At 72.5% G+C, this 107,747-nt stretch carries 119 protein-coding genes (1 of these 119 only partly in view); 52 read left to right on the top strand and 67 right to left on the bottom strand.

The window, feature by feature from the left end:
• Window positions 1-736, top strand: partial view of a M20 aminoacylase family protein gene (locus ACLBYB_RS05480; protein ID WP_447698176.1) — the 3' portion only. 419 nt of this gene lie to the left of the window's left edge; only the last 736 of its 1,155 coding nucleotides appear in the window; the start codon falls outside the window, past its left edge; the stop codon is at window positions 734-736.
• Window positions 737-797: 61 nt separating this feature from the next.
• Here ACLBYB_RS05480 and katG read toward each other — a convergent pair whose 3' ends face one another.
• Window positions 798-3,116, bottom strand: a complete 2,319-nt coding sequence (gene katG / locus ACLBYB_RS05485; RefSeq protein ID WP_100251554.1) for a catalase/peroxidase HPI — start codon at window positions 3,114-3,116, stop codon at window positions 798-800.
• A 398-nt stretch (window positions 3,117-3,514) separates the two neighbouring features.
• Entirely contained in the window at window positions 3,515-3,694 is a 180-nt protein-coding gene (locus tag ACLBYB_RS05490; RefSeq protein ID WP_234081819.1) for a hypothetical protein, read from the bottom strand.
• A 223-nt stretch (window positions 3,695-3,917) separates the two neighbouring features.
• Between ACLBYB_RS05490 and ACLBYB_RS05495 the strand changes: the two genes are divergently transcribed.
• The 4 genes from ACLBYB_RS05495 to ACLBYB_RS05510 all read left to right on the top strand — a co-directional run bounded on the left by ACLBYB_RS05495 (window position 3,918) and on the right by ACLBYB_RS05510 (window position 8,304).
• Window positions 3,918-4,658 (top strand): GntR family transcriptional regulator, encoded by a 741-nt coding sequence (locus ACLBYB_RS05495; protein ID WP_447698177.1) that lies wholly within the window; start codon window positions 3,918-3,920, stop codon window positions 4,656-4,658.
• An 86-nt stretch (window positions 4,659-4,744) separates the two neighbouring features.
• Window positions 4,745-5,980, top strand: a complete 1,236-nt coding sequence (locus ACLBYB_RS05500) for an MFS transporter (RefSeq protein WP_447698178.1) — start codon at window positions 4,745-4,747, stop codon at window positions 5,978-5,980.
• A 4-nt stretch (window positions 5,981-5,984) separates the two neighbouring features.
• Window positions 5,985-6,905, top strand: coding sequence for an amidohydrolase family protein (locus tag ACLBYB_RS05505; protein WP_447698179.1), 921 nt, complete (start codon window positions 5,985-5,987; stop codon window positions 6,903-6,905).
• 40 nt (window positions 6,906-6,945) lie between these two features.
• Window positions 6,946-8,304, top strand: coding sequence for an MFS transporter (locus ACLBYB_RS05510; RefSeq protein ID WP_056522792.1), 1,359 nt, complete (start codon window positions 6,946-6,948; stop codon window positions 8,302-8,304).
• A 12-nt stretch (window positions 8,305-8,316) separates the two neighbouring features.
• On the opposite strand, the gene ACLBYB_RS05515 is transcribed toward ACLBYB_RS05510, so the two are convergent.
• Genes ACLBYB_RS05515 through ACLBYB_RS05525 form a run of 3 tightly spaced genes read right to left on the bottom strand, consistent with a single transcriptional unit; the run spans window position 8,317 to window position 11,215 of the window.
• Complete coding sequence (locus ACLBYB_RS05515; RefSeq protein WP_056522794.1) at window positions 8,317-9,108, bottom strand: ABC transporter ATP-binding protein; 792 nt, start codon at window positions 9,106-9,108, stop codon at window positions 8,317-8,319.
• On the bottom strand, window positions 9,102-10,106 hold the full coding sequence (locus tag ACLBYB_RS05520) for an ABC transporter permease (protein WP_447698180.1): 1,005 nt from the start codon (window positions 10,104-10,106) through the stop codon (window positions 9,102-9,104). The genes ACLBYB_RS05515 and ACLBYB_RS05520 overlap by 7 nt, the downstream gene beginning before the upstream one ends.
• Window positions 10,107-10,114: 8 nt before the next feature.
• Window positions 10,115-11,215: an ABC transporter substrate-binding protein gene (locus tag ACLBYB_RS05525; protein ID WP_447698181.1), complete on the bottom strand. Its 1,101-nt coding sequence runs from the start codon at window positions 11,213-11,215 to the stop codon at window positions 10,115-10,117.
• Window positions 11,216-11,705: 490 nt separating this feature from the next.
• Here ACLBYB_RS05525 and ACLBYB_RS05530 point away from each other — a divergent pair, with 490 nt between their 5' ends.
• From ACLBYB_RS05530 to ACLBYB_RS05555, 6 genes are all read left to right on the top strand, one after another.
• On the top strand, window positions 11,706-12,851 hold the full coding sequence (locus ACLBYB_RS05530; RefSeq protein ID WP_447698182.1) for an acyl-CoA dehydrogenase: 1,146 nt from the start codon (window positions 11,706-11,708) through the stop codon (window positions 12,849-12,851).
• A gap of 27 nt (window positions 12,852-12,878) precedes the next feature.
• Window positions 12,879-13,973 carry an LLM class flavin-dependent oxidoreductase gene (locus ACLBYB_RS05535; protein ID WP_447698183.1) on the top strand — a complete coding sequence of 365 codons (1,095 nt, stop codon included), beginning with the start codon at window positions 12,879-12,881 and terminating at the stop codon, window positions 13,971-13,973.
• Complete coding sequence (locus tag ACLBYB_RS05540; RefSeq protein WP_447698184.1) at window positions 13,973-14,911, top strand: ABC transporter substrate-binding protein; 939 nt, start codon at window positions 13,973-13,975, stop codon at window positions 14,909-14,911. Before ACLBYB_RS05535 ends, ACLBYB_RS05540 begins: the two co-directional genes overlap by 1 nt.
• A gap of 19 nt (window positions 14,912-14,930) precedes the next feature.
• Window positions 14,931-15,479: a cupin domain-containing protein gene (locus ACLBYB_RS05545; protein WP_020091041.1), complete on the top strand. Its 549-nt coding sequence runs from the start codon at window positions 14,931-14,933 to the stop codon at window positions 15,477-15,479.
• Between the two features lie 19 nt (window positions 15,480-15,498).
• The gene (locus ACLBYB_RS05550) at window positions 15,499-16,851 is read left to right on the top strand and encodes an LLM class flavin-dependent oxidoreductase (RefSeq protein WP_447698185.1); all 1,353 of its coding nucleotides are present in this window, start codon (window positions 15,499-15,501) and stop codon (window positions 16,849-16,851) included.
• Window positions 16,852-16,979: 128 nt separating this feature from the next.
• Window positions 16,980-17,360, top strand: a complete 381-nt coding sequence (locus ACLBYB_RS05555; RefSeq protein ID WP_447698186.1) for a response regulator — start codon at window positions 16,980-16,982, stop codon at window positions 17,358-17,360.
• 24 nt (window positions 17,361-17,384) lie between these two features.
• Here the strand turns inward: ACLBYB_RS05555 and ACLBYB_RS05560 are convergent, their stop codons facing one another.
• Window positions 17,385-18,245, bottom strand: coding sequence for a hypothetical protein (locus ACLBYB_RS05560; RefSeq protein ID WP_020091038.1), 861 nt, complete (start codon window positions 18,243-18,245; stop codon window positions 17,385-17,387).
• 57 nt (window positions 18,246-18,302) lie between these two features.
• Entirely contained in the window at window positions 18,303-18,578 is a 276-nt protein-coding gene (locus tag ACLBYB_RS05565) for a hypothetical protein (protein WP_091927737.1), read from the bottom strand.
• A 154-nt stretch (window positions 18,579-18,732) separates the two neighbouring features.
• Here ACLBYB_RS05565 and ppk2 point away from each other — a divergent pair, with 154 nt between their 5' ends.
• The 4 genes from ppk2 to ACLBYB_RS05585 all read left to right on the top strand — a co-directional run bounded on the left by ppk2 (window position 18,733) and on the right by ACLBYB_RS05585 (window position 20,807).
• A complete protein-coding gene (ppk2, locus tag ACLBYB_RS05570) occupies window positions 18,733-19,680 on the top strand; it encodes a polyphosphate kinase 2 (RefSeq protein ID WP_447698187.1) in 948 nt (315 codons plus the stop codon).
• A 78-nt stretch (window positions 19,681-19,758) separates the two neighbouring features.
• Window positions 19,759-20,007 (top strand): hypothetical protein, encoded by a 249-nt coding sequence (locus ACLBYB_RS05575; protein ID WP_128083267.1) that lies wholly within the window; start codon window positions 19,759-19,761, stop codon window positions 20,005-20,007.
• Window positions 20,008-20,358: 351 nt separating this feature from the next.
• A complete protein-coding gene (locus tag ACLBYB_RS05580; RefSeq protein WP_447680724.1) occupies window positions 20,359-20,505 on the top strand; it encodes a hypothetical protein in 147 nt (48 codons plus the stop codon).
• Window positions 20,506-20,579: 74 nt separating this feature from the next.
• A complete protein-coding gene (locus ACLBYB_RS05585; RefSeq protein ID WP_020091033.1) occupies window positions 20,580-20,807 on the top strand; it encodes a hypothetical protein in 228 nt (75 codons plus the stop codon).
• Between the two features lie 7 nt (window positions 20,808-20,814).
• Here ACLBYB_RS05585 and ACLBYB_RS05590 read toward each other — a convergent pair whose 3' ends face one another.
• Window positions 20,815-21,783 carry a helix-turn-helix domain-containing protein gene (locus ACLBYB_RS05590; RefSeq protein WP_026604602.1) on the bottom strand — a complete coding sequence of 323 codons (969 nt, stop codon included), beginning with the start codon at window positions 21,781-21,783 and terminating at the stop codon, window positions 20,815-20,817.
• Window positions 21,784-21,904: 121 nt separating this feature from the next.
• Here ACLBYB_RS05590 and ACLBYB_RS05595 point away from each other — a divergent pair, with 121 nt between their 5' ends.
• A complete protein-coding gene (locus tag ACLBYB_RS05595; RefSeq protein WP_447698188.1) occupies window positions 21,905-22,348 on the top strand; it encodes a MucR family transcriptional regulator in 444 nt (147 codons plus the stop codon).
• A gap of 51 nt (window positions 22,349-22,399) precedes the next feature.
• Here ACLBYB_RS05595 and ACLBYB_RS05600 read toward each other — a convergent pair whose 3' ends face one another.
• From ACLBYB_RS05600 to ACLBYB_RS05665, 14 genes are all read right to left on the bottom strand, one after another.
• Entirely contained in the window at window positions 22,400-22,918 is a 519-nt protein-coding gene (locus ACLBYB_RS05600) for a hypothetical protein (RefSeq protein WP_447698189.1), read from the bottom strand.
• Between the two features lie 31 nt (window positions 22,919-22,949).
• Window positions 22,950-23,486: a hypothetical protein gene (locus ACLBYB_RS05605; RefSeq protein ID WP_447680728.1), complete on the bottom strand. Its 537-nt coding sequence runs from the start codon at window positions 23,484-23,486 to the stop codon at window positions 22,950-22,952.
• 165 nt (window positions 23,487-23,651) lie between these two features.
• The gene (locus ACLBYB_RS05610) at window positions 23,652-24,590 is read right to left on the bottom strand and encodes a pirin family protein (protein WP_020091028.1); all 939 of its coding nucleotides are present in this window, start codon (window positions 24,588-24,590) and stop codon (window positions 23,652-23,654) included.
• A gap of 135 nt (window positions 24,591-24,725) precedes the next feature.
• The gene (locus ACLBYB_RS05615) at window positions 24,726-25,757 is read right to left on the bottom strand and encodes an aldo/keto reductase (RefSeq protein WP_447698190.1); all 1,032 of its coding nucleotides are present in this window, start codon (window positions 25,755-25,757) and stop codon (window positions 24,726-24,728) included.
• Between the two features lie 92 nt (window positions 25,758-25,849).
• Window positions 25,850-26,845 (bottom strand): HlyD family secretion protein, encoded by a 996-nt coding sequence (locus tag ACLBYB_RS05620; protein WP_056522821.1) that lies wholly within the window; start codon window positions 26,843-26,845, stop codon window positions 25,850-25,852.
• 1 nt (window position 26,846) lies between these two features.
• Window positions 26,847-27,071: a DUF1656 domain-containing protein gene (locus tag ACLBYB_RS05625; protein ID WP_020091025.1), complete on the bottom strand. Its 225-nt coding sequence runs from the start codon at window positions 27,069-27,071 to the stop codon at window positions 26,847-26,849.
• Entirely contained in the window at window positions 27,068-28,924 is a 1,857-nt protein-coding gene (locus ACLBYB_RS05630; protein ID WP_447698191.1) for an FUSC family protein, read from the bottom strand. The genes ACLBYB_RS05625 and ACLBYB_RS05630 overlap by 4 nt, the downstream gene beginning before the upstream one ends.
• Before the next feature lie 47 nt (window positions 28,925-28,971).
• The gene (cydB, locus tag ACLBYB_RS05635; protein WP_447698192.1) at window positions 28,972-29,958 is read right to left on the bottom strand and encodes a cytochrome d ubiquinol oxidase subunit II; all 987 of its coding nucleotides are present in this window, start codon (window positions 29,956-29,958) and stop codon (window positions 28,972-28,974) included.
• A 6-nt stretch (window positions 29,959-29,964) separates the two neighbouring features.
• Complete coding sequence (locus ACLBYB_RS05640) at window positions 29,965-31,377, bottom strand: cytochrome ubiquinol oxidase subunit I (protein WP_447698193.1); 1,413 nt, start codon at window positions 31,375-31,377, stop codon at window positions 29,965-29,967.
• A gap of 107 nt (window positions 31,378-31,484) precedes the next feature.
• Window positions 31,485-32,996: a malate dehydrogenase (quinone) gene (mqo, locus tag ACLBYB_RS05645; protein ID WP_447698194.1), complete on the bottom strand. Its 1,512-nt coding sequence runs from the start codon at window positions 32,994-32,996 to the stop codon at window positions 31,485-31,487.
• An 11-nt stretch (window positions 32,997-33,007) separates the two neighbouring features.
• Window positions 33,008-33,406 (bottom strand): hypothetical protein, encoded by a 399-nt coding sequence (locus ACLBYB_RS05650; RefSeq protein WP_020091020.1) that lies wholly within the window; start codon window positions 33,404-33,406, stop codon window positions 33,008-33,010.
• A gap of 30 nt (window positions 33,407-33,436) precedes the next feature.
• Window positions 33,437-35,164: a ubiquinone-dependent pyruvate dehydrogenase gene (poxB, locus tag ACLBYB_RS05655; protein ID WP_091676006.1), complete on the bottom strand. Its 1,728-nt coding sequence runs from the start codon at window positions 35,162-35,164 to the stop codon at window positions 33,437-33,439.
• A gap of 48 nt (window positions 35,165-35,212) precedes the next feature.
• Window positions 35,213-36,670, bottom strand: a complete 1,458-nt coding sequence (gene fumC / locus ACLBYB_RS05660) for a class II fumarate hydratase (RefSeq protein ID WP_447698195.1) — start codon at window positions 36,668-36,670, stop codon at window positions 35,213-35,215.
• Window positions 36,671-36,939: 269 nt separating this feature from the next.
• The gene (locus ACLBYB_RS05665; RefSeq protein ID WP_447698196.1) at window positions 36,940-38,394 is read right to left on the bottom strand and encodes a CoA transferase; all 1,455 of its coding nucleotides are present in this window, start codon (window positions 38,392-38,394) and stop codon (window positions 36,940-36,942) included.
• A 75-nt stretch (window positions 38,395-38,469) separates the two neighbouring features.
• On the opposite strand from ACLBYB_RS05665, the gene ACLBYB_RS05670 reads away from it, so the two are divergent.
• Window positions 38,470-39,603 carry a citrate/2-methylcitrate synthase gene (locus tag ACLBYB_RS05670; RefSeq protein WP_447698557.1) on the top strand — a complete coding sequence of 378 codons (1,134 nt, stop codon included), beginning with the start codon at window positions 38,470-38,472 and terminating at the stop codon, window positions 39,601-39,603.
• Window positions 39,604-39,669: 66 nt separating this feature from the next.
• On the opposite strand, the gene ACLBYB_RS05675 is transcribed toward ACLBYB_RS05670, so the two are convergent.
• The gene (locus ACLBYB_RS05675; protein ID WP_020091015.1) at window positions 39,670-40,533 is read right to left on the bottom strand and encodes a class II aldolase/adducin family protein; all 864 of its coding nucleotides are present in this window, start codon (window positions 40,531-40,533) and stop codon (window positions 39,670-39,672) included.
• A gap of 129 nt (window positions 40,534-40,662) precedes the next feature.
• On the opposite strand from ACLBYB_RS05675, the gene ACLBYB_RS05680 reads away from it, so the two are divergent.
• Window positions 40,663-41,571, top strand: coding sequence for a LysR substrate-binding domain-containing protein (locus ACLBYB_RS05680; protein WP_447698197.1), 909 nt, complete (start codon window positions 40,663-40,665; stop codon window positions 41,569-41,571).
• 238 nt (window positions 41,572-41,809) lie between these two features.
• Window positions 41,810-43,171 (top strand): NAD(P)H-dependent oxidoreductase, encoded by a 1,362-nt coding sequence (locus tag ACLBYB_RS05685; RefSeq protein WP_447698198.1) that lies wholly within the window; start codon window positions 41,810-41,812, stop codon window positions 43,169-43,171.
• A gap of 4 nt (window positions 43,172-43,175) precedes the next feature.
• On the opposite strand, the gene ACLBYB_RS05690 is transcribed toward ACLBYB_RS05685, so the two are convergent.
• Window positions 43,176-44,090: a helix-turn-helix domain-containing protein gene (locus ACLBYB_RS05690; RefSeq protein WP_447698199.1), complete on the bottom strand. Its 915-nt coding sequence runs from the start codon at window positions 44,088-44,090 to the stop codon at window positions 43,176-43,178.
• Between the two features lie 85 nt (window positions 44,091-44,175).
• Window positions 44,176-44,406, bottom strand: a complete 231-nt coding sequence (locus tag ACLBYB_RS05695; protein ID WP_012321783.1) for a hypothetical protein — start codon at window positions 44,404-44,406, stop codon at window positions 44,176-44,178.
• Between the two features lie 552 nt (window positions 44,407-44,958).
• Between ACLBYB_RS05695 and ACLBYB_RS05700 the strand changes: the two genes are divergently transcribed.
• Both ACLBYB_RS05700 and ACLBYB_RS05705 read left to right on the top strand, forming a co-directional pair.
• Window positions 44,959-46,275 carry an HlyD family efflux transporter periplasmic adaptor subunit gene (locus ACLBYB_RS05700; RefSeq protein ID WP_447698200.1) on the top strand — a complete coding sequence of 439 codons (1,317 nt, stop codon included), beginning with the start codon at window positions 44,959-44,961 and terminating at the stop codon, window positions 46,273-46,275.
• Complete coding sequence (locus ACLBYB_RS05705) at window positions 46,272-48,416, top strand: peptidase domain-containing ABC transporter (RefSeq protein WP_447698201.1); 2,145 nt, start codon at window positions 46,272-46,274, stop codon at window positions 48,414-48,416. The genes ACLBYB_RS05700 and ACLBYB_RS05705 overlap by 4 nt, the downstream gene beginning before the upstream one ends.
• A gap of 19 nt (window positions 48,417-48,435) precedes the next feature.
• Here ACLBYB_RS05705 and ACLBYB_RS05710 read toward each other — a convergent pair whose 3' ends face one another.
• Window positions 48,436-49,395, bottom strand: a complete 960-nt coding sequence (locus ACLBYB_RS05710; RefSeq protein ID WP_447698202.1) for a helix-turn-helix domain-containing protein — start codon at window positions 49,393-49,395, stop codon at window positions 48,436-48,438.
• 134 nt (window positions 49,396-49,529) lie between these two features.
• Window positions 49,530-50,828, bottom strand: a complete 1,299-nt coding sequence (locus tag ACLBYB_RS05715) for an MFS transporter (protein WP_244540748.1) — start codon at window positions 50,826-50,828, stop codon at window positions 49,530-49,532.
• 325 nt (window positions 50,829-51,153) lie between these two features.
• Between ACLBYB_RS05715 and ACLBYB_RS05720 the strand changes: the two genes are divergently transcribed.
• Window positions 51,154-52,107 (top strand): FkbM family methyltransferase, encoded by a 954-nt coding sequence (locus tag ACLBYB_RS05720; protein WP_447698203.1) that lies wholly within the window; start codon window positions 51,154-51,156, stop codon window positions 52,105-52,107.
• A gap of 116 nt (window positions 52,108-52,223) precedes the next feature.
• Here the strand turns inward: ACLBYB_RS05720 and ACLBYB_RS05725 are convergent, their stop codons facing one another.
• The 3 genes from ACLBYB_RS05725 to ACLBYB_RS05735 form a co-directional block, all read right to left on the bottom strand.
• Window positions 52,224-53,063, bottom strand: a complete 840-nt coding sequence (locus ACLBYB_RS05725) for an alpha/beta fold hydrolase (protein WP_447698204.1) — start codon at window positions 53,061-53,063, stop codon at window positions 52,224-52,226.
• Window positions 53,064-53,286: 223 nt separating this feature from the next.
• The gene (locus tag ACLBYB_RS05730; protein ID WP_091676038.1) at window positions 53,287-53,529 is read right to left on the bottom strand and encodes a hypothetical protein; all 243 of its coding nucleotides are present in this window, start codon (window positions 53,527-53,529) and stop codon (window positions 53,287-53,289) included.
• Between the two features lie 151 nt (window positions 53,530-53,680).
• Window positions 53,681-54,094: a MucR family transcriptional regulator gene (locus ACLBYB_RS05735; RefSeq protein WP_020091004.1), complete on the bottom strand. Its 414-nt coding sequence runs from the start codon at window positions 54,092-54,094 to the stop codon at window positions 53,681-53,683.
• Between the two features lie 349 nt (window positions 54,095-54,443).
• Here ACLBYB_RS05735 and ACLBYB_RS05740 point away from each other — a divergent pair, with 349 nt between their 5' ends.
• The 4 genes from ACLBYB_RS05740 to ACLBYB_RS05755 all read left to right on the top strand — a co-directional run bounded on the left by ACLBYB_RS05740 (window position 54,444) and on the right by ACLBYB_RS05755 (window position 55,987).
• Window positions 54,444-54,794, top strand: coding sequence for a hypothetical protein (locus ACLBYB_RS05740; protein WP_056522867.1), 351 nt, complete (start codon window positions 54,444-54,446; stop codon window positions 54,792-54,794).
• 129 nt (window positions 54,795-54,923) lie between these two features.
• Window positions 54,924-55,184, top strand: a complete 261-nt coding sequence (locus tag ACLBYB_RS05745) for a hypothetical protein (RefSeq protein ID WP_056523187.1) — start codon at window positions 54,924-54,926, stop codon at window positions 55,182-55,184.
• Window positions 55,184-55,591, top strand: a complete 408-nt coding sequence (locus ACLBYB_RS05750; protein WP_447698205.1) for a hypothetical protein — start codon at window positions 55,184-55,186, stop codon at window positions 55,589-55,591. Before ACLBYB_RS05745 ends, ACLBYB_RS05750 begins: the two co-directional genes overlap by 1 nt.
• 84 nt (window positions 55,592-55,675) lie before the next feature.
• Window positions 55,676-55,987 carry a hypothetical protein gene (locus ACLBYB_RS05755; protein WP_447698206.1) on the top strand — a complete coding sequence of 104 codons (312 nt, stop codon included), beginning with the start codon at window positions 55,676-55,678 and terminating at the stop codon, window positions 55,985-55,987.
• Between the two features lie 16 nt (window positions 55,988-56,003).
• On the opposite strand, the gene ACLBYB_RS05760 is transcribed toward ACLBYB_RS05755, so the two are convergent.
• The 6 genes from ACLBYB_RS05760 to osmF form a co-directional block, all read right to left on the bottom strand.
• A complete protein-coding gene (locus ACLBYB_RS05760) occupies window positions 56,004-56,468 on the bottom strand; it encodes a hypothetical protein (protein WP_020090999.1) in 465 nt (154 codons plus the stop codon).
• Between the two features lie 139 nt (window positions 56,469-56,607).
• Complete coding sequence (locus ACLBYB_RS05765) at window positions 56,608-56,826, bottom strand: hypothetical protein (RefSeq protein WP_020090998.1); 219 nt, start codon at window positions 56,824-56,826, stop codon at window positions 56,608-56,610.
• A gap of 257 nt (window positions 56,827-57,083) precedes the next feature.
• Window positions 57,084-57,827: an ABC transporter permease gene (locus tag ACLBYB_RS05770; protein WP_447698207.1), complete on the bottom strand. Its 744-nt coding sequence runs from the start codon at window positions 57,825-57,827 to the stop codon at window positions 57,084-57,086.
• The gene (locus tag ACLBYB_RS05775) at window positions 57,824-58,756 is read right to left on the bottom strand and encodes an ABC transporter ATP-binding protein (protein ID WP_132368025.1); all 933 of its coding nucleotides are present in this window, start codon (window positions 58,754-58,756) and stop codon (window positions 57,824-57,826) included. The genes ACLBYB_RS05770 and ACLBYB_RS05775 overlap by 4 nt, the downstream gene beginning before the upstream one ends.
• Window positions 58,753-59,943 (bottom strand): ABC transporter permease, encoded by a 1,191-nt coding sequence (locus tag ACLBYB_RS05780; RefSeq protein WP_447698208.1) that lies wholly within the window; start codon window positions 59,941-59,943, stop codon window positions 58,753-58,755. Before ACLBYB_RS05780 ends, ACLBYB_RS05775 begins: the two co-directional genes overlap by 4 nt.
• Before the next feature lie 207 nt (window positions 59,944-60,150).
• Window positions 60,151-61,083 (bottom strand): glycine betaine ABC transporter substrate-binding protein OsmF, encoded by a 933-nt coding sequence (gene osmF, locus ACLBYB_RS05785; RefSeq protein ID WP_447698209.1) that lies wholly within the window; start codon window positions 61,081-61,083, stop codon window positions 60,151-60,153.
• A gap of 442 nt (window positions 61,084-61,525) precedes the next feature.
• Between osmF and ACLBYB_RS05790 the strand changes: the two genes are divergently transcribed.
• A complete protein-coding gene (locus ACLBYB_RS05790; RefSeq protein ID WP_447698210.1) occupies window positions 61,526-61,741 on the top strand; it encodes a hypothetical protein in 216 nt (71 codons plus the stop codon).
• Between the two features lie 16 nt (window positions 61,742-61,757).
• On the opposite strand, the gene ACLBYB_RS05795 is transcribed toward ACLBYB_RS05790, so the two are convergent.
• From ACLBYB_RS05795 to ACLBYB_RS05820, 6 genes are all read right to left on the bottom strand, one after another.
• A complete protein-coding gene (locus tag ACLBYB_RS05795) occupies window positions 61,758-63,233 on the bottom strand; it encodes a protein adenylyltransferase SelO (RefSeq protein WP_447698211.1) in 1,476 nt (491 codons plus the stop codon).
• Window positions 63,234-63,454: 221 nt separating this feature from the next.
• A complete protein-coding gene (locus tag ACLBYB_RS05800) occupies window positions 63,455-64,513 on the bottom strand; it encodes a phosphatase PAP2 family protein (RefSeq protein WP_447698212.1) in 1,059 nt (352 codons plus the stop codon).
• Between the two features lie 124 nt (window positions 64,514-64,637).
• On the bottom strand, window positions 64,638-64,898 hold the full coding sequence (locus ACLBYB_RS05805; RefSeq protein WP_020090990.1) for a hypothetical protein: 261 nt from the start codon (window positions 64,896-64,898) through the stop codon (window positions 64,638-64,640).
• Between the two features lie 191 nt (window positions 64,899-65,089).
• Window positions 65,090-65,620, bottom strand: coding sequence for a MucR family transcriptional regulator (locus tag ACLBYB_RS05810; protein WP_100251589.1), 531 nt, complete (start codon window positions 65,618-65,620; stop codon window positions 65,090-65,092).
• Window positions 65,621-65,981: 361 nt separating this feature from the next.
• Window positions 65,982-66,284 carry a hypothetical protein gene (locus tag ACLBYB_RS05815; protein WP_020090988.1) on the bottom strand — a complete coding sequence of 101 codons (303 nt, stop codon included), beginning with the start codon at window positions 66,282-66,284 and terminating at the stop codon, window positions 65,982-65,984.
• A 135-nt stretch (window positions 66,285-66,419) separates the two neighbouring features.
• Window positions 66,420-66,845: a hypothetical protein gene (locus ACLBYB_RS05820; protein ID WP_447698213.1), complete on the bottom strand. Its 426-nt coding sequence runs from the start codon at window positions 66,843-66,845 to the stop codon at window positions 66,420-66,422.
• 96 nt (window positions 66,846-66,941) lie between these two features.
• Here ACLBYB_RS05820 and ACLBYB_RS05825 point away from each other — a divergent pair, with 96 nt between their 5' ends.
• Both ACLBYB_RS05825 and ACLBYB_RS05830 read left to right on the top strand, forming a co-directional pair.
• The gene (locus ACLBYB_RS05825; protein ID WP_447698214.1) at window positions 66,942-67,700 is read left to right on the top strand and encodes a CDP-diacylglycerol diphosphatase; all 759 of its coding nucleotides are present in this window, start codon (window positions 66,942-66,944) and stop codon (window positions 67,698-67,700) included.
• 90 nt (window positions 67,701-67,790) lie between these two features.
• Window positions 67,791-68,120, top strand: coding sequence for a hypothetical protein (locus ACLBYB_RS05830; RefSeq protein WP_447698215.1), 330 nt, complete (start codon window positions 67,791-67,793; stop codon window positions 68,118-68,120).
• Between the two features lie 43 nt (window positions 68,121-68,163).
• On the opposite strand, the gene ACLBYB_RS05835 is transcribed toward ACLBYB_RS05830, so the two are convergent.
• On the bottom strand, window positions 68,164-68,331 hold the full coding sequence (locus tag ACLBYB_RS05835) for a hypothetical protein (RefSeq protein WP_447698216.1): 168 nt from the start codon (window positions 68,329-68,331) through the stop codon (window positions 68,164-68,166).
• Window positions 68,332-68,485: 154 nt separating this feature from the next.
• On the opposite strand from ACLBYB_RS05835, the gene ACLBYB_RS05840 reads away from it, so the two are divergent.
• Complete coding sequence (locus ACLBYB_RS05840; protein WP_170868072.1) at window positions 68,486-68,731, top strand: hypothetical protein; 246 nt, start codon at window positions 68,486-68,488, stop codon at window positions 68,729-68,731.
• Window positions 68,732-68,746: 15 nt separating this feature from the next.
• Here the strand turns inward: ACLBYB_RS05840 and ACLBYB_RS05845 are convergent, their stop codons facing one another.
• A complete protein-coding gene (locus tag ACLBYB_RS05845) occupies window positions 68,747-68,935 on the bottom strand; it encodes a hypothetical protein (protein WP_020090982.1) in 189 nt (62 codons plus the stop codon).
• A gap of 167 nt (window positions 68,936-69,102) precedes the next feature.
• Window positions 69,103-69,366: a hypothetical protein gene (locus ACLBYB_RS05850; RefSeq protein WP_026604594.1), complete on the bottom strand. Its 264-nt coding sequence runs from the start codon at window positions 69,364-69,366 to the stop codon at window positions 69,103-69,105.
• Window positions 69,367-69,583: 217 nt separating this feature from the next.
• Here ACLBYB_RS05850 and ACLBYB_RS05855 point away from each other — a divergent pair, with 217 nt between their 5' ends.
• From ACLBYB_RS05855 to ACLBYB_RS05865, 3 genes are all read left to right on the top strand, one after another.
• The gene (locus ACLBYB_RS05855; RefSeq protein WP_447698217.1) at window positions 69,584-69,973 is read left to right on the top strand and encodes a hypothetical protein; all 390 of its coding nucleotides are present in this window, start codon (window positions 69,584-69,586) and stop codon (window positions 69,971-69,973) included.
• A 21-nt stretch (window positions 69,974-69,994) separates the two neighbouring features.
• Window positions 69,995-70,195, top strand: a complete 201-nt coding sequence (locus ACLBYB_RS05860) for a hypothetical protein (protein ID WP_020090979.1) — start codon at window positions 69,995-69,997, stop codon at window positions 70,193-70,195.
• A gap of 65 nt (window positions 70,196-70,260) precedes the next feature.
• Window positions 70,261-70,566: a hypothetical protein gene (locus ACLBYB_RS05865; protein WP_447698218.1), complete on the top strand. Its 306-nt coding sequence runs from the start codon at window positions 70,261-70,263 to the stop codon at window positions 70,564-70,566.
• Window positions 70,567-70,624: 58 nt separating this feature from the next.
• On the opposite strand, the gene ACLBYB_RS05870 is transcribed toward ACLBYB_RS05865, so the two are convergent.
• Window positions 70,625-71,029: a hypothetical protein gene (locus ACLBYB_RS05870; protein WP_020090977.1), complete on the bottom strand. Its 405-nt coding sequence runs from the start codon at window positions 71,027-71,029 to the stop codon at window positions 70,625-70,627.
• Between the two features lie 208 nt (window positions 71,030-71,237).
• Here ACLBYB_RS05870 and ACLBYB_RS05875 point away from each other — a divergent pair, with 208 nt between their 5' ends.
• Window positions 71,238-71,483: a hypothetical protein gene (locus ACLBYB_RS05875; protein ID WP_447680759.1), complete on the top strand. Its 246-nt coding sequence runs from the start codon at window positions 71,238-71,240 to the stop codon at window positions 71,481-71,483.
• A gap of 30 nt (window positions 71,484-71,513) precedes the next feature.
• On the opposite strand, the gene ACLBYB_RS05880 is transcribed toward ACLBYB_RS05875, so the two are convergent.
• Together ACLBYB_RS05880 and ACLBYB_RS05885 are read right to left on the bottom strand one after the other, a co-directional pair.
• Complete coding sequence (locus ACLBYB_RS05880) at window positions 71,514-72,254, bottom strand: DUF4336 domain-containing protein (RefSeq protein ID WP_447698219.1); 741 nt, start codon at window positions 72,252-72,254, stop codon at window positions 71,514-71,516.
• A 103-nt stretch (window positions 72,255-72,357) separates the two neighbouring features.
• The gene (locus tag ACLBYB_RS05885; protein ID WP_447698220.1) at window positions 72,358-72,942 is read right to left on the bottom strand and encodes a YgjV family protein; all 585 of its coding nucleotides are present in this window, start codon (window positions 72,940-72,942) and stop codon (window positions 72,358-72,360) included.
• Between the two features lie 646 nt (window positions 72,943-73,588).
• On the opposite strand from ACLBYB_RS05885, the gene ACLBYB_RS05890 reads away from it, so the two are divergent.
• Entirely contained in the window at window positions 73,589-74,563 is a 975-nt protein-coding gene (locus tag ACLBYB_RS05890; RefSeq protein ID WP_447698221.1) for a methyltransferase, read from the top strand.
• On the top strand, window positions 74,560-75,519 hold the full coding sequence (egtD, locus tag ACLBYB_RS05895; protein WP_447698222.1) for an L-histidine N(alpha)-methyltransferase: 960 nt from the start codon (window positions 74,560-74,562) through the stop codon (window positions 75,517-75,519). The genes ACLBYB_RS05890 and egtD overlap by 4 nt, the downstream gene beginning before the upstream one ends.
• Before the next feature lie 70 nt (window positions 75,520-75,589).
• Here egtD and ACLBYB_RS05900 read toward each other — a convergent pair whose 3' ends face one another.
• The gene (locus ACLBYB_RS05900; RefSeq protein WP_020090971.1) at window positions 75,590-75,814 is read right to left on the bottom strand and encodes a hypothetical protein; all 225 of its coding nucleotides are present in this window, start codon (window positions 75,812-75,814) and stop codon (window positions 75,590-75,592) included.
• A 205-nt stretch (window positions 75,815-76,019) separates the two neighbouring features.
• Here ACLBYB_RS05900 and ACLBYB_RS05905 point away from each other — a divergent pair, with 205 nt between their 5' ends.
• Window positions 76,020-76,748: an SDR family oxidoreductase gene (locus ACLBYB_RS05905; RefSeq protein WP_447698223.1), complete on the top strand. Its 729-nt coding sequence runs from the start codon at window positions 76,020-76,022 to the stop codon at window positions 76,746-76,748.
• Window positions 76,749-76,764: 16 nt separating this feature from the next.
• Here the strand turns inward: ACLBYB_RS05905 and ACLBYB_RS05910 are convergent, their stop codons facing one another.
• Both ACLBYB_RS05910 and ACLBYB_RS05915 read right to left on the bottom strand, forming a co-directional pair.
• Window positions 76,765-77,208, bottom strand: coding sequence for a DMT family transporter (locus ACLBYB_RS05910; protein WP_447698224.1), 444 nt, complete (start codon window positions 77,206-77,208; stop codon window positions 76,765-76,767).
• 43 nt (window positions 77,209-77,251) lie between these two features.
• A complete protein-coding gene (locus ACLBYB_RS05915) occupies window positions 77,252-77,701 on the bottom strand; it encodes a DMT family transporter (protein ID WP_132368039.1) in 450 nt (149 codons plus the stop codon).
• A gap of 216 nt (window positions 77,702-77,917) precedes the next feature.
• On the opposite strand from ACLBYB_RS05915, the gene ACLBYB_RS05920 reads away from it, so the two are divergent.
• From ACLBYB_RS05920 to ACLBYB_RS05930, 3 genes are all read left to right on the top strand, one after another.
• Entirely contained in the window at window positions 77,918-79,927 is a 2,010-nt protein-coding gene (locus tag ACLBYB_RS05920) for an OPT family oligopeptide transporter (protein WP_020090967.1), read from the top strand.
• A gap of 155 nt (window positions 79,928-80,082) precedes the next feature.
• Window positions 80,083-80,556 carry a DUF2243 domain-containing protein gene (locus ACLBYB_RS05925; RefSeq protein WP_091676107.1) on the top strand — a complete coding sequence of 158 codons (474 nt, stop codon included), beginning with the start codon at window positions 80,083-80,085 and terminating at the stop codon, window positions 80,554-80,556.
• Window positions 80,553-80,708, top strand: coding sequence for a hypothetical protein (locus ACLBYB_RS05930; protein ID WP_020090965.1), 156 nt, complete (start codon window positions 80,553-80,555; stop codon window positions 80,706-80,708). Before ACLBYB_RS05925 ends, ACLBYB_RS05930 begins: the two co-directional genes overlap by 4 nt.
• A 46-nt stretch (window positions 80,709-80,754) precedes the next feature.
• On the opposite strand, the gene ACLBYB_RS05935 is transcribed toward ACLBYB_RS05930, so the two are convergent.
• The 3 genes from ACLBYB_RS05935 to ACLBYB_RS05945 all read right to left on the bottom strand — a co-directional run bounded on the left by ACLBYB_RS05935 (window position 80,755) and on the right by ACLBYB_RS05945 (window position 83,072).
• Complete coding sequence (locus ACLBYB_RS05935; protein WP_447698225.1) at window positions 80,755-81,516, bottom strand: amino acid ABC transporter ATP-binding protein; 762 nt, start codon at window positions 81,514-81,516, stop codon at window positions 80,755-80,757.
• A complete protein-coding gene (locus tag ACLBYB_RS05940) occupies window positions 81,513-82,193 on the bottom strand; it encodes an amino acid ABC transporter permease (protein WP_091926432.1) in 681 nt (226 codons plus the stop codon). The genes ACLBYB_RS05935 and ACLBYB_RS05940 overlap by 4 nt, the downstream gene beginning before the upstream one ends.
• Window positions 82,194-82,286: 93 nt before the next feature.
• Window positions 82,287-83,072 carry an amino acid ABC transporter substrate-binding protein gene (locus ACLBYB_RS05945; RefSeq protein ID WP_447698226.1) on the bottom strand — a complete coding sequence of 262 codons (786 nt, stop codon included), beginning with the start codon at window positions 83,070-83,072 and terminating at the stop codon, window positions 82,287-82,289.
• 235 nt (window positions 83,073-83,307) lie between these two features.
• Between ACLBYB_RS05945 and ACLBYB_RS05950 the strand changes: the two genes are divergently transcribed.
• Window positions 83,308-84,234: a dihydrodipicolinate synthase family protein gene (locus ACLBYB_RS05950; RefSeq protein ID WP_447698227.1), complete on the top strand. Its 927-nt coding sequence runs from the start codon at window positions 83,308-83,310 to the stop codon at window positions 84,232-84,234.
• Window positions 84,235-84,250: 16 nt separating this feature from the next.
• On the opposite strand, the gene ACLBYB_RS05955 is transcribed toward ACLBYB_RS05950, so the two are convergent.
• Window positions 84,251-85,471, bottom strand: coding sequence for a pyridoxal phosphate-dependent aminotransferase (locus tag ACLBYB_RS05955; RefSeq protein ID WP_091977879.1), 1,221 nt, complete (start codon window positions 85,469-85,471; stop codon window positions 84,251-84,253).
• Between the two features lie 258 nt (window positions 85,472-85,729).
• On the opposite strand from ACLBYB_RS05955, the gene ACLBYB_RS05960 reads away from it, so the two are divergent.
• Genes ACLBYB_RS05960 through ACLBYB_RS05975 form a run of 4 tightly spaced genes read left to right on the top strand, consistent with a single transcriptional unit; the run spans window position 85,730 to window position 88,912 of the window.
• Entirely contained in the window at window positions 85,730-87,148 is a 1,419-nt protein-coding gene (locus ACLBYB_RS05960) for a cytochrome ubiquinol oxidase subunit I (protein WP_447698228.1), read from the top strand.
• Between the two features lie 7 nt (window positions 87,149-87,155).
• Window positions 87,156-88,163, top strand: coding sequence for a cytochrome d ubiquinol oxidase subunit II (gene cydB, locus ACLBYB_RS05965; RefSeq protein ID WP_447698229.1), 1,008 nt, complete (start codon window positions 87,156-87,158; stop codon window positions 88,161-88,163).
• Window positions 88,163-88,285, top strand: a complete 123-nt coding sequence (locus tag ACLBYB_RS05970; RefSeq protein ID WP_020090957.1) for a DUF2474 family protein — start codon at window positions 88,163-88,165, stop codon at window positions 88,283-88,285. Before cydB (ACLBYB_RS05965) ends, ACLBYB_RS05970 begins: the two co-directional genes overlap by 1 nt.
• 48 nt (window positions 88,286-88,333) lie before the next feature.
• The gene (locus tag ACLBYB_RS05975; RefSeq protein WP_100251599.1) at window positions 88,334-88,912 is read left to right on the top strand and encodes a GbsR/MarR family transcriptional regulator; all 579 of its coding nucleotides are present in this window, start codon (window positions 88,334-88,336) and stop codon (window positions 88,910-88,912) included.
• Window positions 88,913-88,928: 16 nt separating this feature from the next.
• On the opposite strand, the gene ACLBYB_RS05980 is transcribed toward ACLBYB_RS05975, so the two are convergent.
• Together ACLBYB_RS05980 and ACLBYB_RS05985 are read right to left on the bottom strand one after the other, a co-directional pair.
• The gene (locus ACLBYB_RS05980; RefSeq protein ID WP_447698230.1) at window positions 88,929-89,624 is read right to left on the bottom strand and encodes a GntR family transcriptional regulator; all 696 of its coding nucleotides are present in this window, start codon (window positions 89,622-89,624) and stop codon (window positions 88,929-88,931) included.
• A gap of 272 nt (window positions 89,625-89,896) precedes the next feature.
• Complete coding sequence (locus ACLBYB_RS05985) at window positions 89,897-90,835, bottom strand: LysR family transcriptional regulator (RefSeq protein WP_447698231.1); 939 nt, start codon at window positions 90,833-90,835, stop codon at window positions 89,897-89,899.
• A gap of 119 nt (window positions 90,836-90,954) precedes the next feature.
• Here ACLBYB_RS05985 and ACLBYB_RS05990 point away from each other — a divergent pair, with 119 nt between their 5' ends.
• The 5 genes from ACLBYB_RS05990 to ACLBYB_RS06010 all read left to right on the top strand — a co-directional run bounded on the left by ACLBYB_RS05990 (window position 90,955) and on the right by ACLBYB_RS06010 (window position 95,004).
• Entirely contained in the window at window positions 90,955-91,878 is a 924-nt protein-coding gene (locus ACLBYB_RS05990) for a ring-cleaving dioxygenase (protein WP_447698232.1), read from the top strand.
• A 69-nt stretch (window positions 91,879-91,947) separates the two neighbouring features.
• On the top strand, window positions 91,948-92,580 hold the full coding sequence (locus ACLBYB_RS05995) for an alpha/beta hydrolase (RefSeq protein WP_091676133.1): 633 nt from the start codon (window positions 91,948-91,950) through the stop codon (window positions 92,578-92,580).
• 43 nt (window positions 92,581-92,623) lie between these two features.
• Entirely contained in the window at window positions 92,624-93,025 is a 402-nt protein-coding gene (locus tag ACLBYB_RS06000) for a DoxX family protein (protein WP_447698558.1), read from the top strand.
• Window positions 93,026-93,091: 66 nt separating this feature from the next.
• Window positions 93,092-93,913 (top strand): alpha/beta fold hydrolase, encoded by an 822-nt coding sequence (locus ACLBYB_RS06005; RefSeq protein WP_447698233.1) that lies wholly within the window; start codon window positions 93,092-93,094, stop codon window positions 93,911-93,913.
• Window positions 93,914-94,026: 113 nt separating this feature from the next.
• Window positions 94,027-95,004: a Gfo/Idh/MocA family protein gene (locus tag ACLBYB_RS06010; protein ID WP_447698234.1), complete on the top strand. Its 978-nt coding sequence runs from the start codon at window positions 94,027-94,029 to the stop codon at window positions 95,002-95,004.
• A gap of 18 nt (window positions 95,005-95,022) precedes the next feature.
• Here ACLBYB_RS06010 and ACLBYB_RS06015 read toward each other — a convergent pair whose 3' ends face one another.
• The 3 genes from ACLBYB_RS06015 to argJ are packed head-to-tail and all read right to left on the bottom strand — an operon-like array spanning window position 95,023 to window position 97,438.
• Complete coding sequence (locus ACLBYB_RS06015; protein WP_447698235.1) at window positions 95,023-95,463, bottom strand: (deoxy)nucleoside triphosphate pyrophosphohydrolase; 441 nt, start codon at window positions 95,461-95,463, stop codon at window positions 95,023-95,025.
• A gap of 8 nt (window positions 95,464-95,471) precedes the next feature.
• Window positions 95,472-96,191 (bottom strand): SIMPL domain-containing protein, encoded by a 720-nt coding sequence (locus tag ACLBYB_RS06020; RefSeq protein ID WP_447698236.1) that lies wholly within the window; start codon window positions 96,189-96,191, stop codon window positions 95,472-95,474.
• Window positions 96,188-97,438, bottom strand: a complete 1,251-nt coding sequence (gene argJ, locus ACLBYB_RS06025) for a bifunctional glutamate N-acetyltransferase/amino-acid acetyltransferase ArgJ (protein WP_447698237.1) — start codon at window positions 97,436-97,438, stop codon at window positions 96,188-96,190. Before argJ ends, ACLBYB_RS06020 begins: the two co-directional genes overlap by 4 nt.
• A 230-nt stretch (window positions 97,439-97,668) precedes the next feature.
• Here argJ and ACLBYB_RS06030 point away from each other — a divergent pair, with 230 nt between their 5' ends.
• Together ACLBYB_RS06030 and ACLBYB_RS06035 are read left to right on the top strand one after the other, a co-directional pair.
• Window positions 97,669-98,103 carry a histidine kinase gene (locus tag ACLBYB_RS06030; protein WP_020090945.1) on the top strand — a complete coding sequence of 145 codons (435 nt, stop codon included), beginning with the start codon at window positions 97,669-97,671 and terminating at the stop codon, window positions 98,101-98,103.
• 561 nt (window positions 98,104-98,664) lie between these two features.
• A complete protein-coding gene (locus ACLBYB_RS06035; protein ID WP_447698559.1) occupies window positions 98,665-100,611 on the top strand; it encodes a methyl-accepting chemotaxis protein in 1,947 nt (648 codons plus the stop codon).
• Between the two features lie 9 nt (window positions 100,612-100,620).
• Here the strand turns inward: ACLBYB_RS06035 and ACLBYB_RS06040 are convergent, their stop codons facing one another.
• The 7 genes from ACLBYB_RS06040 to ACLBYB_RS06070 all read right to left on the bottom strand — a co-directional run bounded on the left by ACLBYB_RS06040 (window position 100,621) and on the right by ACLBYB_RS06070 (window position 107,570).
• Window positions 100,621-101,469, bottom strand: coding sequence for a TetR/AcrR family transcriptional regulator (locus ACLBYB_RS06040; protein ID WP_447698238.1), 849 nt, complete (start codon window positions 101,467-101,469; stop codon window positions 100,621-100,623).
• Between the two features lie 129 nt (window positions 101,470-101,598).
• Window positions 101,599-102,402: a pyrroline-5-carboxylate reductase gene (gene proC, locus ACLBYB_RS06045; protein WP_091926573.1), complete on the bottom strand. Its 804-nt coding sequence runs from the start codon at window positions 102,400-102,402 to the stop codon at window positions 101,599-101,601.
• Window positions 102,403-102,428: 26 nt separating this feature from the next.
• Window positions 102,429-102,938 carry a type III secretion system chaperone family protein gene (locus tag ACLBYB_RS06050; protein WP_020090942.1) on the bottom strand — a complete coding sequence of 170 codons (510 nt, stop codon included), beginning with the start codon at window positions 102,936-102,938 and terminating at the stop codon, window positions 102,429-102,431.
• Window positions 102,939-103,228: 290 nt separating this feature from the next.
• Window positions 103,229-103,513: an accessory factor UbiK family protein gene (locus tag ACLBYB_RS06055; RefSeq protein WP_020090941.1), complete on the bottom strand. Its 285-nt coding sequence runs from the start codon at window positions 103,511-103,513 to the stop codon at window positions 103,229-103,231.
• 148 nt (window positions 103,514-103,661) lie between these two features.
• The gene (locus tag ACLBYB_RS06060; protein ID WP_447698239.1) at window positions 103,662-103,907 is read right to left on the bottom strand and encodes a hypothetical protein; all 246 of its coding nucleotides are present in this window, start codon (window positions 103,905-103,907) and stop codon (window positions 103,662-103,664) included.
• A gap of 133 nt (window positions 103,908-104,040) precedes the next feature.
• A complete protein-coding gene (locus ACLBYB_RS06065) occupies window positions 104,041-104,757 on the bottom strand; it encodes a PhoH family protein (RefSeq protein WP_447698240.1) in 717 nt (238 codons plus the stop codon).
• 413 nt (window positions 104,758-105,170) lie between these two features.
• The gene (locus tag ACLBYB_RS06070; RefSeq protein WP_447698241.1) at window positions 105,171-107,570 is read right to left on the bottom strand and encodes an ATP-dependent helicase; all 2,400 of its coding nucleotides are present in this window, start codon (window positions 107,568-107,570) and stop codon (window positions 105,171-105,173) included.
• Window positions 107,571-107,747: the final 177 nt, after the last annotated feature.

Below are 107,747 nucleotides of genomic sequence, written 5' to 3' on the forward strand. Positions count from 1 at the left end.
GGTCGAGGACGGCCTGTTCCGGCTGTTCCCGTGCGATTCCGTCTACGGCCTGCACAACTGGCCGGGTTTGCCGCTGGGGACCTTCGCGACCCGGGTCGGCGCCATCATGGCCTCCCTCGACACGTTCGAGATCGCGGTCGCCGGGTTCGGCACCCACGCGGCCATGCCGGAGCGCGGCACCGACACGCTCGTGGTCGCCTCCGAGATCGTCCTGGCCCTGCAGACCATCGTGAGCCGCCGGATCGCCCCCACGGACCCGGTCGTGCTCAGCGTCACGCAGATCCACGGCGGCGACGCCTACAACGTCATCCCCGAGCGCGCGGTCATCCGCGGCACGGTCCGCTGCCTGGACGAGGCCGTGCGCAAGCGCGTGGCCGAACTCGTCGAGGCGATCGCGGGCGGGACGGCCGCCACGCACGGCGCCCGCGCGGAGGTGGACTACCGGTTCGGCTACCCCGCCACCGTCAACACCGCCGACGCCGTCGGCACCGCCCTGGAGGCGGCCGGGGCCGTCCCGGACATCACCGCGCGCCGGGGCGAGGTCGGCCCCTCTATGGCGTCGGAGGATTTCGCCTACATGCTGGAGGCCTGCCCCGGCGCCTACGCGTGGATCGGGACCGACGGGACGCGCAAGAGCCTGCCGCTCCACAATCCGGGCTACGATTTCAACGACGAGGCCCTGCCGGTCGGCGCCGCCTACTGGGCCGCGCTGGGGGCGCACAGCCTCAGGCCGTGACGCGGCGCGCACCCTGGGAGATCGCCCGCGCCGGAGGCGCGGGCGATCCCGATGGCGGGCGTCAGGCCGCCATCGGCCCGTAACGTCGGTGACCCTTCACGTCGAAGCGGTCGAGCATCATGACCTTGTCCCAGGCCTTGACGAAGTCCGCCACGAAGCGCCGCTGGCCGTCGCTGCCCGCGTAGGCGTCGGCGATGGACCGGAGCTGCGCGTTCGAGCCGAAGACGAGGTCGCTGCGGGTCGCCTCGAACTTCGTCTGCCCGCTCGCGCGGTCCTTGAGCGCGAAGGTCATCCCCTCCGCATCCGCCTTCTCCCAGACCAGATCGACGTCGGTCAGGTTGCGGAAGAAGTCGGTCGTCAGCGCCCCGACCCGGTCGGTCAGGACGCCCCGGCTCGACCCGTCGTGGTTGGCGTTGAGCGCGCGCAGGCCGCCGGTCAGGACGGTCCATTCCGGGGCTGTCAGCGTCAGCAGGTTGGCCTTGTCGAGGAACATCTCCTCCGGCGAGACGCTGCGCGTCATCTGCCCGAAGCCGTCGTCGACGTAGTTGCGGAACCCGTCCACCACCGGCTTCAGCCACTCGAACATCTCGAGGTCCGTGAGCGCCTGAGTCGTGTCCACCCGGCCCGGCGTGAACGGGACCGGCGTCTCGACCCCGGCATCGCGGGCCGCTTTCTCCACGGCGACGCAGCCGCCCAGCACGATCAGGTCCGCCAGCGAGATCTTCTTGCCGTCGCTGCGGCCGCCGTTGAAGGTCGCCATCACGCCGCGCAGGGCCTCGACCACGGGCGCGGCCCGCCGGTTGACGGCCCAGTCCTTCTGCGGCGCGAGGGCGAGGCGGCCGCCGTTGGCCCCGCCGCGCTTGTCGCTGTCGCGGTAGGTCGAGGCCGCCGAGAAGGCCGTGAAGGCGAGATCCGAGACCGACAGGCCCGTGCCGGAGATCGCCTGTTTCAGCGCGGCGATCTCCGCCTCGCCGACGAGGGCGTAGTCGCGCTCGGGCAGCGGGTCCTGCCACAGGAGCCCGTCCTCGATCACGACTTCCGGGCCGAGGTAGCGGTGCTTCGGACCCATGTCGCGGTGGGTGAGCTTGTACCACGCCTTGGAGAAGGCCTGGGTGAAGGCGTCGAAGTCGTTGAGGAACTTCTCGCAGACCTTGCGGTAGTCGGGATCGACCTTCAGGGCGATGTCGGACGTCATCATCATCAGCGGGTGCATCTGCCCCGCGACGTGGGCGTCCGGCGTCTTCGGCGCGGCGGGATCCTTCGGCGTCCACTGCAGGGCGCCCGCCGGACTCTTGGTCTGCTCCCACTCGAACTTGAAGAGGTTCTCCAGGTAGGCGTTGTCCCACTTCGTCGGATCCGGGGTCCAGCTGCCCTCGATGCCGTTGGTCATCGTGTCCTTGCCGGAGCCGGTGCCCTTCGGGTTGTGCCAGCCCAGCCCCATCGCCTCCATCGGCGCCATCTCGGGCGGCGGCCCGATCTCCTTGGCCGGCACCATGCCGTGGCTCTTGCCGAAGGCGTGGCCGCCCGCGATCAGCGCCACGGTCTCCTCGTCGTTCATCGCCATGCGGGTGAAGGTGATCCGGATGTCGCGCGCGGAGGCCAGCGGATCGCCGCTGGCGTAGGGGCCCTCCGGGTTCACGTAGATCAGCGCCTGGTGCGAGGCGGCCAGCGGGTTCTCGAGGTCGTAATCGGCGTCGCCGTTCTTGCCCCGCCAGCGCTTGTCGCGGTTGACCATGTCGTCGAAGCTCGAGACCGAGCCCATCTCGACGACCTCCGGTCCCCAGTAAGTCGCGTCGTCCGCCTCCCAGGCGTCGAGGCGGCCGGCGGCGAAGCCGTAGGTCGGCAGGCCCATGATCTCGAGGGCGCAGTTGCCGGTGAGCACCATGAGGTCGGCCCACGACAGGGCGTTGCCGTACTTGTGCTTGATCGGCTGCAGGAGGCGCCGCGACTTGTCGGTGTTGCCGTTGTCCCACCAGCTCGAGATCGGGGCGAAGCGCTGCATGCCGGTGCCGGCGCCGCCGCGCCCGTCGGCGATCCGGTAGGTGCCGGCCGAGTGCCAGGCCATGCGGATCATCTGCGGGCCGTAATTGCCGTAGTCGGACGGCCACCACTCCACCGACGAGGTCAGGAACTGCTTGATGTCGCGCTTGAGCGCGTCGAAGTCGATCTTGGCGAACTCGGCCGCGTAGTCGAAATCCGGGCCCAGGGGATCGGCCGCCAGCCCGTTCTGGTGGAGCACTTCCACCCGCAGGCGATGGGGATACCAGTTCTCCAGCGTCGGCCGGTTGCCGTGGGCGCCGCCGATCCGGTCGCCGCCGAACGGACACTGGCCTGCCATGTGAAACGACGTCGTGTCCGTCTTGTCGATCGTCTCGCTCATCGGGTGGTCCCCCTTGGTGTTGCGCGACGGCCGGGCGCGCGGGGCCCGGACGTCGAAGGCGGTGGGCGGTGCAGGCGGTCCGAACCCTCAGGCGATTCCCGTCGCGCTCGAGACTCGTGACGAAATGAGGCGGTCTCCGGCTGGATCAAGCGCGGGGCGTCGAAGTCTTGCCGGGCTTGCGGTGGAGGCTCCCGCAGAGACCGCGATGACGTTGTCGCGATCTGCCCTGTCGCCGCCGTCGCGGAGCGCCGGCATCGACTCGACGTCGACAACGGCCCGCGCCCGGGCATTGCCCTTCGTCTTGGAGCTGTGGGCCGACCGTCATGATGGTCGTCTCGCGGGGGGAGGTCCTGTCCCCGCGCGGACCGATCGAGACGGCCGGCGCCGGTCGACGTCGGTCAGGGCGTGGATCGCGTCCCGGCCGGCGGGGCGCTGATTGATCCGCTCTCGGAGCCGGTGACGACCTTGCGGGCGGCGGCCTGACTCTGGCTGGCGTAGTCGGGCGGCGCGGTCTCACCCTGCCAGATCATCAGGCCGGCCAGGGCGGCGACCATCAACCCCACACTGACGAGGAGCACGATAAGAACCGGCCTGCCGCGCCGACCCTGACGGGTCTCTCGAGACGTACGATATTCGACCATCCGCGCCTCGCTGGACCATGATCCCGGGAAATCTCGGCGGAAACCCGCGGCCCGGCGAATGGGTCCTGTACTGCGACGCTGTGGACCACGGGATCGGCGCGCGCCGGCACCACTCCGTCGCCCATTGGCGCCTGCCGGCGATAGTCATACAGTCATACACATGACCGTCGTGACCGCACCCCAGCCCGATCTCCGCTTGCCGCTCTACCAGCGCCTGCGGGACGAGATCGCCTTCCAGATCGCCCGCAACGTCTGGCGGTCGGGCGAACCGATCCCCACGGAGGCGGAACTGGCGGCGACCCACCGCGTCGCCATCGGCACCGTGCGCAAGGCGATCGACGTCCTCGTCGCCGACGGCCTCGTCGAGCGGCAGCAGGGCCGCGGCACCTTCGTGCGGCGGCCGCGCTTCGACCGGTCCCTGTTCCGGTTCTTCCGGCATCTCGGCCCGGACGGCACGCAGGCCGTGCCGGAGGGGCGGATCCTGTCGCGCGAGGCCTGTCCGGCCCCCGCGACCGTCCGCGAGGCCCTCGGCCTGAACGCGCGCGGCGACGCGATCCGGCTGATCCGGACACGCCACCTCCAGGGCCGCCCGATCCTGTCCGAGACGATCTGGCTGCCGGCCGCGCGGTTCGCGCCGCTCCTCGAAGCCCCGCTGACGCAGATCGGCGACCTCCTCTACCCCGCCTACGAGCGTCTCTGCGGCGAGATCGTCGCCCGCGCCGAGGAGACCCTGACCGTCGGCATCGCCGACGCGACCGACGCGGGGCGCCTCGCGATCGCCGACGGGGATCCGGTCGTCGTCATCGAGCGCCTCGCCTTCGGCTTCGATGCCCGCCCGATCGAGTGGCGGGTGACGCGCGGCGCCGCCCGGGACTTCCGGTATCAGGTCGACATACGCTGAAAGGCGGGCGCCTTGACGTGCCAGCCCTCGCGTGCTCATCTATTCATATAAATGACTAGTCCTCTTCGGAGGACGGAGGAAAGCCCGTGTTCCGCTGGTACCGAGAGGTCGGTCCGGTCGAGCGTCGCACCTTCTGGGCCTGTCTGGGCGGGTGGTCGCTCGACGCCCTGGACGTGCAGATGTTCAGCCTCGCCATTCCCGCGCTGGTCGCGAGCTTCGGCCTGAGCCGCTCGGAGGCCGGCCTGATCGGCGCGGTCACGCTCGTGGCGGCGGCGATCGGCGGCTGGCTCGGCGGCCTCGCGGCGGACCGGATCGGCCGCGTCCGGGCCCTCCAGATCACGGTGCTGTGGTTCGCGGTCGCGACCTTCCTGGCGGCCTTCGCGCAGAGCTTCGCCCAGCTGCTGACCCTGAAGGCGCTGCAGGGGATCGGCTTCGGCGCCGAGTGGGCGGCCGGCGCCGCGCTCATGGCGGAGGCGATCCGGCCCGAGCACCGCGGCCGGGCGCTGGGCGCCGTCCAGGGCGGCTGGGCGCTCGGCTGGGGCGCGGCCGTGCTCCTGTCCACGGCGGCGTTCTCGGTGCTGGATCAGGAGACGGCCTGGCGAGCCCTGTTCGCCTGCGGCCTCGCGCCGGCACTCCTCCTGCTCTACCTCCGCCGCTCCGTCCCGGAACCCGCGCGGCCGGTCGGAAGGACGGCCGGGCCGCCGGCCGGATCGCTCGCGATCTTCGCGCCCGGCCTGCGCCGGATCACGGTGCTCGCGACGCTGCTCGGCCTCGGCGCCCACGGGGGCTTCCACGCCCTGTTCACGTGGCTGCCCACCTACCTGAGCGTCGAGCGCGGCGCCTCGGTCCTCGGGACCGGGCTCTACCTCGCCATCATCATCGCGGCCTTCGGCCTGGGCTGCCTCGTCGCCGGCGGCCTCGTGGACCGGCTCGGCCGCCGCCGGACCGTGGCGCTCTACGCCGCCGGCTGCATGGCCCTGGTCGTCCTCTACCTGCTGCTGCCGGTCGGCGGCACGGGCCTGCTCCTCCTCGGGGCGCCCCTCGGCTTCTGCACGGCCGGAATCCCCGCGAGTCTCGCGGCGCTGTTCAGTGAGCTCTTCCCGGACGGGCTGCGCGGGACCGGGATGGGCTTCTGCTACAACGCCGGCCGCCTCGCCTCCGGCCTGCTGCCCCTCGGCGTCGGCCTGCTCAGCGAGATCTGCGGCCTCGGCCCGGCGATCGGCCTGTCGGCCCTCGGCGCCTACGGGCTCGTCCTCCTCGCCGTCGCGCTCCTGCCGGATCGGCAGCCCGGCGGCGCGCTGATCCCCCAGACCGTGAGATGATCCGATGAACCGGCGCCACTTCTGCCGCACCCTGCTCGCGGGCAGCGTCACGCTCGCGCTTCCCGCCCGCGGCCGCGCGGCCGGGACTGGCTCCGCCGCCGACGCCGACGCCGGCGTCGCTGCGGTGGACACCCACGCCCACGTCTTCACCCGCTCCCTCACCCTCACGGGCGACCGGCGCTACGCCCCCGACTACGACGCGAGCATCGCCGATTACCGCGCCATGCTGGACCGGAACGGCATGGCCCGCGGCGTGCTGATCCAGCCGAGCTTCCTCGGCACCGACAACGGCTACATGGTCTCGGCCCTGCGATCCGCGCCGGAGCGGCTGCGCGGCATCGCCGTGCTGGCCCCGGAGGCCGAGACCGCGACCCTGCGCGACCTCGCCGGGCAGGGCGTCGTCGGCCTGCGTCTCAACCTGATCGGCCGGCCGGACCCGGATTTCGCCGGCCCGGTCTGGCGCGCCCACCTCGCGCGCGTCGCGGATCTCGGCTGGCAGATCGAGGTCCAGGCCGAGGCGCGGCGCCTCGCGCGGCTGCTGCCGCCGCTGATCGCGGCGGGCGTCCCCGTGGTGGTCGACCATTTCGGCCGGATCGACCCCGCCCTCGGCATCGCCGATCCTGGCTTCGCCGACCTGCTCGGCTTCGGCCGCGGCGGCCGCGTCTGGGTCAAGCTCTCGGGCGCCTACCGCATCGGCAGCGGCGAGGCCGGCCGGCAGACGGCGGTGCAGGCCGCCGAGCGCCTGCGCGGCGCCTTCGGGGCGCGGCGCCTGCTCTGGGGCAGCGACTGGCCGCACACGCAGTTCGAGACCCAGGCCAGCCCGGCCGAGGCCCGGCGCGACCTCGACGCCTGGGTGCCGGACCCGGCCGAGCGCCGGATCGTCATGGCCGAGACGCCCGCCGAACTCTTCCGCTTCGACCGCTAGGCCGAGGCGGGCCCGCCCGAATTCCAGCGAGGACAGGACCATGGCAACACCGACCACGCCACACGCGGCGGACGCGGCCGCCTTCGAGAGCCGAACGATGCGGAAGGTCGGCCTGCGCCTGATCCCCTTCCTCGTGCTCTGCTACTTCATCGCCTATGTCGACCGGGTGAATGTCGGCTTCGCGGCGCTGACCATGAACCACGATCTCGGCCTCTCCGCCGCGGCCTTCGGCCTGGGCGGCGGCCTGTTCTTCGTGGCCTACGTCCTGTTCGAGGTGCCGAGCAACCTCGCCATGGAGCGCGTCGGCGCGCGGATCTGGATCGCGCGGATCATGATCACCTGGGGGCTCGTCGGCATCGGCTCGGCCTTCGTCACCGGTCCGCTGAGTTTCGCCACCGCCCGCTTCCTGCTCGGCGCGGCCGAGGCCGGGTTCTTCCCCGGCGTGATCCTGTACCTGACCTACTGGTTCCCCAAGGCCTACCGGGCGCGGATCGTGGCGATGTTCATGGTCGCGATCCCGCTCTCCAGCTTCTTCGGCTCGCCGCTCTCGGCGGCGCTCCTCACCCTCGACGGCGCCGCGTCCCTGCGCGGCTGGCAGTGGCTGCTGATCATGGAGGCGGTCCCGGCCGTCCTGCTCGGCGTCGCCGCCCTCGCGCTGCTGCCGAGCCGGCCGGCCGAGGCGACCTTCCTGAGCCCGGCGGAGCGCGGCTGGCTGACGGACCGGCTGGAGACCGAGCGGCGCGCCGCCGAGGCGAGCGCCGGGCACCACGCTCACGGCCTCGCGGCGGTCTGGGCGGTGCTCGCGAGCCGGCAGGTCTGGCTGCTCGCCGTGATCTACGCGGGCAGCTCCGCCACCAGCAACACGCTGTCGCTGTGGATGCCGCAGATCCTCAAGGGGTTCGGCCTCAGCAACCTGCAGACCGGCCTACTGAACATGATCCCGTTCGGCATCGCCTCGGTCTTCATGATCGTCTGGGGCCTGCGGGCGGACCGCAGCGGTGAGCGGATCTGGAGCACGGCCCTGCCGCTGGCGCTGACCTCAGTGAGCTTCGCCCTGACGCTCCTGACGGGCTCGCTCTGGATGACGCTGGTCCTGCTCTCGCTGGTCCTGCTCGGCAACTACGCGATCAAGGGCCCGTTCTTTGCCCTCGCCACGGAGACGCTGCCGCCGGCCCAGACGGCCGCCGGCATCGCGGCGATCAACACCCTGGCGCATCTCGGCACCGGGGCGATTACCTCGCTGATCGGGGTGCTGCGCGAGCAGACCGGCAGCTTCCCAGTCGCCCTGCTGCCGCTCTGCGCGCTCACCGGCGTCGGCTGCGCCCTGGTCTTCTGGATCGGCCGGCACCAGCCGCGGGCGGCGACCGTGGGGGCGACCCCGTCGATCGCCCGGGGCTGAGGCGGCGGCCCGTCAGGTCGGCTGGCCGAGGATCCCCAGGATCTCCCGGCGCAGCCGCACGATCTCGGCATCGTCGCGGTGGCGCGGATAGGGCGCCGCGACGGGCAACTCGGCCCGGATCGCGGCCGGGCGGTCGGAGAGCACGATCACGCGCTCGGCCAGCACCAGCGCCTCCTCGACGTCGTGGGTGACGAGGAGCGCGGTGAAGCGCTTCTCCTGCCAGAGCCGCAGGATCTCGGCCTGCATGGCGAGCCGCGTCAGGGCGTCGAGCTTGCCCAGCGGCTCGTCGAGGAGCAGCAGGCGCGGCGCGTTGACGAGCGCCCGGGCGAGGGCCGCCCGCTGCGCCATGCCGCCGGAGAGCTGGTGCGGGTAGACGTCGGCGAAGCCCGTGAGACCGACGAGCCCCAGCGCCTGGTCGACGAGGGCCGCCCGCGACCGCCCGACGCCGCGGGCCTCCAGCCCCAGGGCGACGTTGCCGCGCACGGTGCGCCACGGATAGAGCGTCGGGTCCTGGAAGACGAGGAGCCGGGACGGGTCCGGGCCCTCCACCAGGTCGCCGTCGACCCGGATCGCGCCCTGGTCGGGCGGCTCCAGGCCGGCGACGAGCCGCAGCAGGGTGGACTTGCCGCAGCCCGAGGGGCCGAGCAGCGCCACGAAGCCGCCGGGCTCGACGTCGAGGCTCACCCGGTCGAGGACAGGGAGGGGCGCCCCGCGGATCGCGAAGGCGTGGCTGACGGCCTCGACCGCCAGGCGGGCCCCGGCGCTCTGGGCGGCGGGGCGTTCGAGGGTCGCGGCGGCTACCATTGCACCAGCCCCTTCTGCCACGCGAGCAGGCGGTCGCGCAGGCGGAACAGCAGCGTGATCAGGGAGGAGCACATCAGCGCCATCACGATCAGCGCCGCGTACATGTTGGCGTAGGCAGCCCAGCCCTGCGCCCACTGGAGGTACCAGCCGAGGCCGGACTTCACGCCGAGCATCTCGGCCACGACCAGCACCGCGAAGGAGCCGCCGAGCCCCATGAACAGCCCGACGAAGACGTGCGGCAGCGCCGCCGGGATCGCCACGCGCAGGATCAGGAAGCCGCGCGAGGCGCCGAGCGTCCGCGCCACGTCGAAATAGGACTTGTTGACGCCCGCCACCCCCGACCAGGTCAGCACCGTGACCGGGAAGCCGGTCGCCAGCGCCACCAGGAAGGTGCTGGCCGACCACGAGGACGGGAAGACGAAGAAGGCGAGGGGCAGCCACGCCGTGGCCGGCAGCGGCCCGACGAAGCGCAGCACCGGGTGGGCCCAGTACCCCACCGCCCGGAAGGTGCCGATGGCGACGCCCAGGACGAAGCCGGTCGCCGCCCCGATGGCGTAGCCGCCGGAGAGCAGGATCAGGGAGTTGAGGATGCTGCCGCCGAGCTTCGGCCAGTCGTCGAGGAAGACCTCCAGGATCGCCTGGGGCGAGGGGAAGAACGGCATCGGCAGCAGGGCGAGCTTCGCCGTGACCGCCTCCCAGACCAGCAGCGCCACCGCCAGCACCGAGAGCCAGGGGCTCCAGTACCGTAGCCGCGACCCGAGAGGGCCGAGGCGGGTCGCCAGGGGCGCGAGCGTCAGGAGGGCGAGGCCGAGCGCCGCCGCGCCGGACGCGAGGGCCGCGGTCTCGGGCAGGTCGTCCGCCTCGGGCAGGCCGAGGGTCACGCCGGCCAGGGCGAGCCAGGCGCCGCCCGCGAGGACGATCCGCCAGGGCGGCCGCGGCAGGCTTCGGGACGGGGCGGCGGCCCGCGGGGCGATGCCGGCGGTGATGCTTCCGGACATGGCGCGCCTCAGCTCAGCACGTCGGCGTAGATCCGCTCGGCGAACTTCGCCGTGTCGGTGGACCGCCGCAGGACGTTCACCTGCTTCAGCTCGTCCCCGTAGAGCGCGAGCTGCCGCTTGAGATCGCCGCCGACCGGGCTGTCGCCGTGCTGCTGGCTGCGCAGCATCGCGGCGAGGTCCGCGATCGAGCCCTTGCCGCCGTAGCCGGAGAAGGCCCGGGCCGCGGCCTCGGGATCCCGGTGGACGGCGTGGCCGCCCTCCAGGATCGCCCGGGTCAGCGCGGCCGCCACCGCGCGGTCGTTCCGGATCAGGCTGCCGCGGGCGGCCACGACGCAGCAGGTGCGGGTGGCGAACTCGCCCGACAGGTTGGTGGCGACCTCGGTGAAGCGCGGGTCCTTCAGCCAGATCCAGGTCCGCGGGTCGGAATCGGCCAGCGCCTGCGCCTCGCCCTTCTCCACCGCGAGGTTGAGCAGGTCGGCCGGGTACTGCCGCCACTCGACCCCGCTCTCCGGGTCGATCCCCGCCTTGGCGAGCAGCAGGCCGAAGAAATTCTTGGCCGGGCTCGCCTGGTCGCTGATCGCGATGGTCTTGCCCTTCAGCCCGGCGATGTCGGCGATGCCGGAGGATCTGGCGCTGAGCAGCCGCAGGCAGCCGCCGTGCAGCCCCGCGGTGATCTTCACGTCGAAGCCCTGCTCCAGGGGCTTGAGCCAGCGCAGGGCCATGCCGATCCCGGCATCGGCCTTGCCCGTGGCGATCGCCTCCAGCAGGGCCTCGGTCGAGCCGCCGAAATTGACGAACTCCACGTCGAGGCCGTGCCGGGCGAAGATCCCCTGCTCCTTGGCGAGCGGCGCGGCCGCCGTGCAGATGGCCGTGGCGTTCCAGGCCAGCTTCACCGTCCGGAGCGGGCCCGCGGGCGCCTCCGCGGCGGCGGGTCGGCAGAGCGGGCCGGGGTCGAATGGTGCCCCCGGTCCGGGTGCCCAGGCGCGGCCGGTGCCCATGCCGAGGCCGAGCGGCAGAGCGGCGGCCGCGGCGCCGACCTGCAGCAGGCGCCGCCGGGAAGGCGAGGGATCGGAGGAGGGGCTGCCCGGTCGGGAGGGCGCGTCGGTCATCTCGGGTCTCCGGGCCGCGCGACCGCGCGGCGGGAACGGCGCGCGTCACCGCACCGGTGGCGCGACCGGGCGGATCTGGCGTCCTCGTCTTCGGGAATGATCCGTCGAGGGATCAGGGTGCCGAGTATTCGATCGCTGCAGGACCGAGTCAACGAAAGCGTTTCCTCTATTTTCGCGCGATCGGGTAAGATCATTCACGGATCGGCGCCGTCACACGGCGCTCAGGCGCCCCGGCTCATCGGCGAGAAGCGTCGCTCGTCTGTCACTCGATGACGGGACCCCGAATGGCGACCGGGAGAACGATCGATTCTTGCCCCCGGGGGGCGGAAACACGTTCTTCTTCACCGTCCGACGACGCGGCAACATCCTCCTTCCGATCCATGAATATTCGGAACGGCATTCCGTTGACGCGACCCGGGTCCCGGCGGACCATCGCGGCTCCCGGGATGGCGCCGCGCGGCCGCCCGCCGATCACGTCGCCGAACACCCCATGACCGTCGCCGTCCCGCCCCCCGACATCGTCAGCAGCCTCGCCGGACGGCTCGCCGCCCGCGCGGCCGACCACGACCGCGCGGGGACCTTCCCGCACGACTCCCTCGCGGCGCTCCGGAAGGCCGGGCTCCTGGCCGTCACCGTGCCGCGGCGTCTCGGCGGCGGCGGCGCGGGTCTCGCGCGGGCCGCCGCACTGGTGCGCGCGCTCGGCGCCGCCGACCCGGCGACCGCCCTGGTCGTGGCGATGCAGTACCTCCAGCACGGGCTGATCCACCGGCCCGACACCCCGTGGCCGCGCGCGCTCGCCGACGCGGTCGGCGCGGCGGCGGTGGCGCGGGGGGCGCTGATCAACGCCCTGCGGGTCGAGCCCGAACTCGGGACGCCCTCGCGGGGCGGCCTGCCGGCCACGGTGGCCCGCCGCGACGGCGCGGGCTGGCGGATCTCCGGGCACAAGATCTACGCGACCGGGGCGCCGGGGCTCGCCTACGGCCTCGTCTTCGTCCGCACCGACGAGGCGGAGCCGCGCACCGGCACCGTCCTGGTGCCGTTCGACGCGCCGGGCATCCGCATCGCGGAGACCTGGGACCATCTCGGCCTGCGCGCCTCCGGCAGCCACGACGTCCACTTCACGGACGTGCCGATCCCCGGGGACCACGCCGTCGACCTGCGGCCGCCGGGCGGCTGGTCGGGGCCCGATCCCTGGCAGCAGGCCTGGAGCTGCACCCTGCTCGCCGCCCTCTACGACGGCGTGGCCCGGGCGGCGCAGGACTGGTTCACCGGCTTCCTGCGGGCGCGCCGGCCCGGCAGCCTCGGGGCGCCGCTGGCGAGCCTGCCGCGCTTCCACGAGGCGGTCGGCGAGAACGAGCGGCTGCTCGCCGTCAACGCGCGCCTCGTCGCCGGGCTCGCCGCCGAGGTCGACGCGGGACACCCCCCGCCGCCGCGCGAGTCCGGCTTCGTTAAGCTCACCGCCACGGAGAACGCCGTCGCGGCGGTCCAGCGCGCCGCGGAGCTGTCCGGCAACGCCGGCCTGTCCCGGGCGAGCCCGCTGGAGCGGCACCTGCGCGACGTCCTGTGCGCGCGCATCCACTGGCCGCAAGGGGACGCCGTCCGCGCCGCCGCCGGCAGGGCCGCCCTCGGCGCCTGAACCCGCCCTCGACCCGGAGATCGCACCATGAGCCTGCTTCCCCCCGATGCCGTCGAGTTCATCGGCTTCGTCGCCCCCCGGCACACCTCCGAGATCCACCCGGCGGCGGGGCCGTCCATCGACCGCGACTACCTGAAGCTCCTGGCGCAGACGCACGAATGGGGCGGGTTCGACCGGGTGCTGGTGGCCTTCCACGCGACCACGCCGGACGCGCTCCTGCTCGCCGGGCAGGTCGCCGCCGTGACCGAGCGGCTGGGACTGATGATCGCCCACCGCACCGGATTCACGGCGCCCACCGTGGCGGCGCGGCAATTCGCGACCCTCGACCAGCTCACCGGCGGCCGGGTCGCGATCCACGTGATCAGCGGCGGCGACGACCGGGAACTCGCCCAGGACGGCGACCACCTCACCAAGGACGCGCGCTACGCCCGCACCCGCGAGTTCCTCGACATCGTCCGGCAGAGCTGGACCGCCGCGGAGCCGTTCGACTACGCGGGCGATCACTACCGGGTGGAGCGCGGCTTCTCCGAGGTGAAGCCGGTCAACGCGATCCCGGTCTATTTCGGCGGCGCCTCGCCGGCGGCGCTGGCGGTGGCCGGCCGCCACGCCGATACCTACGCCCTCTGGGGCGAGACCCACGCGCAGGTCGCCGAGCTGATCGGCCGGGTGCGGGCGGCGGCCGCGGCCCACGGGCGGGCGCCGCGCTTCAGCCTGTCGGTCCGGCCGATCCTCGCCGAGACCGAGGCGCGGGCCTGGGAGCGCGCCGAGGACATCCTGGCCCGGACCCGGGCCGTCCGGGTCGCCAAGGGCCTCGGCCCGGCGGCGACGCCGCAGAACGAGGGCTCCCGGCGGCTCCTCGCGGCGGCCGCCGCGGGGCCGCGCCACGACAAGCGCCTGTTCACCGCCATCGCGGCCGAGACCGGGGCGGCGGGCAACTCGACCGCCCTGGTCGGCACCCCCGAGCAGGTCGCCGATGCCCTGCTCGACTATCACGACCTGGGCGTGCGGACCTTCCTGATCCGCGGCTTCGACCCGCTGGAGGACGCGCTCCAGTACGGCCGGTCGCTGCTGCCCGCCGTCCGCGCCGCCCTCGGGCGCCGCGGCGCCGCCGAGGCCGCCTGATGCGCGCCGTCATCCTCGCCCTGCTGGCGCTCCTGGCGGTCCGGCCGGCGCACGCGCAGGAGGTGCTGCGGGTCGGCGACCAGCGCGGCAACGCCCGCGCGCTGATGGAGGCGGCCGGCGTGCTCGACGGGCTGCCCTACCGGCTCGACTGGAGCGAGTTCCCGGCGGCCGCGCCCCTGCTCGAGGCGCTGAACGCCGGCGCGATCGACGCGGGCGGCGTCGGCGACGCGCCCTTCACCTTCGCGGCCGCCGCCGGGGTGCCGGTGAAGGCCTTCCTGGCCTTCCGCAACCGGCAGGACGGGCTGGCGATCCTGGTGCTCAAGGAATCGCCCCTCCGCACCGTGGCCGACCTGAAGGGCAAGCGCGTCGCCACGAACCGCGGCTCGATCGGCCATCAGGTGGTCCTGGCGGCGCTGGAGGAGGCGGGCCTGCCCGCCGACAGCGTGACCTTCAGCTTCCTGCCGCCGGCCGACGCCAAGATCGCGCTGGCCTCCGGGGCGGTCGACGCCTGGTCGACCTGGGAGCCCTACACCTCCACGGCGGAGCTCGCCGGCCTCGTCCGGGTGATCCGCGACGGCAACGGCATCACCCCGGGCCTGACCTTCGCGGTGGCGAGCGACGACGCGATCCGCACCAAGCGGGCGCTGCTCGCCGATTTCGGCGCGCGCCTCGCCCGCGCCCGGGAATGGGCCCTGAAGGATCCGGCGCCCTACGCGTCCGTCTGGTCGAAGCTCATCGGCCTGCCGGAGGCGGTGCCGCGGCGCTGGTTCGGCCGCGCCGCCTACCGGGCCGTCCCGATCGACGCGTCCGTGATCGCCGACGAGCAGCGCAACATCGATCTCTACGTCCGCGCCGGGCTGATCCCGAAGGCCCGCGCGCCGCGGGCCGAGGCGATCCTCGACACGAGCGTCTCGCAAACCGCCGCCGCCGTGCAATGATGGCGCGGGAGGACCCGACATGCACGACCACGGCGACGACCACGGCCACAGCCACGATCATGGCCACGCCCACGATCACGCCCACGATCACGCCCACGACCACGGCGCGTCCGAGCGCTGGAAGCACGACGGCGTTCGGGTGATCCCCGGCGACCGGCTCGACGCCAACACCGCGCAAACGCCCGGCATGTACCGGCAGGCCGCGATCAACGCCGCCCGGGTCGGCGCCCAGAAGATCTGGGCCGGCACGGTGGCGATCCAGCCCGACGCCAAGACCGGCGTGCACCACCACGGCGAACTGGAGAGCGTGATCTACGTGGTCTCGGGCCGCGCCCGGATGCGCTGGGGCGACCGGCTCGAATACGTCGCCGAGGCCGGGCCGGGCGACTTCATCTTCGTGCCGCCCTTCGTGCCGCACCAGGAGATCAACGCCTCGACCGACGAGCCGCTGCACTGCGTGCTGGTGCGCTCCGACAACGAGGCGGTGGTGGTCAACCTGCCCGACGTCGAGGCCGCCGAGGCGCCCGAGACGGTGTACTGGGTCGACCCGATCCACAAGCATCCGTGAGAGACTGGAGACGGCAGCGATGAGCCGGGACCGCCAGCTGCATCTCGGCGCCTTCATGCGCCCGGTCGGCATCCACACCGCGTGGTGGCGCTATCCGGGCGGCTATCCGGACGCGAACTTCAACTTCGAGCACCTGGCGCACTTCGCCCGGCGGCTGGAGGCCGCGAAGTTCGACGCGTTCTTCATGGCCGACCACCTCGCGGTGATGAACATGCCGGTGGCGGCGCTCCGCCGCTCGGCCACCGTGACGTCGTTCGACCCGCTGACCCTGCTGCCGGCGCTCGCCGTGCTCACCGATCGGATCGGCCTGATCGCCACCGCGTCGACAACCTACAACGAGCCCTACCACGTCGCCCGCAAGTTCGCCTCGCTCGACCACATCTCGAAGGGGCGGGCCGGCTGGAACCTCGTCACCTCCGGCAACCCGGACGAGGCCCTGAACTTCGGCCGCGACGCGCATCTGGAGCATGCCACCCGCTACGCCCGCGCCCGCGAGTTCTTCGACGTGGTGACCGGCCTGTGGGATTCCTTCGCCGACGACGCCTTCACGATGGATCCGGCGAGCGGCCTGTTCTTCGACCCGGCGAAGATGCGCGTCCTCGACCACCGCGGCGACTTCCTGAAGGTGAAGGGGCCGCTCAACGTCGCCCGGCCGGTGCAGGGCTGGCCGGTGATCGTCCAGGCCGGCGCCTCCGAGGCCGGCAAGCAGATCGCCGCCGAGACCGCCGAGATGGTGTTCGGCGCGGCCTCGACCCTGGAGGCGGCGCGGGCCTTCTACGCCGACGTGAAGGGGCGGATGCCGGCGGCGGGGCGCGACCCGGACCAGCTCAAGATCCTGCCCGGCTGCTTCATCGTCCTGGGCGAGACGGAGGACGAGGCGCAGGCCAAGAAGGCGCGCCTCGACGACCTCGTCCATCCCGACAGCGGCCTCGCCAACCTCTCGGTCCGCCTCGGCGTCGACGCGACGGGCTTCGCCCTCGACGCGCCGCTCCCGGAGCTTCCCGAGAGCAACGCCAGCAAGAGCGGGCAGGCCCAGATCGTCGACTACGCCCGCCGCACCGGCGCGACCGTGCGGGAACTCGCCCGCAAGGTCGGCGGCTACGGCGGCCTGCAGATGGTCGGCACGGCCGCGCAGGTGGCCGACCGCATGGAGGAGTGGCTGGAGACGCGCGCCTGCGACGGCTTCAACGTGATGTTCCCGTTCGTGCCCGAGGGTCTCGACGACGTGGTCGACCGGCTGGTGCCGGAGCTGCAGCGGCGTGGGCTGTTCCGCCGGGACTACGCCGGAACGACGCTGCGCGACCATCTCGGCCTCGCGCGGCCGGCCAACCGCTTCTTCCCGCCCGACGCCCCGGCTCGGCCAGGGGGCTGATCGACCCGCCGCGCGGGCCGGCGCTGTCCCGCGCCGTCGGGGTTCGTGGCGGATCATGCGAACGGCGCGAACCTCCGGTCGTGTCGCGCGGTTATTCTCGGATCGTCGCGCGCCGATGGGAGGGGATCGTGCCCGAGGCTGTTCCGCCCCTGTCCGGGTGCCGCGTCCTCGTCGTCGAGGACGAGTATCTCATCGCCAGCGAGGTCAAGCGCTGGTTGCACAGCGCCGGGGCCGAGGTGATCGGCCCGGTCCCGCGCGCGGATCTCGCCCTGGACCTGATCGCCGAGCAGACGCCCGACGCCGCGGTGCTCGACGTGAATCTGGGCGACGGGAACAGCGTCTATCCGGTCGCCGAGCGTCTCGGCGTCCTCGGCGTGCCGTACCTGTTCGCCACCGGCGACGTGCGGGTCACCGGCGCCTCGGCCCAGGCGAGCCGGCCCATCCTGGAGAAGCCGTTCGTGGCGGCAGAGCTGGTCCGGGCCTTGACCAGGCTCGTCGCGGCCGCCTGAGGCCGCCGCGCCGCCCGCGCGGCCTCAGAGGGGGCCCGGCCCGGGATGCGGGCCCATGCGCCGGCGGTCGTGCTCGATGGCGAAGACGTGGGCGTAGAGGTTCGCGACCCAGCCCCGTCCCTCGACCGTGAGGTCGAGGAACCGGATCGCGTCCCCGATCACGGGCTCGATCTTGCCCCAGAAGAACGACGGGTAGCGCTCCGCGAGGTCGGCCGGGCTGTCGTAGCCGAGTTCCGCGTTGACGCCGATCTCGGCGAATTCGTGGAATAGGGCGTTCAATTTGCGCGGGTAGAGCGGGTCGCCGAGCTGACCGATCAGGTCGGCCGCCCGCAGCAGGCCGGCCTCGGTCCCGGTCTCGCGATGGGAATCGTCCTCGGGGACCGGGAAGCGGGTCAGCTCGATCGCCCGGATGACCCGGGACGCGTCGACGAGATCGTGCGTGCCGAAGCGCTCCTGCACGGCCAGCTTCGAGCGTTCCACGTGGTAGGGCGCCAGCGCCGCGTCCGAGGCGCCCCGGGGCAGGCTGACGGTCGTGCCCTGCGCGTCGATGACGAAGGCCTGCAGCCGGTCTCCGGCGCAGACGCCGCGCACGTAGCCGATGTCGTGGTAGAGGGCGGCCAGGATCATGTGCAGCCAGTCCTCGGGCGTGATGCCCTGCTGCAGGAAGCGGCCGCGGAGGATGTCCTGGGCGACCAGGGTGACGAGGGCCGTGTGGTCGCCGTCGTGGTAGAGGGCGTCGCTCCCGACGATCCGCTCGATCGTCAGGCGCGCCGCGGCCTCGATGATCTCGGCGTAGCGCGGCTCCCGGCTGCCGAAGGTCCGCTGGTAGGTCAGGGCCAGGTGCTCGCCGAGGGCGTCGGCGAGCATCTTGGTCGCGTCGAACATGGGATCCTCGCCGTCAGCTGCGTCGGGCGGCGCCGCGCCCGGCCGGGTCAATGGAGATCACGCGGATCGCCCCCCGCGATCGACGAGCCGCTCCTCGAGATAGGCCGCCGCGTCCGCGTAGAGTTCGTAGCGGCGCAGCAGCACCGCCCGCTTCTCGGCCTTCGTCGCCGCGTCGAGCTTGGCGCGGGCCCTGTCGGCGCGGGCGCGCAGCTTCCCGGCGAGCTTCTCGAAGGCGGCATCGATGCGCGCGCCGACCTTCTCGCCCTCGGCGCGCGCCGGATCGGGGTCGTCCTGCCGGCGCTTCGGCCCGGCCCTCTTCGCTTCTCCAGCCATGACGCATCTCCGGTCGCCCCGATCGGTGGCGGAACCGTATGACGGAACGATCACGGGCGCGACATGGGATCGGCCGCCGCGGGCGCGGCGCTTTCTCAGGCGTGTCACGGAACGCTGCTCTAGGTCGGCCCCGCGACGCGCAGGAGAACCGGCGATGCGGCCCGACGACAGCTCTGCCCCGGATGCCACCTTGAACGCCAACTCGGATGCCACCCTGGAGGCGATCCGGCGTGACCTCGCCGACAGCTACGACGAGGAGCTGGAACTCGGGCTCGAGGAGGATCGCCTCGACCGGCTCGCGGCCGAGCTCGGCGGCGCGCCGCCCGATCATCTCGACCGCAAGGTCTATTTCCGCGCGCTGCTCCGGCTGCAGCACGAGCTGGTCCGGCTCCAGGACTGGGTGCAGGACCGGAAACTGCGCGTGGTCGTGCTGTTCGAGGGCCGCGACTCGGCCGGCAAGGGCGGCGTGATCAAGCGGATCACCCAGCGCCTCAATCCCCGCGTCTGCCGCGTCGCCGCCTTGCCTGCCCCGAGCGAGCGCGAGCGGACGCAATGGTATTTCCAGCGCTACGTCTCCCATCTGCCCGCCGGCGGCGAGATCGTGCTGTTCGACCGCTCCTGGTACAACCGCGCCGGCGTCGAGCGGGTCATGGGCTTCTGCACCGAGGCGGAGGTCGAGGAGTTCTTCCGGTCGGTCCCCGAATTCGAGCGCATGCTGGTGCGCTCCGGCATCGTCCTGGTAAAATACTGGTTCTCGATCACCGATGCCGAGCAGGAATTCCGCTTCCGGATGCGGATCCACGATCCGCTCAAGCAGTGGAAGCTGTCGCCCATAGACGTCGAGTCGCGGCGCCGCTGGGAGGACTACACCCGGGCCAAGGAGGACATGCTGGCGCGGACCCATATCCCCGAGGCGCCCTGGTGGGTGGTCGAGGCGGTCGACAAGCGACGGGCCCGCCTGAACTGTATCAGCCACCTGCTCGACCAGATCCCCTACGGCAGCGTGGAGCACCCGGCGGTCCACTTGCCCGAGCGCTTGCGGCACGCGGACTACGTGCGCGGCCCGGTTCCCGCCGCGATGATCGTTCCGGCCGCGTTCTGATCGCGGCGCGGAGACGGCGCGGGAGTCGTGATCCTGTCGCGGTGGCGCGGCTATAGCGCCGCCATGGCGAAGCGCCCCATGACTCTCGACCTGTTCACGACCCTGGATATCGTCGATGACGACGTCTCGGCCGTCGTCGACGCCTATCTGGCCGATCCCACGCCCGGTTCGGTGGCGTTCGGGGACGGCTTCCGCATCGACCCCGCGGCCGCGGTGGCCTCGCATCCCTTCGCCCGGACGCTGATCGATCAGCCCTGGGCCGATGCCGGGCTGCGCCGGGCCGCCATCCGCGCCGCCATCCTGCTGGCGGAGCCGGAGCGGGTCTGACCGGATCGGCCACCTTTCGCGCGACGGTCGCGCGATATTCGTGGGGCTGGCATGCGGCTGTCATCGCGCTGGCATACCGCTGTCATGCGGCCGTCATGGGCGGGATGGCAGGTCGCCGCCACGGCGAACCTCCCGACCCTATGCCGCCACTCCGCCCGCCCGGTCCTGCCGTGGCGGGCTTTTGTATGCCCGCGGCTCGGCCATCGCGACGACGCGCGTCGGATCCTACGCCTAAAACGGTAGGTGTGCCGACCTCCGACCACACGACGCCCGGTTGTAATCTGGGGCGGAGACGGCGCGGATGAACGGCGCGCCTTCACGGTGAACGATCGGTTTACCCAAACCGCACAATTGCGCCGACCGCTCCGATCCGGGCGCGATCGGCGGGCGTTCTACGGGCAGGTCCACCGGAGACGTGCTGACATGCTGATCCTCAACCCGATGACCGGCCAGATGGTCGAGGTGCGCGTGCCCCGGCCGAAGCCGAAGGCCGCCTGAGCGCGCCAGCTCTCCGTCCGCTCCCCCGCACGCCCGCGGCCCAGGCGGCGTGCCCCTCCAGCCCCGCACGACCCATGCTGCCGACCGATCTCGACCGACCCGCCGAACTGACCCTCTGGCCGGGCTACGCGCCGGCCCGGGTGGCCGTGTCGCACAGTTTCCCGACGCTGCGGGCCGCCCTCGCCGCCGCGGTCGCGGCGATCGATGCCGAGGATGCCAATCCCTGGATCATCACCGAGGGCGGCGACATCCTCGCTCCGGGATGGATCCGCGCGAACACCGCGGGCGCCGTCCTGCAGTAGCCGGACGTCAGCCGGCGAGCTGGTCCGCGCCGCGGTTGCGCCACCGGTACTCGCTCGGCGAGATCCCGTAGCTGTCCTTGAAGCGGCGGCTGAAATGGCTCTGGGTGCAGAAGCCGCAGCTGTAGGCCAGCTCTCCGACGGCCAGATGGGCGAAGCCGGGATCGGCGAGACGCTGCGCGGCGGTCTCCAGCCGCCGCCGCCAGATCCAGTCGGCGATGTTGCGGTCCTGCTCGCGGAACAGGGCCTGGAGGTGGCGCAGCGACACGCCGACGGCCGCCGCGAGCCGGGCGGGGTCGAGGTTCAGGTCGCCGAGATGGGCCTCGATGTGGGCCAGCGCGCGCTGGAAGATCAGGACGCCCTGGATGTTCTTGGGGGTCTCGTGCGCGAGGCGTTCCGCGATGCTCGCGACGATGAGATCGACGCCGACCGACGCCATGCGGTTCGACATGTCCGGCGTCAGGCGCTCCGCGTTGCGGACCAGTTCCTGGAAAAAGGTCGTTACCATCGACGTGCCGACTTGATCCGCGCCGATCGTGAGGCACGTGAACCGGCGCGTCGAGCCGAGGGCGCGCTCCAGGGCCGCGCGCGGCAGCTCGACGAACAGCGTCTGCGTGTCGACGTCGGAGGCCATCGTCGCCGGCCGACGGTCCATCACGACGATGTCGCCGGGATTCTGGATCGCGGTGCGGTCGTCCTGCGCGCTGAACACGCGGCCCTTGAGCGTGATGGCGACGTTCAGGGTCTCGTACTTGCCGTGCCGGCGGATCGTGTCCGGGGTCGCGACGGTGGTGACGGCGCTCTGCGTCACGCGCGTGATCAGCAGCGGCCCGACCTCCGCGGCCTCCAGCGTGCCGGTGAAAGCGTGCGCCACGGCAGGCGTAAGTTCGACCGGCACGATCCGCTCGAAGATCGTCTCACGCCAGAGGCGGAAACTGTCTTTCGGCTTGAAATCCGCCGTCGAGAACAAAGTCCTCATCGTAAATTCTTGTATTCATGCTTCGCCGCGCGCGCTCGGGAAAACGGTAGCACGCTTTCAGGCAAGCGCAACGGCGCCGACCAACCTAAGAAGGTTCTCGACCTTGTCAGGAGCCCATAACGTGTCCGATTCGTCCCTCGTCAGCCCCCAATCCAATATCGTGCTGACGGCAGGGCTCGTCGCTGCCTATGTATCGAACAATCGGGTTCCGACCGCCGACCTCCCGACCCTGATCGCGCAGTGTCACGACGCGATCACCGCGCTGGCCGCCAACGGGGCGGCGTCGATCGAGGCTTCGGGGGACACCGACGCGCTGCGCGACCGGCCTACCGCCGCGCAGATCCGCAGCTCGATCCGGCCCGACGGCATCGTGAGCTTCATCGACGGGCGCCGGTACAAGACGCTCAAGCGCCATCTCACGGCCCACGGCCTGCACCCGCAGAGCTACCGCGAGCGCTACGGTCTGCCGGCCGACTATCCGATGGTCGCGCAGGAATATGCCGAGCGCCGGTCCGCGCTGGCGCGCTCCATCGGCCTCGGCGTGCCGGGCGAGCGCGCCGCCTGAGCCGACCCGCCTCGGCAGGCCGCGGCCGATTCGTGGCTGGCGCTCCCGGCCTCAGGCGGCCGCGTGCCGCCCGTCGGGCAGCAGATCCCGGCTCGCCTGCTCGATCCGTTTGAGCCAGTCCTCGGCCGCCGCCGCCCGCAGGGTCGCGGCCTCGGCCCGCGCCTCGGCCTCCCGGACGCGCCGGTCGGCTTCCGCCTCGCGTTCGAGGATCTGCCGCGCCGCCTGCGCCCGCGCCTCCTCCAGGAGCGCCCGCAGGGTCCGGATCTCCTGCTGGGCGGCCTCCAGATCCGCGGCCAGGGTCTCGCAGGCGGTCGATTGCTGGTGCAGGCGCTGATCCTGCGCCTGCTTCGCGACGGTCGCGGCCGACAGGGTGTCGAGGATCTGGCTCCAGTCCGCCACCGGCCGCGACAGCGTCTCCGAATCGGGTTCGGGGGACGCTTCGGAACGCGCCGCCGGGCTCGGCGCGTCGGCCGTGCGGGTGCCGTCGGCGATCCCCGGAACCGGCTCCGTCGGTTCTCCGCGCTCGCGCGCGATGCGGGCGTCGAGCTGGGCCCAGAACGTCGCGTTCATCGCCGTGGCGGTTCCGCCGGGTCCGCGCCGGTCACGAAGCCGCCCGCGTCGCGGAAGCCCGAGCGCTGCCCGCCGGGCCGGTCACCTGTCCGCCCGGCTGCATCACGAATTCCGCGTCGATCGTCTCGGCGATGCGCTGGAGCATCTGCTCCGCCGCCGCGGCCCGCTCCTCGGCGGCCGCGGCCCGGTCCTCGGCGGCCTGGATCAGCTTGATCGCCTGCGCGTGGACCTCGTGGGTCTCCCGCTCGGCCGCCAGCACCTGGGCGCGGGCCGCGTCCATGTCGGCGCGCACCTGCCGCAGCAGGTCCTGGACGTGCGTCTCCTGCTCCTGTGCCCGGTCCTCGACGTCCCGGATGTAGCGCGCCGCGCCCTGCACCCGCTCCAGCAGGTCGGGCCACCGCTCGACCGGCGACGGGTTCTGGTTGCGCCCCTGCGCCGAGACGCGCTCGTCCGCGGCGAGCAGGACGAGGTTGCCGGTGCGGATCCGGGTCGTCGGCTCGCGGGCGTCGCGCGCGACGGCATCGATCTGGTCCAGCGCCTCGGCCTTGGGGTGCTTCGTCTGTTCCATCACGCGTCCTGCCGACAGGGTGCAGCGCAAGCCTTCGGTGAGGCATCGGCGTCCGCCTCACACCGACGGAAAATGGTTAACAACTCCTTAATGTTCGCGCTAGGGTTGCGCTGCCGCGGCGATACCCGCGCGACGTAGCGCGGGACCGCCGGATTGCGGGCCGTCTCACGGGTAGCGGACGGGCTGCGGGTCCTCCGGCAGCGGGATGAACTCGGCGTCGTTCGGCACGGTGTCGAACCGGCCCTGGCGCCAATCCTCCTTGGCCTGCGCGATCCGCTCGGGCCGGGACGAGACGAAGTTCCACCACAGGTGGCGCGGGCCGTCCATTGGCTCGCCGCCCAGCACCATGAACCGGGCCGATTCCGTGGCGCGCACGCTGATGCGGTCGCCGGGGCGGAACACCAGCAGCTGGCCGGGGCCGAAGCCGTCGCCGGCGATCTCGATGGCGCCCGCGACCGTGTAGATCGCCCGCTCGTCGTAGGTCGGATCGAGGGGCAGGACGGCGCCGGCCTCGAGGGCCACGTCGGCGTAGACCATCGGGCTCGAGGTCCGGACCGGCGAGCGCGCGCCGAAGGCCTCGCCGGCGATCAGCCGGACGGTCTTGCCCTCGCCGGTGAGGACCGGCAGCGCGGCGGCGTCGTAGTGCTCGAAGGCGGGGGCGTTCTCCTCGTCCCGGTCCGTCAGCGCGACCCAGCTCTGGATGCCGAACAGGCGGGAGCCGGTCTGACGCAGCGTCGGGGCGGTGCGTTCCGAGTGCGTGATGCCGCGGCCGGCGGTCATCCAGTTCAGCTCGCCCGGCCGGATCGGCAGCTCCGTGCCGAGGCTGTCGCGGTGCATGATCTCGCCGTCGAACAGGTAGGTGACGGTGGAGAGGCCGATATGCGGGTGCGGCCGCACGTCCATGCCCTGCCCGAGGAGGAATTCCGAGGGGCCCATCTGGTCGAAGAAGATGAAGGGGCCGACCATCCGGCACTCGGTGGAGGGCAGCGCCCGGCGCACCGCGAAGGAGCCGAGATCGCGCGAGCGGGGCACGATCAGGGTCTGGATCGCGTCGCAGCTGAAATGGTCGCCCGGGATCGGGTCATCGGCACTGTGCCAGCTCATCGCCTTGCTCCTCCGCGCGGGGATCGGCCCCCCATCCGCAGGCATCCTGGACCGGGAGCGTCCGGGTTGGAACAGAAACGATCGAAACGCATCGTTTCCGAAAAATCGCCCGATCGTCCCGGCCGGGGCGACGGCCTACCAGGGTGTCGGCTTGGAGTTGCGCTCGTCGAAGCCGCGCTGGTGCCAGTACGGGTAGATCGGGGTCTCCTGGCTCGCCGCGTCGAGCCGGGCGACTTGCTCGGCCGTCAGGGTCCAGCCGAGGGCGCCGAGGTTCTGCTTCAGCTGCTCCTCGTTGCGGGCGCCGACCACGATGTTGCACACGGTCGGCCGGGTCAGCAGCCAGTTGAGCGCGACCTGCGCCACCGTCTTGCCGGTCTCGGCCGCCACGGCGTCGAGGGCGTCGACCACGCCGAACAGGTAGTCGTCGGAGACCGGCGGCCCGCCCTCGGCGCCGCCGGCGGCGATGCGGCCGCTCTGGTTGGCCTGTCCGCGGCGGATCTTGCCGGTGAGGCGGCCCCAGCCCAGCGGGCTCCAGACCATCAGGCCGACGCCCTGGTCGAGGCCGAGCGGCATCAGCTCCCACTCGTAGTGGCGGCCGATCAGCGCGTAGTAGCCCTGGTAGGCGACGTAGCGGGCGAGCCCGTGGCGCTCGGAGGTCGCGAGCGCCTTCATCAGCTGCCAGCCCGAGAAGTTGGAGGCGCCGATATAGCCGATCTTGCCCGCACGGGTGAGGTCGTCGAGCGCCCGCAGCGTCTCGTCCACGGGGGTGAGGGCGTCGAAGCCGTGCATGAAGTAGACGTCGATATGGTCGGTGCCGAGCCGCTTCAGACTGGCCTCGCAGGCGCGGACCAGGTGGTAGCGCGAGGAGCCGACCTGGTTCAGCTCGTCGTTGAACCGGAAGGTCGCCTTGGTGGAGATCAGCGCACGGTCGCGCTTGCCCTTCAGGGCCTGGCCCAGGATCTCCTCAGAGGCGCCGCCCGAGTAGATGTCGGCCGTGTCGAAGAAGTTGACGCCGGAGTCGAGGCAGAGATCGACCATGCGGGTCGCCTCGGCGACGTCCGTCTGCCCCCAGCGCTGGAAGAATTCGTTCGTGCCGCCGAAGGTGCCGGTGCCGAAGCTGAGCACCGGCACGGTGAGGCCGGAGCGTCCGAACTGCCTGTAGTCCATCGGGTCCTCGTCGCGATCGCGGCCGCCGCGCGGCGGCGCGCCTGCCGGATCAACGCGCCGCGCCGCCCGATTTTCCCGGCCGGCGCGGGCCGTCAGCGCCGCGACTCGACGACCGGCGCCCCGTCGCAGCGCTGGCCGGCGGCCGCGCCCGTGCGCCGGTCGGGCGGCAGGGCGTCCGGCGACCCGGCCTTCTCCGCCAGGATCGCGACGTTCGCCGTCATCCCGGCCGCCAGCACGATCGGGCAGGGCACGTCGTCGAGGTCGATCCGGATCGGCACCCGCTGCGCCAGCCGGACCCAGGTGAAGATCGGGTTGACCGTCGGCAGCCCCTGGACGCCCGGGGCGGCGTCGGCGACGCTGATCCCGCGGCCGAGGCCGGTGACGCGCCCCCGGATCGGACGGTCCGGCCACGCCATCAGCGACACGCGCGCGGCGTCGCCCGCGCCGATGCGCGGGAGCTGCGTCTCCTCGAAATAGCCCTCGATCCAGAAGCTGTCGCCGTTGACCAGCGTCAGCGCCGGCTGTCCCGTGGCAGCGAACCCGCCCTCCTGCAGCAGCAGGTTGGTGACCCAGCCGTTCACGGTCGCCCGCAGGGTCGTGCGCTCCAGGTTGAGCCGCGCCTGCGCCAGCGCGCCCTCCGCCTGGACCACGTCGGCCTGGGCGGCCTGCGCCTGGCCGCTGGTCGTCTGCTTCTGCTGCGGCGTGGTGGCGAGGTCGTCGAGGTCGGCGGTGCGCTGCGCGATCCCCGCGAGGTACCCGGCCCGCGCCCGGGCGCTGGCGAGGGCGCCCTCGGCCTGGGTCACGGCGTTCCTGAACGTGCCGGGATCGATCGTGAACAGCACGTCGCCCTTGCGGACGAACTGGTTGTCGCGGACGCGGACCGCCACCACCGTGCCGGAGACCTCGGGCGCCACCTGCACGGTGTAGACGCGCACGCGCCCGTCCCGGGTCCAGGGCGTGTAGGCGTAGTAGAGGAAGGCGAGGTAGGCGAGGCCCACGGCCGCCGCCAGCGCCAGCAGGGTGGCGGCGACGTTGTAGGCGGGCGGCGGCTGCCAGTCGCGCAGCGACGGTCGCGGTTTCAGGGCCATCTCACGGGCCCTGGACGCGCAGGGACAGGATCAGCAGCGCCGTCACGGCGGTCAGGAGGCTGAAGTCGAACAGGGCGCGGTTCCAGACAAGGTGGTTGATGCCGATCCAGTCCAGGATCCAGCGCAGGGCCCAGGTGATCACCAGGGCGGCGAGCAGGCAGATCACCGCGGGCTCGACGAAGAGCCCGAGCACATCGACCGCCCGCAATCCGACCACGCCGATCACGCCCGCCCTCCCGGATCGAGGTTCGGCCAGCCCGCGCGGTCGAGATCCGACACGAGGGCGGCCAGCGCCCCGATGCGCTCCGCCTGGAGGGGCAGGGTCGCCCGGTCGGCGAGCGCGCGCAAGGGATCCGGCGCCGTCTCCGGCCCCGCCGGACGGGACGCGGCGAGCCGCGCCCAGACCGCCCGGCCGACGCGGCGGCCCTCCCGATCGTCCGTCTCCCGCAGGGCGAGCAGCAGGAGCCCGATGACGAGCAGGCGCTCGCCGCTCCGGGCCGCCGCGTCGTCCGCGCCGATGAGGGCGAGCCGGCCGAAGCCCCGGGCGAGGTAGCGGTCGAGCGGCGGCAGCAGGAGCGCCGGGTCGAGGGCCGCGCCCCGCACCGACCGGACCAGCCGGCGTCGGGCCCGCAGGCGCAGGGTCGCGGCGCTCACCGGCGGCGGCAGGGCGGCGAACGCGATCGCCGCCACCGCCATGCCGAGCAGCTCGGCCAGCACGGTGTTGAGCGAGTCGGCGAGGTCGTAGGTCATCGGGTTCTTGGGATCGAGCACGCCGAAGACGAAGAACCCGAAGCCGATCCCGTAGATCGCGCGCTTGTCGGCGCGGCCGACCACCGCCAGCATCGCCACCGGCAGCAGCACCGCGGCCAGCAGCGCGAAGCTCCCGGTGGTCGTCAGCAGGGTGTAGCGGACGGTGAGTCCGACCACGCCGGCGAGCAGCGCGCCGACCAGGAAGGCGCGGGATTCCGCCCGCGGGTCGGCATGGGCGGCGAGCAGGACGCAGACGAGGCTCGCCCAGGTCGCGGCGCCGGCCCCGTGCGACCAGCCGGTGACGTACCAGAAGCCGTTGACGAGCAGGACGGCGGCGGCGGTGCGCAGGGCGTTGTCGAAGGCGTGCCAGCCGTCCCAGTCCAGGTCGTTCCACAGGAGCAGGTGCGGGCGGAACGGCACGCGCCGCCGGCCCACGCGCCCGCCGGCCCGCAGGAGCCGCGCCGAGACCCGGACGCGCCCGACCTGCCGGACGGCGATCGCCCCGCCGGCACCGATCAGGTCGGTCGAGCGCGATCCCGGCCGGTCCGGCAGCAGCGCCCGCAGCAGGCCCGCGGCGAGCACCCGCCGCAGCCGGGGGGCGGCGTTGCGGATGCCGCGGCCGCCGGAGCGCAGGGAGGGCTGCTCGGTGAACGTGTCGGTGACCTCCTCGCCCAGGGTCATGACCGCGGCGATCGGCATCGGGCCGGGCCGCTCGCCCCGCCGCAGGGCGGCCATCCAGGCGTCGCAGGCCTCAGCGGCCGCCTCGAGCCGCCCCGCCAGGGCGCGGCTGACGGCGGGGACGCCCGGCGCCACGAACACGTTCGACGCGTAGGCGCAGCCGATCCCGAGCAGGATCGTCGAGCAGCGGTCGACACCGATCTGGAACACGGCCTCCGGGTTCTGCACGTCGGCCAGCGCGATGATCGGCACGGTGAAGCCCATCGAGGCGAAGCCGTAGGCGCGCTGGCCGCTCTCGACGCTGGAGGCCGCGGTGAGCAGGCCCATCCACAGGGCCAGCGCGAGGTCGAAGGCCAGGGTCGCCTGGGCGAAATTGGCCACCAGCACCATCGCGACGGTGACGCCCACCAGCGTGCTGCCGGCGCGCCACAGGCTCTTGCGCAGGGAGGCCGCCCGGGTGGCGAGCGTCACCGAGATGACCGTCCAGCCGGCCCAGTGCGGCAGCGCCAGCTCGAGCCACATGGCGAGCCAGATCGCCGCGATGGCGGTGAGCGCGATGCGCACGGCCTCGGCCGCCTCGCGCGGCCACCACGCCGCGAGGCGCTGCAGGAGGCCCGGCGCGTCCTCGGAGAGCGCGACCTCACCGGCCATCGCGCGGCCTCGCCGGCCGGGGCGGGTCCGGGAACCCGGCTGCAGGCTCAGTCATAGTGCTCGGCGATGTCGACCTTCCCCTTGAACACCCGGTAGACCACCAGGGTGTAGATCAGGGTGATCGGCAGGACCACGATCCCCGCGCCCCAGAACATGAAGGACAGGCTCGCCTCCGGCGCCGCCGCCTCGGTCACCGTCACGCTGAACGGCACCATGTAGGGCAGGAACGAGGCGGCGAGCGTCGCGAAGGCGGCGGCGAAGATCAGCGCCACCAGCGGGAAGGGCAGGGCATCGATCCGGCGCCGCGCCGCGTAGAGGAGCCCGGCGCAGGCCGCGGCCCCCACGAGCGGCAGGACCAGCATCTCGGGCCGCTCGACCCAGCGGTGCAGCACCCGCAGGTTCATCGCCAGCGCGTACGCGAAGGCTGCGCCGAGGAAGACCAGGACGCCCAGCAGGAGCCGCGGCAGCAGCCGGAAGCCGAGGTCGCGCACGTCGGACTCGGTCTTGCCGCACAGCCACGCGGCGCCGAGCAGCGCGTAGCCGAGGCACAGGCCGACCCCGCAGAGCAGCGAGAACGGCGTGAGCCACGTGAACGCCCCACCGGCGTAGAGCCCGCCCTGCACCGGCAGCTCCTGCACGAGCGCCCCGACCGTCACGCCCTGCACGAAGGCCGCGCAGTAGGAGCCGCCGACGAAGCCCGCGTCCCAGACCCGCCGCAGCCGCCGGGACTTGTAGCGGAACTCGAAGGCGACGCCGCGCAGGATCAGGGCCGCGAGCATGAGGAGGAGCGGCAGGTAGAAGGCCGAGAGCAGCAGCGCGTAGACCGTCGGGAAGGCCCCGAACAGGATCGTAGCGGCGAGCACCAGCCAGGTCTCGTTGCCGTCCCAGACGGGGGCGATCGCCTGCATCATGTGCCGGCGCGCCGTCTCGTCCGGGGCGATCCCGAACAGCATGCCGACGCCGAGGTCGAACCCGTCGAGCAGCACGTAGAGCATCAGGGTGAGGGCGAGGGCGGCGGCCCAGAATTCGATCACGGCCGCTCACTCCGCGGGATTGCTGCTGGGGGTGCCGGGACTGTCGCCCGGCACGGCGAGCGGCCGCTTGGGGTTGGCGGCGCTCCCCGCACGGGCCGGGGTCGGCAGGATGCCGGCCTTGAGCATGCGGTAGATGTAGACGGTGCCGGCCGCGAAGATCAGCGCGTAGACCGCGCCGAACACGGCGAGGGAGGTCGCAACCTGCGGCGCGGCCAGGAACGGCGTCGCCGCGTCGGCGGTGCGCAGCTGGCCGTAGACCGTCCAGGGCTGGCGCCCGACCTCGGCGGTGAACCAGCCGGTCAGCGTCGCCACGAAGCCGAGCGGGAACGACAGGAAGATCGCCCATTGCAGCCAGCGCGCCCGCTCCAGCCGCCCGGTGGCGTAGAAGGCCATCCCGCCCCAGGCCAGCGCCAGCATCAGCAGCCCGCAGCCGACCATGATCCGGAAGGCGAAGAACGGGATCAGCACCGGCGGCCGGTCGGCCTTGGGAATGTCCTTGATGCCGATCACCCTGCCGGTGAGGGTGCCGTCGTCGATCAGGCTGCCGATCGGGGCGGGCAGGGCGACGACGAAGTGGTTCTTCTCCTGCGCCTCGTCGGGCCAGGCGAACAGGATCTCGCCGGCCGGTGCCTGGCTCTCCCAGTGGCCCTCGATCGCGGCGATCTTCGAGGGCTGGTGCTTGACGACGTAGTCGCCGGTGAGGTGGCCGAAGAACAGCTGCAGCGGCACCAGGATCGCGGCGAGGCCGAGCCCCATCCGGATCATGGCGCGGGCCTCGATCCGGTCGCTGCCGCGCAGCATGTACCACGCCCCCGTCGCGGCCACGCAGAAGCTGGTGGTGACGTAGGCGGCCAGGACCATGTGGGGGAAGCGGACCCAGACGACCCCGTTGAAGATGATCGCCCACCAGTCCGTCGGCACGAACACGCCGTCCGGGCGCTGGGCGAAGCCGGTCGGGTACTGCATCCACGAATTGTTCACGAGGATCCAGAACGACGACAGGCTGGTGCCGAGGCAGACCATCAGGCAGGCGAACAGGTAGAACCAGCGCGGCACCCGCCTGCGGCCGAACATCAGCACCCCGAAGAACGAGGCCTCGAGCGCGAAGGCCGTGAAGCTCTCGTAGCCGAGGAGCGGCCCCTGGATCGGGCCGGTGCGGCGGGCGAGCTCGCTCCAGTTGGTGCCGAACTGGAACGCCATGACGATGCCGGAGACGACGCCGAGCCCGAAGGCGACGGCGAAGATCTTGAGCCAGAAGTCGAACAGGCGGTCGTAGACCGGCCCGCGCGAGATCATCGCCCGGGCCTGGAGGAAGGCGAGCCAGGCCGCCAGCCCGACCGTGAAGGCCGGGAAGATGATGTGGAACGAGACCGTGAAGGCGAACTGGATGCGCGAGAGCATCAGGGCGGAGATGTCCATCGTTCCTCTCTCCGGCCGAAGCTCGCCGGTCCGCCGCCGCGGGCCGGGCGCGCCGCACCCTCAGATGTCCGCCGGCGGGGCGCGGGGAACCGCGCCTCGCGAACCTGTCAGACGTTCTCGATCCTCAGGACCGGCGCCGTCTCGGCCCGGGTGCGGCGGCAGGCCTCGGCGTCCCGCTTGAGGTCGATGCCGTAGGTCGGGATCACCGCCTTGAGGCGGGGCAGCCAGGCATCCGGCGTGAGCCGGTCGGCGAAGCACTTCTCCAGGACCTCGACCGCGATGAAGGCCGCCGTCGAGGCGCCGGGCGAGGCGCCGAGCAGGGCGCAGATCGAGTTGTCGGCCGCGGCCACCAGCTCCGTGCCGAATTCGAGGTAGCCTTCCTCCAGCGGGTTCGCCTTGCCGGTCGGCTTGATCGTCTGCACCCGCTGGCCGGCCACCGCCGAGGTCCAGTCCTGCTTCAGCGCCTTGGGGAAGAAGTCCTTGAGGGTCGCGAACTGGTGGTCGGAGCTCTGGAGCACCTGGCCCACGAGGTACTCGGTGAGCGCGACGTTGTCCTTGGCGACGTCCAGCAGCGGCACGATGTTGTGCGGCGTCAGCGCGGTGAACAGGTCGGTGAGCGACCCGTGCTTCAGGAAGCGCGACGAGAAGCCCGCGTAGGGCCCGAACAGCAGCGAGCGCTTGCCGCCGATGATGCGGGTGTCGAGGTGGGGCACCGACATCGGCGGCGAGCCGGAGGCGGCCTTGCCGTAGACCTTGGCGTGGTGGCGCGCGCTGACCGCGTCGACGTCGCAGCGCAGCCAGATCCCCGAGACCGGGAAGCCGCCGTAGCCGCGCCCCTCCGGGATCTTCGAGGCCTGCAGCAGCGGCAGCGAGCCGCCGCCCGCGCCGATGAACACGAACTTGGCCGTCACGGTCTGGCGCGTGCCGTCGTAGGTGTCCTCGACGGTCACGGCCCAGCGGCCGTCGTCGACCCGGTCGAGGGCGACGACCTTGCGGTTGTAGTGGACGGCGAAGCCGGGCTGCGCCGCGAGCTGCTTCACCAGCAGGTGCGTCAGGGCGCCGTAATCGACGTCCGTCCCGGTGACGATCCGGGTGGCGGCGATCGGCTCGCCGGGATCGCGGCCCTCGATGATCAGCGGCGCCCAGCCGGCGATGACCTGCGGGTCCTCGCTGTACTCCATGCCGTGGTAGCAGTGGTGGGCCGACATCGCGGCGTAGCGCGCCTTGAGGAAGGCGACGTTCTCGGCCCCCCAGACGAAGCTCATGTGCGGGCAGGGATGGATGAAGGCGCGGGGGTCCGGGATCGCGCCCTTCCTCACCAGATGCGCCCAGAGCTGGCGCGAGATGTCGAACTCGGTGTTCACCTCCAGGGCCTTGGCGATGTCGACGCTGCCGTCGGGGCGCTGGGGGGTGTAGTTCAGCTCGCAATTGGCCGCGTGGCCGGTGCCGGCGTTGTTCCAGCCCTCCGAGCTCTCCTGCGCGCAGTCGTGCAGCGTCTCGAACATCGCGATCCTAAGCGTCGGCTCCAGCTCCTTCAGCATCGTGCCGAAGGTCGCGCTCATGATCCCGGCGCCGATCAGCACCACGTCGGGAGCGTCGTCGAAGCTCATGGCGGCCATCGGGCCCCTCCTCAGGCGGTCTTGTTCGGGACGAAGGGGAGCCGGGCCTCGGCGCCGGGGGCGAGGATCACGTAGGCCCGGCACCAGGGCTCGTCGTCGACGAGGCGCCAGGAATGGCCGGAGCCGGCCGTGTCCTCGGCGATGAGGATGTCGCCGGGGCGGATCGTGAAGTGCGCGCCGGCCCTCGTCTGGAAGTCGAGGGTGCCGCGCAGGGTGATGACGAACTGCCGGGTCGGCGCCGCGTGCCACGCGTAGGTCCCGCCGGCCTGGGTCTCGCGGAAGGAGATCGAGACCACGTCGGTCGTGCCGCTGAGGATGTCGCCGCGCTCGCCGTGGGGCAGGTCGATGACGCCTTCCTCGAAGTAGGAATTGTCGTCGTCACCGGTCCAGATGCGTACGCAGCGGATCATCGGGCAGAGCTCCGGCTTCGGAAGGGCGCCTCAGCGCCAGAGGTTGGTCTTGGCGAGGTCGATGATCTCGGTGCCGCGCCCGTCGATGACCGCGCGGGCGAGCCACATCCCGAAGCCCGTCACCTGCTCGAGGCCGACCTTCGGCGGCATCGACAGCTCCTGGCGGGCCGAGACGACGTCGAGCAGCGCCGGGCCGTCATGGGCGAGCATCGCGGCCATCGCGTCCGGCAGCGCGGCCGGGTCCTCCACGCGCCGGGCGAAGATGCCGGCCCCGCTCGCCATGGCGGCGAAGTCCGGGTTCACCAGCTCGACGCCGGTCTCGAGGAAGCCCGCCGCCTTCATCTCCATCTCGACGAAGCCCAGCGTGCCGTTGTTCAGCACCACGATCTTCACCGGCAGCTTGTGCTGGTTGAGGGTCAGCAGGTCGCCCATCAGCATGGCGAAGCCGCCGTCGCCGGAGAACGAGATGATCTGCCGCCCGGGATAGGCCGCCTGCGCGCCGATCGCCTGCGGCAGGGCGTTGGCCATCGAGCCGTGGTTCAGCGAGCCGATCAGCCGGCGCTTGCCGTTCATGGCGAGGTAGCGCGCCGCCCAGATCGTCGGCGTGCCGACGTCGAAGGTGAAGACCGCGTCCTCGGAGGCCGCCTCGCTGAGCGTCCGGGCGACGTATTGCGGGTGGATCTTGCCGCCGGGCTTGCCGACCGCCAGCGCGTCGAGCCCGGCGCGGGCCTTGCGGTAATGGGCGAGGCTGTCGTCGAGATGCGCCCGGTCGGTCTTGGCCTGCAGCTTCGGGAGCAGCGCCGCGATCGTCTCCCCGACGTCGCCGATCAGGCCGAGATCGATCCGGCAGTGGCGCCCGAGGCTCCCGGCCCGCAGGTCGACTTGCGCGACCTTGGCGTCGTCCGGGTAGAACTGGCGGTAGGGGAAGCCGGTGCCGAGCAGCAGCAGGGTGTCGCAGTCGAGCATCGCCCGGTAGCCCGACGAGAAGCCGATCAGGCCGGTCATGCCGACGTCGTAGGGATTGTCCCACTCGACGTGCTCCTTGCCGCCGAGCGCGTGGACGACCGGCGCCTTCAGCGCCTCGGCGAGCTGCAGCAGCTCCGCGTGGGCGCCGGCGCAGCCGCGGCCGCAGAACAGGGTCACGCGCCCGGCCGCGTTGAGCATCCCGGCGAGCGCGTCGAGGTCGGCCTCGCGCGGGCGCACCACGGGCGGGGGCGGCACGAGGGCGGCGGAGAGTTCGGGCGCGTTCCCCGGCATGGCCATGAGGCCGACATCGCCGGGGATCACCACGACGGCGACCCCGCGCTCGGCGATGGCGACGCGCATCGCGGTCTCGATCACGCCGGGCAGCTGGGCCGGCGAGGAGACCAGCTCGCAGTAGTGGCTGCATTCCTGGAACAGGTTCTGCGGGTGCGTCTCCTGGAAGTAGCCCCGGCCGATCTCCGCCGAGGGGATCTGGGCCGCGATGGCCAGCACGGGCACGCGGGAGCGGTGCGCGTCGAACAGGCCGTTGATCAGGTGCAGGTTGCCCGGCCCGCAGGATCCGGCGCAGACCGCGAGCTCGCCGGTCAGGTGCGCCTCGGCGCCGGCCGCGAAGGCGGCGCTCTCCTCGTGGCGCGTGTGGATCCAGGCGATCGAGCCGTCCTGGCGCAGGGCCTCGGTCAGGCCGTTGAGGCTGTCACCGACCACGCCGTAGATGCGCTTCACGCCGGCCTGCGCCAGCGCCCGGACGAACAGATCGGCGACCTTCGTGCTCATGGTGTCTCGCTCAGCTGAGGGGGGGCGGACGGACGGTCCCGGCGCGCTTCAGGCGCCGGCCAGCCCGTGGCCGATCATCGTCCTGGGATCGCACACCGCGTCGAAGCGCTCGGCCGGGACGCCCTCGGCCAGGGCGGCCGCGCGCAGGGTCGTGCCCTCGTCGTTGGCGCGGTGGGCGATCTTCGAGGCGAGGTCGTAGCCGATCACCGGCGACAGGGCCGTGACCAGCATCAGCGACTGGTTCACGGTCTCGTCGATCCGCGTCCGGTTGAGTTCGGTGCCCGCGACCGAGTAGGTCCGGAACTTCTCGCAGGCGTCGCCCAGCACGCGGATCGAATGCAGCGTGTTGTTGATGATGATCGGGCGCATCGCGTTGAGCTCGAAGTTGCCCTGCGAGCCCGCGAAGGCGACCGCGTTGTCCTCGCCGATCACCTGGATGCAGACCATCACCAGGGCCTCGCACTGGGTCGGGTTGACCTTGCCGGGCATGATCGAGGAGCCCGGCTCATTGGCGGGCAGCAGCAGCTCGCCGAGGCCGCAGCGGGGCCCCGAGGCGAGCCAGCGCATGTCGTTGGCGATCTTCATCAGCGCGACCGCGAGCCCGCGCACCGCCGCCATGGCGGAGACCATGGCGTCCAGCGACCCCTGCGCGGCGAACTTGTTGGGCGCCGTGACGAACGGCTTGCCGGTGAGATCGGCGATCTTGGCGGCGATCTCCGCGCTGAACCCCTCCGGAGCGTTGAGGCCGGTGCCGACCGCGGTGCCGCCGGCCGCCAGCTTGTACAGCCCGGCGCGCGACGCCTCGACGAGGGCCAGCGCGTCGCGCATCTGCGCCACGTAGCCCGACCATTCCTGGCCGACGGTGAGCGGCGTCGCGTCCTGCAGGTGGGTCCGGCCGGTCTTGACCACGTCCATCCAGGCCCGCGCCTTGGCGTCGATCGCGTCGGCCAACGCCCGCGCCTTGGGGAGCAGGACCTCGTCGAGTTCGAGCACTGTGGCGACGTGCATCGCGGTCGGGAAGGTGTCGTTCGACGACTGGCCCATGTTGACGTGGTCGTTCGGGTGGACCGGGCTCTTGGAGCCGAGCACACCGCCGAGGAGCTGGATCGCGCGGTTCGACAGCACCTCGTTGACGTTCATGTTGGACTGGGTGCCGGAGCCGGTCTGCCAGACGTAGAGCGGATAGTGCGCGTCGAGCTTGCCCGCGATCGTCTCGTCGGCGGCCTGGACGATGGCCTGCGCACGCCAATCCTCCAGGCGGCCGGCGGCGGCGTTGACCAGGGCGGCGGCCTTCTTGACGTAGCCGTAGGCGTGGTAGACCCGCTTGGGCATGCGATCGTCGCCGATCGAGAAGTGCTGGAGCGAGCGCTGCGTCTGCGCGCCCCAGTAGCGGTCCGCCGGCACGTCGATCCCGCCCATCGAGTCCGTCTCGTGCCGCATCCCGGTGGCGGCGATGCCGATCGGAACGTCGCGCAGGATGGGGTGGCCCGGGGCAGACTCGTTCATCGTCATCCTTCTCGGTGTCGGACCGTCTGGCACAGTGCGAGACGGGTTCGGCGAACCGGGTGCGCTTTGACGTAAACGGTGGTATTATTTTCGGTCTTCGGTCGATATGTGCAGATTTTAAGAAAGCTGACTATTAAATCTTCACTTAAACCTAGTATTAAAAACGCCGACAAAACGCATTACAGATCATGAAAGCGAATTGCCAGATAACATAGATCGGTGTCAAGCGTTCCGCCGCGCGGAGGCTGCAAAAACATTCCCGCGATTGGTCAATTTATAGCGCTTCTGCTCCCCGGAGCGGCTTTCGAGCCGGACAAGCGCGCGCTGCCGAAATGTCTGACTTGTGCGGCCTCCGTCGTGCCGAGATCGCAGGCCGGGCGATCCCACCGCAGCGGCGCGCCCTCGATCCGCACGGGCGCGTGCAGCCGGAGGGCAGGTCCCCACGCCGTGTCCTCGATCTCCGGGGCGTAATCCGCGTCCCGATATCCGCCGAAGGCGGGCCCCGGCGCGCTGCCGGGATGGTCCGTGAGCAGGCGCGCGGTCCGGGCCAGGGAGAGTCGCGCGGTGACGGCGTGCCCGTCGCGCTGCCGGGCGATCAGGCCTCGCACGGCCGCCGCCGCCATCAGGTAGCCGGTGGCGTGGTCGAGCGCCTGGACGGGCAGCGGCACCGGCCGGTCGGCCTGTTTCCACCGCTGCCCGGCCGCCGCGATGCCCGTCGCCATCTGGACGAGGCTGTCGAAGCCGCGCCGTCCGGCCCAGGGTCCGGTCCAGCCGTAGGCGCAGAGCGCGACGTCGATCAGGTCCGGGTTGAGTGCCCGGCGTCGCGCCGCGCCGTAGCCGAGCCGCTCCAGGGCGTCCGGGCGGTACCCGTGCACGAGGATGTCGGCCTCGGCGAGCAGGGTCTCGAAGTGCCGGCGGTCGTCGACCTGCCGGAGGTCGAGGCGCGTGCAGACCTTGCCCAGGGTGACGTCGGGCGCCAGGGACGGTTCGTCCCAGCCGGGCGGGTCGATCCGCAGGACGTCGGCCCCGAGGCCGGCCAGGACGCGCGTGGCCACCGGCCCGGCCAGGATGCGGGTCAGGTCGAGGACCCTGATCCCCGCGAGGGGACGGGCCGGGTCCGGGCGCCACGATGACCGGTGCTGGACGGGCCATTCCGCGACCGCCACGAGGGGTTCGGCCCGGACCGCCCGGCCCTGGTCCAGCCTCGGCCAGTCGTCGGGGCCGCGCATCGCCGCCGCGCAGCCGCCGGCGCGCAGGATCGCCCCTTCCAGGTCCTCGGCCGCCGTGCGGGCCACGGCGGCCGCCACCGCCTCCCGCTCGCCCGTGCAGTCGAGGATTGCGAGGGCGGCGGCGCGGTGACGGGGCGCGTTGGTGTGCAGCCGGATCCAGCCATCCGCCGCCCGGTAGTCCCCGGCGATCGGGTCCCAGGCGGCCGGCAGCGTCCAGCCCTGCGGCCGCACCGAGGTGCCGAACCACGCCGAGGCCAGGTGCCGGTCGACCGCGACGGCGGGCGCGGGGCCGGAGAGGCCGAGGAGTTCGGAGACGGCGAGGCCGGTGGCGGCGATCGACGCCGTCGCCAGCGCGGTGACCGGGAAGCAGGAGGGCAGGCTCCCGGTGCCGGTCACCGCCAGCCGGTCCCGGGCCTCGGGCGGCAGCGCCAGGGCGGCCAGCGCCTCCGCGAGAATCGGCGCCAGGGCTTCGTGGTCGGCGTGTCGTTCGCGCATGGTCGCGGCCCTCGATCGGTTCGCGCAGGCTGCCGGCCATCGACGGATCGATCAATCTTGATACATCTGATCAACATGACGGAATGGCTGGACCGCGCCGAAGCCCTCGACGCCCTCGGGATCCGGGCCCAGACGCTCTACGCCTACGTCAGCCGCGGGCTGATCGAGGCGCGGCGGGCGCCGGGCCGGCGCCACAGCCAGTACCGGGCCGCCGACGTCGCGACGCTCGCCGACCGGCGCGGCCGGAGCCGCGCCAGCGCGGCGATCGCCGCGGGGGCCATGGCCTGGGGCGAGCCGTCGGTCGTCACCGCGATCAGCACCGTCCACCGGGGCAGCCTGATCTACCGCGGCCGCGACGCCGTGGCGTTCGCCCGCGACGCGAGCCTGGAGGCGACCGCCGACCTCCTGTGGGACAGCCCGGAGGCGACGCTGTTCGAGGTTCCGGCCGACGCGGCCGCGACGCCGTTCCTGGCGCTGGCCGGGCTTCTGCAGGAGGCCGAAGCGGCGCTGGGCCGCGGGCACCACCGCCTGTGCCGCGACGCGCGCCGCGCCGTCGCGCATCTCGCCGCGTCCTGCGGCATCCCCGAAGGCCGGGCGCCCCTGCATCAGGGCCTCGCGCGGCTCTGGTCCCTCGACGCCGCGACCGCCGGCCGGGTCCGTCAGGCGCTGGTGCTGCTGGCCGATCACGAGCTGAACGCCTCGACCTTCGCGACCCGCGTCGCCGCCTCCACCGGCGCGCCGATCGCGGCCTGCCTCATGGCCGGGTTGAGCGCCCTGTCGGGACCGCGCCACGGCGGCGCCGCGGCGGCGGTGCTGCGGCTCGTCGACGAGGCCGCCGCGACGGGCCCGAGGGCGGCCGTGCGCGCCTGCCTGGATCGGAGCGGCGCGCTGCCGGGCTTCGGCCACCCGCTCTACCCGGACGGCGACGTCCGCGCGGCAGCCCTGGGCGCGGTCCTGCCCGCCGACCCCCTGCTGGACGCCGTCCGGGACTGCGCCGCGGAGGCCACGGGCGCGCGGCCGAACATCGACTTCGCGCTGACGGCGCTCGTCCGGACGGCGGGCCTGCCGCGGAGCGCCCCGTTCACGATCTTCCTGCTCGGCCGGAGCCTGGGCTGGGCGGCGCACGCCATGGAGCAGGGCCGCCAGGGGACGCTGATCCGGCCGCGGGCCCGGTACGAGGGGCGGCGCAGCCCGGCGGACCGCCCATAGCGAGAGGGCCGGCCTCGCGGCCGGCCCTCAATGTCTCGCGGCCCCCGCGCGGGGCGGGTGCCGGCCTCAGGCGAACATGTCGGGCTGTGTCTCGGCGATGTGGCTGTAGAGCGTCTGGAAGTGGAGCCAGCCGATGTAGTCGCTGCCGACGTGCTCGCGGCTGTAGCGGGCGGTCTTCTCCGAGAGGAGCTGCGGCTTGATGCCGGAGGCCTCGACCAGGAGCTGCTGCTGGCAGGCCCGCTCCAGGGCGATGAACCAGAAGGCCGCGTCGTCGATGCTGTGCTGCGAGCAGGTCAGCAGGCCGTGGTTCTGGTGCAGCACGCCGCGGTTGCGGCCGATCTGCTGGGCGACCGACAGGCCGCTCTCCTTCTCCACCGCCACGGCGCCCGCCGAGGCGCCGATCACGGCGTGGCTGTTGTAGAAGGCCGCCGCGTCCTGGCTGATCATCTCCAGCGGTCGGCCGGTGGCGCACCACGCGGTGCCGTAGGTGGTGTGCGCGTGGCACATCGCCATGACCTCCGGGTACTCCTCGTGCACGGCGGCGTGGAGGACGAAGCCCGCGCGGTTGATGGCGTGGCGCCCCTCGACCACGCGGCCCTTGTGGTCGGCCAGGATCAGGTTCGACATCCGCACCTGCGAGAAGTGCACGCACATCGGGTTGGTCCAGTACAGCTCCGGACGCTCCGGGTCGCGGATCGTCAGGTGGCCGGCGAAGCCGTAGTCGAAGCCGTGCATCGCGAAGGCGCGGCAGGCGGCCACGAGGTGCTTCTTGCGGTAGTCCCGCTCCTCGGCGTGGTCGGCGAAGTCCGGGATCTCCGGGAAGATCAGGCCGGCCTGCTCGGGCTGGTAGATCGAGGTCCGCCTGCGGCCGGCATCGTCGTTCGGCAGGTCGAGGGCGACGGCCGCCTCGTGGGCGTGATCGTCGAGCATGGCGTCTCCTTTCGTCGGGGTACGGACCGGGCCGCCGATCGCGTCGTGGTCGGCACTATCCTGCCGGATCCGCGCGTTGACAAACGACGATTTTTCACGCTTTCCATGAATTCAATTCACGGATTGCGCATGCGCCGGATCCCGAGCTTCTCCGCCCTGCGGGCCTTCGAGGCGGCCGCGCGCCTGGGCAGCTTCGCCCGCGCCAGCGCGGAGCTGCACCTCACGCCCTCGGCGGTGAGCCACCAGATCCGGGCGCTGGAGCGCTGGTTCGGGCGCGCCCTGTTCCGAAGGGCGAACCGCCAGGCGCTCCTCACCGCCGACGGCCAGCGCCTTCTGGCCGGGCTCTCGAGCGCCTTCGACGCAATCGAGGCGGTCTGCGCCGACCTCAGCCCGCCGTCGCCCACGTCGCTGGCCGTGCACTGCACGCCGAGCTTCGCGGCGAAGTGGCTCGGGCCGCGGCTCCCCGCCTTCGTGGAGGCGCATCCCGGCATCGCCATCCGCCTCTCCACCAGCGCCGACCCGGTGGATCTCGGGCGGCACGAGGAGATCGACATCCTGATCGCCTACGGCCGGCCGCCGCGCGGGCCCGGCCTGACCGTCGAATCCCTCGGCCCGGAGGAGATCGCCGCCCTCTGCGCGCCGGAGGTCGCCCGGGCCGCGCGGCCGGACGCGGCCGGATCGATCGGGCCCTTCACCCGGCTCGACTCGTCCTTCAGCCCCGTCCGCTGGCCGGACTGGTTCGCCCATAACGGCCTACCCTTGCCGACCGGGGCAGCCGGAGCGGCTTTCGACCGGGGCTCGCTGGTGATCTCGGCGGCCGTTCAGGGGCTCGGCGTGGCGCTGGAGACCCTGCGGTTCGCCCGGGACGAGCTCGCCGCCGGGCAGCTGGTGCGCCTCGGCGGCGATCGGGTCGCGAGCCTGACCCGCGACCTCCACTTCATCTGCTACCGCGAGCGCGACGGGGCCCTGGAGAAGATCCGGGCCTTCCGGCACTGGCTCCTCGACGTGGAGGCGCAGAGCCGGGCCGAGGCAGCCTGAGGCGGCCCGAGGCGGCCCGAGGCGGCCCGAGGCGGCCCGAGGCGGAGGGACCCGATCCCTCACCCCGCCCCGCTCCCGCACGGGAGAAAGGGGCGGCGCGTCGCCCGAACAGACCCCCCGTCTTTTCATCCGGCAGGCCTCAACGGCATCGGGAACCGCGCTAGGTCCCCGTCCAACGACGCGGCGAGCGCGGCGGGGCCCGGTCCCGACCGCGCGCCACCCAGGGAGAGAACGCCCCATGTCCCTTTCCGCCAAGCTGCAGCGGCGCGCCGACGAGGGCCGGCCCGTCCGGGTCGGGCTGATCGGGGCCGGCAAGTTCGGCTCGATGTACCTGTCGCAGGCGCCGCGCACGCCCGGCATCCACCTCGTCGCGGTGGCCGACCTGTCGCCCGACCGGGCGCGCGAATCGCTGCGCCGGGTCGGCTGGGACGATTCGCGGTTCGCCGCGCGGGGGCTGGAGGAGGCCGCGCGCGGCGGCACGACCCTCGTGACCGAGGATGCCGACGCGATGATCGCGAGCCCGTTCGTGGACATCGTCATCGACGCCACCGGCAGCCCGGCCGCCGGCATCCGCCACGCGCTCAAGGCCTTCGCGCACGGCAAGCACATCGTCATGGTCAACGTCGAGGCCGACGTGCTGGCCGGGCCGCTGCTGGCGCGCCGGGCGGCCGAGGCCGGGGTGATCTACTCCATGGCCTCGGGCGACCAGCCGGCGCTCATCGCCGAACTGGTCGACTGGGCCCGCACCATCGGGCTGGAGGTGATCTGCGCCGGCAAGGGCACCAAGTACCTCCCGGCCTACCACGCCTCCACGCCCGACACGGTCTGGGGCCATTACGGCTTCAGCGAGAGCCAAGTCGCGGGCGGCGACTTCAACCCGCAGATGTTCAACTCCTTCCTCGACGGCACCAAGTCGGCGCTGGAGATGGCCGCGGTGGCCAATGCCTGCGGGCTCACCCCGCCGCGCGATGGCCTCGCCTTCCCGCCCTGCGGCGTCGACGACCTGCCGAGCGTCCTGAAGCCCGCGGCGGATGGCGGCCTCCTCACCGAGCGCGGCACCGTCGAGGTGGTCTCGTCGGTGGAGCGGGACGGGCGGCCGGTCTTCCGGGACCTGCGCTGGGGCGTCTACGCGGTGTTCGAGGCGCCGAGCGCCTACGTGCGCGACTGCTTCGCGCAATATGGCCTCAAGACCGATTCGAGCGGCCGGTTCGCCGCGACCTACAAGCCCTATCACCTGATCGGGCTCGAGCTCGGCATCTCGGTCGCCTCCATCGCGGTCCGCGGCGAGGCCACGGGGGCGACGGGCGACTGGCGCGGCGACGTCGCCGCGACAGCCAAGCGCGCGCTGCGGGCCGGGGAGCGGCTCGACGGCGAGGGCGGGTTCACCGTCTACGGCAAGCTGATGCCGGCGGCGGATTCCCTGGCGCAGGACGCCCTGCCGATCGGCCTCGCCCACAACATGGTCCTGAAGAACGACGTGCCCGCGGGCCGGGCCGTGCGCTGGAGCGACGTCGCCTTCGACGCAGATCAGGAGGCGATCCGCGTCCGGCGCGAGATGGAGGACCTGTTCCGCGGGGGAGCGGGGCGGGCCGCCGGGTAGCGCCTCAGGCGCGCCGGCCGGCCGTGCGCCCGGTCGGCGAGCGCCCGACGAGCTTCCGGAACGTGCGGCTCATGGCGCTGGCGCTCGTGAAGCCCGATCGCGCGGCGACCTCCGCCATCGATCCCGCGCCGGAGCGGATCAGGGCCTCGGCCCGGCCGACGCGCTCGCGCATGATGTACTGGTAGGGCGTGACCCCGGTGGTCTGGCGGAAGGCCCGGATGAAGTAGCCCTCGCTGAGCCCGACGATGCCGGCCAGGGCGGAGACGGTGATCTCCCGGTCCAGGTGCTCCCGGATATACGCGCAGGCCCGCCCGGCCTGCGACGCCGAGAGGTCGGGCGCTGCCGACCGGTCCGGAGCGCGCGCGGCGACGACCGAGCGCAGGATCGCCAGGTGGAGGCTCTCGATCAGCAGCGCGTCGGGCGACGGGTCGTCCCGGTGCGCGCAAGCCAGCGCGTCGAGGATGTGCCAGGTGCTGCGGCAGGCGCGGAGATCGCGCCCGTCCGCCGCGAAGGCGATCTTGCCGATCGGCGCCTCGGCCAGCCGCTCGACGGCGGCGGCCGAGAAGGAGAGGACGCGGCCGGCATACGGGCCCGCCCAACGGGTCGTGCCGTTCAGGCCGGGACGCCGGACCAGCAGGCCTTCGCGCTCGCTCAGCCGCGCCGCGATCTCGTAATCGACCGCGTGGTGCGCCCCCGCGGGCTGCGTGCTGGCGGCGACCTCGAGGCCCGTGACCGCGTGCGTGCTCCACCCGCCGGTGGGGAAGCGGAAATCGATGAAGGTGACCTCCGGGAGGCCGCGGTCGCTCGGCGCGTAGCAGGTCAGCTCGGGGCGGCCGGAGAGATGCCCGGCGCTGCCGCTGGTGGCGTAGGCGAACGTCTCGGCCGAACTCTCGCCTGAACTCTCGGCTGTTCTGTCCATGCGGGCCCGTGATTCTGGTGTCGTCGCGGTCACGCCCCGCGACGGAGGAGGGCGGCCCCGCGGCCGCCCTCCCGGTGTCAGACCGTCAGCGCAGGGAGCCGGTCACGCCGCCGACGACACCGCCGACCGCGCCGAGCACGCTGCCCACCAGGCCGCTCACCAGACCGCCGACCTGGCCCACGACCCCCGAGACCGCACCGAGCTCCTGGCTCGCGTCGACCCCGAGGCCGACAGTGAGGCCGACCCCGAGGCCACCGCCAACCTGGTCCAGCTCGGCGGCGCTCAGCTCGCGGACGGTATCGATGCTGTCCTGCATGATCGTTCTCCAGATTGAGATTCAGGTAGAAGGTTATTTGCTTCGATCTATTGCCTGATCGTAGCGTCTAGGCGCCTTGGACGTCGGCACCTGCCTTTAGGATTACAGAGATGTGCTTCGTGTCAATCGGTCATGGCCAGCCGATAATGCTCGCGGACGATCGAGCCCGGCCAATGCGCAAAAACTGACAGGCCTTGTCTTTCCCGGGCCGTGCTCCAGACGCTGTCGGCACTGCGGCCGCCCGCGCTGCGAAGCGGCGCGTCTCACCGCGTCTCACGCCGTCGAGTTTTCGCAACGCAGCACGCGATGATGCAAAAACTGACGTCCTGCTGCGCTGCGAAGTAAGCTCGACGGCGAATTGGAATAAGCCGTTGGAAAACAGACGGTTTTAAACGCAGGCGCGACGTTCTGACGCGGGCAGGATTATTCAAAATTCGCCGTGTCGGCAAGTGTTGACATGAAACTCCCGTGATGCGACCGAGTAAGGTGGCAGATGCGCTGAGCATTGCCCTCGAATACGGCTGTCTCCTTCAGGAAGGTTGCTTTCTCCGGGTGCCAAGTCCGCTCTTTCGACTTGAGGTTATCGAGGCGCGACGCAACGCGTGGCTGGGCGAGGCGCAGATTATCCAGCCTCTGCCGGTCCGCATCGTGGCCGCGGCCTGCGTGATCATGGTGGCGGCGGTCGGCCTGTATGCCTGGCAGGGCACCTACACGCGCCGCATCCACGCCGTCGGCCTGCTCGCGCCCGATATCGGGCTGATCAGCCTCGCCAGCCCGGTGGCGGGGCGCGTGGGCTCGACCGGCGTCCGCGAGGGCGACAAGGTCGCGCGCGGGCAGCTCCTGTACACGATCGACCTCGACGCCGTGTCGGCGAGCGGCCCCACGCAGGAGCGCGTCATCGCCGAGCTGGAGCGCCAGCGCCAGAGCGTCGAGCGGCAGCGGACCGCCCGGGCCGATCTGGCCGGCACGGAGCGGCAGGCGCTGCGCGAGCAGGTGGCGAATCTGAGCGAGCAGTCGGCCCAGCTCGCCAAGCAGATCGACCTGCAGGACAAGCTGGTTCCGCCGCTCCGGGCGCGGGTCGAGGAACTCGCGGACGCCGTGGCGCGCGGCTACGCCCGCGCCGCCGACTTCCAGAGCCAGAACTACCTCTACATGCAGGCGAGCGCGCAGCTCGCCCAGTTCCAGCAGAGCCGCCTCCAGATCGACGGCAAGCTCGCCGACACGAAGTCCCAGCTCGCCGCCTACGACGACCGGTTGGCCCGCGACCTCGCCGACCTCGACCGGACCGCCGCCCAGCTGGCGCAGCAGAAGGCCGAGAGCGAGGCGCGCCGCGCCATCGAGGTCCGGGCGCCGGAGGCCGGGACCCTGACGTCGATCCGCGCGCAGGTCGGCCAGACCGTGGCGGCCGGGGCGACGCTCCTGACCCTGCTGCCGAGCGCCGGGCGCCTCCAGGCCAACCTGTTCGTCGATTCGTCGGCCATCGGCTTCGCCGAGGCCGGCGCGCCCGTGATGCTGCGCTACGCCGCCTTCCCGTTCCAGCGCTTCGGCCTGCACCGCGGCGTCGTCACCGAGGTCACGCGGGCGCCGCTGGGCAGCGACGACGCGCCCGACTTCGCGCGGCGCGCCGCCGCCCGGGGGGAGGGGACCGACCTCTACCGCATCGTGGTCCGGCCCGATTCCGACACCGTGCTGGCCTACGGCGAGCGGCGCAGCCTCGAGGCGGGCATGCGCGTCGAGGCCGACATCGCCCTGGAGAAGCGGTCGCTCTACCGCTGGCTGCTCGATCCCGTGACGCATGTCCGCGAGAGCCTCGCCCTCGTCACGCGCGGCGGCCTCGACGCCCTGCCGGTCCGGAAGGCCGCCCCGTGACGGCGCCGTCCCTCGCCGCCCGGCTGGATTTCGGGCTCCGCCGCCGGGTGCCGGTCGTCCTCCAGGCCGAGGCCGCCGAGTGCGGCATGGCCTGCCTCGCCATGGTCCTGGCCTATCACGGGCGCCAGATCGACCTCGCGACGCTGCGGCGGCGCCATCCCCTGTCCCTCAAGGGCATGACCCTGCGCAACCTGATCGACCTCTGCGGCGCCCAGGGCCTGACCGCCCGCGCGCTCCGGGTCGAGCTCACGGACCTGCCCCGGCTCCGGCTGCCCTGCATCCTGCACTGGGGCCTCAACCACTTCGTGGTGCTGACCCGGGTCGAGCGCGGCGGCCTCGTCATCAACGATCCGGGCCGCGGCCGGCGGCGGGTCAGCCTCGCGGAGGCCTCGCGGGAATTCACCGGCGTCGCCCTGGAGGCGGTGCCCAATCCGGGCTTCCGGCGGGAGCGGGCCGCCCCGGGCCTGCGGCTGCGCGACCTGTTCCGCAACATGGCCGGCATCCGCGCCGCCCTGGCCCAGGTCCTGGCCCTCTCCCTCGGGATCGAGCTCGTCGCCCTCCTGATGCCCATCGCCTCGCAGGTCGTCATCGACGAGGTGATCGTGAACGCCGACCACGACCTGCTCCTCGTGGTGGCGATCGGCCTCGCGCTGCTGCTGCTGCTCCAGCTCGGCCTCAGCATCGCCCGCACCTGGGCGATCATGCTGGCCGGGACCCGGCTGAACTACCAGTGGTCTGCCGGCCTGTTCGACCACCTGTCGCGGCTGCCCCTCGACTACTTCGAGAAGCGCCATGTCGGCGACGTGATCTCGCGGTTCGGCTCCCTGGCCACCATCCAGAAGGGCCTGACGACCGACCTCGTCCAGGCCATGCTCGACGGGCTCATGGCGGTCGGCATGCTGGCCATGCTGACGGTCTACGGCGGCTGGCTGGTCGCCGTGGTCCTGGCCTCGACGGCGCTCAACGCGGTCCTGCGGGTCTTCGCCTACGGCGCCTACCGGGAGGGCAGCGAGGAGGCCCTCGTGGCCGAGGCCCGCCAGCAGACGCACTTCATCGAGACGGTCCGCGGCATGGCGAGCGTCAAGCTCCTCGACCTGCGCGAGCGGCGCGGCGGCGCCTGGATGAACCACTTCGTCACGGCCCTGAACGCCCGGCTGCGGCTGCAGCGCCTCGACCTCGTGTTCGGCCGCGCGAACGAGTTCCTGTTCGGCCTCGACCGGCTGATCCTGCTGGTGCTCGGCGCCCGCGCGGTCATCGGCGGGTCCCTGTCGCTCGGCATGCTGGTGGCGTTCCTGGCCTATCGCGACCAGTTCGCCACTCGGATCGGCAGCCTGATCGACGCGTGGTTCAAACTGCGCATGCTCGACGTGCAGACCGACCGGCTCGCCGACATCGTGCTGTGCGAGCCGGAGGAGCAGGATCTCGCCGCCGGGGCGCAGCCGGGGGCGCCCCCGGTCGTCGCCCTGAAGGCCGGAGCGCTCGCCGGCGCGGGCCTTGCGCTGCGCTACGGGGCCGACGAGCCCTGGATCTTCCGCGGCGTCTCGCTGTCCGTCCGGGCCGGTGCCTGCTTCGCGATCACCGGTCCCTCGGGCTGCGGCAAGACCTCGCTCATGAAGGTGATGATGGGGCTGACGCCGCCCAGCGAGGGGACCGTCACCGCCGACGGCCAGGACATCCGCACCGCCGCCGGGTCCTACAGGCGCCGGATCGCCGGCGTGATGCAGAGCGACGGCCTGTTCGCCGGCTCGATCGCCGAGAACATCGCGGCCTTCGACGAGCATCCGGACGCGGGCTGGATCGCCGAGTGCGCCGCCCGGGCGGCGATCCTGGACGACATCCGCCGCATGCCCATGGGCTTCGAGAGCCTCGTCGGCGACATGGGCTCGACCCTGTCGGGCGGCCAGAAGCAGCGCATCGTGCTGGCGCGCGCCCTCTACCGGCGGCCCGAGATCCTGTTCCTCGACGAGGCCACGAGCCACCTCGACGAGGCCACCGAGGCGGTGATCGCCCAGGCACTGCGCGACCTGCGGATGACGCGGGTCATCGTCGCCCACCGCCCGGCCACGATCGCCCACGCGGACGCGGTGTTCGATTTCCCCGCCCAGGTCCGCGACCGGGCGGATCTCGCCGCCGCGGGCTGACGCGCCCGACGCGCCTCGCCTAGGGGAGCGCGGGCCGGAGGTCGCCCGGGGCCAAGCCGAAGCGCTTGCGGAAGCCGCGGTTGAAGGTCGGCACGTCGGTGAAGCCGCACGCGTAGGCGATCGAGGCGATCCGCAGCTTGTCGTCGCGGCGGGCCTCGAGGCGCCGGCGCGCGAGGTCGAGGCGCGCGTCGCGGATCGCCGCCGCGATGCCGCCGGTCTCCGCGAAGGCGCGGTACAGGCTGGTCCGGGAGAGACCGAGCGCGCGCTGGATGTCCTGCGGGTTCAGGTCGGGGTCGTGCATCCGCCGCGCGATATGGGCGCGGGCGAGCGACACCACGGCCGCCCGCGAGACCGCCTCCGGATCGCCGCGCCGGGCCGCGCCGTCGACGAGATGGCCGAGGAGGTGGAGCACGCCCTCGACGGCCGCCTGCGCCTCGTCGGCGGACATCCAGGCGACCGAGCCGGCCACCCCGCGCAGCCGCGCCCGGACCTCCGCCCCGGCCGGGAGCGGGCCGAGGCTGCGGCCCGCGAAGGCGTCGGCGTCGCCGACGAAAGCCTCGAACATCTTGCGCGGGACGGCGAGGCGGATCTCGCCGTAGGCGCTCTGGGTGCCGGCCACGAAGGGCCGGTTCCGCGTCAGGAAGCTGATGTCGCCGGGGGTCAGCTGGGCCCCGCGGCCGTTCTGTTCCTGGTAGCCGACGCCGTCGAGCGCGAGGCCGATCACCACCATCCTGCGGGCGTTCCGGTCGACGTGGCGGGAGCGGAACTCCACCGCGACCGGGCTGCTCACCGTGTGGGTCAGCGCCCAGCCGGCCGAGGCCACGCTCAGGCGCTTGGCCGCGAACCGCTCCCGGGGGTGCCGCCGGCCGATGTCGCCGAACCCGGCCAGGGCCGTGCAGCGCCAGAACTCGAAGGCCTGCTTGGGGTCGACGTGGCTGGTCGTCTCGACGAGGCTCGGGACGAGCACCGGGCTAGACACGTGTGACACCCCCGGCGTGCCCGGCGGTTCCGTCCGGCCGCCTGCGCAACTTTATCGTGTGAATCTTGCCGGATTGGCAACCGACGCCATCCGGCGCGGCGCCGCGGGTCGGAGACCCGCGCTTCCGGGTTTCCCTAAGCAAGGGCCTGCCCGGACAGGCCGCGCGGTCCGGCGAGGAGCAGGGCCGCGCTCGCCGCGAGGACGAGCGTGATCACCGCGAACATCGCGTGCGGCCCGTAGGCCGAGAGGATCGGCAGGAGGATGATCGGCGCCAGCGCGGCCGCGACCCGGCCGCCGGCCCAGGCGCAGGTCATGGCCGAAGCCCGCAGCGGCGTCGGGAGCAGCTCCGTCGCGTAGACGGCGAGGATGCTGCCGTAGGTCGCCGCCGCGGTGTTGAAGGCGATGCCGACCAGGACCAGGGTCAGGAACGTGCCGCTCGCGGCGAAGGCCGTGCCGAGGGCCGCCATCGCCGCCGCCAGGGCCGTCAGGACGGCGCGCCGCTCGAGCCGGTCGATCGCCAGCGCGGTCAGCAGGGTACCCAGGGGCGGGCCGAGCATCGACAGCGCGGCGAAGACGAGGGATTGATCGACCTTGAAGCCCTTCTCCACCATCACGACGGCGCTGAGCAGCGGGAAGGCGATCGTCGCCAGGGGGGCGAGGGTGTAGAGGCCGACGAACAGGGCCGTCCGGCGCAGCTGGCGCGTCTCGGCGAACAGGCCCCGGAACCCCGCGGGCCCGGTCGCGGGCGGGTCCGTGTCCGGGTCGGCGGGGGCGGCGACCCGGCTCCGGCCGGCCGCGCGCTCGAACCGGCGGCAGGCGGCGTCGGCCTCGGCGGAGCGCCCGACCGAGGCGAGCCACCGCGGCGATTCCGGCAGCCGCGCGAACAGGACGCCGCCGAGCGCCGCCAGGGCGCCCCCGAGGATCAGCGCCCAGCGCCACGGCTCGATCCCGAGCGGCGCGGCCGGTGCCATCATCTGGACCAGGCCGATCGCGGCCAGGCCTCCGAGGAGCCCGAGTCCGGCGCAGACCAGCAGCGTCGCGCCGCGTCGGCGCGCGGGCGTCACCTCGGCGAGGTAGGTGGCGACCAAGGGTGGGAATCCGCCGATCGCGAACCCCGAGACCGTCCGGGCGATCGTCAGCGCCGTGAGCCCCTGGCTCGCGGCGGCCGCCAGCGATCCGGCGGCCATCAGCGCGAGGGAGGCCTGGAGCGCGCGCCTGCGGCCGAGGCGATCCCCCAGCATCCCGAAGACGGGTGCGCCCACCGCCCCGCCGGCGAACACGGAGGCGAGGAGCAGCGAGAGGCTGCCCCGCGGCATGTTGTGGGGCGGCGCGAGGAAGATGGCCGCCAGGGCGTTGCTCAGGGCGACCTCGGCGATGTCGGTGAACAGGCCCAGCGTGCAGACGGCGAGCGCCGCCGCGTGAAGCCGCGTCATCGGAAGGGAATCGAGCCGCCGCGTGACGGCCGCGATCGACCCGGCGACCGATGCGGCGGCATCGGAGGCACTCGCGGTCTGGCTTCCGGCGTCGATCAAGCGTGTGAGTCCTCTCCGGCCGGAGCGTGCCCGCAACCGGTGACGCACCGCCATGGCGGCGTGTTCCGCATCGGGAAACGTGACGACGTTCACGAATGCACCGTGCGTGCCGCCGGTGCGGCCGCGGGTCTGTAGTCGTACGGAGTCGGGCGGCGCGCTCCGGCGGGTCGTCCAGATGTACGGGCGGGTCATCGCCGAAAGAGGTTATTTGCGATCTGGGTCGGGCATGGTGAAGGTCGAGGGGGTTTCGAACGCGGCCGGGCCTCGCCGCCGCTCAACGTCAACGCGAGATGACTTTCAGCTTCTGTTCTCTACAGTGCACAGGCTGCAGGTAAAGGTGGATAATGTGAGCATTGCCAAACATTTGATGCGCTCAGCAGTCGCGCCTCTCTGCGCGCGGATTTCGAGGCTGCCGGTCTCTCAGAAATACATATTCAATGCGGTGCGCTTGAATCGACCGGAAATGCGGCCGTTCGTCATCGATAACGACATAAGATTCCTAAACTATTGCATAGCGCGCCGAGACCGATCGAGATCGCAGATCCTGCAAGACTTATGGGTCTGTTTTGAGCTCGGCGAGAAGTCGGATGGATTCTTCGTCGAGTTCGGTGCGACAAACGGTTTAAAGAACAGCAACACGTGGTTACTCGAGAAGAAGCTCGGATGGAAGGGCATCTTGGCAGAGCCCAATCCGGTCTGGCATCGGGAGCTGATGCGGAACAGGGATGCATTCATCGAGACACGATGTGTCTCTTCCAGATCCGGAGAGACGGTGTCTTTCCTCGCGACTGACGACGCGGATCCCGAGTTGAGTGGAATGGAGGCGTTTTCCGACGCCGATCATTTCTCGGAGACCCGAAAGCGGGGTGCGCGCCTCGCGGTGGAGACGATTTCCCTGGACGACTTGCTGGATCAGTACGGCGCACCTGAAATCATCGACTATATGTCGATCGACACGGAGGGCAGCGAGCTGGAGATCCTATCATCCTACAGTTTCAGGCACAAATTCCGAACCCTCTCGGTCGAGAATAATCCGAAGACAGAGCGCGCCGTTGAGGAAATGCTCGTATCTAAGGGTTACCATCGAGTATTTGCGCAATTTTCGCAGTGGGACAGCTGGTATGTCTCGTCCGAGCTTAGGAGTTCGGCGCCGATTGATATCGTTGCACCTGAGGCGTGAACGCTATCTTCGACGAATTGCCGGCAAGCGATGCGTTCCGATGAAGTTGGGGCGTGGGCTGGATCATCGCGGTCCGACCACGTTCGGGAAACTGCCCGATCGAGCGCCTCTGGCCATCATGGCCCGTCCAGGAAGCCGAGGAGCGCCGCGTTGAAGAGCGCCGGATCCTGGAGGAACGCGAAGTGGCTGGCATTGGGCAGGATCAGCAGCCAAGCCCCGGGAATCGTGGCAGCGAGGTACTCGGTGTGCGCGCGCTTGATCCCCTCGTCGTGGTCGCCGTCCGCGATGAGGACCGGCGCGCGGATCCGCTTCAGATCGGCTTCGGTCCAGCGCGGCTGCCCGCCCCACATCCGGCCAACCGCGTCGACGAAGGCGGCGTAGTCCTTCGGGGTCGGCGAGAGGGCCTCGTACTCCTTGCCGGCCCGGTCGATGAAGGCGGCGAAGGTCGGGTTCGTCTCCACACCCTCGATCAGGCCAGACGGGTCGGCGTTGGCGCCGAACGCGAACACCTTGCCGACGCGGTCGGGGTGGCGCATCGCCATGTCGAGACCGAGGATCGCGCCGTCGCTCCACCCGACGATGTCGGCGCGCGGGATCTTCAGCACGTCGAGCAGCCCGACCACGTCGTCGGTCATCAGGTCGTAGCCGAATGGCCGATCGTCCCGGGTGCTGCGGCCGTGCCCGCGGCTGTCCACGAGGATGACCGTGCGGCGGGCGGCGAGCGCCGCGACTTGGTGGCCCCAGTAATCGGAGTTCGACAGGCCGCCGTGCAGCAGGACGACCGGCGGACCGTTGCCGATCGTGGCGTAATACAGCCGAATGCCGTTGACGGCGGCGCGCCCGGAAACCGTGCCGGCGACCGGCGCGGGGGTCGGCGGCAGGTCCTGCCAGCGCGGTCCGGCCCAGGCCGGGGCTCCGGCCAGCAGAAGCGTCAGGGCGATCGCAGTCCGAAGCATCGAACACCTGTCGTCGTTGCCGGGGCCGGGCTGCCGGGTCGATCCGGTCCAGCGCGACCCGCCGCGACCGCGAGCTGCGGTCGACCTGCGCGCGGACCGTGACCGGCTCGGATTACAGAACGATTTCAGGCCGTGGCCCGCGGGCGGCGAGCGCGGAGTCCGGCCGGCGCCCGGGCGCCGAAGGCCGGCGCGCAGCACGGCGCTCGCGCGAGGAGCGGGGCCTCTAGAAGCGCGGGCTCGTGCGGCGGGGCCGGTCCGGCCGGGGCGCGGGGGCGGCTGGCGCATGCCGATGGCCGACCACGTCGCCGTTGCGGTAGGCCTCCTGGATGTTGCGTCGCGCGGCCCGCCCCGCCGTCCCACCGGGCTGCGTCACGGCCGAGTCTCCGGACGGGGCCAGGACGGTCTGCGCCGAGGCCGGTCCGATCCCGAGGAGAAGGAGGGCGACGCAGCCAGACAGACCCTTCATGGCCAGATCCCTCTCACCCGATCGCGTTGCCAGACGGGCCGACCCGCAGTGCCGGCACGCGCGCGCCGCCCCGCCCAGCGCGTCTACGTCCGTGCCGGCCATCGGTTCACGGGGGCTCGGCGGCCGGGCTGCGTCGGTCAGGCGGCGTCGATCAGGCAGCCTTGCTGCCGAGCCGGATCGCCTTGGCGATCTCTGACCGGCGCTCGGCGTAGCCCGGCGCGGTCATCGGGTAATCGTCCGGCAGCCCGTAGCGCGCGCGGTAGAGTTCCGGCGTCAGCCCGTGCGCCGTGAGGTGCCGCTTCATGGTCTTGTACGACCGGCCGTCGATGAAGCTGACGATGCCGTCCTGGCGGACCGAGCCGCGGATCTGAGCGGCGTCGGGCTGCTCGGGCGGCGCCTCGACGACCGCGGGCCGGTCGGTGAGCGCGGAGAGCGCGCCGTGCACGGTGAGCAGGAGCGGCGGTATGCTGGTGTGCGGCAGCGCGTTGTTCGACAGATAGGCGGTCACGACGCGCAGGGCCACGTCGCTGATGGTCGGCTCGAGCTGGTCCTGGTTCTTGCGCAAAGCGATCGACCCCTTCTTCGACCCTGCCGACACCTATTATAGACCAGGAATACTCGGACATTATCGTCTGTCAATGCAGAATTTCGATGCGACGCGCGCCGTCCGGTTGGTCAATGACATGGCCATGGTTCTGTCCGAGATTGGGAGAGCGCCGCCGGATTTTTCGGGTCGCGCCTGCGGGACAATTCGCCGGCGAGGTTCCGACGCTTCCACTTCGCAGATCTTCGTGATCCAATACGCTTCGAGCGCATCGCGAAGTCCCTTCATGGCCGCCACACGCCGCCCGCCCGTTCCGAGGTCGAGGGTCCGGAAGTCCCGCACCGTGCCTGGGACGGGATGGGGACGCGCGATGCTGGCGGCGCTCCTCGGAGGCCTGCTCGCGGCGCCGTTCGCCCACGGACAGGGCGCCGATGATCTGGAGGCCGAGATGCGGGCGCGGGTCGCCGCGGCCTTCCCGGATGCGGGCCTCGTGAGATTCCGCAAGATCCGACCTATCCCCGCCGAGGCGGAGTCCGCCGTGGCGTTCTGCGGCCAGGTCAGCAGCGGCCCCGTCGGGCAGGGGCGGTCGGATTTCCAGGTGTTCCTGTACGACCGCACCGCGTCGGCCGAGACCGTCCGCATCCTCGGATCGGAATCCCTCAACGGCTACCGCGTCGGCCGGAAGCTGATCGGCGCCCTGCGGCGGGTCGGCTGCCTGTGAGGCGTGCGGCCGGGGTGGTCTGTCTCACACGTGACGAAAATGTGGCAGAAGCTTGACTATTGCTTCAAGGTCGTTTTATAGCTTGACCGTGGCGTTGCGGTTACATCCCCGAGTCCCATGGAGGTTCGGATGTGCGCGCGGAAGACCTTCTACATTTTCATCTCGGCCTCGGACGGGGAACAGTTCTGCGCCGTCCGACAGGACCAGCCCATCCCGTCGCTCATCGACGGTGTCCGATGGATGTATGTCGGCTGCATCGATACGACCCGGGACAGGCCGTACGGATTCGACGTGGACGCGGCGCACGCGGCGATGCGGCACCGCGGCGTCTACTTCTACCGGCGCGAATTGATGTTCCGCCGGGCCAACTTCCTCCTCGAAGCCGCCTGATGGTGGCTGCCCCCGGACCGATCCTGGCCGGCGCCCTGTTGGTCGCCGGTCTCGGGTTCGCGTCCGCCGCCGAGGCGCAGGTGCCGACGCGGGTCGGCACCTGCGCGGCGACCACCATCGCGCGGATCGGGACCCGGTTCAGCGACACGCTCGTGAAGCCGAAGGGCGACGGGATCGGGGACGGGACGAGCGTCGATCTCAAGAACGGCGTCTACGGCGTCTCCTACGCGTATGTCGAAGCGGTCGCGCGGTCGCGGGTCGGCGACCGGGTCATGACCTGCCTCGTACTTCTGCCGACGGGCTGCCCCAAGGGCGACGATCGCGGCAAGATGTACACGACGACCAACCTGCGCACGCTGGATTCCTGGACTTTGCCCGACTCCCAGCACATGTGCGGCGGGGCCTGATCGGGCGTCCGTGAACCCGCCGCCCGGAGGGGCGTGCTGCCTCAGGGGGTGGGATCCGGGTCTCGGTGAAGAGGAGAGGGATCCGTGTCGCTCAGGAACGCTCTTGCCGCCCTCGCGCTGGCGGTGGCGGGCTCCGCGCCGGTCCCCGCCTGGGCGTGGGGCGTCCCCGGATGCATCAACCTTCCCGAGTACAACCGCGCCCTGGGCGCCCTGCAGGGCATGACGAGCGCCTGCGACATGAGCGTCGAGGAAGCCCGCCGGATCGTCGCCGCCCGTGACGGCGTCGCGCCCGGGCCTCCGGTCGCCGCCGCGGAGCCGCCGACGCCGCCGCGGGTCGCGCCGCGGCACCGCAGGGCGCGGGCGCACCGGAGCGCGCGGCCGCGGCATCACCGCTGAGCCGGCCGACCGGCGCTCAGGTCCCGTCCTCCGGCGCCCCCGGGGGATCCGCGCGGGTGCGCGCCCAGTCCCGGTCGCGCTCCGCCTGCCGGGCGCGCTGCTCCGCCACGTAGGCCTCCTGGTCGGCGCGCTCCCGCTTCCGGCGGCGGTCGGCGGCGGCCGCGCTGCGCTTGCGCCACGCCTCCGTCTCGGCCTTCTGGCGCAGCAATTCCTCGACCGTGACGGGTGTCACCGGTTCCTTGGGTTGCGCCCAGGGATAGGACCGCCGGGGCGGGGGCGGGCGGGCCGCCCGATCGGCGGAGGCCTGTCCGCTCCGCCGGAGCGCCTCGGCCGCCGCCGCGAGGGTCAGCCCGGCGCCCCGGGCGATGCGCTCGGCGGCCGCCCGGGCGGCCGCGCGCTCGCCCGCCGTGGCCCCCTGGTCGGCGAGCGCGAGGCACTTCTCGAACCGGTCCCGGTCGGCGGGCGTCATGGGCGACGTCATGGGCAGCGTCTTATCGCCGAGTCGACCCGCCTGTCCCGTCGCACCGGATCCGTCGATCCGGTTTCGCGCCAGCCTCCGTGCCGGTCAGGCCGCCGCGGCCGCGCGTCTCGCCGGCCGTCCGGCGCCGCGACCCGCGCGGCTACGTCTGGGCGCGTCCGTTCCCGCCCGGACCGATCGCCGGCAGTCCGGCCCCGTCCGGCAGGCCGCCGAGCACCACGAGGATCCGTCCCAGGAGCACCCGCGAGTGCCGCGCACCGCTGCCGATGGCCGTGAGGTCCGGCCGGCCCGCGCGGGCCTCGTAGGCCGCGCGCAGCCGGTCGAGCTGCCGCCTGCGCGTCTCGGGATCGCTGGAACCCATGGCCCATCCTCCCGGCGGGCCCTGGCTCGCGGTGCGCCCCCGCGAGCGAGCCTTCGACCATCCCGAGTCGGGGAGTTGGAAAACCGTGTCTGAACGGTCCCTACGACCTTTAGCGCCGGAACGCCTGGACATACGCCGCAGGCTCCCCGACCGTGTGGCCAAGGATACGGGTGCCGTTGTGGTCGGCACCGACCATCAGACAGGGGGTTCCACGCCCCAGGGCCGCGCGTACGGCCCCGCTGGCCTTCTAGTCGCCTCTAGGAAGGAAATCCAGCCCGGCGTGCCGCGCCGCGCTCGAGTCGGCGGAAACCGCCGTCGATCAGGAGCGCCAGCGCGGACACGACGAGGCCGCCCTGCAGGACGTAGGCGGTGTTGCCGGTCAGCAGGCCGGAGATGATCACCTCGCCGAGGGTGCTGGCGGCGACCGTGGAGCCGATGGTCGCCGTCGCCAGCCCGATGATCGCGGCGAGGCGGATCCCCGACAGGATCATGGGCAGCGCCAGGGGCAGCTCGACGCGGACGAGTCGCTGCCGGTCGGTCAGACCCATGCCGCGGGCGGCCTCCATCAGCGCCGGGTCGAGATCCTCGAGCCCGGTGAGCGCGGTCTCGAAGATCGGCAGGAGCCCGTAGAGGACGAGGGCGATCAGGGTCGGGACCGCGCCGAACCCGAGGATCGGCACGGCCAGGGCCAGGACCGCGACGGGCGGGAAGGTCTGCCCGATTCGGGCCACCGACCGGGCGAAGGGCAGCACGTCGCGGCCGGCCGGCCGCGTGGCCGCGACCACGAGGCCGAGGGCGATCGCGGCCGCGGTCGCGGTCGCGGCGGCGACGAGCAGGAGGTGGTTGACGGCGAGCGTCAGCAGCGGCGTCTGGGCGTAGATCGGCGGCGTGTCGCCGGGGGCGAAGGGCCGGAACAGGGGCGCGAACCACCCCGGGGCGACCAGGAACGCCCCGAGCAGGGCGAGGAGCGCGGCCCGGGCGATCTGCGGGGCGCGGATCACGGCCGGGCGCCCCGCGCCTCGAGGGCCTCCCGCGTCACCCGGCCCAGGACGACGCCGTCGCGGCTGACCGGCAGGGCCGGGCGCCGGGACCACAGGCTCTCGGCGAGGGCGGCCCGCACCGTGGTTCCGGCCGGGATGGGCGGGCCCGGCGCCGGGCCGGGCTCGATCAGATCGTCCACGGCGCGCAGGGCCATGAGCTGGAAGGCCCGGTCGCCGCTGCCGAGGAGGGCGCCGACGAAGGCGGTGGCGGGCGCGCCGACGAGGTCCGCCGGCGCGGCCTCCTGCACGAGGCGCCCGCCATCCATTACGGCGACCCGGTCGCCGAGATGCAGGGCCTCGGTCATGTCGTGGGTCACCAGCACGATCGTGGTGCCGTAGCGCGCCTGGATCGCCAGCAGATCCGCCTGCGCCCGCCCGCGGATGATCGGATCGAGGGCGCCGAAGGGCTCGTCCATGAGCAGGATCGGCGGCTCGGCCGCGAGCGCCCGGGCGACGCCGATCCGCTGCTGCTCGCCGCCGGAGAGCGCCGCCGGCAGGCGGTCCCGGTAGATCGCCGGATCGAGGTTGAACAGGCCGAGGAGCTCGTCGACCCGCGCGGCGATCCGCCGGCGGTCCCAGCCGACGAGCCTCGGCACCACCGCGATGTTCTCCGCGACCGTGCGGTGGGGGAACAGCCCGTGCCCCTGGATGGCGTAGCCGATCCCGCGCCGCAGCAGGTGCGGCGGCACCTCCCGGACGTCCCGGCCCGCGATCCGGATCGTCCCGGCGCTCGGCTCGATCAGGCGGTTGATCATCCGCAGCAGGGTGGTCTTGCCCGATCCCGAGGTGCCGACCACCGTCAGGATCGCCCCGGCCTCGACCCGCAGGGTGACGTCCGCCACCACCGTGCGCCCCTCGAAGACGCGGCTCACCCCGGCGAGGTCGATCATGGGATCCGCTCCGCCGCGCGGCCGCGGCTCAGGTCGATGACGGCGTCGAGCAGCACCGCGGCGCCGGTCGCCATGGCGACGGTCGGCAGCGCGCCGAGCAGGACGAGGTCGCCCGCGTTCTGGCTGATGCCCTGGAAGACGAACACGCCGAGGCCGCCGCCGCCCACGAGCCCCGCGATCACCGCGAGGCCAATATTCTGGACGAGGACGATCCGGATCCCGGTCAGGATCGCCGGCAGGGCGAGGGGCAGGTCGACCTGGAACAGCCGCTGGCGCGCGGTCATGCCGACGCCCCGGGCGGCGTCGCGCACCGGCCAGGGCACCGCGTCGAGGCCCGCGACGGTCGCGGCGGCCACGGGCAGGAGCGCGTAGGCGAACAGCGCCACGAAGGCCGGCGCTGCGCCGATCCCCGCGATGCCGAGGGCGGCCGCACCCGGCACCTCCCGGCCGATCCAGGCCAGGGGCGCGATCAGCATGCCGAACAGCGCCATGGACGGGACGGTCTGCACGACGTTGAGGCCCGTGAGCAGGCCCGTCCGCGCGGGCGCGACCGGGCGGGCCAGCACGGCCGCCATGATCCCGACCAGGGCGGCGGCCGCCACCGAGGCGAGGGCGAGGGCGGCGTGGGTCCGCAGCTCCCGGCCGAACGTGTCGGAGCGACTGGCATATTCCCGCAGGACCGAGAGGTTGTCCCAGAAGCCGGTGCGCAGGGCGAGCCCCGTCGCGGCGACCAGCAGGGCGAGCGCGGCGATCCGCAGGACCGGTCCCGGCCGCAGCCGCGCCAGCCCGTCGCCGGCCGCGAGGGCCGCCGTGACGAAGGCGAGCCACCAGCCCGCGTCCGGCGAGACCCGGCCGTACCGGTCGCCCGGCGCGGTCAGCTGATCGGCCGCCCAGCCGGCCGCGAGGCCGAGCAGCAGCAGGATCGCGGCGGCGGCGGCCAGCCGCAGGATCGGCGCCGACCGCAGGACCAGCGGCGGCAGCGCGAGGGCGACGACGCCCCCGAGGAGGAGCGCCGCGCCGGGGGGGAGCGCCGACCACGCCGTCAGCGCGGTGCCGGCCGCGATCCGGTTCGGCCGGGTCGTCATCAGCGGCAGGGCGAGCAGGCTCAGTGCCAGGACGGCCGCGAAGGCCGCGCCCAGCGGATCGACGCCCGGGCGAAACCGCCCGGACGCGAGGGATTCCCCCATCCTCACGCTGCGGCGGCGCCCGGGGGCGCGACGATGGACGGAAATGCGGCGGGTCTCATGAGGCGGGTCACCGGCGTCGCGACGCTCTCGGGCGCCCCGCCGCGCATCCTTGCCGGCGGAGCCCCGGCTTGTCGACGCGGGATCCCGCGGGCCGCGGACGGCTCCGCCGGTGAGGGCGCGTCGCGCCGCGCTGTCCGCGCGGCCGGCTCACCGCACGAACCCGTTCCGCCGGAGGAAGTCCGCCGCGACCGCGGAGGCCGGCTCGCCGCCGATCTGGACCCGGCCGTTGAGATCCCGGAGCGTGGCCAGATCGAGCTTGCGGAAGATCGGGTCCAGCACCGCGGCGATCTCCGGATGGGCCTTGAGGACCGCGCCGCGGACCACCGGCGCCGGCTGGTAGACCGGCTGGACGCCCTTGTCGTCGTCCAGCATGACGAGGCGCGCGACCGCCATGCTGCCGTCGGTGCCGAACACCATGGCGGCGTTCGTGCCGGAGGTGCCCCGCGCCGCCGCCGCGATCGTCGCGGCCGTGTCGCCGCCGGCCAGGATGACGAGCTGGTTCGGCCGGAGGGTGAAGCCGTAGGCCCGGCCGAAGGCCGGCAGCGCCCCCGGGCTGGTCACGAATTCCGACGAGGCGGCGAGCTTGATCGCGCCGCCTCCCGCCACGTAGCGGCTGAAGTCGCTCATGGTCCTCAGGCCCGCGGCCCGCGCGACCTCCTCGCGCACCGCGATCGCCCAGGTGTTGTTGGCCGAGGCGGGCGTCAGCCAGACGAGGTCGTTGGCCGCGCGATCCAGGTCCCGGGCCGTGCGGTAGGCCGCCTCCGGGTCCTTCCAGACCGGGAGATCGGCCTTCCCGAAGAAGAACGCCGCGTTGCCGGTGTATTCGGGATAGATGTCGATCTGCCCCTCGATCAGGGCCTGGCGGACGATCGCGGTGGCGCCGAGCTGGATCTTGTCGACGGTCGGCAGGCCCCGGGCCTGGAGCGCCTGCAGGATGATGTTCCCGAGCACCCCGCCCTCCGTGTCGAGCTTGGAGGCGACGACGATCCCGGCCGCCGGCGCGCCGGGCGTGGGCGCGCACTGGGCTGTCAGCAGCGCGAGCCCTGCCGCGACGAGCCCCGCCCGGATCCGCTTCACCATGGCCTCCGGCTCTGCCCTGCGCCCCGTCGGTCCGGTCGGGCGCCCGCTTTCCGACATCTAGGGCCGGTCCCGGTCAAGTTGAGGCGGAGGCGCGCCGAGCCTGTGCCGCACGGGAGAGGGGAATGGCGCGACTGACTCCGCCCGAATCGTCGTCCGTCGAGACCGCTGCGACACGATCGGGCACGGCTCTCGGGCCGGCACCGCGGCGTGATTCGGCGCCCGAACCCGGTCGACAGCCTCGCTTCTCGCACCGGACCGCTCCGGCGTCGCGCACCGCGCGATCCCCACGAAGACCTGCGCGCCCTGCGAGTCCAACCGGGGCCGTATCAAATCAACACATTCCCGTTAACGTTGTTTAACCTTTACACGATCCTTCCGCGAACGATCCTGGCTTTGGCGATATAATCTTGAGTACATGCTTTGTGTCGAAAGGAGGGGGGATATGTCGTATTCGATTCTGGTTCGCGATCTCACCCGCGAGACCGACGGTACTCCCAGACTTCTGGCCTACGACATTCACGACCGCTCGGCGGCCGAGACTCTCGTGTCGGTGATCGCCACTTCGTACCAGGATCACGGTTTCAATCCAGCGACCCGCGTCCACTGGTTTCGCCACGCGGGCGGGCTGCGCGAGATCTTCACGTGGCCGCGGTCCTGACCGGCGGCGCGCGGGCTCAGGTGCCGCAGAAGGTCCGGTAGCCGACGCCGCCGCCCGCGGGCGCCTCCGCGAAGGCAGCGTGGTCCGGCTGGTCGTCGTAGGGGCGGGCCAGGACGGCGAGGAGCGTCGCGAACGGCGCGAAGTCGTCCCGCTCCACGGCGGCCTCGATCATCGCCTCGACCCGGTGGTTGCGCGGGATGAAGGCCGGGTTCTCCCGGCGCATCGCGGCGGCGGTCTCGACCGGGTCGCGTGCCTCCTGCGCCAGCCGCGCGCGCCACGCGGTCGCCCAGGCATCGTAGCGCGTCGGGTCGACGAACAGGTCGCGCACGGCCGCGTCGGCCTCAGGCCGCGCCGCCGCGTCGCAGAGCCGGCGGAACGTCAGGGTGAAGTCGGCTTGGTTCTCGGCCATGCCCTTGAGGAGGTCGCCCGCCAGCTCGGCGTCGCCGTCGCGGGGCTCGGCGAGGCCGAGCTTGCGGGCGAGGCCGCCGTGATAGGCCGCCTCGAAGCGCGGCGCGAAGGTGGCCAGCGCCGCCTCGGCCTCGGCGACCGCGGCGTCCTCGCCCTCGGCGAGGAGCGGCAGCAGGGTCTCGGCGAGGCGGGTCAGGTTCCAGAGCGCGATCCGCGGCTGCTGGCCGTAGGCGTAGCGGCCGTTGCGGTCGATGGAGCTGTAGACCGTCCGGGGATCGTAGGCGTCGAGGAACGCGCAGGGCCCGTAATCGATCGTCTCGCCCGCGACCGACATGTTGTCGGTGTTCATCACCCCGTGGACGAAGCCGACGTGCAACCAGCGGGCGACGAGGGCCGCCTGGGCCGCGACGACGCCCTCCAGCAGCGCCCGGTAGGGATTGCCGGCCCCGGCCGCGTCCGGATGGTGCCGGGCGACGACGTGGTCGGCGAGCGCCCGCAGGCCCTCGACGTCGCCCCGCGCCGCGAAGAACTGGAAGGTGCCGACCCGGATGTGGCTCGCCGCCACGCGCGTGAGGACCGCGCCCGGCAGGAGCGTCTCGCGCACCACCGGCTCGCCGGTCGTCACGGCGGCGAGGGCCCGGGTGGTCGGGATGCCGAGCGCCGCCATGGCCTCGCTGACGAGGTACTCGCGCAGGACCGGGCCGAGCGCCGCCCGCCCGTCGCCCCGCCGGGAGAACGGCGTCGGGCCCGCGCCCTTCAGCTGGATGTCGCGGCGGCGCCCGTTCCGGTCGACGACCTCGCCGAGCAGGACTGCGCGGCCGTCGCCGAGCTGGGGCACGAACTGGCCGAACTGGTGCCCGGCATAGGCCGCGGCGATCGGGTCGGCGCCGTCCGGGACCGCGTTCCCCGCGAGCGCCGCGACGCCGTCCGGCCCGGCGAGCCAGTCCGGATCGAGGCCGAGCTCCTCGGCGAGCGCGCGGTTCAGCCGGACGAGGCGCGGCGCCGCCACGGGCGTCGGCGGCCGGCGGGCGTAGAAGCGCTCCGGCAGGCGGGCGTAGCTGTTGTCGAAGGGGAGTGCCGTCATCGTCGGGATCTATGGAGCGCGGGGTCGGGGGGCAAGCGGGGCCGTCGGGGCCGCGGGATCCGGGCGGTGCCGTCGGCGCCCGTGGGCCTCTCAGACATCGACCGGAGCCGCGCGGCGGCGACGGAACCGCGGATCGTCCACCGGGTCCGGGTCATCGTCGCGCTTTCCCCGCCCCCTGGCCCATCCGCCGGGCGCGGGGATGTTCGCGGCCCGACCCGTTCTCAGGCGTCGGCTGGCCGGATCGCTTCGAGCGCCTCGATCCTCCGGGTGGCGGGATCGCGCGCGGCGGGATCGGCCGTCGACCCGCGCCGCCGGGCGCGGCAGGCCAGGGCCGCGAGGGCCAGGAGACCGCCCGCCAGCACGTCTGGCAGGTAATGACCGCCCGACCCGACGGTCGCGACGATCACGGCGGCGTTCAGCAGGACGGCCAGGGGGCCGAGGAGCGGCATCGGCGCCAGCGCCCAGGCCGTGAGGATCGCGAGGCACACGTGGAAGGACGGGAAGGTCGCGAGGCCGCGCAGGTCGCCGAGCGCCAGCGTGTGCAGGGTACCGGCCCGCAGCCGCGCCACCGGCTCCAGGTGCCAGAGCGCGCCGACCGTCTCCAGGGGCTCGGACGGGACGACCCGCGGGGCGTAGTGGGCGTAGGGGCCGAGGGCCGGCAGCAGGGCGGCGATGACGATCACGCACAGCAGCGTCGCGGAAAACAGCCGGATGTAGGTCCAGAGCCGGCCGAGGCGGCGGGTCGCGCTCAGCGCGATCACCACGAGCCCGACCTGCGGGCCGCTGGAATGGTAGGCGAGCGCCAGCCACCACGACAGCGTCGGGTGCCGCGCCAGGAACGCCACGTGACCGGTCCAGTCGAAGCCGAGGGCGGTCTCGATGCGGGCCAGCGCGGGATCGACGAAGGGCAGCCCGATCCCGGCGGCGAGGAAGTGCAGGACCGCCACCGGCACCGTGAAGGCGATGAGGAACGCGCTCGCCAGGGCCATGCCGCGCAGGGGCGGGTCGGACTTCACCGTGCTCAGGCAGGCGGCGGCGCTCAGCAGGACGAGGGCGGCGAGGCCCGCGAGCGCGAAGCCCAGGGGCGCGGCGGCGATGCCGGACGCGGCCATCCAGACGACGTCGACCGCGACGATCGCCAGGGTCAGGACCCAGAGACGCGGGTCCGGCGCGGCGATGCCGGTGCTGTGCCGGCGCAGCAGGCGCCACCAGGGACGTGCCGGGTTTCGAGCGCGGACGATGGGCGCGCGGCCGGCGTGAACGGCCCGGTCTGGACGCATGATCCGGCTCACCTCGCCCGACAGGGCCGATGCGCGGCCGGGACGAGGCTCGGCCGCGACGGGGATGCGGCCGCCGGCCGGGGGTGGCGGCGGGCGGACAGGGTTGGGGGTGCGGGGGCGGACTCTACCGGCCGGTCGTCGGGGCGTCGCCCGTGGCCGGGGGCTTGCCGGTACCGACCGCGCCCTCCGTCGGCGGCACGGCGGAGGGATGCGTGACGGCCTCCGTCGCGGTCTTGCCCGGGTCCTTCGTGTCGGCTGCCGGCTTCGGCGCGGTCTCGGCCGGTGGCGCCGCCCCGGGGCCGGGCCGATCCTGCGCCCGGGCCGCGGCCGGAAGGGCGGCCAGCGTGGCGGCGGCGAGGACGAGGGCGGGGATCGATCGGGTCAAGCGTGGCTCCGTCGGGCGGTCGGGTGTTCAACCGGCCCAACGGCTGGCCGCTGGGGTCGTTCCGACGCGCGCCGGTCCGGGACCGGCCGGGAGGTGACGGGTGGGTCCGGCGAGGCCGTACCCGGTCCCGTCATCTCAGGTCCTGACGCGCGGGGCGCCGGCAGTGCGCGCCGGGGCGCGCGGCCGGGGCCTCACGCCTCCGCGGCGGCCTTCCGGGTCTTGCGGCTCTTGGGAGCCTTCGTGCCGGCGCCGGCCTCCGCCGCGACGGTCTCCGCGGGCTCGCTCCGCTTGGCGGCCGGGCCGCGGCGCTTGTGGCCGAGGCCGGCGTTGCGGGCGAACTCGGCGCGCATCGCCGAGTAGTTGGACGCGGTCGTCGGGTAGTCCGGCGGCAGCCCGTAGCGCTGCCGGTACTGCTCGATCGTCATGCCGTTGCCGGTGAGATGCCGCTTGAGCGTCTTGTACGGCTTGCCGTCGATGAAGCTGATCAGGGCGTCGGGCGTGATCGACTTCTTGATCTGCGCGGGCGTCGCCTTCTTGAATTCGGGCTCCGACGTGACCGTCGCGTGCCCGAGACCGGCCAGCGCGGCGTGGACGCCCGACAGCAGCGACGGGAGGTCGGGAACCGGAACGGAGTTGTTGGCGACATAAGCCGAAACAATATCGGCGGTCAGCTCGACGAAATCGATCGGGTCCTGATGCGGTGCAGGATTGCTATCTTCCATGGGCGCCTCTCACGTGGGAGTGATCCATGAACGTGCATTCGCTTCTCGACAGTCAAGTCCTTATCTGCACGAAGATAACCCATTATGCCTGTTATCTACCGAATGGAGTCGCGAATACCAACATAGATCAGTGACGCATTTCGTGCCGGATCTTTCGCCCGCCGGCACCCCGACTGCCGGATCCTCGGGCGCCTCCGGCCGCAGCCGACCAGCCGGACCGGGCGGGGCTCTTCACAAAGCGTTAACCCTGACCGTGGTCACTGACAGGGTCGCTCCGGCTTTGGGGGTAAGAAGCCGAACGACAGGCGGGCCGAGCCCTGCCCCTCCATGCTCGGCCCGCGCCCTCGCGCCGCGGCGACGCTCAGGCGTTGGCCGCGGTCCCGATCGGCGTGGCGATCGCGCCGCGCGTCCCGGGCGGGATGACGGCCTGCAGGACCCGCGCGGGCCCGGCCGCGTAGTCGGCGCGGTAGCTGCGCTCGAGGGTCATCAGGGTGCGCATCGGCGCCTCGGCCAGGTCGAGCAGGCGGGCGTCGCGCCAGCGGAGCTTGGTGAGGCCGGTGCGGCTGAACCACCGCGGCCTCTCTTCCTCGACGAGCAGGACCAGCTTGCCCGTCCACGTCTTGCGGAACCAGAACCGTCCCGTGAGCTTGGCCGCGCCGAACATGCAGCACCTCGCGTGAGAGCCCCTTCAAGGCAACGCGGGTCAAGCTCGGCGGTTTCCGCGCGCGGCCCGTCGTCCGGCACCGGACCGGCGCCGCGGCCATGCGCCGGCGGCATGGGCGGGACGGCGCGACGCGGCTCAGCCGCAGGTGCGGTCGCCCAGATCGCGGCCGGCCAGGGTGGTGCCGGCCGCGGTGCTGCCGGCGAGGGCGCGGTCGGCCAGGATCGCGAGCGGGCGGCCCGCCAGGGCGCCGACGAGCCCGGCGGCGGCCTTGATCAGGAAGTCGTCGAACCGGCCGTGGCGGGTCCCGGTGAGGGTCTGGCCGGCTTCCAGACCGCCGGCCAGGACGACGCTGCCCGCCAGGATCCAGAGCCAGTGCCGCGGGTAGGCCACCGTCATGAGCAGCCCGGCCAGTGCGTAGGCCGCGACGCGCTCGTAGCTGGGATTGGCCGTGACCACCGGGCGGAGGCCGATCGGCACCAGCGTGATCGCGGCGATCAGCGCCACCAGGATCCAGGCCGCGACCCGTATCAGGCCGTGCCACTGCGCGTTCGATCTCAGCATCGCGGAAACGTAACCTCGCGGCGACGGCGGCCGCGTACAACGATGGCGCGCCGCCCGACGTATCATAACGCCGGCCGGGGACCGGAACATCTGATCATGCGTGGTACTCTGGTCGTCGCGACCCTTCTCGCCTTCTCGGTGATGCCGGCCGCCATCGCGGCCAATCCGGTGCGGGACGTGCTCTGGGTGGCGCTGCAGGGCTGCGTGCTCGCCAAGAAGGCCGCGGGCCGGAGCTTTCCCTGCCTCGCGGTCGATCTCGGAGACGCGGCGCGCCCGGGAACGGCGGTGCTGCGGGCGCCGGGCCAGCCCACCCACACGGTGGTGATGCCCACCGACAGCGTCTCGGGCATCGAGGCCCCCGTGCTCCAGGGCCCGCGGGGAGCGGCCTACTGGCGGGCGGCGCTCGCGGCCCGGCACTACGTGTCGGACGCGCTGCAGGGCCGCCTGCCCCCCTCCGCGGTGGGCCTGGAGGTGAATTCCGTGGGCGGCCGCAGCCAGGATCAGCTGCACATCCACCTCGACTTCATGCGCCGGAGCGTCACGGCGGCCCTGAAGGCCCATGGCGACGCCGTCGGCGACAGCTGGGCTCCGTTCCCGGTGCCGCTGGCGGAGGTGTCCTACCTCGCCATGCGGGTCCCGGCGGACGCGGTCGCGGCGTTCAACCCGTTCGCCGCGCTGGCCCGCGTGCCCGGCTGGCAGGGCCACCTGCACGACGCGAGCTTCGCGGCGGTGGAGGCCGATCCCGGGGATCCGCGGGGCGGGATGATCCTGCTCGCCTATCGGGAGCCTGAGGCCAGCGCCGAATACCTGATGGATCACGGCTGTCGGGTGGCGAGGCACGGCCGGGCCGGCTGACCGGCCGCCGAGCCGAGCCGAGCCGGGGCCACTGTTGCTGCTACGTTCTATCCCTCGGGGGCACGAATCGGGCATAGAGCGAGCATGCGCATGCCGGTGCTCAGCTTGTCCGCGATGCTCCTCCTGACCACCGGACCTGCGGTTGCGGGGCCGGCCGCCGGAGCCACCGATCCGGCCGAGCTGGAGCGCGCGTGGCACCGCTGCCTGCGGGACGCCACGGGGCATCAGCCGACGGGGCAGAGCCGCGCCGGCGACGAGCGCAACGCCCTCGACGAGTGCAAGGCCCGCGAGGATGCCCTGGTGGCGGCCCTGATGTCCGGCGCGCGCCCGGCGGACGCCCGCACCGGCACGGTGTGGTCACGGACCTGGGCGGCGTTCGTGGAGCCGCTCACCGCGTGGATCGGCGCGCTGCGGCGCTGAGCGCGTCGCGGTCCCCGCGCCGATCGTGCCGGGTGATACGGCGTCAGGCGCCGCCGATGCCGGTCGTCACCGTGCCGCTGCCCCGGCAATCGGAGCACTGCGCGTCGGCGACCTTGCCGGTGCCGCCGCAGGTCCGGCACAGGTTCTCGCTGGTGCCCGGCGTGCCGGGCGGGGCCTCGTCCTCGGGTTTGGGCGGATCCGCCTCGGCCATCGACAGCCCTCTCCGGACGCCCGTTCCTGACCGGCAAACCGTGTCGGCCCGGCGCTGTTCCCGGTCGCGTGCGTCGTCGAGGCTCGGTGCCGTCCGCGGCGTCGCACCGCGCACAGCCCGGCGAACCGCGGCCCGCGCGGGCCGTTGGCCGACCATGAGCGATCAGACCTCCAAGCCGCACCCGGATCCCGTCACCGAGGCGCGCCGGCGCGAGATGGCGACCGAGCATCTCCTGTTCGGGACGATGCGGTTCCTGGCGCGGCAGAACCCGGAACTGCTGGACGAGCTCGAGGGCAGCCTCGTCCACCTGTGGGATACGGTCGAGGGCGAGGCGCGGGACGATGAGGCCGTGCGGACCATCGCCCGGCGCATGCTCAAGGGGCTGCGGGCCGAGCGATGATCGGCCCGGCCCGGCTCACCGCTGGGCGGCGTCGGTCACCTTGATAGTCGGGATCATCGCCACGGCCTGCGCGGTCACGCGGTCGAACGTCTCCCCGGTCAGGCCCCGCTCCGTCGCGAGCTTCCGGATCCGGTCCGCGTGCTGCGAGAGGGTCAGGCCGAAATAGGTCTTCTCTGCCGCCTGTTCGACAGACTCGTTTGCCACGTGTTCACTCCTGTTCATGGTCGGTGAGGCGCGCTGATTTGGGCCAGGGCCGCCGGGGCTTCAACCCCCGGCCGCGGCCACCGCACCCCGGCCATGAACCGCGGTCATGGCCGGGGCGCCGTCAGGACTACCGTCTTGCCGACGCCCTGCCGCCGCCGGGCCACCTCTCAGCGGTTGCAGCCGATGCAGATGCCGCGGGTGATCGCGTCGTTGCGCTCCTCGACGGCGTCGCGGCGCTCGATGCTGCCGGTCTCGTTCGGGCCGAGGGCGCCGGGATTGGGCACCGTCTGGCCGGTCGCGGCGGTATGGGGCGCCTTGGCGGTGGTGGCGGGCCCGCCGCCGGTGCCCGTCTGGCTCACCGGGTCGGCCCAGGCGGTGACGGAGGCCAGGGTCAGGGCGGCGGCCATGGCGAGAGTCGCGGATCTGCGCATGTGAAGCTCCCAGCACTGCGTGCGTCGGTCTGTGCGAAACTGACGCACGCGCGCGCGAGAAGTTCCCGCCTTCGCGCGCGATCGGCACCCCGGCGCGAGTCGTTCGGCGGCTGAATGCGGCCGTTCACCTTCGGGCGTAACGGCTAAGCCATTTTGAGAACTGTCTTCGCTTCCGAATTCGGGAATCGTGGTGCTGTAACATTCGGAGGCGTACGTCATGAACCCGACCGTCAAGGCCGTGCTGCTGAACGAACGGGCCTCTGTGCTCTCGGCGATCGCGGCGCGTCAGGGCACCGTCTCCGACCTCCTCGTGCAGATCAACGGCGTCGAGAACGATATCTGGCGGCTGCGCCACCGCCTCATCGACATCGAGGCGTACCTAGTCGGGCATCGTGTCGAACTGCCGGATCTCGGCGAAGGGCAGACGGAGAGTGCGAACGGGACGGAGGTTCTCGTTCCGCGCAATGCGGCGCCGCAGGCCCCGACCCGGTCGGTCGAGGTGATCGGCCTGCCGACCTGCAAGCCCCTCGGCGATTTCGTCCGCCCGAAGACGTCCGCGCGGAAGGCCCAGGCGGCCGCCGGGCCCCGCCAGGTCGAGACCGCCTGAGGTCGTCCGGGGATCACGCCCATGCACCGCATCCGCCTCGCCCTTCGGCGGAGGGCCCCCGTGCCGCCGGCGCCGGCGCTGCCCGAGAGCCTGACCCGCTACGTGTCGCCGCCGGCTCCCGAGGCCGGCTTGATCACCGCGCCGCTCCGGGACATCGGCATGGCGCTGCTCGTCGGTGTCGTCGTCGCGCTCGTCGGCGGCCGGATTCTCGAAGCCTGGTAGCCGGTCCTGACTGTGTCCCGGCCATGGCCTATGAGGATCGGTGAGGATCCCGAGGGGGTGGACGGATGGGCAACGGCGACGGCAGCGGCGCGCCGAGCGCGAAGATCGCGGAGGTTCAGCGCCTGGCCACGGCGCTCGCGGCGCGCGTGCGCTACGCGCAGCTGGTAGGCCGGCCGGTCTACGAGGCGCAGATCTCCGCGCTGGTCGGCGCGGCCCGCCTGATGGATGAGGAGAGGGCCCCCTGGCCGCCGATGGTGGAGGAGGTGCTGACCGAGCTCGCCCGCGCGATCGAGGGGACCGAACCCGCCGCGGAAGGCGAGGTGGACGATTCTGGGGGAGACCCGGCGAAGGACGCGCCCGGACATCCCTGAGCGCACTGCTCCCGTCGCCACACCCCCATCGCCACCCCCGTCGCCACCCTTGTACCGGTCATCGCGCGATCGCGCCGGACCTCCGGCCGGGATCGCCCGGAGATGGGCCGCGCCTGTCGCGCGCCCTCAGCCAGATGGCGGCATCCAGCATGACGACGGGCGCCACCGCCAGGGCCGCGGCCAGGGTACGGTTGCGCCGCGGGTTCGAGGGCGTGGCGCGGGCCGCCAGCAGGCCGGCATCGAGGAGATCCCCGCCCACCCGCAGGCCGAGATGCCGCTCCGGCTCGGCGGCAGCCAGGATCGCCGCGCCCGAGGCGATCTCGCGCAGGCCGTAGAGCTGGATCAGGCCCTCGTGGCCGTCGAGGCCGGTCGCGGCGGCGACGCGCCGGGGCGCGAAGGTCTCGGCGAGGCCGAGCCCGATCCCGAACCAAGCCAGCCCGCGGGCCATCTGCCTGTCATCCATCTGCGATCCTGCTCCGCGCGGCCACCGGTCCATGGTTGGCCAACCGGGCGGTCCCGGCCGTGTTCCGGACCGCCGCGAAGCCGGAACTTCGGGGCGAAGGGCTGATTGATCAGTGTGCCGGCACGGAGATCCGCGCCGTCGCCGCGGTGCGACGATCGCCTCCGGTCGCACGCCCTCAACCCGCTCGCGTCGTGAAGGCGATGGCCGCATGATCCTGAGCCTGCAGGCCGTGCAGGTCGCGACCGGCAGCGACGATGCCGAGAGTCAGCTCGTCTTCGCCGACGGGTTCCTGGTCGCGGTCCTGGTCCGTCTCTCGGCGCAACACGGGGCCGATGCCGGGAAGTGGTTCCTCGAAGCCGGGTTCGGCCCGATCGATCCCCTCGCGCCGCCGCTGTTCGCGGACCTGCCGGCGGCCCGGGCCTGGATCATGCGGAAGCTGATCGCCGCGGCCTGACGGCGGCGACGGCGATTCTCGGGGCGATCCTCAGGACGGCGTCCCGAGCCAGCGGAGCGAGCGTCTCAGCCGGGCCGCACCGTCCGCGGCGAACCAGAGTCCGTGCGCGAACACGACCCGTTCCGGCGCCAGGCCGACGAGCTCCGCGGCCGCCCGCGCGGCGTCGCGCCGCCGGAGCCTGATCACGAGGCGCAGGTAGGGCGGCGGCTCGCCGTGCGGCGGCGTCATGCGGGCGAGGCGCAGGAGCGGACGCAGCAGCGCCGGCATCTTCGCGGGCTCCAGGTTGAGGACGAGGTCGGTCAGGATCAGCGTGCGGCTCGCGCCGTGGAAGAACGCGACCTCCCGGAAGCCGAACCCGCCCGGCACGACGACCTGACGCAGGTCCGCCGCCCAGTCGGGCGGCGGCGCATCCTCCAGGACCCGGTCGACGCGCAGGCCGGCGCGGCGGACCTGGCGACGCTCGCGGAGGTTGGGGGCTGCCCAGGTCAGGGCCTCCGGACACTGGGTCTGCCAGTCCTTCAGGAAGGTCCAGTGGGCGATGTTGGGCGCGACCAGGTGGCGGATCGGTCCGAGCGCGGCGATCGCGCGGTGCAGGCCCGCGTCGTAGCGCGTGGGGGAGTGCAGCCAGACCGATCCGTCCCCGAGACGGACGACGGTCATCCGGACGGGCAGGGGGATGCCGAGGGCGCGGAGCGGCCCGCTGTCGACGATCCAGACGCCCTCGGCCACCGGCTTGAGCACGTCGAGGGGTGGATAGGTCGCGTCCGGCAAATCCCGCTCTCTTCCTCGGCCGCGGGACGTCACGCGCCCGCACTTGTGCAACGGCGGGGCCGCGGCGGATTTCCCGGATCGATCGCCGCAGGGCCGGGGCGTCTCACGCCCGCGCGCAGTCGGGCGCGATCGGCTCCATCGGCGGGACCGGGGCGGCGCGCAGCAGCGCGATCGCGAGGCCGAGGATCGTCAGCACGTCGCAGGTCAGTCCGAAGACCGAGCCGACCAGGAGATTGTGCCCGGCCCAGCACAGCGAGGCGCCGAGGAAGAGCTGGCGCATCGCCTGCGGCGCCGCCTGGAGCCGCGCGCCGGTGGCGAGCAGCGAGCCCGCGGCCGCGCAGGCCGACGGCCAGCCGTTCCACGTGGCCGCCGTCAGGCACGCCGCCGCGAGGGTGCTCGCGGCGAAGACGGGCGGCACCCAGCCGCCCCGGCCGGGCGCGCCGACGCAGCGGAGAGAGACGAGGCTCTGCAGCACCGAGATGGCGCACATCGCCGTCCCGGTGAGCGCCCCGAGCGTCAGGTAATGCGCGCCGAAGCAGGCGGCACAGGCCGCCGAGGCCGCGAGGATCCAGGCGCGCCGCGGCATCACCCCCGCTGTAAAGCCCAGGATCAGGCCCAGCGACCCGAACAGATCGAGGTGCGTCGCGGCGGCGGCGGACCAGGAATACAGGAATGATGCGGCGTTCATCGTGCGCGACCGGCCGGCGCGGGGGCGCCGTTTCAGTCGATCGCGCTAGGATCGCACGGTAATCGGATGGTTAACGCCGCCTCCGGCGACGATCGCGACCCGGCGAGCGTGGCCGCGCCGCCGCACCGCGGTCCCGCGCGGCGACCCGCCGTGCCCGCATGTCGGTGGGCCCGATCATCGGTCATTCCGTGTGTTGATCGGCATCATGTGAGTATTCAATCAAAACAAGATGTTTGAACTCCGGGATTAACATAGATCATGGGCCGATTCGCGCGTATTGCGAAGGGAACAATGCCTGCGGCTTCCGGTTCTCCGGGCATTCGAGTCGGGACGACACCGCGGCCGGTCGGGCGGGGGTGCGCGCGCCCGCTACCGGTGGTGTGAACCGACGCTCAGATGCAGCTTCCCACGTATGACGATCATCATCCCGTCGCCGCGCGGTTCCGGGACTTCATCGGGCTTGGACGACGCCCGCATCTACCTGGCCCTGCTCGCCTTACTCTGTCGGTACCGCGCGGTACCGCGCGCAGCCGGGCCTGTTCCGGATCTTCGCGGTGCTGTTCGATTTGGGACGTCCGGCAGGTCGCCGCCGGTCGCGCGTCGGGCGCCTTCGTGATGCGCCGGATGGACAGCTGAGGGCCGACCGATGACGCGTTCCGTTCCGATTGCCGTTCCGTTTCCCGAGGACGAAGAGGCGGTGCTGGCGCTGGCGCGCGCCCTGCGCGAGACCGGCTACACCTTCACCACCATGACCCCGGCCACCCACGCCCACGTCAATGCCCGGCCGCGGCACGCCGAGGCGCGCAGCCTGCGCGACGTGTTCGGCTGGAGCCGGCCGTTCCGCGCCGACCTGGTCCCGGAGCCGATCCTGCGCCTGATGCGGGCAGCCGGCGCCGTGATCGAGGACGGCCCGCTGCTGCGGCCGACGCTGCGCGTCTCCAGCCTCGACGGCGAGCTGTTCGCCCATTCCGCGTATCCCCCGAGCGCGGCCGACGCGGTGTTCTTCGGGCCCGACACGGCGCGCTTCGCCGCGGCGGTGATCGCGCATCTCGAGGCGCGGTCGCGGCCGGTGCGCCGCGCGGTCGATATCGGCTGCGGCTCGGGCGCGGCGGGGATCTGCGTCGCCAAGCGGGCGCCGGGCGCCGAGGTGGTGCTCGTGGACATCAACCCGGCGGCCATGCGGGCGGCGCGCGTCAACGCCCGGCTCGCCGGGACCGACGGGGTCGATGTCCGCCGCAGCGACCTGCTGCGCGACGTCGAGGGCCCGTTCGACCTCATCGTGTCGAACCCGCCCTTCATGATCGACACGGCGGAACGGGCCTACCGGCACGGCGGCGGCCCTCTCGGGGCCGGGCTGCCGCTCGCGGTGGCCGAGCAGGCGGCCGGGCGGCTCGCGCCCGGCGGCAGCCTCGTCCTGTTCACCGGCGCGGCCATCGTCGACGGGGCGGACCCGTTCCGCGACGCCGTGGCCGACCTCTGCGACCGGGCCGAGCTGGAATGGACCTACCGCGAGTTCGACCCGGACGCGTACGGCGAGGAACTCGCGACGCCCGCCTACGACGCGGTCGAGCGGCTCGCCCTCGTCGTCCTGACCGCCACGCGCCCGGTGACCCGGCCATGACCGACAGCATGACCGACAGCTCGACCGACAGCTCGACCGACACCTTCCTCCGGGACGCCCTCGCGGGCCTCTCCGCCGAGCCGAAGACGCTGCCTGGAAAGTATCTCTGGGACGAGACCGGCTCGGACCTGTTCGACAGGATCTGCCACAGCGCCGACTACTACCCGACCGCGCAGGAGATGACCGTCCTGCCGCAGGTCGCCGCCGACGTGGCGCGCCGGGTGACGCCGGGGGTGACCGTCGTCGAGTTCGGCAGCGGCGCGAGCCGCAAGATCCGCACGCTCCTCGACGCGCTGCCCGAACCGGCAGCCTACGTGGCGATCGACATCTCCGGGGCGTACCTGGAGGCCGCGATCCGGCGGCTCGCCGCCGATTACCCCGGCATCCCGATGATCCCGGTCTGCGCCGACTACTCGCAGCCGGTCCAGCTGCCGCGAGGTGCCGGGCCGGGGGGCATCCTGGGCTTCTATCCGGGAACGAGCATCGGCAACTTCGACCCGCGCGGGGCCCGGCAGTTCCTCGAGCGCGCGCGCGCCACGCTCGGGCCGAGCCTCTTCCTCGTCGGCGCGGACGGCACCGCCGACCCGGACCGCCTGCAGCGCGCCTACGGGCGCGCCGACGGCCTCATGGCCGCGTTCCACCGCAACATCCTGACGCGGCTGAACCGGGAACTCGGCGCCGATTTCGACAGCGACAATTTCCGACACGCCGTGCGGATCTGCCCGGACCCGCTGCGGGTCGAGGCCCACCTCGTCGCGACCCGGCCGGCGACCTACCGGCTGGGGGGCCGGACCATCGCGTTCGCGGCCGGGGAGAGCGTCCGGACCGACACGTCGCACAAGTACCCGGCGGACGCCTTCCGGGCGCTCGCGGCCGAGAGCGGCTGGCAGCCCCGCGCCCTGTGGACGGGGGAGGGCGGAGATTTCAACCTCCACCTGCTGCAGGCGGAGGCCTGACCCGGCGCGGAACTCTTCTCGCGACACGCTCGCGCGCGCCGGGCCAGTAGTTAATCCGGCGGCGGGCGCTCTAGACGGCCTCGATCGGCGCGTGCTTGCCGTCGTGGGCGGAGCCCGACTCCATGCTCCGCGTCTCGCCGGCCTGCCGCTGATCCCGGGCCGGCGGCGGGTAATCCGTCAGCGGGCGCCAGGGGGCGGACGGAGTGCCGAGGCGCGCGCCGGACGGCCGCATCGACATCCAGATCGCGACGGCCATCCACGGGACGACGAAGAAGACGAAGGCGGCGAGCCCCACGGCGATCCTCCTTAGGTACGGTGACGCCGGGAGAACGCCGGAACAGCGGCCGCGGATCCGACGCGATCGGGCCTGGAGCCCGGCGCGGTCAGAACCTACAAGGATGGGCCGCTCGGCCGGGCCCACCGGACCTGATCGGCGGCCCCGCCGGGCGCGGCCCGGTCCGGACGCCCGCGCGGCGCCGCGCAGCCTGCTGGAGCGAGCAATGGCAGATCTTTCCGGAAAGACGGTCCTGGTCACGGCGGCGGGTCAGGGGATCGGGCGCGCCAGCGCGCTCGCCTTCGCCCGCGCCGGGGCGCGGGTCCACGCCACCGACATCAACGCGGACGCCCTCGCCGACCTGCGCGCCGACACCCTCAGCACCGCGACCCTCGACGTGCTGGACGCGGAGGCGGTCGGGGCCCTGGTCGCGCGCATCGGCGCGGTCGACATCCTGTTCAACTGCGCCGGCACCGTCCACGCCGGCACCATCCTGGAGATGCGCGACAACGAGCTCGACTTCGCCCTCGACCTCAACGTCAAGGCGATGATCCGCACGATCCGGGCGGTCCTGCCCGGCATGCTGGAGCGCCGCGACGGCGCCATCGTCAACATGGCCTCGGTGGCCTCCTCGGTGAAGGGCGTGCCCAACCGCTTCGCCTACGGGGTGACGAAGGCGGCGGTGATCGGCCTGACCAAGGCGGTGGCCGCCGACTATGTCGGCCACAACATCCGCTGCAACGCCATCTGCCCCGGTACGGTGGAGAGCCCGTCGCTGCAGGAGCGCATCCGCCAGCAGGGCGACTACGAGCAGACCCGCGCGGCCTTCATCGCGCGCCAGCCGATCGGCCGGCTCGGCACGCCCGAGGAGATCGCCGAACTCGCCGTCTACCTCGCGGGCGCGACCTACACGACCGGCCAGGCCGTCGTGATCGACGGCGGCTGGACGATCTGATCCGCCGGGGCGGGCCTCAGAACCGGGCGACCAGCGCCACGCCGCCGATCATCAGGGCGCCGCCGAGGATGCGCCACAGGCCGGTCTCGTGGACCTTGAAGCCCACGAGGCCGAAATGGTCGAGCAGGATCGACGTGACGACGCCTGCGGTCACGATCAGTCCGAGAAAGGTGGCGGCCCCGATCCGGGCGGAGACGGAGAGCTGCGCCATCGTCAGGCCCGCGCTCATCACGCCGCCGAGCCACGCCCACCAGGGTACTTGCGCGAGGCGTTCCAGCGTCGGCCACCCGTACTGCCCCGTCACCAGCATGGCGACGCAGATCGCCGCGACGCTGACGACGAGGCTCACCACGCCGGCGAGCAGCGGCCGCGCGAGGGACTTGGCGAGGCCCGCGTTCTGGCCCGGTTCGATCGCGGTGGCGATGCCCGCGAGCAGCGCGAAGCCGTACAGGAAGAGCATGCTGGGATCCTGAGGGTGCGAGGCGTTCGGATCGACGGTCCCGTTAGAACGCCGCCACGAGGGTGACGCCCGCGACCATCAGCGCGCCGCCGAGGATGCGCCAGCGCCCGGCGCGGTGGCGCGCGAAGCCCACGAGGCCGTGATGGTCGAGGAGGATCGAGCCGACCACGCCCGCGGTGATCACGCAGCCCAGGAACGGCGCCGCGCCGACTTTCTCGGAGATGTAGAGCTGCGCCAGGACGACCGCCGCCCCGAGCACGCCGCCCGGCCAAGCCCACCAGGGCACGGGCGTGGCCGCTTCGGCCTGGGAGCGGCCGCGCAGCCGGGCGACGGCCATCGCGGCGAGGAAGCAGGCGATCGCGAGGCCGAAGCAGAACAGGCCGGCCAGCATCGGCTGCCCCGTGACCTTCGCCAGCGTGGCGTTCTGGCCCGGCTCGATGGCGTTCGCGACGCCGGCCACGAGGGCGATGCCGTAGAGATACCACTTGGACAAGGCGGCGCCTTCCCGTCGAGGAGCGGATCGCACCCGGACGGGGCGGTCTGTTGCCAAACCCGCCGCCGCGCCGGGTGACTGCATCACAGGCCCGGTCGGCGCCGGGACAGATCGCCCCAGGGCGGGGCGGGGCAGGGTGAGGCCGGGCGGGCCGGGCGCGGCGCGGGAACGTTTCCGGCCCCTCGCGTGCTGTGCCTGTGGCAGCCCGAGTGGACGATGGACGCCCGCAGCCCGACGATCACGCCGACGACGCAGGACCGTCAGGCCGAACTCACCCTGCGGGGGATCGCGCTCGGCGCGGCCATCACGGTCGTGTTCATGGCCGCCAACCTCTACATGGGCCTGAAGACCGGGATGACGTTCTCGTCCTCGATCCCGGCCGCGATGATCTCGATGGGCGCGTTCCGGCTGATGGGCGGCGCCGGCATCCTCGAGAACAACATCGTGCAGACGCAGGCCTCGGCGGCCGGCACCCTGTGCAACGTCATCCTGGCGCTTCCCGGGCTCGTCCTCGTCGGCCACTGGCACGGCTTCCCGTTCTGGCAGACCACGGCGGTCTGCCTGTTGGGCGGCCTGCTCGGCGTCGCCTTCTCGATCCCGCTCCGCCGCGCGCTCGTGTCGGGCAGCGATCTCCCCTATCCCGAGGGCATCGCCGCCGCGGAGGTGCTCAGGACCGGCCACGAGGAGCAGGGCGGCCACGGCCTGCGGGACCTGCTCGGGGCCGCCGCGGCCGCCGGGACGATCGGGCTCGCCACCACGGGGCTGAAGGTCCTGGGCGAGGGGCTCAACGGCGCGGTCAGCCTCGGCGGCGCGGTGTTCCGCACCGGGACCGGCTTCTCGCTGGCGCTGGTCGGCGTCGGCTACCTCGTGGGCATCGGCGCCTGCCTCGCGCTGCTGACCGGCGTCCTGATCGCCTGGGGGATCGCGGTCCCGATCCTCACCGCCCTGTCGCCCGATCCCGCCAAGTCGGCGGGCGCGGCCGCCGAGGCGGTCTGGTCGGGCCAAGTGCGCCTCATGGGCGCCGGGATCATCGCGGTGGGCGGGCTCTGGACCGTGGGATCGCTGGCGCGCCCGATCCTCGGGAGCATCCGCGCCGCCCTGTCGGGCAGCGGCGGTCTCGGCAAGGATCACCCGCGCGAGGACCGCGACCTGCCGATCACCTGGGTGGCCGCCGCGACCCTGGGCCTGTGCGTGCCGCTCGCGCTGCTGTTCTGGGCCTTCGCCGGGGCCGCCGACCTCGGCGGCCTGACGATCGTGCTGGCGGTGGCCGCTACCCTGTTCACCGTCCTGTTCGGCTTCCTGATGGCGGCGGCCTGCGGCTACCTCGCGGGCCTGCTGGGCTCCTCGTCGAGCCCGATCTCGGGGATCGGCATCCTGACCACGATGGCGACCGCGCTGCTCCTGCCCCTGGTCCTGGGGCATTCCGCCGGGCCGGAGGGAGACCGGTTCGTCACCGGCATGGCGCTGCTGCTGACGTCGGTCATCATCACCACCTCGTCGATCGCCAACGACAACCTGCAGGACCTGAAGACCGGGCAGGTGCTCGGCGCCACGCCCTGGCACCAGCAGGTCGCGCTCATCCTCGGCGTCGGGGTCGGCGCCGTGGTGATCGCCCCGCTCCTGTCGCTGCTCTACGAGGCCTACGGCTTCGTCGGTGCCCCGGCGCGGGACGGGCAGGACGCGGGGAGCGCCATGCCGGCGCCCCAGGCGGCCCTGATGACCCAGATCGCCAACGGCATCACGCACGGCGAGTTGCCCTGGACCATGGTGCTGATCGGCGCCGGGCTCGGGGTGGTCCTGGTGGCGGCCGAGACGTGGCTGAAGCGGCGCGACCTCACCTTCCCGGCCCTGACGGTCGGCATCGGCATGTACCTGCCGCTCTCGGTGGAGATGACGATCGCCATCGGCGGCATCCTCGGCTGGGTCGCCGAGCGCCGGCTGCGCGCCCGGGTCGGCGCGAAGGGCGACGCGAAGGCCGACAGGACGGTCGGCACCGCCCGCCGCCGGGGTGTCCTCCTCGCGTCCGGGTTCCTCGTCGGCGAGAGCTTCGTGGGCGTGCTGCTCGCCGGCACCGACCTCCTGGCGGGCCACAGCTCGGCGATCGCCGTCGCAGGCAAGGATTTCGCGCCCTACGCCACCGGGCTCGGACTCGCGGTCTTCCTGGCGGGGCTCGCCGTCTACCTGCGGATGGTCTCGCGACCGGAAGCGGTCCCGCGGGAGGCGTGACGGATCCGCCGGCGCCCCGGGCGGGTTCCCCGCAGGACGCCGTCGCCCGCGCGGCCGCGGCCTCCGCCACGCCGGAGTTGCGCATGAGAGCGGCTGACAGAGCGGCTGACAGGGCGGCTGAGAGAGCGGCCGACACCCGGGAGCGCGTCTTCCCCGTGAGCGCCGGCATCCTGTTCGGGCTCGGCCTCGGCGGCTTCTTCGACGGGATCGTGCTGCACCAGATCCTGCAATGGCACCACATGCTGAGCAGCTGGTACCCGATCGACACGATCCCGAACCTCGAGCTGAACACCCGCTGGGACGGCCTCTTCCACAGCGCGACCTACGTCTTCGTGGTCCTCGGGCTGTTCCTCCTCTGGCGCGCCGCGCACCGCACGCACCTCTACTGGTCCAGCAAGCTGCTCGCCGGGTCGCTCCTGATCGGCTGGGGCCTGTTCAACCTCGTCGAGGGCCTGATCGACCACGAGATCCTCGGCGTGCACCACGTCAACGAGCGGGCACCGCCGGAGCAGTGGCTCTACTGGGACATCGGCTTCCTGCTCTGGGGCGGCGCCATGCTGGCCGCGGGCCTGGGCCTCGTGGTGGTCGGCAAGGGCGAGGAGGCGTCGCTGGCGCGGAATCCCGCGTGAGGGCCGCCGGTCCCGGCCTGCGCCCGGTCCTGCCCTGGCTCGCCCTGGCGGCCGGCCTGATCCTCGCCACCCTGCCGGCCTGGCGGCCCCTGGTCTTCGGGACCGCGCTCACCGTCGAGGATCTTCTCACGCTCCGCTGCCTGACGCGCTGAATCCCGCGTCCCGGCCCGTTCCGTAGGCCCCTTCTCAGGCCTCTTTTCACGCCCCTTCGGCCGCCTCGCCGAGCAGCGTCCGGACGAACCGGCGGGTGCGCGGGTCGGCCGGCCGGGCGAAGACGTCGGCGGCCGCGCCCTGCTCGACGATATGCCCCCCTTCCAGGAACACCACCGTGTCGGCGACGCGCCGCGCGAGGCGCAGGTCGTGGGTCGCCATCAGCATGGTCGTGCCCGCGTTCGCGAGGCCGGCGAGTACGTCCACCACCTCGGCGGCGAGTTCCGGGTCGAGGGCCGAGGTCGGCTCGTCGCAGAGCAGCAGGCGCGGGGACGGGGCCAGCGCCCGGGCGATCGCCACCCGCTGCTGCTGGCCGCCCGACAGGCTGGCGGGCCAGTCCGCGGCCTTGTGGGCGAGGCCGACGCGCTCCAGCAGTTCCAGGGCCCGCGTCCGCGCCCGATCCTGCGGCCACTTGCCGACGGTGACGAGCCCCTCGGTGACGTTCTCCATCACGGTCCGATGGGGGAAGAGCTGGAAATTCTGGAACACCATGCCGGTCTGCCGGCGCACGGCGAGCACGTCCCGCCGCGCCGGCGGGCTGCCGGGCCGGAAGGTGAGGCGTATGTCGCCGAGGGTCAGCGTCCCGGCCTGCGGGACCTCCAGCAGGTTCACGCAGCGCAGGAGCGTCGACTTGCCCGAGCCCGACGGGCCGATCAGCGCCGTGACCCGCCCCTCCGGCACCGCGAGGTCGACGCCCCGCAGGACCGGGTTGTCGCCGAAGCGCTTCTCGATGGCCGACAGGGCGATCACGCGCGGGCCTCCAGGTAGCCGCCGTAGCGCCCGAGGCGCCGCTCCAGCAGCGTCTGGAGCCAGGACAGCAGCGTCGACAGGACGAGGTAGATCAGCGCCACCTCGATGTAGAGGATCAGCGGCTCGTAGGTGACGGCGACGATGCGCTGGGCCGCCTGGAACAGCTCCGGCACCGTGATGGCGGCCGCGAGCGACGTGTCCTTCACCAGGGCGATGAAGGAGTTGGCGAGCGACGGCACCGCCACCCGCGCCGCCTGGGGCAGGATCGTGCGGCGCAGGGCCTGGACCGGTGTCATGCCGGTGGCGTAGGCCGCCTCCCACTGGCCCTTCGGGATGGAGGCGATGGCGGCGCGGACGATCTCCGACGTGTAGGCGCCGACGTTGAGGGTGAACCCGATCACGGCGGCCGGGAAGGCGTCGATCAGGATGCCGGCGCTCGGCAGGCCGTAAAAGATCACGAACAGCTGCACGAGGAGCGGCGTGCCCCGGAAGATCCACACGTAGAACCACGCCAGGGCCGCCAGGGGCCGGGGCGCGAACAGGCGCACGAGGGCGGTCCCGAGCCCCAGCGCGAGGCCCAGCACGAAGGTGATGAGCGTCAGCGGCACGGTGAAGCGCAGGCCGGCCGCGAGCAGCGGCCCCAGCGACTGGAGCATGAGGTCGAGCCAGTGCGGCACGGGGCGGCGTCTCCTACCGGGCGATCGAAGCGTGGGGCTGTACGGGGCGGCGCCCCGGGCGGGACTCGTCCGGGCGGGCCCTCTGCGGACGGTCTACTTGGAGACGTCGGCCCCGAAGTACTTCTGGGCGATCGCCGCGTAGCTGCCGTCGGCCTTGATCGCCTCCAGCGCCTTGTCGATCGCGGCCTTCAGCGCCGGGTTGTTCTTGCGCATGATGATCCCGGAGGCGTCCGCGTCGGCCTGCTCGGCGGCGATCTTCACGGGGGCGTTCGGCTTCTGCTTGTGGAAGTCCAGGAACGACAGGCTGTCGTTGACGGTGGCGTCGGCGCGGCCGGTGAGGACGAGCTGGATCGACTGGTCGAAGCCGTCCGTCCCGACGAGCTCGGCGCCGGACTGCTCGGCGAGGCGCGCGAAGTTGCTGGAGAGGCTCTGGGCGGCCTTCTTGCCCTTGAGATCCGCGAAGGACTTGATGTCGGACCGGTCCGCCCGGGTGATCAGCACGGCCCGCGCGCGGATGTAGGGCTCGGAGAAGTCGAACTTCGCCTGCCGCTCCTTGGTGATGCCGACCTGGTTGATCACCACGTCGTAGCGCTTGCCGTCGAGGCCGGCGATCAGCCCGTCCCACTTGCCCTCGAGGAATTGCGACGCGACGCCCAGCTGCTCGGCGACCTTGCGGCCGATCTCGACGTCGAAGCCGACGAGCTGCCCGGACGCGTCGTGGAACGTGAAGGGCGCGTAGGTGCCCTCGGTGCCGACGCGCAGGGTCTTGGCGGCGCGAATCGCGTCGAGATCGTCGGCCCGCGCGGGCGCGCCGGCGATTGCGCCGAGGAGCGTCGCCACGACGAGCGCCGCGACGCGGCTCGCAGAGAAGAATCGCATTACAGTAGCTCCGAAAAGAAAACGCCGTTCTCGTGCGGCCGCCGCGCCCGATCTCGGCTGTCGATGGACAAAGCAAAGAAGATCTCGGCCGTACAGGAAAGCCGGTGGGCTTGTCGACAGCGCGTTGCGTGCCCCGAACGCGCCAGGATCGCGGCCGCGTGCTAAGAGGCGGCCGGATCCCGCCCGCGGACACGGTCGTCCGCCGGGATGCGCGATCCCGGCAGAAGGACCGCGCATGACCTCGTCCGTCCCCGCCTATCGCGGCGTCTTTCCGGTCGCCCCCACGGTCTTCGACGCCGCGGGCGCCCTCGACCTCGACGGGCAGCGCCGGGCCGTCGACTTCATGATCGACGCCGGCAGCCAGGGGCTGTGCATCCTGGCGAACTTCTCCGAGCAGTTCGTCCTCACCGACGACGAGCGCGAGCGGGTGATGGACGCCGTGCTGGACCACGTGGCCGGCCGCGTGCCGGTGATCGTGACGACGACGCACTTCGCCACGCAGGTCTGCGCCGAGCGCTCGCGCCGCGCCCAGGAGGCCGGCGCCGCGATGGTGATGGTCATGCCGCCCTATCACGGCGCCACGATCCGAGTGCCGGAGCTCGGCCTCGTCGACTTCTTCCGCGCGGTCTCGGACGCGATCGCGATCCCGATCATGATCCAGGACGCGCCGGTGGCCGGCACGCCGCTCTCGGCACCGCTCCTGGCGCGCATGGCCCGGGAGATCGCGAACGTCGCCTACTTCAAGATCGAGACCACGGGCGCCGCGGCCAAGCTCCGCGAGCTGATCGCGCTCGGCGGCGACGCGGTCGTGGGCCCCTGGGACGGCGAGGAGGCGATCACCCTGATGGCCGACCTCGACGCCGGCGCGACGGGTGCGATGACCGGCGGCGGCTACCCGGACGGCATCCGCCAGATCACTGACGCCTACGCGGCCGGGCGTCGCGACGAGGCGATGGACGCCTACGCGCGCTGGCTACCGCTCATCAACTACGAGAACCGGCAGTGCGGCCTGCTCGCCTGCAAGGCGCTGATGGCCGAGGGCGGGGTGATCGCGAGCGAGACCGCGCGGCTGCCGATCCAGCCCCTGCACCCGGCGACGCGGGCCGGCCTGATCGAGCTCGCCCGGCGGAACGACGCGCTGGTCCTGCGCTGGGGCCGCTGAGCCGCCCCCGCCCGACTCAGTGCGCCGCCGCGGCCGGCGCCCGGGTCCCGAGCACGCCCGCGAGCCGGCGCACCGCCTCCCGCGCCAGGTCCGGGCTGATGGCGAAGCACATCCGCACCAGGCCCTCGCCCTCGGGTCCGAAGGCGGTGCCGGGCGCCACGCCGACCTTGGCCTCTCGCAGCAGACGCAGCGCCAGGTCGAGACTCGGCTCGTCGCCGCCCATCCGGGCCATGAGGTAGAACGCCCCGTCCGGCGGCGCGACCGTGACGCCCGGCAGGCGCGACAGCCCCTCCACCAGGATCGCCCGGGCCTCGGCGCAGCGGTCCACCATCGTGCGGATGAAGCCGTCGCCCTCCTCGAGGGCCGCGATGCAGGCGTGCTGGACGAAGGTCGGGATCGAGGTGGTGCTGTACTGCCCGAGCTTGGCGAAGGTCGGGGCGAGGCCGCGGGGATAGATCACCCAGCCGGCCCGCCAGCCGGTCATCGCCCAGTTCTTCGAGAAGGTGTTGGTCACGATCAGCCGGTCGTCCTCCGTGCAGATCTGCAGGAAGGACGGCGCGATCCGGTTGCCGTAGGTGAAGTGGGCATAGACCTCGTCCGAGAGGATCCAGAGGCCGCGCTCCCGGGCGAGGTCGCGCAGGGCCGTCATCTCGGCCAGCGGCATGGTCCAGCCCGTCGGGTTCGAGGGCGAGTTCACCATGATCACCCGGGTGCGCGGCGTGATCGCCGCCGCGATGTCGGCGAGCGGCAGCGCGAAGCGCCCGTCCGGCAGGCGGCGGTACGGCACCGTCACGGGCACGCCGCCGGCGATGCGGACCGCCTCGCCGAGATTGGGCCAGGCCGGGGAGGGGATGATCATCTCGTCGCCCGGCTCCAGCAGCACCTGGGCCGCCTGCATGATCGCGTTCATGCCGCCCGCCGTGACGCCGAACCGGTCCGGCGGGATCTCCACGCCCCAGTGGCGGGCGTGGTAGGCGCCGAGCGCCGCCCGCAGCGCCGGCAGCCCCAGCGACGTGGTGTAGCGGGTGTGCCCGTCGAGCATCGCCCGGTGCGCGGCCTCGACGATGAAGGGCGGCGTCGGCAGGTCGCCCTCGCCGATCCACAGCTTCACTACCTCCGGGTCGTCCCGCCCGCGATCCGCCACGAGGCCGATCTGGCTCGTGCCGATGCCGCGGATGCGCGCCGACAGCGCGGCGGCGAGATCGACGGGCGCGGCGGAGACGAGGGTGTCGGCCATGGCGGCGCGTGCTCTCCGTGCGTCGGGACGCGGCGTCCCGTCGCGCGGCGCGCGTCCAGGGGCCCGCGTGGTCCCGACCTGTGAGGAATCCGGCGACCCTGACGCGTTCGGGTGCGGACGTCCAGACCCCGAGGCCGGATCGACCCCGGACGCCGGCGCATGACCGGGGCGCCGCACTGGCGACACAGGATGTTTTGACTTTTCAGAAATTTCTGAAATTGCTATACGCCGAGTCGCGCACAGAGCCGGAGGCACGACGTGCTCGCCAACCTCGATCCCCTCATCCTCGCCCGCATGCAGTTCGGGTTCACGGTGGCCTTCCACATCGTGTTCCCGGCCTTCTCGATCGGCCTCGCGAGCTTCCTCGCCGTCCTGGAGGGGCTCTGGCTCGCCACCGGGCGCCAGGTCTTCATGGATCTGTTCAAGTACTGGCTGAAGATCTTCGCCATCGCCTTCGCGATGGGCGTCGTGTCCGGCCTGGTGATGTCCTACCAGTTCGGCACGAACTGGTCGGTCTTCTCCGACAAGACCGGCCCGGTGCTGGGGCCGATGATGGCCTACGAGGTGCTCTCGGCCTTCTTCCTGGAGGCGGGCTTCCTCGGCGTGATGCTGTTCGGGATGCGCAAGGTCGGGCCGCGGCTGCACTTCGCGGCGACGCTGATGGTGGCGGTCGGGACCTGCTTCTCGGCGTTCTGGATCCTGGCGGTGAACTCGTGGATGCAGACGCCGGCGGGCTACGGCACGAATGCCGAGGGCCAGTTCGTGCCGCTGGACTGGTGGGCGATCGTGTTCAACCCGTCCTTCCCGTACCGCCTCGTGCACATGGTCCTGGCCGCCTACCTGACGACGGCGCTGGTGGTGGGCGCGGTCGGCGCGTGGCACCTGCTGCGCGACCGGGCCAACCCGGCGGCCCGGACGATGTTCTCGATGGCGATGTGGATGGCCGCCCTGGTCGCGCCGGTCCAGATCCTCGCGGGCGACGCGCACGGCCTCAACACGCTGGAGCACCAGCCCGCCAAGGTCATGGCCATGGAGGGGCACTTCCAGAGTCACCCGGACGGCGCGCCGCTGGTGCTGTTCGGCCTGCCCGACCAGGAGGCCGGCACCGTGCGCTACGCGGTCGAGATCCCGAAGCTGTCCTCGCTGGTGCTGAAGCACGCCCTCGACGCGCCCCTGAAGGGGCTCGACAGCCTGCCGCGGTCGGAATGGCCGCCGGTGCCGATCGTGTTCTGGTCGTTCCGCATCATGGTCGGCCTCGGCATGCTGATGCTGCTCCTGGGCGCGCTCAGCCTCCTCGCCCGCTGGCGCGGCGCCCTCTACGCGTGGCGCCCCCTGCACCGGTTCGCGGTGGCCATGGGCCCGGCGGGCTTCGTGGCGGTGCTGGCCGGCTGGATCACCACTGAGGTCGGGCGCCAGCCCTACACGGTCTACGGACTGCTGCGCACGGCGCAGTCGGCCTCGCCGCTGCACGCGCCGGCGGTGGCGGCCTCGCTCACCGCCTTCGTGGTGATCTACTTCGCGGTCTTCGCCATGGGCACCGGCTACATGCTGCGCCTGATGGGCCAGCCCCCGCATGCCGGCGAGAGCGGGATCGAGCCCGGCGCGCCGATCCGGACGGCGGGCATCACGCCCGCCCCGGCGATCGATCCCGACCGCCACCTCCAGCCGGCCGAGTGAGGGACCCATGGCCTACAGCGTCGATCTCACGGTGGTCTGGGCGCTCGTGATCGCCTTCGCGGTCTTCGCCTACATCGTCATGGACGGCTTCGACCTCGGCATCGGCCTCCTGTTCCCGGTCCTGCCGCCGGGCGCGGAGCGCGACACCGCCATGAACTCGGTCGCGCCGGTCTGGGACGGCAACGAGACCTGGCTGGTGCTGGGCGGCGGCGGCCTGTTCGCCGTCTTCCCGCTGGCCTACGCGGTGATCCTGCCGGCGCTCTACGCGCCGATCATCGCGATGCTGCTCGGGCTGATCTTCCGCGGCGTCGCCTTCGAGTTCCGCTGGCGCGACCCCCGCCACCGCGCCGCCTGGGACGTGGCCTTCGCGGGCGGCTCGCTGGTGGCGGCCCTCGCCCAGGGCATCACGCTGGGCGCGCTCCTGCAAGGCATCGCGGTCGAGGGGCGGGCCTATGCCGGCGGCTGGTGGGACTGGCTCACGCCCTTCAGCCTCCTCGTCGGAGCGAGCCTGGTCGTCGCCTACGCGCTGCTCGGGGCGACGTGGCTGGTGATGCGCACCGAGGGCCTGCTCCAGCTGCGGGCCCGGCGCCTGGCCCTGCGCCTCACCGCGGCGACGGTGGCGGCCATCGCCCTCGTCAGCGCGGTGACGCCGTTCCTCCAGGGCCGCTACTACGAGCGCTGGCTGGCGATGCCGAACGTGCTCGTCACCGCGCAGGTGCCGCTGCTCGTGGCGCTCGCGGCCTACGCCCTGTGGCGCACCCTGCGGGGCGGCGCCGAGCGGGCGCCCTTCCTGATCGCGCTGGGGCTGTTCGCCCTGACCTTCCTGGGGCTCGGCATCAGCATCTTCCCCGACATCGTGCCGGGCCGGATCACGATCTGGCAGGCGGCCGCCCCCGAGGCGAGCCAGATCTTCCTGCTCGCCGGCGCCTCGGTTTTGATCCCGATCATCCTGTCCTACACCGCCTACGCGTATTGGGTCTTCCGCGGCAAGGTGGACGCGCACGGATATCACTGATGGCACCCGCAGCATCACAGCCCCTCTGGAAGCGTCTCGCGTGGTTCGCGGGGCTCTGGGCTTCCAGCATCGTCGGCCTCGGCTTCGTCGCGACGGTCCTCCGGTATTGGCTCAAGAGCTGATAGACCGGGGGGCGCCCGCCTGACCTCTCGCCGCGTCGGATCCCTGTCGTGCAGCTGCCCCCGCTCGTCCAGACCTTCGTGCTGCATTTCGGCGAGATGGGCTCGCGCTGGGGCATCAACCGGACCGTGGGGCAGATCTACGCCCTGCTGTTCGTGGCCGAGCGGCCGCTCAACGCCGACGAGATCGTCGAGCGGCTCGGCGTGTCGCGCTCCAACGTCAGCATGGGCCTGAAGGAGCTCCAGGCCTGGAACCTTGTCCGGCTCCAGCACCGGCCCGGCGACCGGCGCGACTACTTCACGACGCCCGAGGACATCTGGCAGATCGTCCGCACGCTGGTCGAGGAGCGCAAGAAGCGCGAGGTCGACCCGACCTTGACCCTCCTGCGCGAACTCCTGATGCAGGAGCCGGCGACCGAGGAGGAGCGGCACGCCCAGGCGCGCCTGCGGGAGATGCACGACCTCTTCGAGCTGTTCGCCGGCTGGTACGCGGACGTGCGCCGCCTCGACACCGAGCGCCTCGTCCAGCTCCTGACGCTCGGCTCGAAGGTCCAGAAGGTCCTCGAGATGAAGGATCGCCTGACCCGCCTGCCGGGCCGGATCGGCGGCCGGTCGGCCAAGCCGGACTGAGCCGCCTCGCGGCCGATCAGGCCTCGGCGAGCGCCCCCCGGTAGAGGGCGATGAGCGAGGCGCCGACATGCTCGATGTGGCGCCGCAGGCACGCGGCCGCCGCCTCGAACGTGCGGTCCTCGCACAGGGCCAGGATCTGCGCGTGCTCGCTGACTGCGCGGGTCGCGTCCTCGGAGGTCGCGATCTGCAGCCGCGTCGGCCGCTCGCAATCCTGCAGCAGCGCGGAGACGATCGCCAGCGACCGCGGCCGGCCGGCGTGCCGGATCAGGTCGAGGTGGAAGCGGCTGTTCAGGTCGCCCCACCGGAGGACCTGACCGGTCTCCAGCGCCGCGCCGTACTCCTTCGAGAGGGCGTCGAGATCGCGGATGTCGTCGCGGGTCAGGTGCGGGGCTGAGAGCAGGAGCAGTTCCGGCTCGAGCTGGACGCGCAGCTGGAAGATGTCTTCCACCTCCTGCAGCGAGAGGCCCGTCACGACCGCCCCGCGATGCGGCACGATCCGCACGAGCTTGCTGGCTTCCAGCTGGAGCAGGGCCTCGCGCACCGGGATCCGGCTGATCCCGAACTCCTCCGCCAGGGCGTCCTGGCGCAGCTGCACCCCCGGCGGCAGTTCACCGTTCAGGATCTGCTCGCGGAGCGAGTCCGCCACGGCCGCCGCCACAGTCTTGTGCCGCAACCGGTCGGGTGCGGGGCGTCCGGGAACCAAAGGGGACATCGACGCCTCAACAGAATCGTATACATGTATACAAGGCGCCTTACTGCCCGGAAAATGCGCCGCTGTCCAATGCCAGATTGTCCTGGATAAACTTGAAGTTTGCTTGGCCGAGATTCCTGGCCACGCGGCAAGTCGCGGCCGTTCTCCGACAGATGCACCAGCAAGGAGCAGGCCGTCTTCGGAGGCACGGTGCTCGCCGGTAACGCAGGTTCGCGTAGACGGCATTGATCCAAGTGAATGACGCGCCCGGATCGCGCGCGCCGGCGCGGGACTCACCGGTCCGCCGCGTGGCCTCGCGGCGGTGGCGCGGCCCAGGGCGCCTGGCCGAGGGTCTGGGCGAGATGGGCGATCAGCGCCGTCACCCGCGCCGGCCGCGGATCGCCCGGCGGCGTGACGAGGTGCAGGGCGATCGGCGGCGGCGACCAGGCCGGCAGCACCCGCTCGAGACGCCCGGCTTCGAGGTCGTCCCAGATCATGAAGTCGGGCTGCAGGGCGAGGCCGAGGCCGGCCCGCAGCGCCGGCGCCAGCGCCTCGGCGTTGTTCGCCCGGAGCTGGCCCGCCGGCACCACGACGGCCTCCGCGCCGCTCCGGTCCACGAAGCGCCAGCGGTCCGGCGTCGGCAGGTAGGCGTAGCCGAGGCAGGTGTGGTGGACGAGGTCGTCCGGGTGCTCGGGCCGGCCGTGCCGGTCGAGATAGGCGGGCGTGGCGACCAGCGAGCGCCGGATCTCGCAGAGCCGGCGCGCGCGCAGGGAGGAATCGGGCAGGGCCGCGATGCGCAGCCCGATGTCGAACCCGCCGCCGACGAGGTCGACGACCGCATCCGACAGGTGGAGATCCACCGACACGGCCGGGTAGTCCCGGAGGAAGGCCGGCAGGATCGGGGCCACATGCATCACCCCGAAGGTCATCGGCGCCGCGAGCCGCACCAGCCCGCGCGGCTCCGCGGCGCCCGCCGTCGCCAGCGCCTCCGCGGCCTCGCCCTCGGCGAGGATGCGCGCGGCACCGTCCTTGGCGGCCTGCCCGGCCTCGGTGAGGGCTAGCTTCCGCGACGTGCGGTTGAACAGGCGGGCGCCGATCCGCAGTTCGAGCCGGCTCACCGCCTTCGAGACCGTGGCCTTCGACAGACCGAGCTCCGCGGCGGCGCGGCCGAAGGAGCCGGTCTCCACCACCTTGGCGAACACGGCCCAGGCCTCGAAATCGGGCAGTCTCATCGATCAGATCCGGAAACGATAGGTTTCCACCGTTTCTATTTTCGCCGCCCATGGCAAGGGGCACATTCCCGTCATCGCAACAGGCCGCCCGCCGCGGCCTTCCGTCGGGAGACATCGCCATGGTTCAGACCGGCCTCCACCACGTCACGGCCTTCTCCGGGCCGGCCCTGCGCAACCTCGACTTCCACACCCGAATCCTCGGGCTGCGTCTGGTGAAGAAGACCGTCAATTTCGACGATCCGGGCACCTACCACCTGTACTACGGCGACGCGGCCGGCCGGCCCGGCACGATCCTGACCTTCTTCCCCGTCGAGCACGCCGCGCCCGGCCGGGTCGGGATCGGCGAGACCCAGGAGACGGCCTTCCGGGTTCCCCGCGCTTCCATCGGCTGGTGGACCCACCGGCTCATCGAGAAGGGCGTCGCCCACGAGCCGCTGGTCCAGGTCTTCGGCGCGCCGACGCTGCGCTTCCGCGACCCGGACGGCATGATGCTCGCGCTGGTGGGCGTCGATGTCGGCGACGCGGAGGGCTGGGCGTCGAGCGAGGTGCCGGCCGAGCACGCGATCCGCGGCCTGCACGGCGTCACGCTCCTCCTCGACAGGGCCGAGGCGACCGCCGCGATCCTCACGGAGGTGCTCGGGCTGGAGGAGGTCGGCCGCGAGGGCAACCTGATCCGCTTCGCGGGCAGCGCCGAGCTCGGCGGTCTCGTCACCCTGCGGGCCGTCGGCGGGTTCCTGCCCGGCCGTCCGGGGGCGGGCTCGGTCCACCACATCGCGTTCCGGGCGGCGGACGACGCCGCGCAGGCCGCGATGGGCCGGGCGCTCGCGGCGCGGGGGCTCCACGTCACCGAGCAGCGCGACCGGCAGTACTTCCGCTCGATCTACTTCCGCGAGCCCGGCGGCGTGCTGTTCGAGATCGCCACCGACGCGCCCGGCTTCGCGGTCGACGAGCCGGTCGAGGCCCTCGGCCAGGCCCTCAAGCTCCCCGCCGGCCTGGAGCCGCACCGGGCCGAGATCGAGGCCGTGCTGCCGAAGTTCGCCTGATCCGCGACCTCCACGCCCGCCCCGCGCCCGCGCGGGGCGGGACCTCTCCCCGTCACCCGTGAGGCCATCATGACCCAGGACACCGCCGGCTTCATCCACCGCTTCGAGCCCGGTCCCGACACCGCCCGTCCCCTGCTGCTCCTGCACGGGACCGGTGGCGACGAGAACGACCTCCTGCCCCTAGGCCGCACGGTCGCGCCGGAGGCCGCCCTGCTGGCGCCCCGCGGCGCCGTCAGCGAGAACGGCATGCCGCGATTCTTCCGGCGCCTGGCGGAGGGCGTCTTCGACGAGGCGGACCTGCGCCGCCGCACCGGTGACCTCGCGGCCTTCGTGGCGGCCGCCCGGACGCGGTACGGGCTCGGGACGCCGGTGGCGCTGGGCTTCTCGAACGGCGCCAACATCGCCGCCTCGCTGCTGCTGCTGCGGCCGGAGACCCTGGCGGGCGCGGTCCTGATCCGCCCGATGGTGCCGTTCGCCGAGCCCCCGGCCGCGGATCTCGCCGGTCGGCCGGTCCTGATCCTCTCCGGGGCGATGGACCCGATCGTGCCCGCCGAGAACGCGCGGCGCCTCGCGCAGCAGCTCACCGCGGCCGGAGCCCGCGTCGAGCACCGGATCCTGCCGACGGGCCACGGCCTGTCGCAGGCCGATATCGGCTTGGCGCTGAACTGGCTTCGCGGCCTCACACTTCCCGAAGCGGCCTGAGCCGGCCGCGCACGACAGGACGGAGCGTTCGACGAAGCCCCCGATCTATTCTTCCAGCGCGACCGCCCTGCTGCCGGTGACCGGCCGGATCCTGATGAGCGCGATCTTCCTCGTGAGCGGCGCCGGCAAGCTCGCGGCCCCGGCCGCGACGCTCGCCACCATCGAGGCCGCCCACCTGCCGCTGCCGCCGCTCGCCTACGCGGCGGCGACCTCCGTGGAGGTCGTCGGCGGGCTGCTGCTCGTCGCCGGCTACCGCACGCGGCTGGTCGCCCTGGCCCTCGCGCTCTTCGCGGTGGCCACCGCGGTGACCTTCCACGCGGCCCTCGGCGACCAGAACCAGATGTTCCACTTCCTGAAGAACCTCGCCATGGTCGGCGGCTTGCTTCAGGTCGCGGCCTTCGGGGCCGGCCCGCTCAGCCTCGACGCGCGGCAGGGCCGGTACTGACCAGTCCGTCGGTCCGCGCGACCCCTGCTTCTCGCCCTCTGCCTTCTCGACCCTCGGGAGACCACGATGCCCTACTTCACCGCGCAGGACGGCACCCAGATCTACTACAAGGACTGGGGCGCCGGGCAGCCGGTGGTCTTCAGCCACGGCTGGCCGCTCAACGGCGACGCCTGGGAGGACCAGATGCTGTTCCTCGCGGAGCGCGGGTTCCGGGTCATCGCCCATGACCGGCGCGGGCACGGTCGCTCCGGGCAGCCCTGGTCGGGCAACGACATGGACACCTTCGCGGACGACCTCGCCGGGCTGATCGCCCATCTCGACCTGCGCGACGCGGTGCTGGTCGGCCACTCCACCGGCGGCGGCGAGGTCGCCCGCACCATCGGGCGGCACGGGACGGCGCGCATCGCCAAGGCGGTCCTGGTCGGGGCCGTGACGCCCCAGATGGTCCGGACCGATGCGAATCCGGGCGGCCTGCCCCGGGACGTGTTCGACGGCATCCGCGACTCGGTCCTGCGCGACCGGTCCCAGTTCTTCAAGGACCTGAGCGGCCCGTTCTACGGCGCGAACCGACCCGGCGCCGCGGTCAGCGAAGGCGTGCGGGACACGTTCTGGATGCAGGGCATGATGGCGGGCCTGCGGAACGTGCACGCCTGCGTGGCGGCCTTCTCGGAGACCGACTTCACCGAGGACCTGAAGCGCATCGACGTGCCGACCCTGCTCGTGCACGGCGACGACGACCAGATCGTGCCGATCGACGCCGCCGCGCGCGCCGCCGTCAAGCTCGTGCCGGGCGCCGTGCTGAAGGAGTATCCGGGCGCCCCGCACGGGCTGGCCGCCACCCACAAGGACCGGCTCAACGCCGACCTGCTCGCCTTCATCCAGGGCTGAGATCCCGGGTCGGGTTGACCGGCGGCCTTCCCCACGCCGGTTCGGGCTCCTAAAGCCTGCGACGGGCCGCGCCCCGCGGCCCGTCAGACGCCAGAAGCCGCACGGATCCCCGCATGCCGACCTCCGACGCACCGCTCACCATCGGGATCATCGGCGCGGGAATCATGGCCGAGCGCCTGCTCGGTGCGATCCACGGGGCGGCGGACTCGCCCGTGCGGGTCGCGGCGATCTGGGATCCGGCCCCGGCGGCCCTGGACCGGATCGGCGCGGCCTTCCCGGCGGTGCCGCGGGTGGCCGATTCCGCCGCCGTCGTGGCGGCGAGCGACTGCGTCTACGTCGCCTCGCCGCCCGCCTCGCATCTCGGCTACGCCCGCGCCGCCCTGGCCGCCGGCCGGAGCGTCTTCTGCGAGAAGCCGCTGGCCATCGATCGCGCCGATGCCCGCGCCTTCGTGGCGGAGGCGAGGGGCGCGGGCGCGGTCAATTTCCCGTTCGCCTCGTCGCCGGGCGTCGCCACCCTCGAGCGCTGGATCGCGGCCGGCGCGGTCGGCACGCCCCGGGCGCTCACCGTCGCGGTGGAATTCGCCCGCTGGCCCCGGCCCTGGCAGGCCGACGCCGCCCGCTGGCTCGACGCGCGCGGCGAGGGCGGCTTCACCCGCGAGGTGGTCTCGCACTTCCTGTTCCTGGCCCGCCGCCAGCTCGGCCCGCTCGCGATTCTCGCCGGACGGATCGCCTTCCCGGAGCCGGGCCGGTCCGAGCGCGCGATCGACGTGACGCTCACGGCGGGCGCGATCCCCGTCACCCTGACCGGCCGGGTCGGGGGCGTCGCGGCCGACGACCACAACACGTGGACGCTGGAGGGCGACGCGGGCGCCGTCCGGCTGCGCGACTGGGCCATCGCCGAGCGGCGGGGCGCCGACGGGCGCTTCGAGCCGGAGCCCGACGCGATCCCGAACGAGCGGCTGCGGCCGATCACCCTCCGGCGCCAGCTCGAGGGCGTCGTCTGCATGGCGCGCGGCGAGCCCCACCACCTCGCCACCTTCGCGGAGGCGCTCGACGTGCAGGAGGTCGTCGAGGCGATCCTCACCCTGTGAGGGCGGCCCGCGACGGCGTCAGGAATCCAGCAGGTCGACCAGGAACGGGATCAGCGGCGCGTCGGCGGGCGGCATCGCGAGGTCGCGCAGGGCCTTGGGGCGCACCCACTTGAGCGCCTGCCCCTCCATCGGGCGCGGCGTCCCCGTCCAGCGCCGGCAGATGTAGAGCGGCATCAGCAGGTGGAAGTCCGGGTAGGCGTGGCTCGCGAAGGTCAGCGGCGCGAGACACGGCTCCTCGACCTGGATGCCGAGCTCCTCCGCCAGCTCGCGGATCAGCGTCTGCTCGGGGCGCTCGCCGGGCTCGACCTTGCCGCCTGGGAACTCCCACAGGCCGGCGAGCTGCTTGCCCGCCGGGCGCTCGCTCACGAGGACGCGGCCGTCGACGTCGACGAGGGCGACGGCGACCACGAGGAGCAGGCGCAGGGGCGCGGCAGCGGGGGCGCCGTCGGGGGCGTTCACGGGCGCGCTCACTGCGCCACCGCGAAGGTGGCCGAGACCTCGGAGGACATCGGGATCGTGCCCGCCTCCAGCGGCACCCGCCGCCCCTTGGCGGCCATCGGCGCCGCGCGGGCCATCTCCAGCGCCGGGCGGTACGGCGTGCCGGCCGCGGCTGTGCTCAGCGTGCAGAGCGGGCCGAGCTTGGCGCCGACCGCCTCGGCGAGGGCCTCGGCGCGGCTCCGCGCGTCCCGTGTCGCCGCCACCTGGAGGGCCGCCTCGCTCTTGTCCGGGTCGCGCAGCCCGAAGCTCACGCCGTCGATTCTGTTCGCGCCGGATTCGAGGGCCTGCCGGAGCAGGTCGCCGAGGCGGTCCATGTCGGCGAGCCGGACGGTGACGAGGTTGCTGGCGCGGTAGCCGTCGGGCTCCTCGGTGACGGCGCCCCCCGGCCGGGCGACGGTGCGGGTCGCGGTCTGCAGGGTGACGGCGGCCGTGCCGAGATCGGCGGGCGGGACCCCGAGGGCGCGGGCCTGCGCCGAGACCCCGGCCACCGCCTTCGAGGCCGCGTCGAGGGCGGCCGCCGCACTCGCGCCGCGCGCCTCGATGCCGATCGTCACCTCGGCGAAGTCCGGCGCCCGCGTCTCCGACGCGCGCCCGACGACGCTGATGTGGCGCTTGCACGCCGCGTCGTCGGCCCGCGCCGCGGTCGCCAGGCTCAGGACGAGGAGGGCGCCGGACAGGACCGCCCTCACGAGCGGTAATCCCCGTTGATCTCGACGTAGGCCTTGGTCAGGTCGCAGGTCCAGACGCGGGCCGCGCCGTCGCCCAGGCCGAGATCGACCCGGACCGTGATCTCCGGCTCGCGCATCACGGCGCTCGCCGCCGCCTCGCTGTAATCGGGGTCGCGGGCGCCCTGGACCGCCACCCGCACGTCGCCGAACCAGATCGCGAGCCGGTCGCGGTCGGCGGGCTCGCCGGCCTTGCCCACGGCCATCACCACACGGCCCCAGTTGGCGTCCTCGCCGGCCACCGCGGTCTTCACCAGTGGCGAGTTGGCGATCGACATCGCGATGCGGTGCGCGGAGGCGTCGCTCTCGGCGCCGGTGACCCGCACGGTGACGAACTTGCGCGCGCCCTCGCCGTCCTTGGCGACGAGCTGGGCCAGCTCGACCAGCAGGTCGTCGAGCGCCTCCCGGAAGCCGGCGAGGCGCGGGTCGGCGGGATCGCTGATCGCCGGGTTGCCGGCCCTGGCGGTGGCGAACAGCATCAGCGTGTCGGAGGTGGAGGTGTCGCCGTCCACGGTCACGCAGTTGAAGCTCGTCTTCGTCCCGGCCGAGAGGAGCGCCTGCAGCACGTCCTGCGGCAGGGCCGCGTCGGTGAAGACGAAGGACAGCATCGTCGCCATGTCGGGGGCGATCATGCCGGCGCCCTTGGCGATGCCGTTGATCGTCACGCGCACGCCGTCGATCTCGGCCGTGCGCGTCGCGAGCTTCGGGAAGGTGTCGGTGGTCATGATCGCCCGGGCCGCCTCGGTCCAGGCGGCCGGCCCGTCCTCGGCGCGGGCCGCGCAGTCCGCCAGCACGCCCGCGAACCGCTCCGCCGGGAGCGGCTCGCCGATCACGCCGGTCGAGGCGACGTAGACCTCGCGCGCGCCGCAGCCCGCCGCCTCCGCGGCGATCTCGACGGTGCGCGCCACCGCGTCGCGCCCGAGCCGGCCCGTGAAGGCGTTGGCGTTGCCGGAATTGACCACGAGCGCCCGCGCCGACCCGTCGGCCAGGGCGTCGCGGCACCAATCCACCGGCGCCGAGGGACACTTCGACCGGGTGAACACCCCCGCTGCCCGGGTCCCGGCCTCCAGCGCCACGTAGAGCACGTCGGTGCGGCCGCTGTAGCGGATCCCCGCCTGGGCGGTCGCGATTCGCACGCCCGGCAGGGGCGGCAGATCGGGCATCGCGGTGGGCGCCAGCGGGGAGACAGGAGGGGCTTTCGCGGACGACATCGGCTCGGGCTCCGGCAGCGCGCGGCTCAGGTCCCGCGGCGGCCCGGTGTTGCCCGCGCGACCCCGCCGGCGTCAACTCCGTGCCCAGCCTATGATCAGGCCGCCGGAGTGCTTCGCCTTTGTGCAACGGAGGCGCCGAATGCGGCGCGATGACGGCGCCGGGCTTGCGTGTGGATTGCATCCCAGCTTAGCATGCTGCATCGCAAAGCCAGCGCGAAGTCGAGTGCGGAATGCCCCCAGCCGACGACGAGACTGCCTCGAGCAGCCTTCCCCAGGGCAGCTGCTACCGGATCCAGGTTCTGGTCGTCGGCCGCCACAAGCGCTGGCGCGACGAGGTCTCGGCCCAGGTCCGGATGCTGGGCTACCAGGTCACCGCCTGCGACCGCGGCGTCGATGCCATGACGGTGCTGGCCCTGGGCCTGCCGGTGGACGTGCTGGTGGTCGATACCGCGCTCCAGGGCGGCCTGTGCTGCGCGCAGCTGGCCGTCGAGGCCCGGGCCCTGCGCCCGGCCCTGCGCATCATCCTCGCCAGCGACCCGGTCGACGCCATGGGGCCGGAGGCGTCGGTCCGCGTGCCCGACGCGCTGCTGGTCCCGCGCGACCAGTTCCAGAACGGGATGATCGCCACGACCATGCGCGAGGCGCTGGCGAGCCGCGCCGCCTGAACTCCGGCGCGAGGCCTGATCGACCCGGACGGCCCGCGAGCCGAGGGTCTGCGCGACCCGTCGATCGAATCGCGGCCGACGCGCTTCAGGCCGTCGCCATGTCTCCCCGAAGGTCGGAACTGTAGCGCGGGTCTTCCTGCCCGATGTCAGCAACGCGGGCCGGACCGTGCCGCAATGCAAGTGCATCGCCCGCGTGATCCAGCGCGAGCGTGTACCGCGGGAAGTCTCGACGCCGCTCGGCAGCGGACACGCGCAGGGCGAAGCTTCCGGGCGGACCGGGAGGCGCCGTCAGAACTGATCCATCGCGACGAGAACGCACCGATTGCCGTTTGCGCGCGCAGCCCGGCAGGTTTGGTCACCTCGAGCGCCCGAGATATCGGGTCTGTCTCTAAGTATTGTCGTCTATCATCTATAATACAAGTTGAACTTGATCGCGCGACACGATGTTGTCATGATCGTATCGTCTATCGTAAGGCCGAAAGTCTGGCCTCTTCTGTGGAAGATACGTCTGTGAGAACTGGGATACGCGCTCGTCTCTACGCGGGATTTGCGATGCTCGTCATGATCACGGGCATCATCGGCGCATTCGCGATCTACCAGCAGGCTGTCATCGGCGCGGACCACGCGCTTCAGGAGCGCGTGGAGCGGGGGGCGCAATCGGTCCTGATGATCGACGGTCACGCCGCACGCCTCGTCGGGACGGCCGAACGGTACCGGCTCCAGCCGGATCCCGACCTGATCGCCGCGATGGAGCAGGCCCGACAGGCGATCGAGCAGACCTGCGACCGGTACTTCTCGCTGGCCATGACGGACGGGGGGCGGAAGCTCTACGACGACGTGCGGGAGGCCGCCCGCGCGATGAAGCCGGAGCTGGAACGCCTCGCGGCGTCGGGGGCGAGCCTGCGCGAGGCCAGGACGAAGCTCTACGAGACCGGCAACGCGCTCACCACCCTTCTCGCGAGCCTGCTCGCGGACGTGCGCGCCCGGGCCGGCGAGGCGATGCTCGCGCGGGTCGAGCACGTCGAGAACGCCGTCCTGCGGTCCCGCATCGCGTCGGCCCGCTTCGTGATCGGCCTGGACGCCCATGACCGCGACGCCTTCGAGCAGCGGGTCGAGCAGGCTCTGGCGGCCCTGGATGCGTTCAAGGACGCGCAGGGCGGCGCAGTCTTCGGGCAGCAGGTCAGGGCCGTCCGCGACGCGCTGATCGCCGCCGCGGCCGGCTTCCGCGCGTACGATCGGGCGGTGGCGTCGGCGAAGGCGACGTTCGAGACCGGGATCAAGCCCCACGCCGACACGATCGAACGGCTCGGCCTCGCGCTGCGCGACCGGATCGTGGCCGCCGGGGAGACGATTTCCCGGGAGACCGCGCGGGCGGCGAGGCGGGCCCGGTATGTCCTGATCGGCCTCGTCGCCGCGGCGCTCCTTCTCGGGGGCGTCCTGGCCTTCGTGCTGGCCCGCAGCATCATCCGGCCGGTCGCCGGCATGACGGAGGCGATGACGCGGCTGGCCGGCGGCGACCTGCAGGTCGTGGTGCCGTACCGCGACGCGGCCGACGAGATGGGCGCGATGGCCAAGGCCGTCGACATCTTCCGCCAGAACGCGGTCGCGCGGGCGGAGCTCGAGGCGGCGCAGGCCGCCGAGCGGGAGGCCCGCCTGCGCCGGGCCGAGCGGGTCGAGCAGCGCGTCCACGCCTTCCAGGCGAAGATCGCCGCCTCGCTCGACATCGTCACGGCGGCGACCAGCGAACTCGACGCGACCGCGCAGGCGATGACCCGGGTGGCCGACAACACCAACAGCCAGGCCGTGACGTCGAGTTCGGCCGCCGCCCAGACCTCGGCCAACGTCCAGACCGTCGCGGCCGCCGCCGAGGAGATGGTCTCCTCGCTCCAGGAGATCGAGCGGCAGGTCGTGCGCTCAAACGCGGTGGCCGGTCACGCCGCCCACGAGGCCGAGGCGACCAACGCCGCCATGGCGAGCCTGCACGCCGCCGCCGAGCAGATCGGGGCCGCCGTGATGATGATCTCCGGCATCGCGAACCAGACCAACCTGCTCGCCCTCAACGCCACCATCGAGGCGGCGCGGGCCGGCGAGGCGGGACGCGGCTTCGCCGTCGTGGCCTCCGAAGTGAAGGAGCTCGCCGCCCAGACGGCGCGGGCGACCGAGGAGATCGGCGGCCAGATCGCCGCGATCCAGGCGGCCTCCGGGCAGGCCGCGGAGGCGATGGCGCAGATCGCCCGCACGATCGCCTCCGTGAACGAGATCAGCGGCGCCATCGCGGCGACGGTGGTGCAGCAGACGGCGGCCACCGGCGAGATCTCGCGCAATGCCGGCGAGGCGGCGCGGGGGACGGAGGGCGTCTCGGCCAACGTGGCGCGCGTATTGGCCGCCGCCCGGGAGGCCGGGAGCGCCGCCGCGCAGGTTCAGAGCGCGGCGGCCGAACTGGCGACGCAGTCCCTGACGGTCAAGCGCGAGGTCGACAGCTTCCTCAGCGACATCCAGGCCGCGTGAGCGACCGGTCTAGATGGCGGCAGCGGGGTCGCTCTCGTCACCGTCGCCGTCGCGGCTTCGCCGCTCGCGCGGCCGCCGGTCCAGGAACGAGCGGCCGATGGCGCGCAGGGGCGCCGTCAGGCGGCGAACGTCCTCGGCCCGCTCCATGATGCGCTCGCCATTGCGGATCTCCTTATCGAGCCGCGCCATCGTCCGGGCGAGCGCCGGATCGTCGTCGTCCAGCCAGACCTGGGTCACGCGGGCGAAGGCGATGACCACGCCCTGCAGCTTGAGCTGCCCGAGCGACCCCTCGGTGTCGATCCCGGCCGCCGCCAGCATGTAGCGGTGCGAGTTCAGCATCACGCCGTTCAGCGCCAGCATCGAGAGCGGCTCGCCCCGGAGCGCGTAGGCGATCCGGCGCAGCGCCGGCTTGTAGGGCTCCATGGCGTCGAGGCGGCGCATCAGCACGTCGAACAGCCGCTCGCGGGTCGGCTCCTCCTCGAGACCCGTGAGATCGCCCTCCAGAACCTTGCGGTCGATGATGCGGGTCAGCCCGCCGAGGACCGCCCCCTTCGACGGGAACAGGTCGCGCAGCTCGGCGAGCGTCAGGTTCGCCTCCCGGGCGATGTCGCTGACCTCGATGTCGTTCCAGGGCTGCTCGGCGGCGAGGCGCATCAGGGCCTCGACGGCGGCCTCCCGGGGCGACAGCTTCGGCGCCCCGCCCTGCGTCCCCGAGTCGTCGGCCCCGGTCTTGTCGCTCTCCTGCGCGACGCTCGCGTGGGCAGCGGTCTCTCGGGCAGCGCCTTCTTGCGCGTCGCCCGCCTTGGCGGGGCTCGAGGCCTTGCGGGGCCGCTTCGAGGGGGCTTTGCTGTCGGTCATGGATCGGTCGCCCGGTCTGATCGGTCGTGTGGCCTCATGTAGGCGGGCGGGCCGCGAAGGGCAGGTCCGTCGCGCGGCCATGCCGCACGGACGCCGCCCGATGTCAGCCCTTGATGCCAACGCCCGATGTCAGCCGGACAGTTCCCCCGCCCGCCGACGGGCCGCGGCCACGGCCTCGCGCATCAGCGCGCTGAGGCCGTCCTCCCGCATCAGCACGTCGAGGGCCGCCGCGGTGGTGCCGCCGGGCGACGTGACGTTGCGGCGCAACTCCGCCGCCTCGGCCGGGCTGGCATCGAGGAGCGCGCCGGCTCCCGCCACGGTCGCCCGGGCGAGGCGGCGGGCGACGTCGGGCTCCAGGCCGGCCGCGATGCCGGCCTCCGCCAGCGTCTCGGCCAGGAGGAAGACGTAGGCCGGTCCGGAGCCCGAGACCGCCGTCACGGCGTCGATCTGCGCCTCGTCGGCGAGCCACGCCACGGCGCCGTTGGCCGCGAACAGGGCCTCGGCGGCCGCCCGCTGCGCGGGGGTGACCTCCGAGCTCGCACAGGCACCGGTGGCGCCCCGGCCGATGCTCGCCGGCAGGTTGGGCATCGCCCTGACGATCGCCCGCGCCCGCGGCAGCCGGCCGCGGAGATCCGCGACGGTCTTGCCCGCCAGGATCGAGACGAGGAGCGTGTCGCGGCCGATGAGCCGATCGAGCCCGGGGGCCGCCGTGTCCAGGCCCTGCGGCTTGATCCCGAGGACCAGAACGTCGCCGGGCTCGGGATCGGACGGGTTCAGGGCGATGCCCCGCTCGGCGCAGAGATCCACGATCGGGCGCACGGGTACCGGGTCGATGATGGTGGTGCGGCGGGGATCGAGGCCCGCCTCCAGCCAGCCCGCCAGCATCGCGCCGCCCATCTTGCCGGCCCCGGCCAGGACCAGGGAGGCGGGCATCCGCGCCGTGGAGGCGCCGGGGGCGGTCACGCCTCGCCTTCGGTCTCGAACAGGACGGCGTCGAGGGCCTCGCGGGCGCTCTTGCCGGCCCAGAGGACGAACTGGAACGCCTGGAAGTATCGCTCGCAGGCGTCGACCGCCGTCTTCATCATCGTGGCGCATTGCGGGTGGGTCGGGACGGCGCCGCCGGTCAGCAGGAGCGCGTGCCGGAACATCACCACGCTGTCGGTCGTCCAGAGGTCGAAATGGCCGACCCAGAGCTGCTCGTTGATCAGCGCGATCAGGCGCATCACCTCGGTGCGCTGCCGCTCCGGCACCTTGAGGTCGAAGGCGCAGGCGACGTGGAGCGCCTCGACGTCCTCGATCCACGTGAAGGCGACGTTGTAGTCGGTCCAGCGACCGGGGCTCGTGACCGACATCTCGTCGGTCTCGGCCCGGTCGAAGATCCAGTCGCGCAGGGAGGCCAGCCGCTCGACGACGTCGAGCGGATGCTCGTTCCGGTCCGGGTCGTGGAAGTCGACGTTGAGAAGCGGCATGACGATCCAAAAGGACGACCCGGACGAGATCCGGCCCGACGTGGCGGTGACGCGAAACCGGAGCGCGAGAACACTCCGAGAACTGGAACGACCGGCAGATCTAGGCCGGCGGTGACGCGATCGACTGTCGAAGCTCTGCGGACATCGCCCCGCAGCCCCCGAATCACCCTATGCCCGACTATAGACCGGCCGTGACTCGCGACACAAAGTGCAGGTCACATTCAGTGAACAGGAAACCGGATCGTCGACGCCGCTTCCTGTGTAAAAGCCCGCGGCGTTGCCGCGGAGACTCAGACCACCTCGCTCAGGCCCGCGGCGCCCGCTCCGGCGCTCCCGGATCGCGCCTCCAGGGCCGCCACGCGGGCCGTCAGGGCCTCGTTCTGCGCCTGGAGCTGGGTCACGAGGTCGCGGAGCACGTCGAGCTCTTCGCGGGAGGCGATGTCGAGGTCGCGGACGACGCGCTCGAGCTGCGCCCGGACCACGGTCTCGGCCTCGCGGCGGACGCCCTGGGCGGCGCCGGCGGCGTCCGTCATGAGGCGGGCGAGGTCGTCGAACAGTCGATTGGAGGGGGGCATCGGGGTCTCCCGGATCGGCCGGCTGCCGCGGCGGCCGCCTGACGGCGCGATTCGAGACGACGAGATAGGAATCTTCGGAACGGGGAGCAACGCCCGGTTCCGGCCGGGCGAGCGGAGCGGGGACGGAAGACCCCACTCCGCCGTTCAATCACATGCGGTGCATGCGGCGGTGCATGCGGTGATGCATCATCCGGCGCTCCATGCGGCGGTGCATCATGCGGCGCTCCATGCGGCGATGCATCATGCGCCGCTCCATGGGAGTCATCCGGACATGCGTCACCGCGTCGGGCGCCGACACGGCGCCGGGCATCGTGGGGGCGGCCGAGGCCGGCTGGACGAGGGCGGCGCCGCCGAGCGAGGCCAGCACGGCGAAGGCGAAGGTCAGTTTCCTCACGAGGAGACTCCAGTTCTCTGAAGGCCGGGCTCGGCGCCCGGTTCATCCTCCCGAAAGGGAGGTGCGGAGAGTCGTCTCGTGCCGGGGGACGGCACGGCGGGTCTGCGAGGACCCGCCGCCATCAACTTCCGATTTAGAGATTCGTTTCCTCGAACGCCTTCACCCACTCGGCGCAGATGCCGGAGCGGACGATGTCGTTGCGGGTGAACTCCACCACGGGGATCGGCATCATCCGGCTCTTGACCATGTGCATGACGGTGCGCAGGCCCGAGGTCTCGCGGAGGTCCGTCTGCGAGACGTCGCCGTTGATGATGACTTGGCAATCGTCGCCGATCCGGGTCAGGAACATCTTGATCTCGTTGATCGTCGTGTTCTGCGCCTCGTCGAGGATCACGAGGCAGTTCTTGAAGGTTCGGCCGCGCATCACCTCGAAGGGGACGATCTCGATGTCGCCGGTCTTCAGGGCGATCTCGAAGGCGGCGGCGCCCATGCGCTCCTTCATGGCCTCGGTGAGCGGGGCGACCCAGGGGGCGATCTTCTCTTCCAGGGTGCCGGGGAAGTAGCCCAGCGACCGGCCCGAGGGCACGTTCGGGCGGGTGATGACCACTTTGGAGATCCGGCGCTGGCGGAGCTGGTCCGCCGCGCGGGTGCCGGCGATGAAGGTCTTGCCGGTGCCGGCGGGCCCCAGGACGATGACCTGCGGCGAGCGGGCGAGGGCGTCGAGGTACTCGGCTTGGCGTTCGGTGAGCGGCTGGATGGGAGCGAGATTGCGTTCTTCGTCGAAGCGTGTGCGATGAATGCGGGACGTGCGGTCTTCAACCAGTTCAAGTCGTGCGCGGCGTCTCTTCATGGATGTACACTCCAACGGGACTTGCCAACCTGGATCTGTTTCTGAACTGCCGTTTACCTGCTTGCTCCCGGTTCTACTCGCTTGCGGAACTTAATACCGGCCCAAGGCCGAAGGTTCCGCCCCGCGCTCGTCCGCCTGTGGAGAGCGTCACGACGTTCCGTGCGCGGCCGAATACGCGATGCAACTGGCGCACCAGTGCGATTCGCGCCCGACGATTGCGCGCCGGGTGTGACTAAGGGGTGACGGTCGGTGAAGGGGCTTCGAAAAAGCCGCGCGGCTGGCGCGGATGCATCAGGTTCGGGACGGTGGTGTCGCGGTAACGCGGCATCCGGCACGGTCGCCATCCTCCCCGCCCGCGCGGGCGAAGCCGGCCGACCCTGCCGCCCTGACACGTCCGGGCTTGGTCGGCGGGACTAGCTCGATCCGGCCTGGACGAAGCTGTCGAGGACCATCTTCCGGCCGGCCTTGTCGAAGTCAACGGTCAGCTTGTTGCCGTCGACCGCCGCGACCGTTCCGGGGCCGAACTTGGTGTGGAAGACCCGCTGGCCGCCCTGGAAGGCCGAGGGCGCGCCCGTCGACTTGGCGATCAGCTCGCCGTCGATCTGGCGGGGGCCACCGGACTGGCCCCCGGACCGGCCGCCCGGGCCCGCCGAGCGGAAGCCGCCTCCGGACCCCGATCCGAACCCGGACCGACCGCCCGGCGCGGTGTTGGCCTGCGCGCGCTGCCAGCCCGGCGTGCCGTAGCTCGATCCGAACGGCGTCGGGTTGCGGTCGAACCGCGAGGCGCCGGCGGAGAAGTGCGCCGGGGCCTCGACCACGTCGACCGCCGTCTCGGGCAACTCGTCGATGAACCGGGACGGGATGGTCGAGGACCAGAGGCCGTGGATGCGCCGGTTGACCGCGAAGGACAGCTTCGCGCGCTTGCGCGCCCGGGTCAGCCCGACATGGGCGAGGCGCCGCTCCTCCTCCAGGCCCGCCCGGCCGCTCTCGTCGAGCGCGCGCTGGTTCGGGAACAGGCCGTCCTCCCAGCCGGGGAGGAACACAGTGTCGAACTCGAGCCCCTTGGCGGCGTGGAGGGTCATCAGCGAGACCCGCTCGGCGCCCTCGGCCTCGGAGGCCTCCATCACCAGGGAGACGTGCTCCAGGAAGGCCGCGAGGTCAGGGAACTCCTCCATCGAGCGGACGAATTCCTTCAGGTTCTCCAGCCGGCCGGCGGCGTCGGCGGAGCGGTCCTTCTGCCACATCTCGGTGTAGCCGGACTCCTCCAGGATGGTCTGCGCGACCTCGCTGTGCGGCTGCGTCTCCGCGAGCCGCGCCCATCGCGAGAAACTCTCGGTCAACGCCCGCAGGGTCGAGCGGACCCGGGGCTTCAACTCGTCGGTCTCGCACAGGCGCGCGGCGGCGATGCGCAGAGGCAGCCGGTTGGCGCGGCCGTAGGTGTGGAGCTGCTGCAGGGTGGCGTCGCCCAGGCCGCGCTTGGGCGTGTTCACGATCCGCTCGAAGGCGAGGTCGTCGCTGACGTTCACGGTGGCGCGCAGGTAGGCCAGCGCGTCGCGGATCTCGGCGCGCTCGTAGAAGCGCGGGCCGCCGATGACCCGGTAGGGCAGCCCGAGCTGGACGAACCGGTCCTCGATCTCGCGCATCTGCGCCGAGATCCGCACCAGCACGGCGATCTCCGACAGGGGATGCTGCTTCGACTGGAGGGACTCGATCGATTCGGCGAGCATCCGCGCCTCCTCTTCCGAATCCCACGCGCCCGTCACGGTGACGCGCTCGCCCGGCTCGTCGTCGGTGCGCAGGGTCTTGCCGAGGCGGCTCTCGTTCCTGGCGATCAGCCCGGAGGCGGCGGCCAGGATGTGGCCCGTGGAGCGGTAGTTGCGCTCCAGCCGCACCACCACCGCGCCCGGGAAGTCGTGCTCGAAGCGCAGGATGTTGTCGACCTCGGCGCCCCGCCAGCCGTAGATCGACTGGTCGTCGTCGCCGACGCAGGCGATGTTCTTCCGGGACTGCGCCAGCAGGCGCAGCCACAGGTACTGGGCGACGTTGGTGTCCTGGTACTCGTCGACGAGGATGTAGCGGAACCGGTCCTGGTAATTGGCCAGGACGTCGGGGTTCTCCCGCCAGAGCTTGAGGCAGAGCAGCAGGAGATCGCCGAAATCGACGGCGTTCAGCGTCGCGAGCCGGGCTTGGTAGGCGGTGTAGAGGGCGCCGCCCTTGCCGAACGCGAAGGCCGAGGCCTCGCCCGGGGGCACCTGCTCGGGGCCGAGGCCGCGGTTCTTCCAGCCGTCGATGGCGTGGGACAGGGCGCGGGCCGGCCAGCGCTTCTCGTCGACGTTCTGGTCGGCGATGACCTGCTTCATCAGCCGGAGCTGGTCGTCGGTGCCGAGGATGGTGAAGTCGGATTTCAGCCCGACCAGCTCGGCGTGGCGGCGCAGGATCTTGGTGCCGATGGCGTGGAAGGTGCCGAGCCACGGCATGCCCTCGCCGGCCGGCCCGATCAGCGCGCCGATCCGGTGCTTCATCTCCCGGGCGGCCTTGTTGGTGAAGGTCACCGCCAGGATGTCGAAGGGGCGCGCCCGGTTGGTGGCGATCAGGTGGGCGATGCGGGTGGTCAGCACCCGGGTCTTGCCGGTGCCGGCCCCGGCCAGCACCAGGACCGGGCCCTCCGTGGTCTCGACGGCGCGGCGCTGCTCGGGGTTGAGCCCCTCGAGGTAGCCGGCCGCGTCGCGCCGGAGGGCGCCCATGGCGCGGGCGGCGATGGACGTGGCGGGCGCGCCGTCCCCGGTGGGTTGCGGATGCGGGCGGTTCTGCATCCCGCTTCCCTGGACCAAATCGCGAACGGCGTCGAGGCCGTTCGCGCCGCGGCGGGCGCGCGGAGCCATGAAGCGCGGCTTTCCGCACCGGGGTGATCCGCGTCCTCCGGGCTCGTCGCGCTCCGCGGCCGGCCGCGCGATCCGGAGGCCGCGGGCCCGGCATGCCCGAGGAACCTC

It is taken from the genome of Methylobacterium sp. D54C, assembly GCF_053345595.1.

Excerpts from the sequence above, each read along its gene's own strand:
- katG (WP_100251554.1), bottom strand. The coding sequence starts at position 3,116 with ATGAGCGAGACGATCGACAAGACGGACACGACGTCGTTTCACATGGCA.
- ACLBYB_RS05495 (WP_447698177.1), top strand. The coding sequence starts at position 3,918 with ATGACCGTCGTGACCGCACCCCAGCCCGATCTCCGCTTGCCGCTCTAC.
- ACLBYB_RS05505 (WP_447698179.1), top strand. The coding sequence starts at position 5,985 with ATGAACCGGCGCCACTTCTGCCGCACCCTGCTCGCGGGCAGCGTCACG.
- ACLBYB_RS05510 (WP_056522792.1), top strand. The coding sequence starts at position 6,946 with ATGGCAACACCGACCACGCCACACGCGGCGGACGCGGCCGCCTTCGAG.
- ACLBYB_RS05515 (WP_056522794.1), bottom strand. The coding sequence starts at position 9,108 with ATGGTAGCCGCCGCGACCCTCGAACGCCCCGCCGCCCAGAGCGCCGGG.
- ACLBYB_RS05520 (WP_447698180.1), bottom strand. The coding sequence starts at position 10,106 with ATGTCCGGAAGCATCACCGCCGGCATCGCCCCGCGGGCCGCCGCCCCG.
- ACLBYB_RS05525 (WP_447698181.1), bottom strand. The coding sequence starts at position 11,215 with ATGACCGACGCGCCCTCCCGACCGGGCAGCCCCTCCTCCGATCCCTCG.
- ACLBYB_RS05530 (WP_447698182.1), top strand. The coding sequence starts at position 11,706 with ATGACCGTCGCCGTCCCGCCCCCCGACATCGTCAGCAGCCTCGCCGGA.
- ACLBYB_RS05535 (WP_447698183.1), top strand. The coding sequence starts at position 12,879 with ATGAGCCTGCTTCCCCCCGATGCCGTCGAGTTCATCGGCTTCGTCGCC.
- ACLBYB_RS05540 (WP_447698184.1), top strand. The coding sequence starts at position 13,973 with ATGCGCGCCGTCATCCTCGCCCTGCTGGCGCTCCTGGCGGTCCGGCCG.
- ACLBYB_RS05545 (WP_020091041.1), top strand. The coding sequence starts at position 14,931 with ATGCACGACCACGGCGACGACCACGGCCACAGCCACGATCATGGCCAC.
- ACLBYB_RS05550 (WP_447698185.1), top strand. The coding sequence starts at position 15,499 with ATGAGCCGGGACCGCCAGCTGCATCTCGGCGCCTTCATGCGCCCGGTC.
- ACLBYB_RS05560 (WP_020091038.1), bottom strand. The coding sequence starts at position 18,245 with ATGTTCGACGCGACCAAGATGCTCGCCGACGCCCTCGGCGAGCACCTG.
- ACLBYB_RS05565 (WP_091927737.1), bottom strand. The coding sequence starts at position 18,578 with ATGGCTGGAGAAGCGAAGAGGGCCGGGCCGAAGCGCCGGCAGGACGAC.
- ppk2 (WP_447698187.1), top strand. The coding sequence starts at position 18,733 with ATGCGGCCCGACGACAGCTCTGCCCCGGATGCCACCTTGAACGCCAAC.
- ACLBYB_RS05575 (WP_128083267.1), top strand. The coding sequence starts at position 19,759 with ATGACTCTCGACCTGTTCACGACCCTGGATATCGTCGATGACGACGTC.
- ACLBYB_RS05585 (WP_020091033.1), top strand. The coding sequence starts at position 20,580 with ATGCTGCCGACCGATCTCGACCGACCCGCCGAACTGACCCTCTGGCCG.
- ACLBYB_RS05590 (WP_026604602.1), bottom strand. The coding sequence starts at position 21,783 with ATGAGGACTTTGTTCTCGACGGCGGATTTCAAGCCGAAAGACAGTTTC.
- ACLBYB_RS05600 (WP_447698189.1), bottom strand. The coding sequence starts at position 22,918 with ATGAACGCGACGTTCTGGGCCCAGCTCGACGCCCGCATCGCGCGCGAG.
- ACLBYB_RS05605 (WP_447680728.1), bottom strand. The coding sequence starts at position 23,486 with ATGGAACAGACGAAGCACCCCAAGGCCGAGGCGCTGGACCAGATCGAT.
- ACLBYB_RS05610 (WP_020091028.1), bottom strand. The coding sequence starts at position 24,590 with ATGAGCTGGCACAGTGCCGATGACCCGATCCCGGGCGACCATTTCAGC.
- ACLBYB_RS05615 (WP_447698190.1), bottom strand. The coding sequence starts at position 25,757 with ATGGACTACAGGCAGTTCGGACGCTCCGGCCTCACCGTGCCGGTGCTC.
- ACLBYB_RS05620 (WP_056522821.1), bottom strand. The coding sequence starts at position 26,845 with ATGGCCCTGAAACCGCGACCGTCGCTGCGCGACTGGCAGCCGCCGCCC.
- ACLBYB_RS05630 (WP_447698191.1), bottom strand. The coding sequence starts at position 28,924 with ATGGCCGGTGAGGTCGCGCTCTCCGAGGACGCGCCGGGCCTCCTGCAG.
- ACLBYB_RS05640 (WP_447698193.1), bottom strand. The coding sequence starts at position 31,377 with ATGGACATCTCCGCCCTGATGCTCTCGCGCATCCAGTTCGCCTTCACG.
- mqo (WP_447698194.1), bottom strand. The coding sequence starts at position 32,996 with ATGGCCGCCATGAGCTTCGACGACGCTCCCGACGTGGTGCTGATCGGC.
- ACLBYB_RS05650 (WP_020091020.1), bottom strand. The coding sequence starts at position 33,406 with ATGATCCGCTGCGTACGCATCTGGACCGGTGACGACGACAATTCCTAC.
- poxB (WP_091676006.1), bottom strand. The coding sequence starts at position 35,164 with ATGAGCACGAAGGTCGCCGATCTGTTCGTCCGGGCGCTGGCGCAGGCC.
- fumC (WP_447698195.1), bottom strand. The coding sequence starts at position 36,670 with ATGAACGAGTCTGCCCCGGGCCACCCCATCCTGCGCGACGTTCCGATC.
- ACLBYB_RS05665 (WP_447698196.1), bottom strand. The coding sequence starts at position 38,394 with ATGCGCGAACGACACGCCGACCACGAAGCCCTGGCGCCGATTCTCGCG.
- ACLBYB_RS05670 (WP_447698557.1), top strand. The coding sequence starts at position 38,470 with ATGACGGAATGGCTGGACCGCGCCGAAGCCCTCGACGCCCTCGGGATC.
- ACLBYB_RS05675 (WP_020091015.1), bottom strand. The coding sequence starts at position 40,533 with ATGCTCGACGATCACGCCCACGAGGCGGCCGTCGCCCTCGACCTGCCG.
- ACLBYB_RS05680 (WP_447698197.1), top strand. The coding sequence starts at position 40,663 with ATGCGCCGGATCCCGAGCTTCTCCGCCCTGCGGGCCTTCGAGGCGGCC.
- ACLBYB_RS05685 (WP_447698198.1), top strand. The coding sequence starts at position 41,810 with ATGTCCCTTTCCGCCAAGCTGCAGCGGCGCGCCGACGAGGGCCGGCCC.
- ACLBYB_RS05690 (WP_447698199.1), bottom strand. The coding sequence starts at position 44,090 with ATGGACAGAACAGCCGAGAGTTCAGGCGAGAGTTCGGCCGAGACGTTC.
- ACLBYB_RS05695 (WP_012321783.1), bottom strand. The coding sequence starts at position 44,406 with ATGCAGGACAGCATCGATACCGTCCGCGAGCTGAGCGCCGCCGAGCTG.
- ACLBYB_RS05715 (WP_244540748.1), bottom strand. The coding sequence starts at position 50,828 with ATGACGCGGCTTCACGCGGCGGCGCTCGCCGTCTGCACGCTGGGCCTG.
- ACLBYB_RS05720 (WP_447698203.1), top strand. The coding sequence starts at position 51,154 with ATGGTGAAGGTCGAGGGGGTTTCGAACGCGGCCGGGCCTCGCCGCCGC.
- ACLBYB_RS05725 (WP_447698204.1), bottom strand. The coding sequence starts at position 53,063 with ATGCTTCGGACTGCGATCGCCCTGACGCTTCTGCTGGCCGGAGCCCCG.
- ACLBYB_RS05730 (WP_091676038.1), bottom strand. The coding sequence starts at position 53,529 with ATGAAGGGTCTGTCTGGCTGCGTCGCCCTCCTTCTCCTCGGGATCGGA.
- ACLBYB_RS05740 (WP_056522867.1), top strand. The coding sequence starts at position 54,444 with ATGCTGGCGGCGCTCCTCGGAGGCCTGCTCGCGGCGCCGTTCGCCCAC.
- ACLBYB_RS05745 (WP_056523187.1), top strand. The coding sequence starts at position 54,924 with ATGTGCGCGCGGAAGACCTTCTACATTTTCATCTCGGCCTCGGACGGG.
- ACLBYB_RS05750 (WP_447698205.1), top strand. The coding sequence starts at position 55,184 with ATGGTGGCTGCCCCCGGACCGATCCTGGCCGGCGCCCTGTTGGTCGCC.
- ACLBYB_RS05760 (WP_020090999.1), bottom strand. The coding sequence starts at position 56,468 with ATGACGTCGCCCATGACGCCCGCCGACCGGGACCGGTTCGAGAAGTGC.
- ACLBYB_RS05765 (WP_020090998.1), bottom strand. The coding sequence starts at position 56,826 with ATGGGTTCCAGCGATCCCGAGACGCGCAGGCGGCAGCTCGACCGGCTG.
- ACLBYB_RS05775 (WP_132368025.1), bottom strand. The coding sequence starts at position 58,756 with ATGATCGACCTCGCCGGGGTGAGCCGCGTCTTCGAGGGGCGCACGGTG.
- ACLBYB_RS05780 (WP_447698208.1), bottom strand. The coding sequence starts at position 59,943 with ATGGGGGAATCCCTCGCGTCCGGGCGGTTTCGCCCGGGCGTCGATCCG.
- osmF (WP_447698209.1), bottom strand. The coding sequence starts at position 61,083 with ATGGTGAAGCGGATCCGGGCGGGGCTCGTCGCGGCAGGGCTCGCGCTG.
- ACLBYB_RS05790 (WP_447698210.1), top strand. The coding sequence starts at position 61,526 with ATGTCGTATTCGATTCTGGTTCGCGATCTCACCCGCGAGACCGACGGT.
- ACLBYB_RS05795 (WP_447698211.1), bottom strand. The coding sequence starts at position 63,233 with ATGACGGCACTCCCCTTCGACAACAGCTACGCCCGCCTGCCGGAGCGC.
- ACLBYB_RS05800 (WP_447698212.1), bottom strand. The coding sequence starts at position 64,513 with ATGCGTCCAGACCGGGCCGTTCACGCCGGCCGCGCGCCCATCGTCCGC.
- ACLBYB_RS05810 (WP_100251589.1), bottom strand. The coding sequence starts at position 65,620 with ATGGAAGATAGCAATCCTGCACCGCATCAGGACCCGATCGATTTCGTC.
- ACLBYB_RS05815 (WP_020090988.1), bottom strand. The coding sequence starts at position 66,284 with ATGTTCGGCGCGGCCAAGCTCACGGGACGGTTCTGGTTCCGCAAGACG.
- ACLBYB_RS05820 (WP_447698213.1), bottom strand. The coding sequence starts at position 66,845 with ATGCTGAGATCGAACGCGCAGTGGCACGGCCTGATACGGGTCGCGGCC.
- ACLBYB_RS05825 (WP_447698214.1), top strand. The coding sequence starts at position 66,942 with ATGCGTGGTACTCTGGTCGTCGCGACCCTTCTCGCCTTCTCGGTGATG.
- ACLBYB_RS05830 (WP_447698215.1), top strand. The coding sequence starts at position 67,791 with ATGCCGGTGCTCAGCTTGTCCGCGATGCTCCTCCTGACCACCGGACCT.
- ACLBYB_RS05835 (WP_447698216.1), bottom strand. The coding sequence starts at position 68,331 with ATGGCCGAGGCGGATCCGCCCAAACCCGAGGACGAGGCCCCGCCCGGC.
- ACLBYB_RS05840 (WP_170868072.1), top strand. The coding sequence starts at position 68,486 with ATGAGCGATCAGACCTCCAAGCCGCACCCGGATCCCGTCACCGAGGCG.
- ACLBYB_RS05850 (WP_026604594.1), bottom strand. The coding sequence starts at position 69,366 with ATGCGCAGATCCGCGACTCTCGCCATGGCCGCCGCCCTGACCCTGGCC.
- ACLBYB_RS05855 (WP_447698217.1), top strand. The coding sequence starts at position 69,584 with ATGAACCCGACCGTCAAGGCCGTGCTGCTGAACGAACGGGCCTCTGTG.
- ACLBYB_RS05860 (WP_020090979.1), top strand. The coding sequence starts at position 69,995 with ATGCACCGCATCCGCCTCGCCCTTCGGCGGAGGGCCCCCGTGCCGCCG.
- ACLBYB_RS05865 (WP_447698218.1), top strand. The coding sequence starts at position 70,261 with ATGGGCAACGGCGACGGCAGCGGCGCGCCGAGCGCGAAGATCGCGGAG.
- ACLBYB_RS05870 (WP_020090977.1), bottom strand. The coding sequence starts at position 71,029 with ATGGATGACAGGCAGATGGCCCGCGGGCTGGCTTGGTTCGGGATCGGG.
- ACLBYB_RS05875 (WP_447680759.1), top strand. The coding sequence starts at position 71,238 with ATGATCCTGAGCCTGCAGGCCGTGCAGGTCGCGACCGGCAGCGACGAT.
- ACLBYB_RS05885 (WP_447698220.1), bottom strand. The coding sequence starts at position 72,942 with ATGAACGCCGCATCATTCCTGTATTCCTGGTCCGCCGCCGCCGCGACG.
- ACLBYB_RS05890 (WP_447698221.1), top strand. The coding sequence starts at position 73,589 with ATGACGCGTTCCGTTCCGATTGCCGTTCCGTTTCCCGAGGACGAAGAG.
- egtD (WP_447698222.1), top strand. The coding sequence starts at position 74,560 with ATGACCGACAGCATGACCGACAGCTCGACCGACAGCTCGACCGACACC.
- ACLBYB_RS05905 (WP_447698223.1), top strand. The coding sequence starts at position 76,020 with ATGGCAGATCTTTCCGGAAAGACGGTCCTGGTCACGGCGGCGGGTCAG.
- ACLBYB_RS05910 (WP_447698224.1), bottom strand. The coding sequence starts at position 77,208 with ATGCTCTTCCTGTACGGCTTCGCGCTGCTCGCGGGCATCGCCACCGCG.
- ACLBYB_RS05920 (WP_020090967.1), top strand. The coding sequence starts at position 77,918 with ATGGACGCCCGCAGCCCGACGATCACGCCGACGACGCAGGACCGTCAG.
- ACLBYB_RS05945 (WP_447698226.1), bottom strand. The coding sequence starts at position 83,072 with ATGCGATTCTTCTCTGCGAGCCGCGTCGCGGCGCTCGTCGTGGCGACG.
- ACLBYB_RS05950 (WP_447698227.1), top strand. The coding sequence starts at position 83,308 with ATGACCTCGTCCGTCCCCGCCTATCGCGGCGTCTTTCCGGTCGCCCCC.
- ACLBYB_RS05955 (WP_091977879.1), bottom strand. The coding sequence starts at position 85,471 with ATGGCCGACACCCTCGTCTCCGCCGCGCCCGTCGATCTCGCCGCCGCG.
- cydB (WP_447698229.1), top strand. The coding sequence starts at position 87,156 with ATGGCCTACAGCGTCGATCTCACGGTGGTCTGGGCGCTCGTGATCGCC.
- ACLBYB_RS05970 (WP_020090957.1), top strand. The coding sequence starts at position 88,163 with ATGGCACCCGCAGCATCACAGCCCCTCTGGAAGCGTCTCGCGTGGTTC.
- ACLBYB_RS05980 (WP_447698230.1), bottom strand. The coding sequence starts at position 89,624 with ATGTCCCCTTTGGTTCCCGGACGCCCCGCACCCGACCGGTTGCGGCAC.
- ACLBYB_RS05985 (WP_447698231.1), bottom strand. The coding sequence starts at position 90,835 with ATGAGACTGCCCGATTTCGAGGCCTGGGCCGTGTTCGCCAAGGTGGTG.
- ACLBYB_RS05990 (WP_447698232.1), top strand. The coding sequence starts at position 90,955 with ATGGTTCAGACCGGCCTCCACCACGTCACGGCCTTCTCCGGGCCGGCC.
- ACLBYB_RS05995 (WP_091676133.1), top strand. The coding sequence starts at position 91,948 with ATGACCCAGGACACCGCCGGCTTCATCCACCGCTTCGAGCCCGGTCCC.
- ACLBYB_RS06005 (WP_447698233.1), top strand. The coding sequence starts at position 93,092 with ATGCCCTACTTCACCGCGCAGGACGGCACCCAGATCTACTACAAGGAC.
- ACLBYB_RS06010 (WP_447698234.1), top strand. The coding sequence starts at position 94,027 with ATGCCGACCTCCGACGCACCGCTCACCATCGGGATCATCGGCGCGGGA.
- argJ (WP_447698237.1), bottom strand. The coding sequence starts at position 97,438 with ATGTCGTCCGCGAAAGCCCCTCCTGTCTCCCCGCTGGCGCCCACCGCG.
- ACLBYB_RS06030 (WP_020090945.1), top strand. The coding sequence starts at position 97,669 with ATGCCCCCAGCCGACGACGAGACTGCCTCGAGCAGCCTTCCCCAGGGC.
- ACLBYB_RS06035 (WP_447698559.1), top strand. The coding sequence starts at position 98,665 with ATGATCACGGGCATCATCGGCGCATTCGCGATCTACCAGCAGGCTGTC.
- ACLBYB_RS06040 (WP_447698238.1), bottom strand. The coding sequence starts at position 101,469 with ATGACCGACAGCAAAGCCCCCTCGAAGCGGCCCCGCAAGGCCTCGAGC.
- proC (WP_091926573.1), bottom strand. The coding sequence starts at position 102,402 with ATGCCCGCCTCCCTGGTCCTGGCCGGGGCCGGCAAGATGGGCGGCGCG.
- ACLBYB_RS06050 (WP_020090942.1), bottom strand. The coding sequence starts at position 102,938 with ATGCCGCTTCTCAACGTCGACTTCCACGACCCGGACCGGAACGAGCAT.
- ACLBYB_RS06055 (WP_020090941.1), bottom strand. The coding sequence starts at position 103,513 with ATGCCCCCCTCCAATCGACTGTTCGACGACCTCGCCCGCCTCATGACG.
- ACLBYB_RS06065 (WP_447698240.1), bottom strand. The coding sequence starts at position 104,757 with ATGAAGAGACGCCGCGCACGACTTGAACTGGTTGAAGACCGCACGTCC.
- ACLBYB_RS06070 (WP_447698241.1), bottom strand. The coding sequence starts at position 107,570 with ATGCAGAACCGCCCGCATCCGCAACCCACCGGGGACGGCGCGCCCGCC.